The organism is Dyella silvae (assembly GCF_026421305.1).
Taxonomy (GTDB): Bacteria; Pseudomonadota; Gammaproteobacteria; order Xanthomonadales; family Rhodanobacteraceae; genus Dyella; species Dyella silvae.
On sequence record NZ_JAPJBQ010000001.1, the window covers coordinates 513239 to 628581 of the forward strand.

General features: G+C 61.3%; 102 protein-coding genes (2 of these 102 running past the window's edge). 54 read left to right on the forward strand and 48 right to left on the reverse strand.

Annotated elements, in window-relative coordinates; genetic code table 11:
• Both pflB and OQE56_RS02400 read right to left on the reverse strand, forming a co-directional pair.
• Window positions 1-1741: the 5' portion of a formate C-acetyltransferase gene (pflB, locus tag OQE56_RS02395; protein ID WP_323748549.1), read on the reverse strand. The gene continues 515 nt to the left of window position 1, outside the view; only the first 1741 of its 2256 coding nucleotides appear in the window; its start codon is at window positions 1739-1741; the stop codon falls past the left edge of the window.
• 57 nt (window positions 1742-1798) lie between these two features.
• Window positions 1799-2239: a carbon starvation CstA family protein gene (locus OQE56_RS02400; RefSeq protein ID WP_323748550.1), complete on the reverse strand. Its 441-nt coding sequence runs from the start codon at window positions 2237-2239 to the stop codon at window positions 1799-1801.
• A 237-nt stretch (window positions 2240-2476) separates the two neighbouring features.
• On the opposite strand from OQE56_RS02400, the gene OQE56_RS02405 reads away from it, so the two are divergent.
• The 7 genes from OQE56_RS02405 to OQE56_RS02435 all read left to right on the forward strand — a co-directional run bounded on the left by OQE56_RS02405 (window position 2477) and on the right by OQE56_RS02435 (window position 12219).
• Entirely contained in the window at window positions 2477-3046 is a 570-nt protein-coding gene (locus tag OQE56_RS02405) for a LexA family protein (RefSeq protein WP_267221162.1), read from the forward strand.
• Window positions 3047-3059: 13 nt separating this feature from the next.
• Entirely contained in the window at window positions 3060-3683 is a 624-nt protein-coding gene (gene imuA / locus OQE56_RS02410; RefSeq protein ID WP_267221165.1) for a translesion DNA synthesis-associated protein ImuA, read from the forward strand.
• Between the two features lie 277 nt (window positions 3684-3960).
• Entirely contained in the window at window positions 3961-5373 is a 1413-nt protein-coding gene (locus OQE56_RS02415) for a Y-family DNA polymerase (RefSeq protein ID WP_267221167.1), read from the forward strand.
• Complete coding sequence (locus tag OQE56_RS02420; protein WP_267221169.1) at window positions 5370-8447, forward strand: error-prone DNA polymerase; 3078 nt, start codon at window positions 5370-5372, stop codon at window positions 8445-8447. The genes OQE56_RS02415 and OQE56_RS02420 overlap by 4 nt, the downstream gene beginning before the upstream one ends.
• Before the next feature lie 62 nt (window positions 8448-8509).
• Window positions 8510-9283, forward strand: coding sequence for a nuclear transport factor 2 family protein (locus tag OQE56_RS02425; protein ID WP_267221171.1), 774 nt, complete (start codon window positions 8510-8512; stop codon window positions 9281-9283).
• A 22-nt stretch (window positions 9284-9305) separates the two neighbouring features.
• Entirely contained in the window at window positions 9306-9752 is a 447-nt protein-coding gene (locus tag OQE56_RS02430) for a DUF2946 domain-containing protein (protein ID WP_267221173.1), read from the forward strand.
• 169 nt (window positions 9753-9921) lie between these two features.
• A complete protein-coding gene (locus OQE56_RS02435; RefSeq protein WP_267221175.1) occupies window positions 9922-12219 on the forward strand; it encodes a TonB-dependent receptor in 2298 nt (765 codons plus the stop codon).
• Window positions 12220-12261: 42 nt separating this feature from the next.
• On the opposite strand, the gene OQE56_RS02440 is transcribed toward OQE56_RS02435, so the two are convergent.
• From OQE56_RS02440 to OQE56_RS02450, 3 genes are all read right to left on the reverse strand, one after another.
• Window positions 12262-13665, reverse strand: a complete 1404-nt coding sequence (locus tag OQE56_RS02440) for an MBL fold metallo-hydrolase (RefSeq protein WP_323748551.1) — start codon at window positions 13663-13665, stop codon at window positions 12262-12264.
• 63 nt (window positions 13666-13728) lie between these two features.
• Window positions 13729-14586: a universal stress protein gene (locus OQE56_RS02445; protein ID WP_267221177.1), complete on the reverse strand. Its 858-nt coding sequence runs from the start codon at window positions 14584-14586 to the stop codon at window positions 13729-13731.
• Window positions 14587-14635: 49 nt separating this feature from the next.
• Window positions 14636-15073, reverse strand: a complete 438-nt coding sequence (locus tag OQE56_RS02450; protein WP_267221179.1) for a universal stress protein — start codon at window positions 15071-15073, stop codon at window positions 14636-14638.
• Window positions 15074-15342: 269 nt separating this feature from the next.
• On the opposite strand from OQE56_RS02450, the gene OQE56_RS02455 reads away from it, so the two are divergent.
• Complete coding sequence (locus OQE56_RS02455) at window positions 15343-15777, forward strand: universal stress protein (protein WP_267221181.1); 435 nt, start codon at window positions 15343-15345, stop codon at window positions 15775-15777.
• 41 nt (window positions 15778-15818) lie between these two features.
• Here OQE56_RS02455 and OQE56_RS02460 read toward each other — a convergent pair whose 3' ends face one another.
• Window positions 15819-16046, reverse strand: coding sequence for a hypothetical protein (locus OQE56_RS02460; RefSeq protein WP_267221183.1), 228 nt, complete (start codon window positions 16044-16046; stop codon window positions 15819-15821).
• 121 nt (window positions 16047-16167) lie between these two features.
• On the opposite strand from OQE56_RS02460, the gene OQE56_RS02465 reads away from it, so the two are divergent.
• Window positions 16168-16398, forward strand: a complete 231-nt coding sequence (locus OQE56_RS02465) for a hypothetical protein (protein ID WP_267221185.1) — start codon at window positions 16168-16170, stop codon at window positions 16396-16398.
• A gap of 51 nt (window positions 16399-16449) precedes the next feature.
• On the opposite strand, the gene OQE56_RS02470 is transcribed toward OQE56_RS02465, so the two are convergent.
• The gene (locus OQE56_RS02470) at window positions 16450-17466 is read right to left on the reverse strand and encodes an NAD(P)H-quinone oxidoreductase (protein ID WP_267221187.1); all 1017 of its coding nucleotides are present in this window, start codon (window positions 17464-17466) and stop codon (window positions 16450-16452) included.
• Window positions 17467-17770: 304 nt separating this feature from the next.
• Here OQE56_RS02470 and OQE56_RS02475 point away from each other — a divergent pair, with 304 nt between their 5' ends.
• The gene (locus tag OQE56_RS02475) at window positions 17771-18181 is read left to right on the forward strand and encodes a hypothetical protein (protein WP_267221189.1); all 411 of its coding nucleotides are present in this window, start codon (window positions 17771-17773) and stop codon (window positions 18179-18181) included.
• A 24-nt stretch (window positions 18182-18205) separates the two neighbouring features.
• On the opposite strand, the gene OQE56_RS02480 is transcribed toward OQE56_RS02475, so the two are convergent.
• Complete coding sequence (locus OQE56_RS02480) at window positions 18206-19858, reverse strand: MASE1 domain-containing protein (RefSeq protein WP_267221191.1); 1653 nt, start codon at window positions 19856-19858, stop codon at window positions 18206-18208.
• A gap of 377 nt (window positions 19859-20235) precedes the next feature.
• Window positions 20236-20634, reverse strand: coding sequence for an OsmC family protein (locus OQE56_RS02485; protein WP_267221193.1), 399 nt, complete (start codon window positions 20632-20634; stop codon window positions 20236-20238).
• Between the two features lie 325 nt (window positions 20635-20959).
• On the opposite strand from OQE56_RS02485, the gene OQE56_RS02490 reads away from it, so the two are divergent.
• The 4 genes from OQE56_RS02490 (at window position 20960) to pgm (ending at window position 25080) form a co-directional block, all read left to right on the forward strand.
• A complete protein-coding gene (locus tag OQE56_RS02490) occupies window positions 20960-22453 on the forward strand; it encodes an efflux transporter outer membrane subunit (protein ID WP_267221195.1) in 1494 nt (497 codons plus the stop codon).
• A gap of 93 nt (window positions 22454-22546) precedes the next feature.
• Window positions 22547-22966 carry a GNAT family N-acetyltransferase gene (locus tag OQE56_RS02495; RefSeq protein ID WP_267221198.1) on the forward strand — a complete coding sequence of 140 codons (420 nt, stop codon included), beginning with the start codon at window positions 22547-22549 and terminating at the stop codon, window positions 22964-22966.
• Between the two features lie 129 nt (window positions 22967-23095).
• Entirely contained in the window at window positions 23096-23359 is a 264-nt protein-coding gene (locus OQE56_RS02500; RefSeq protein ID WP_267221201.1) for a DksA/TraR family C4-type zinc finger protein, read from the forward strand.
• Between the two features lie 68 nt (window positions 23360-23427).
• A complete protein-coding gene (gene pgm / locus OQE56_RS02505) occupies window positions 23428-25080 on the forward strand; it encodes a phosphoglucomutase (alpha-D-glucose-1,6-bisphosphate-dependent) (RefSeq protein WP_267221204.1) in 1653 nt (550 codons plus the stop codon).
• A 66-nt stretch (window positions 25081-25146) separates the two neighbouring features.
• Here pgm and OQE56_RS02510 read toward each other — a convergent pair whose 3' ends face one another.
• Both OQE56_RS02510 and OQE56_RS02515 read right to left on the reverse strand, forming a co-directional pair.
• Window positions 25147-26172 carry an aldo/keto reductase gene (locus OQE56_RS02510; RefSeq protein ID WP_267221206.1) on the reverse strand — a complete coding sequence of 342 codons (1026 nt, stop codon included), beginning with the start codon at window positions 26170-26172 and terminating at the stop codon, window positions 25147-25149.
• A 649-nt stretch (window positions 26173-26821) separates the two neighbouring features.
• Window positions 26822-28273 (reverse strand): amidohydrolase family protein, encoded by a 1452-nt coding sequence (locus OQE56_RS02515; RefSeq protein ID WP_267221208.1) that lies wholly within the window; start codon window positions 28271-28273, stop codon window positions 26822-26824.
• A gap of 132 nt (window positions 28274-28405) precedes the next feature.
• Between OQE56_RS02515 and OQE56_RS02520 the strand changes: the two genes are divergently transcribed.
• A complete protein-coding gene (locus OQE56_RS02520; RefSeq protein WP_267221210.1) occupies window positions 28406-29287 on the forward strand; it encodes a LysR family transcriptional regulator in 882 nt (293 codons plus the stop codon).
• Window positions 29288-29334: 47 nt separating this feature from the next.
• On the opposite strand, the gene OQE56_RS02525 is transcribed toward OQE56_RS02520, so the two are convergent.
• On the reverse strand, window positions 29335-30501 hold the full coding sequence (locus OQE56_RS02525; RefSeq protein ID WP_267221212.1) for an amidohydrolase family protein: 1167 nt from the start codon (window positions 30499-30501) through the stop codon (window positions 29335-29337).
• 288 nt (window positions 30502-30789) lie between these two features.
• On the opposite strand from OQE56_RS02525, the gene OQE56_RS02530 reads away from it, so the two are divergent.
• The 3 genes from OQE56_RS02530 (at window position 30790) to OQE56_RS02540 (ending at window position 33837) form a co-directional block, all read left to right on the forward strand.
• On the forward strand, window positions 30790-32031 hold the full coding sequence (locus OQE56_RS02530) for a molybdopterin-dependent oxidoreductase (RefSeq protein ID WP_267221214.1): 1242 nt from the start codon (window positions 30790-30792) through the stop codon (window positions 32029-32031).
• Between the two features lies 1 nt (window position 32032).
• Window positions 32033-32383, forward strand: a complete 351-nt coding sequence (locus tag OQE56_RS02535) for a hypothetical protein (protein WP_267221217.1) — start codon at window positions 32033-32035, stop codon at window positions 32381-32383.
• A 74-nt stretch (window positions 32384-32457) separates the two neighbouring features.
• Complete coding sequence (locus OQE56_RS02540) at window positions 32458-33837, forward strand: FAD-containing oxidoreductase (RefSeq protein WP_267221220.1); 1380 nt, start codon at window positions 32458-32460, stop codon at window positions 33835-33837.
• A gap of 99 nt (window positions 33838-33936) precedes the next feature.
• On the opposite strand, the gene OQE56_RS02545 is transcribed toward OQE56_RS02540, so the two are convergent.
• Both OQE56_RS02545 and OQE56_RS02550 read right to left on the reverse strand, forming a co-directional pair.
• Window positions 33937-34974, reverse strand: a complete 1038-nt coding sequence (locus OQE56_RS02545; protein ID WP_267221222.1) for an alpha/beta hydrolase — start codon at window positions 34972-34974, stop codon at window positions 33937-33939.
• Between the two features lie 203 nt (window positions 34975-35177).
• Window positions 35178-36161 (reverse strand): GlxA family transcriptional regulator, encoded by a 984-nt coding sequence (locus tag OQE56_RS02550; RefSeq protein WP_267221224.1) that lies wholly within the window; start codon window positions 36159-36161, stop codon window positions 35178-35180.
• 407 nt (window positions 36162-36568) lie between these two features.
• On the opposite strand from OQE56_RS02550, the gene OQE56_RS02555 reads away from it, so the two are divergent.
• Window positions 36569-36979, forward strand: coding sequence for a nuclear transport factor 2 family protein (locus OQE56_RS02555; RefSeq protein ID WP_267221226.1), 411 nt, complete (start codon window positions 36569-36571; stop codon window positions 36977-36979).
• Window positions 36976-37590: a LysE family translocator gene (locus OQE56_RS02560; protein WP_267221228.1), complete on the forward strand. Its 615-nt coding sequence runs from the start codon at window positions 36976-36978 to the stop codon at window positions 37588-37590. The genes OQE56_RS02555 and OQE56_RS02560 overlap by 4 nt, the downstream gene beginning before the upstream one ends.
• On the opposite strand, the gene OQE56_RS02565 is transcribed toward OQE56_RS02560, so the two are convergent.
• Window positions 37574-38071: a hypothetical protein gene (locus tag OQE56_RS02565; RefSeq protein ID WP_267221231.1), complete on the reverse strand. Its 498-nt coding sequence runs from the start codon at window positions 38069-38071 to the stop codon at window positions 37574-37576. The two genes, OQE56_RS02560 and OQE56_RS02565, sit on opposite strands and share 17 nt — an antisense overlap.
• Before the next feature lie 158 nt (window positions 38072-38229).
• Between OQE56_RS02565 and OQE56_RS02570 the strand changes: the two genes are divergently transcribed.
• From OQE56_RS02570 to OQE56_RS02615, 10 genes are all read left to right on the forward strand, one after another.
• Window positions 38230-39321: a sensor histidine kinase gene (locus OQE56_RS02570; protein ID WP_267221233.1), complete on the forward strand. Its 1092-nt coding sequence runs from the start codon at window positions 38230-38232 to the stop codon at window positions 39319-39321.
• Between the two features lie 12 nt (window positions 39322-39333).
• A complete protein-coding gene (locus OQE56_RS02575) occupies window positions 39334-40098 on the forward strand; it encodes a LytR/AlgR family response regulator transcription factor (protein WP_267221235.1) in 765 nt (254 codons plus the stop codon).
• 384 nt (window positions 40099-40482) lie between these two features.
• Window positions 40483-40920, forward strand: coding sequence for a universal stress protein (locus tag OQE56_RS02580; protein WP_267221237.1), 438 nt, complete (start codon window positions 40483-40485; stop codon window positions 40918-40920).
• A gap of 502 nt (window positions 40921-41422) precedes the next feature.
• On the forward strand, window positions 41423-42733 hold the full coding sequence (gene potE, locus OQE56_RS02585) for a putrescine-ornithine antiporter (protein ID WP_267221876.1): 1311 nt from the start codon (window positions 41423-41425) through the stop codon (window positions 42731-42733).
• Between the two features lie 37 nt (window positions 42734-42770).
• Window positions 42771-43709 (forward strand): amino acid ABC transporter substrate-binding protein, encoded by a 939-nt coding sequence (locus OQE56_RS02590; RefSeq protein WP_267221239.1) that lies wholly within the window; start codon window positions 42771-42773, stop codon window positions 43707-43709.
• 193 nt (window positions 43710-43902) lie between these two features.
• Window positions 43903-45381: a DcaP family trimeric outer membrane transporter gene (locus tag OQE56_RS02595; RefSeq protein WP_267221241.1), complete on the forward strand. Its 1479-nt coding sequence runs from the start codon at window positions 43903-43905 to the stop codon at window positions 45379-45381.
• Between the two features lie 57 nt (window positions 45382-45438).
• Window positions 45439-47772 carry an Orn/Lys/Arg family decarboxylase gene (locus OQE56_RS02600; protein WP_267221243.1) on the forward strand — a complete coding sequence of 778 codons (2334 nt, stop codon included), beginning with the start codon at window positions 45439-45441 and terminating at the stop codon, window positions 47770-47772.
• Between the two features lie 427 nt (window positions 47773-48199).
• Window positions 48200-50509, forward strand: a complete 2310-nt coding sequence (locus OQE56_RS02605) for an Orn/Lys/Arg family decarboxylase (RefSeq protein ID WP_267221244.1) — start codon at window positions 48200-48202, stop codon at window positions 50507-50509.
• A 36-nt stretch (window positions 50510-50545) separates the two neighbouring features.
• On the forward strand, window positions 50546-51817 hold the full coding sequence (locus tag OQE56_RS02610; RefSeq protein WP_267221246.1) for an amino acid permease: 1272 nt from the start codon (window positions 50546-50548) through the stop codon (window positions 51815-51817).
• Between the two features lie 888 nt (window positions 51818-52705).
• Window positions 52706-52918: a cold-shock protein gene (locus OQE56_RS02615; protein ID WP_267221248.1), complete on the forward strand. Its 213-nt coding sequence runs from the start codon at window positions 52706-52708 to the stop codon at window positions 52916-52918.
• A gap of 99 nt (window positions 52919-53017) precedes the next feature.
• Here OQE56_RS02615 and OQE56_RS02620 read toward each other — a convergent pair whose 3' ends face one another.
• From OQE56_RS02620 to OQE56_RS02635, 4 genes are all read right to left on the reverse strand, one after another.
• Entirely contained in the window at window positions 53018-53167 is a 150-nt protein-coding gene (locus OQE56_RS02620; protein WP_267221250.1) for a hypothetical protein, read from the reverse strand.
• A gap of 77 nt (window positions 53168-53244) precedes the next feature.
• A complete protein-coding gene (locus tag OQE56_RS02625; protein WP_267221252.1) occupies window positions 53245-53571 on the reverse strand; it encodes a YkgJ family cysteine cluster protein in 327 nt (108 codons plus the stop codon).
• Entirely contained in the window at window positions 53568-54239 is a 672-nt protein-coding gene (locus tag OQE56_RS02630) for a class I SAM-dependent methyltransferase (protein ID WP_267221254.1), read from the reverse strand. Before OQE56_RS02630 ends, OQE56_RS02625 begins: the two co-directional genes overlap by 4 nt.
• A 198-nt stretch (window positions 54240-54437) precedes the next feature.
• Window positions 54438-54626, reverse strand: coding sequence for a hypothetical protein (locus OQE56_RS02635; RefSeq protein ID WP_267221255.1), 189 nt, complete (start codon window positions 54624-54626; stop codon window positions 54438-54440).
• Between the two features lie 513 nt (window positions 54627-55139).
• Here OQE56_RS02635 and OQE56_RS02640 point away from each other — a divergent pair.
• The gene (locus OQE56_RS02640) at window positions 55140-55361 is read left to right on the forward strand and encodes a TonB-dependent receptor (RefSeq protein WP_267221256.1); all 222 of its coding nucleotides are present in this window, start codon (window positions 55140-55142) and stop codon (window positions 55359-55361) included.
• Window positions 55362-55699: 338 nt separating this feature from the next.
• On the opposite strand, the gene OQE56_RS02645 is transcribed toward OQE56_RS02640, so the two are convergent.
• Both OQE56_RS02645 and OQE56_RS02650 read right to left on the reverse strand, forming a co-directional pair.
• On the reverse strand, window positions 55700-56074 hold the full coding sequence (locus tag OQE56_RS02645; RefSeq protein ID WP_267221257.1) for a hypothetical protein: 375 nt from the start codon (window positions 56072-56074) through the stop codon (window positions 55700-55702).
• Between the two features lie 490 nt (window positions 56075-56564).
• The gene (locus tag OQE56_RS02650) at window positions 56565-56993 is read right to left on the reverse strand and encodes a VOC family protein (RefSeq protein ID WP_267221258.1); all 429 of its coding nucleotides are present in this window, start codon (window positions 56991-56993) and stop codon (window positions 56565-56567) included.
• A gap of 658 nt (window positions 56994-57651) precedes the next feature.
• Here OQE56_RS02650 and OQE56_RS02655 point away from each other — a divergent pair.
• Window positions 57652-59337 carry an alpha-keto acid decarboxylase family protein gene (locus OQE56_RS02655; protein WP_267221260.1) on the forward strand — a complete coding sequence of 562 codons (1686 nt, stop codon included), beginning with the start codon at window positions 57652-57654 and terminating at the stop codon, window positions 59335-59337.
• 73 nt (window positions 59338-59410) lie between these two features.
• Here OQE56_RS02655 and OQE56_RS02660 read toward each other — a convergent pair whose 3' ends face one another.
• The 4 genes from OQE56_RS02660 to OQE56_RS02675 form a co-directional block, all read right to left on the reverse strand.
• Entirely contained in the window at window positions 59411-60931 is a 1521-nt protein-coding gene (locus tag OQE56_RS02660) for a TolC family protein (protein WP_267221262.1), read from the reverse strand.
• Complete coding sequence (locus tag OQE56_RS02665) at window positions 60921-62813, reverse strand: FUSC family protein (protein ID WP_267221263.1); 1893 nt, start codon at window positions 62811-62813, stop codon at window positions 60921-60923. Before OQE56_RS02665 ends, OQE56_RS02660 begins: the two co-directional genes overlap by 11 nt.
• Entirely contained in the window at window positions 62794-63765 is a 972-nt protein-coding gene (mdtN, locus tag OQE56_RS02670; protein ID WP_267221265.1) for a multidrug transporter subunit MdtN, read from the reverse strand. Before mdtN ends, OQE56_RS02665 begins: the two co-directional genes overlap by 20 nt.
• Before the next feature lie 77 nt (window positions 63766-63842).
• Window positions 63843-63980, reverse strand: a complete 138-nt coding sequence (locus OQE56_RS02675) for a hypothetical protein (RefSeq protein WP_267221266.1) — start codon at window positions 63978-63980, stop codon at window positions 63843-63845.
• Between the two features lie 482 nt (window positions 63981-64462).
• Here OQE56_RS02675 and OQE56_RS02680 point away from each other — a divergent pair, with 482 nt between their 5' ends.
• The 3 genes from OQE56_RS02680 (at window position 64463) to OQE56_RS02690 (ending at window position 66363) form a co-directional block, all read left to right on the forward strand.
• On the forward strand, window positions 64463-64906 hold the full coding sequence (locus tag OQE56_RS02680) for a MarR family winged helix-turn-helix transcriptional regulator (RefSeq protein WP_267221268.1): 444 nt from the start codon (window positions 64463-64465) through the stop codon (window positions 64904-64906).
• 98 nt (window positions 64907-65004) lie between these two features.
• Entirely contained in the window at window positions 65005-65331 is a 327-nt protein-coding gene (locus OQE56_RS02685; RefSeq protein WP_267221270.1) for a hypothetical protein, read from the forward strand.
• A gap of 261 nt (window positions 65332-65592) precedes the next feature.
• Window positions 65593-66363 (forward strand): alpha/beta hydrolase, encoded by a 771-nt coding sequence (locus tag OQE56_RS02690; protein ID WP_267221272.1) that lies wholly within the window; start codon window positions 65593-65595, stop codon window positions 66361-66363.
• A 240-nt stretch (window positions 66364-66603) separates the two neighbouring features.
• On the opposite strand, the gene gstA is transcribed toward OQE56_RS02690, so the two are convergent.
• The 3 genes from gstA to rclC all read right to left on the reverse strand — a co-directional run bounded on the left by gstA (window position 66604) and on the right by rclC (window position 68214).
• Entirely contained in the window at window positions 66604-67221 is a 618-nt protein-coding gene (gene gstA, locus OQE56_RS02695) for a glutathione transferase GstA (protein WP_267221274.1), read from the reverse strand.
• Between the two features lie 45 nt (window positions 67222-67266).
• Complete coding sequence (locus OQE56_RS02700; protein WP_267221276.1) at window positions 67267-67557, reverse strand: hypothetical protein; 291 nt, start codon at window positions 67555-67557, stop codon at window positions 67267-67269.
• A gap of 66 nt (window positions 67558-67623) precedes the next feature.
• Window positions 67624-68214 carry a reactive chlorine resistance membrane protein RclC gene (gene rclC / locus OQE56_RS02705; RefSeq protein ID WP_267221277.1) on the reverse strand — a complete coding sequence of 197 codons (591 nt, stop codon included), beginning with the start codon at window positions 68212-68214 and terminating at the stop codon, window positions 67624-67626.
• Between the two features lie 318 nt (window positions 68215-68532).
• Here rclC and OQE56_RS02710 point away from each other — a divergent pair, with 318 nt between their 5' ends.
• From OQE56_RS02710 to OQE56_RS02730, 5 genes are all read left to right on the forward strand, one after another.
• On the forward strand, window positions 68533-69489 hold the full coding sequence (locus OQE56_RS02710; protein WP_267221278.1) for an AraC family transcriptional regulator: 957 nt from the start codon (window positions 68533-68535) through the stop codon (window positions 69487-69489).
• Between the two features lie 199 nt (window positions 69490-69688).
• Complete coding sequence (locus tag OQE56_RS02715) at window positions 69689-70039, forward strand: carboxymuconolactone decarboxylase family protein (protein WP_267221280.1); 351 nt, start codon at window positions 69689-69691, stop codon at window positions 70037-70039.
• 168 nt (window positions 70040-70207) lie between these two features.
• Window positions 70208-70780 carry a hypothetical protein gene (locus OQE56_RS02720; RefSeq protein ID WP_267221281.1) on the forward strand — a complete coding sequence of 191 codons (573 nt, stop codon included), beginning with the start codon at window positions 70208-70210 and terminating at the stop codon, window positions 70778-70780.
• Window positions 70781-71607: 827 nt separating this feature from the next.
• Complete coding sequence (locus OQE56_RS02725) at window positions 71608-72069, forward strand: DUF6130 family protein (protein WP_267221282.1); 462 nt, start codon at window positions 71608-71610, stop codon at window positions 72067-72069.
• Window positions 72070-72168: 99 nt separating this feature from the next.
• A complete protein-coding gene (locus OQE56_RS02730; protein ID WP_267221283.1) occupies window positions 72169-73212 on the forward strand; it encodes a hypothetical protein in 1044 nt (347 codons plus the stop codon).
• A gap of 20 nt (window positions 73213-73232) precedes the next feature.
• Here the strand turns inward: OQE56_RS02730 and OQE56_RS02735 are convergent, their stop codons facing one another.
• A complete protein-coding gene (locus tag OQE56_RS02735) occupies window positions 73233-73718 on the reverse strand; it encodes a winged helix-turn-helix transcriptional regulator (RefSeq protein WP_267221285.1) in 486 nt (161 codons plus the stop codon).
• Between the two features lie 111 nt (window positions 73719-73829).
• Here OQE56_RS02735 and OQE56_RS02740 point away from each other — a divergent pair, with 111 nt between their 5' ends.
• The 13 genes from OQE56_RS02740 to OQE56_RS02800 all read left to right on the forward strand — a co-directional run bounded on the left by OQE56_RS02740 (window position 73830) and on the right by OQE56_RS02800 (window position 87976).
• Window positions 73830-76997: an efflux RND transporter permease subunit gene (locus tag OQE56_RS02740; RefSeq protein ID WP_267221286.1), complete on the forward strand. Its 3168-nt coding sequence runs from the start codon at window positions 73830-73832 to the stop codon at window positions 76995-76997.
• 23 nt (window positions 76998-77020) lie between these two features.
• The gene (locus OQE56_RS02745; RefSeq protein ID WP_267221288.1) at window positions 77021-78235 is read left to right on the forward strand and encodes an efflux RND transporter periplasmic adaptor subunit; all 1215 of its coding nucleotides are present in this window, start codon (window positions 77021-77023) and stop codon (window positions 78233-78235) included.
• Window positions 78232-79698 (forward strand): efflux transporter outer membrane subunit, encoded by a 1467-nt coding sequence (locus OQE56_RS02750; RefSeq protein WP_267221290.1) that lies wholly within the window; start codon window positions 78232-78234, stop codon window positions 79696-79698. Before OQE56_RS02745 ends, OQE56_RS02750 begins: the two co-directional genes overlap by 4 nt.
• Window positions 79699-80002: 304 nt before the next feature.
• Window positions 80003-80404 (forward strand): MarR family winged helix-turn-helix transcriptional regulator, encoded by a 402-nt coding sequence (locus tag OQE56_RS02755; protein ID WP_267221292.1) that lies wholly within the window; start codon window positions 80003-80005, stop codon window positions 80402-80404.
• A gap of 55 nt (window positions 80405-80459) precedes the next feature.
• Window positions 80460-81434: a carbon-nitrogen hydrolase family protein gene (locus tag OQE56_RS02760; RefSeq protein ID WP_267221294.1), complete on the forward strand. Its 975-nt coding sequence runs from the start codon at window positions 80460-80462 to the stop codon at window positions 81432-81434.
• 18 nt (window positions 81435-81452) lie between these two features.
• Window positions 81453-82370, forward strand: a complete 918-nt coding sequence (locus OQE56_RS02765) for an NmrA family NAD(P)-binding protein (protein ID WP_267221296.1) — start codon at window positions 81453-81455, stop codon at window positions 82368-82370.
• 141 nt (window positions 82371-82511) lie between these two features.
• Window positions 82512-83537, forward strand: coding sequence for an alpha/beta fold hydrolase (locus OQE56_RS02770; RefSeq protein WP_267221298.1), 1026 nt, complete (start codon window positions 82512-82514; stop codon window positions 83535-83537).
• 46 nt (window positions 83538-83583) lie between these two features.
• Entirely contained in the window at window positions 83584-83988 is a 405-nt protein-coding gene (locus tag OQE56_RS02775; protein ID WP_267221301.1) for a cupin domain-containing protein, read from the forward strand.
• A 209-nt stretch (window positions 83989-84197) separates the two neighbouring features.
• Window positions 84198-85553, forward strand: coding sequence for an epoxide hydrolase family protein (locus OQE56_RS02780; RefSeq protein ID WP_267221303.1), 1356 nt, complete (start codon window positions 84198-84200; stop codon window positions 85551-85553).
• A gap of 60 nt (window positions 85554-85613) precedes the next feature.
• Window positions 85614-86051 (forward strand): hypothetical protein, encoded by a 438-nt coding sequence (locus OQE56_RS02785; protein ID WP_267221305.1) that lies wholly within the window; start codon window positions 85614-85616, stop codon window positions 86049-86051.
• Window positions 86052-86219: 168 nt separating this feature from the next.
• Window positions 86220-86753, forward strand: a complete 534-nt coding sequence (locus OQE56_RS02790) for a tautomerase family protein (RefSeq protein ID WP_267221307.1) — start codon at window positions 86220-86222, stop codon at window positions 86751-86753.
• Between the two features lie 418 nt (window positions 86754-87171).
• Entirely contained in the window at window positions 87172-87501 is a 330-nt protein-coding gene (locus OQE56_RS02795) for a hypothetical protein (protein WP_267221309.1), read from the forward strand.
• A gap of 148 nt (window positions 87502-87649) precedes the next feature.
• Window positions 87650-87976, forward strand: coding sequence for a HigA family addiction module antitoxin (locus tag OQE56_RS02800; RefSeq protein ID WP_267221311.1), 327 nt, complete (start codon window positions 87650-87652; stop codon window positions 87974-87976).
• 306 nt (window positions 87977-88282) lie between these two features.
• Here the strand turns inward: OQE56_RS02800 and OQE56_RS02805 are convergent, their stop codons facing one another.
• From OQE56_RS02805 to OQE56_RS02895, 19 genes are all read right to left on the reverse strand, one after another.
• On the reverse strand, window positions 88283-90427 hold the full coding sequence (locus OQE56_RS02805; protein ID WP_267221313.1) for an eCIS core domain-containing protein: 2145 nt from the start codon (window positions 90425-90427) through the stop codon (window positions 88283-88285).
• A 302-nt stretch (window positions 90428-90729) separates the two neighbouring features.
• A complete protein-coding gene (locus OQE56_RS02810; RefSeq protein ID WP_267221315.1) occupies window positions 90730-93150 on the reverse strand; it encodes a hypothetical protein in 2421 nt (806 codons plus the stop codon).
• Between the two features lie 8 nt (window positions 93151-93158).
• Entirely contained in the window at window positions 93159-94520 is a 1362-nt protein-coding gene (locus OQE56_RS02815; protein WP_267221317.1) for an ATP-binding protein, read from the reverse strand.
• On the reverse strand, window positions 94504-96357 hold the full coding sequence (locus tag OQE56_RS02820) for a contractile injection system tape measure protein (protein WP_267221320.1): 1854 nt from the start codon (window positions 96355-96357) through the stop codon (window positions 94504-94506). Before OQE56_RS02820 ends, OQE56_RS02815 begins: the two co-directional genes overlap by 17 nt.
• Window positions 96354-98903, reverse strand: a complete 2550-nt coding sequence (locus OQE56_RS02825) for a hypothetical protein (protein ID WP_267221322.1) — start codon at window positions 98901-98903, stop codon at window positions 96354-96356. The genes OQE56_RS02820 and OQE56_RS02825 overlap by 4 nt, the downstream gene beginning before the upstream one ends.
• The gene (locus OQE56_RS02830; RefSeq protein ID WP_267221324.1) at window positions 98900-99703 is read right to left on the reverse strand and encodes a hypothetical protein; all 804 of its coding nucleotides are present in this window, start codon (window positions 99701-99703) and stop codon (window positions 98900-98902) included. Before OQE56_RS02830 ends, OQE56_RS02825 begins: the two co-directional genes overlap by 4 nt.
• Entirely contained in the window at window positions 99700-103731 is a 4032-nt protein-coding gene (locus OQE56_RS02835; protein WP_267221326.1) for a baseplate J/gp47 family protein, read from the reverse strand. Before OQE56_RS02835 ends, OQE56_RS02830 begins: the two co-directional genes overlap by 4 nt.
• A gap of 15 nt (window positions 103732-103746) precedes the next feature.
• Window positions 103747-104157: a GPW/gp25 family protein gene (locus tag OQE56_RS02840; protein ID WP_267221328.1), complete on the reverse strand. Its 411-nt coding sequence runs from the start codon at window positions 104155-104157 to the stop codon at window positions 103747-103749.
• A gap of 2 nt (window positions 104158-104159) precedes the next feature.
• Complete coding sequence (locus OQE56_RS02845) at window positions 104160-104459, reverse strand: PAAR domain-containing protein (protein WP_267221330.1); 300 nt, start codon at window positions 104457-104459, stop codon at window positions 104160-104162.
• Window positions 104460-104474: 15 nt separating this feature from the next.
• A complete protein-coding gene (gene vgrG, locus OQE56_RS02850) occupies window positions 104475-106262 on the reverse strand; it encodes a type VI secretion system tip protein VgrG (protein WP_267221332.1) in 1788 nt (595 codons plus the stop codon).
• Window positions 106263-106265: 3 nt separating this feature from the next.
• Window positions 106266-106958, reverse strand: a complete 693-nt coding sequence (locus OQE56_RS02855; protein WP_267221333.1) for a LysM peptidoglycan-binding domain-containing protein — start codon at window positions 106956-106958, stop codon at window positions 106266-106268.
• A complete protein-coding gene (locus OQE56_RS02860) occupies window positions 106959-107162 on the reverse strand; it encodes a DUF5908 family protein (protein ID WP_267221335.1) in 204 nt (67 codons plus the stop codon).
• A gap of 9 nt (window positions 107163-107171) precedes the next feature.
• Window positions 107172-107669, reverse strand: coding sequence for a phage tail protein (locus OQE56_RS02865; protein WP_267221337.1), 498 nt, complete (start codon window positions 107667-107669; stop codon window positions 107172-107174).
• On the reverse strand, window positions 107662-108120 hold the full coding sequence (locus tag OQE56_RS02870; protein ID WP_267221339.1) for a phage tail protein: 459 nt from the start codon (window positions 108118-108120) through the stop codon (window positions 107662-107664). The genes OQE56_RS02865 and OQE56_RS02870 overlap by 8 nt, the downstream gene beginning before the upstream one ends.
• Before the next feature lie 65 nt (window positions 108121-108185).
• Window positions 108186-109757: a phage tail sheath family protein gene (locus tag OQE56_RS02875; RefSeq protein ID WP_267221342.1), complete on the reverse strand. Its 1572-nt coding sequence runs from the start codon at window positions 109755-109757 to the stop codon at window positions 108186-108188.
• A 21-nt stretch (window positions 109758-109778) separates the two neighbouring features.
• Window positions 109779-110558: a hypothetical protein gene (locus tag OQE56_RS02880; RefSeq protein WP_267221345.1), complete on the reverse strand. Its 780-nt coding sequence runs from the start codon at window positions 110556-110558 to the stop codon at window positions 109779-109781.
• 43 nt (window positions 110559-110601) lie between these two features.
• Window positions 110602-111201: a Pvc16 family protein gene (locus tag OQE56_RS02885; protein WP_267221347.1), complete on the reverse strand. Its 600-nt coding sequence runs from the start codon at window positions 111199-111201 to the stop codon at window positions 110602-110604.
• 314 nt (window positions 111202-111515) lie between these two features.
• The gene (locus tag OQE56_RS02890; RefSeq protein ID WP_267221349.1) at window positions 111516-112166 is read right to left on the reverse strand and encodes a response regulator; all 651 of its coding nucleotides are present in this window, start codon (window positions 112164-112166) and stop codon (window positions 111516-111518) included.
• The gene (locus tag OQE56_RS02895; RefSeq protein WP_267221351.1) at window positions 112163-112927 is read right to left on the reverse strand and encodes a sensor histidine kinase; all 765 of its coding nucleotides are present in this window, start codon (window positions 112925-112927) and stop codon (window positions 112163-112165) included. Before OQE56_RS02895 ends, OQE56_RS02890 begins: the two co-directional genes overlap by 4 nt.
• A 1067-nt stretch (window positions 112928-113994) precedes the next feature.
• Between OQE56_RS02895 and OQE56_RS02900 the strand changes: the two genes are divergently transcribed.
• Window positions 113995-115343 carry the 5' portion of a phage tail sheath C-terminal domain-containing protein gene (locus tag OQE56_RS02900; protein WP_267221353.1) on the forward strand. 652 nt of this gene lie beyond the right edge of the window, so 1349 of the gene's 2001 nt are visible here — the first part of the coding sequence; it begins with the start codon at window positions 113995-113997; the stop codon falls past the right edge of the window.

The window sequence follows — 115343 nt, forward strand, 5'->3', positions numbered from 1 at the left end:
TGAACGTGTCGGTGAGCCACACGGCGATATCGTCTGCCCGTTGATCGTTGTTGCCATAGGCTGGGTATTCGCCTTCGATCTGGTAGTCGATGGCAAGGCCAACTTCGTTGCGAACCACGCGTACCTTGGCATGGCGGATCGCCGACAGGCTGTCGGTCACCACCGAGAGACCAGCAATGCCGCAAGCCATGGTGCGAAGGATGTCGCGATCGTGCAGTGCCATCTCGATCCGCTCATAGGCGTACTTGTCATGCATGTAGTGAATGGCGTTGAGCGCATTCACATAGGTCGTGGCCAACCAATCCATCATTTTGTCGAGCCGGATCATGACTTCGTCGTAATCAAGCACGTCGCTGGTGATCGGCGCAAAACCCTTGGCCACCACTTCGCCGGTCTTTTCGTCGGCGCCGCCGTTGATCGCGTAAAGCAGGGCTTTCGCAAGGTTGGCGCGGGCCCCAAAAAACTGCATCTGCTTACCGATGCGCATGGCGGAAACGCAGCAGGCGATGCCGTAATCGTCCCCCCAGTGTGAGCGCATGATGTCGTCATTCTCGTACTGGATCGCCGATGTCTGGATGGACACTTCAGCGCAGTAGTCCTTGAAACCTTGCGGCAGGTCTTTAGACCACAGCACGGTCAAATTGGGCTCGGGGGCAGGGCCCAGATTGAACAGGGTTTGCAGGATGCGGAAGCTGGAGCGGGTAACCAGGGTCCTCCCATCTTCCCCCATGCCGCCAATGGTCTCGGTCACCCAGGTGGGGTCCCCCGAGAACAACTGGTCATACTCCGGGGTGCGGAGAAAGCGCACGATGCGGAGCTTGATGACGAGATCATCGAACAGTTCCTGTGCATCCATCTCGGTCATCAGGCCGCGCTCGATGTCACGCTGCATGTAGATGTCGAGGAAAGTCGAAATACGGCCGATGGACATGGCGGCCCCATTCTGTTCCTTGACGGCAGCAAGATAAGCGAAGTAGGTCCATTGCACTGCTTCGCGAGCGGTGCTGGCCGGCCTGGAAATATCGAAGCCGTAACAGGCGGCCATGTCCTTGAGTTCGCCGAGGGCTCGGTGCTGCTCCGATAGCTCCTCGCGCAGACGCAGCACATTGTCATCAAATATGCTGTCGTCCAGCTCGTGGAATGCCTGTTCGCGTTCTCGCTTCAGGTGATCGATGCCATACAGGGCAACGCGACGATAGTCGCCGATGATACGTCCGCGGCCATAGGCGTCGGGAAGGCCGGTGACAATGCCGGACTTTCGGGCCGCAAGGACGTCGGGCGGATAAACGTCAAATATGCCTTGATTGTGGCTCTTGCGATATTTGCTCCAGATTTCCTTCACGAGCGGATCAAGCTGAAAGCCATAGGCCGCCAGCCCGGCTTCCACCATGCGAAGTCCACCATTGGGCATGATGGCGCGCTTGAGTGGCGCGTCGGTTTGCAAGCCGACGATCAGCTCTGCGTGCTTGTCTATATAGCCAGGCTCGTGCGCAAGAATGCTTGACGCGCGGTCGGCCGATACATCGAGGACGCCCCTGGCACGTTCGGCCTTGAGCAGTTCGGCAAGCTTTTTCCATAGTTCCGAAGTACGAGGCGTCGCTTCCGATAGAAAGGTGGCGTCACCGGCGTAAGGTGTGTAGTTGGTCTGAATGAAGTTGCGAACATCAATGGCATCCTGCCAGGGGCCTGCAACGAATCCTGTCCAGGGTCCTTCGGTATGGGGGCGAAGCATTGCGCTCATGTCTGAAACTCCACAAATGGGTAGTGAAATTGATTTCGAAATAGGTGTGCTTTTCGCTCAGTGCGAACTCAGCGGCTGATGGGCGGGTATCGCCAGGGAAAGGGGGCGTTGCATAAGCACCTTCCAACGCATGATGGCAGTGACCATGATCACGACGCTTAGCACCAGCATCACGATGGAGAGCACGCCATTGAATGGGTTGTAGCCCTTGGCGGCGCTGTTGAAATACACGCGAGTGATCATCCAGTAACCCGCATAGTTGACGGTTACGTAGAGATAGAGCAGTGGAATGAGGCAGGTGAGTGCGTAAATGCGCTTGGCTGACAGTCGCAAAATGATGGTGGCGCCGATAGCCAGGCCGATGGATGCCATCATCTGGTTTGATACGCCGAAGAGCGCCCAAACCGAGTTGATGTCACCGGACATCAGCAGATATCCCCATGCCACACAGGCAACCAGGCTTGCAGCTATGGAGGCGCCACACCCACTGGCGGCCAAGGCGCAGCATCAACGGTCATGGACAGCCGAGGTGCCCCTGTTGCCGCGGCCGCGCCCAAGGGCGCTCCTACAGGAAGCGGCGAAGTAGGTGGCTGCAAGAGCGACGAGCACCTGGCCTCGCCCTATGATTATCTTTTTAATCATTAACTTACGCTAATTGCCGAAAGGCGCTGAATCTCGATCCGTGAGAATGCAATCGTGCTATCTTGATTGTCGTCCCGCCAATCAAGATGACCCATGCCTCCTTCAGATCACGGTGGACGTCGCCCGGGTGCCGGCCGGCCAGCTGGTGAGCCCAGTCAGCGCCTCCGTGTGCCCGAAAGCCAGGTGCCGACCGTGCTGGCCTACCTGGAGGCGTACCGCAGCAATACCACACTGGAAGCGCCACGCCCCATGTCGCTGACGCCCTCGACAGTGGCGCTTACTGCGTTTCTCAGTCGCGTGCCCGCCGGCGTGCCTTCGATGGCGGAAGATGACGTCGACGAGGTGGTCGACCTCAACGAACACCTGGTGTTGCCCGGGCACGAGCCGAGCACCTTCATCATTCGCGTGTCGGGCTGGTCGATGATCGGTGCCGGCATCTTCGATGGCGATGAGGTGCTGGTGGATCGCGCGTTGGCGCCGCGGCAGGGCGACATTGTGGTGGCTGTGGTCAACAACGAGCTGACCATCAAGCGCCTGGGCAAGGTGGATGGTCACATCGCGCTGTTGCCGGAAAATGCGCACTTCAAGCCCATCGTGTTCCGCGAAGGCGAGACGCTCAGTGTCTGGGGCGTCGTTACGCGTTGCCTGCGCACCTTGCGCTGACGGGGCATGCGTCATGGGCCAGGTCGTCGCGCTCGATTCACTCTTTCACAGCCGCCAGGTCTGGCAAGGGCGTGCTGCTCCACAGCCGCCGAGCAGTCAGCCTACGGGCTGGCCAACGCTGGACGCGGTTCTGCCAACCGGCGGTTGGCCCGAGCATGCGATGACTGAAATTCTGCTACCCGCCGATGGCGTTGGCGAGCTGCAACTGGTGCTGCCTACATTGGCACGACTGACGCGCGAGGCGCGTACGGTGATGGTCATCGCGCCGCCGTACGTGCCTTATGTGGCGGGTTGGGAAGCGCGTGGCGTAGTGATGTCGTGCGTAGATATCGTGCATGCAGACGAACGCGACGTGCTGTGGGCCGCCGAGCAGTGCCTGCGCTCGGCCAGCTGCGCTGCAGTGTTGGCGTGGCCTGTGAAGGCGGACGACCGCTCCCTGCGCCGCCTGCAGGTGGCGGCCGATACCGGCAAGGCGCTGGCTTTCGTATTTCGTGATCGGCGCCATGCCGTGCAGGCTTCGCCGGCCGCCTTGCGGCTGGAGTTGGAAGGCACGCCTGCATGGCAGGTGCGCGTGCGCAAATGCCGTGGTGGCAACCCGCCGGTAAGCGCGGTGCCACTCGCCTCCGGCTGGTCGTGACGAGAGAGCCTGTTCCATGTCTCCACGTAGCCCGCGTTGCCCGCTTGCGCCCGCCAGAGTGTGGGGCGTGGCGCAGTGCCTGACTGGCCGTCAGGTCAAGCCGCGGACCGCGCTCTGGTGGGCGCAAGCGGGCAACCCTTCGGGCCGGGTCTGTTTGCCCGCAGCCCTGCGTCATCACTCAGTCGTGTACCGACGTACACTCCTTCGTTCTTCCTTGGTCTGCGTGCAAACAGCTCCCGGCGCGGGCCACGTGGAGACATGGAACAGGCTCTAGCCCATGCTGTGGGCCTGCATTTTGCTGCCGCAACTGGCGCTGGACGGTGTCCTCCGGCGACGACCGCCCTCGGACGAACCGCTGGTGCTGGTGAGTGGCCCCGCGCAGGCGCGTATCGTGCACGCTGCCAATGCGACGGCGCGTGCGGCCGGCATTTATCGCGGGCAGCGGCTCACTGCGGCGCAAGCCTTGCTGCAGCAATTCGTGATGATCGAACACGATGCGGAAGACGAAGCACGCTGGCATCGGCTGCTTGCCGCCTGGGCGTATCGCTACAGCGCCGAGGTGGGGCTGTACGCGCACGCGGTGGTGCTGGAGGTCAGTCGTAGCCTCAACCTGTTCGGGCCGTGGCCGCGCTTCGAATCGATGCTGCGGGACGATCTGCAGGAGCTTGGCTTCCGTCATCGCATTGCGCTTGCGCCGACGCCGCACGCCGCCTATGTGTTGGCCGGCGTGCACGATGGCATCGCGGTAACCTCGCCGGACATCCTTCGCGATGCACTATCACCGGTGCCCATTGCGCGCGCACGCTTGCCGATCGAGGCCACGCAGGGGCTGCCGTCGATGGGTATACGTACGCTGGGGCAAGTGTTTGGCCTGCCGCGTGCCGGTTTGCAGCGTCGTTTCGGCACGGAGCTGGTGGCGCAACTTGATCGCCTGACGGGCGATGAGCCCACACCGATAGACAGCTACCGTCCGCCCGATGCGTTCGAGCAGCGCATGGAGTGGACCCATGAGATCGAGCACGTCGAGGCGCTGGTATTTCCATTGCGCCGTCTTACCGGCGATCTGGCGGCGTACCTTGCCGGTCGCGATGGCGGTGTGCAGCGCTTTGAGTTGGAACTGGAACATCGCAGCGGTCCACCCACTCGCGTAACGGTCGGCATGCTTGCCGCTGCGCGCGACGCCACCTTGCTGTTCGATTGCGCCCGTGGACGCCTTGAACGCCTGGAACTATCGCAGCCGGTGTTGGCGATGAGACTGGTGGCACGCGAGCTGCCGCCGTTCGTACCGGCTGGCCGCGATCTGTTCGATACGCGCCCGGTGCATGCCATTCCACTGGAGCAATTGCGCGAACGTTTGCGCGCGCGGCTGGGCGAGCAAGCCATCCAGCATCTGCATCGCACGGTTGATCCCCGGCCCGAGAAGGCGCAATCCGATGTAGCCCATGTGAAGGCGGCCACCTTGCCCGAAACCTTGCCGCGCCCGACCTGGCTGCTGGCGTCACCACATCCCTTGCGCGGCCCTCCGCCTGAAGTGCTTGCCGGCCCCGAGCGCATCGAAACCGGCTGGTGGGATGGTGGCGACATACGCCGCGACTACTACGTGGTGCGCACGTCACAGGGGCAGTGCGCGTGGGTGTTCTGCGCGCCGGGCGAGCAGGGTGCATGGATGTTGCACGGGTGGTTTGCATGAACGACTACGCCGAACTGCATTGCCTGTCGAATTTCTCGTTCCAGCGTGGCGCATCGAGTGCGCGTGAGCTGTTCGATCGGGCGAAGGCCTGTGGCTACCGTGCGCTGGCGATCACCGACGAATGTTCGCTGGCCGGCATCGTGCGCGCCTACGAGGCATCACGTGACACCGGGCTTCCCCTGATCGTCGGCGCCGAGTTCCAGATCGAAGACGGCCCGAAGCTGGTGCTGCTGTGCGAGAACCTCGAAGGCTATACGGCCTTGTGCGCACTCATCACGCGTGGCCGGCGCGTCGCCGAAAAAGGCGCGTACCGGGTGGTGCGCGAAGATTTTTCCGATGGTTTGCCCGGCACGCTGGCCTTGTGGCTGCCGCAGGCTGAGCCGCAACAGGCGCATGGTGCGTGGCTGAAGACGTTGTTCGATGGGCGGCTGTGGCTTGCGGTCGAATTGCATCATGGTTCCGACGATGCGCGCCGGCTCACGGGCCTGCAGGCGTTAGCCGAATCGCTGGATCTGCCCATGGTGGCGGCGGGTGATGTGCATATGCATGTACGCCGCCGCCGGGCGCTGCAGGATGTGATGACGGCCATCCGTCATCACCGCACCGTGGTCGACGCTGGCGATCTTCTGTTTCCCAATGGCGAGCGGCATCTTCGCAAGCGTGAGGCTTTGTCGGCCATTTATCCCGCGGAACTCATGGCTGAAAGCGTGCGCATTGCCGAACGCTGCCACTTCGTCATGACCGACCTGCAGTACCGCTATCCCGCCGAACTGGTGCCGGAGGGCTATACGCCGACCACATGGTTGCGGCAGTTGACGGAGGAGGGGTTGCGTTGGCGCTGGCCGCAGGGTGAGCCGCCCAAGGTAAGAAAGCAGGTCGAGCACGAGCTGGCGCTGATCGAGCAGCTCAAATACGAGTCGTACTTCCTCACCGTGCACGAGATCGTGGCGTTTGCGCGCGGCGTGGGCATTCTCTGCCAGGGGCGCGGTTCGGCGGCGAATTCAGCGGTCTGTTATGCGCTGGGCGTCACGGCGGTAGACCCGGATACGACCACCTTGCTGGTCGAGCGCTTCATCTCCGCCGAACGCGACGAGCCGCCGGATATCGATATCGACTTCGAGCATGAGCGGCGCGAAGAGGTTATCCAGCACATCTACGAGAAGTACAGCCGTGAGCGTGCTGCCCTGGCTGCCACGGTGATCAGTTATCGCGGCCGTAGCGCTGTGCGCGACGTGGCGCGTGTGCTTGGCATGCCGCCGGACCAGATCGATCTCTTGTCACGCACATTCTCCTGGCAGGATGGCGACGATCCGCTGGATGGCCGCCTGCGCGAGCGCGGCTTCGATCCGGATAGCCCGTTACTGCATCGCGTCATCGCCTTGACGTCGGAACTGATCGGTTTTCCGCGCCACCTGTCGCAGCACGTCGGCGGTTTTGTCATTTCCGACCAGCCACTGTCGCATCTGGTGCCGGTGGAAAACGCCTCGATGCCCGATCGCACCATCATCCAGTGGGACAAGGATGACCTGGACACCATGCGGCTGCTCAAGGTCGATTGCCTTGCGCTGGGCATGCTTACCTGTATCCGCAAATGCCTCACGTTGCTTGAGGTGCATCACGGTCGGGTGGAAACGCTGGCCTCGATGCCGAAGGAAGACCCGAAAACGTATGAGCTGATCCAGGCCGCCGACACCATTGGCGTGTTTCAGATCGAATCGCGCGCGCAAATGGCGATGCTGCCGCGGCATCGGCCGGAGAATTTCTATGACCTGGTGATTCAGGTGGCCATCGTGCGGCCCGGGCCCATCCAGGGCGACATGGTGCACCCTTATTTGCGCCGCAAGCGTGGCGAGGAGGAGGTTACTTATCCCTCGGAGAAGCTTCGCGGTGTTTTTGAGCGAACCCTGGGCGTGCCGCTGTTCCAGGAGCAGGTGATGAAGTTGGCCATTGAGGCCGCCGAGTACACGCCGGGTGAGGCAGATCAGCTGCGCCGATCCATGGCGGCGTGGCGGCGCAACGGTGATATGGAAATTCATCGCCAGCGATTGATGGCTGGCATGCTGAAGAACGGCTTCACGCCCGAGTTCGCGGCGCGTCTGTTCGAGCAGATCAAGGGCTTCGGCTCTTACGGGTTTCCCGAGAGTCATGCGGCAAGTTTCGCCTTGCTGGTCTATGCCAGCTGTTGGCTCAAGTGCCATTACCGCGCCGCCTTCATATGTGCGCTGCTCAACGCGCAACCGATGGGGTTCTACGGACCCAGCCAGATCGTGCAGGACACGCAGCGTTACGGCATAAAGGTTCGGCCGGTGGATGTGCGTCACAGCGACTGGGACAACACGCTCGAGCCCGACCCGTCATCACGTGGCGGCTTCGCGTTGCGGCTGGGGTTCCGGCAGGTGCGCGGTTGCCGTCAGGAGGTGATGGAGCAACTGATGGCCGCGCGATCTCGCCGTTCTTTCGAAGACGTCGCCGATTTGTGCGCACGTGCAGGGCTCAATCGCCATCAGCAGGAAGCGTTGGCCGAAGCCGATGCCTTGCGAGGCCTGGCCGGTCATCGCCATCGCGCGCGTTGGGCCATGGCGGGCATCGAGGCGCAACTGCCGCTGTTTGGAAACACCAGTCCAAAGGAAGACGACGTGGCCCTGCCACCGCCTTCGCAAGGCGAAAGCACGTTGGCCGATTACGCGCGCACCGGGCTCAGTCTGGGGCCGCATCCGCTGCAGCAGATCCGTGCGCGATTAAGGGCGGCGCGGTGCATGGATTCGCGCAGCCTGCACAGCCGGCCACATGCCAGTCTGGTACGCGCTGCCGGGTTGGTGACGCAGCGGCAGCGTCCGCAAACCGCCAGTGGCGTGACCTTCATTACCCTGGAAGATGAGTTCGGGCCCATCAATGTCGTGGTGTGGAGCCATGTTGCCGAACGCCAGCGCCGCATCTTTCTGGAATCCAGTCTGCTGGGCGTGGATGGACGTTGGGAGCAGGTGGATGGTGTAAGCCACCTGATTGCGCATCGATTGCACGATCTGAGTGAGCTGCTTGGCTCGCTTGATGTCCGCTCGCGGGATTTCCATTAAGACGCCATCGGTGCCCTTGCAGGGATGACTTCATGCACGGGTGAGCTGGCCGGAACGGATGCATGCTCGAGCCTTTCCTCGAGGGTATTGTCATGCGCCTATCGCCGCTTGCCTGCTGCCTGATCGGGGCCTTGCTGTTCGCCCCTGTGCTGCCGACCCACGCTGCCGAGGCTTCGGACGCACTGCGTGACCAACTACTGAAGACAACGCAGGCATTGGTCGATGCCTTGCCAACAGGCAACAAAGCTGCGTGGGAAAACGCACTGACGGAAGACGCCGTGGTTATCGATGAATTCGGCAGAGTCGCCGGCAAAGCCGAGTCAGTGTCGTCACTGCATCCCTTTCCATCAGGTTTCTCGGGAAGCATCGAACTACGCCATGCTCATGCCTGGCAGTACGGCGACACCGCATTGCTCCAGGTGGAGGAGTACGAGCGGGAGACCGTGTTCGGTCAAAACCTTGTGGTCAGGTACTTGTCGCTACTCACATTCGTCAAGCAGTCGGGCGAGTGGAAAGTGGCTGGCTACGAAGACGTGACCATACCCACGCCGCCACCGAAACTCGATGTGCCGAATCTCGTGCTGAGCGATTACGCCGGCACATTTCGCTACGGCCCAGGCCGCGCATGGACCATCACCAGCGATCATGGCGCATTGCATTACGTCACACACCCTGGCAGTCCCTCCAGCGTGCTGGAGCCCATCGCCAAAGACGTGTTCATGAGCGGCGATGACGAACACAATCTGCTGATCTTTCGCCGCGACGACCATGGCAAGGTGATCGCGCTGATCGAGCGGCGGAAGTTCAACGATTTGCGGCTGGATAAGGAGCGCTGAGTCGGCGTGACGCCATGTCGCAGTGCCGGCTGGGTATCCGCGCCGCGCTCGTCATGCGATCATCTCTGGAGCCTACTCAAGGGTTGGGGCAGCGTTGATCCGGCGAGGGACATCACAGCGTTTTGTTGCATGGCTGGCCATTGCCGCCATGTGGCTGCTTGTGGCCGCACCTACGGTATCCAGGGTGCTCCCGGCATGGATGGCGCCGGACCTTGGGGCCTGGTGTACGGGGCATGGATTCGATGACGAGCGCCCCTCGACACCTGCCGATCCCGCCCTGCATATCGACAAGTGCGGCTACTGCGCCTTGTTGGGTCACACCCCGCTGGCGGCCGGCGGTGCAGTGGCACTTGTGCTGGCCACATTGCTACCCGATGCCGTGCCGCTCGTTCGTGCACGTGGGCCATGGCATGCGCAGCCACTGCTGAGTGCGAATCCACGGGGGCCACCGTCACGCCGCAACGGCTGACGGTTGAACGGGCGGGCTTTTCGCGCTGAGCGCAGGCCGCCCGATATCGAGGCAAATCTGAGGGCAGGGCGATGATGCGCGCGATGCGCCGTCACGTTGTGCCGTCACGGGCTTGCCGATGCTCCCCACGCATCGCCCGGCGATGCGGACTATTCATGGATTCATAGTCATGCGTTCTTCTTTCCTGCGTCGCGCGGCACTGGGTTTGCCGCTGACGCTGCTTGCCTCCTCCATTGCGCTTGCCCAGTCGGGGCCAGGTGCGGATCAGCCGGGCCCGGGCATTTCCGATGAAGGGGCGACCGAACTTGAAGCGGTCAAGGTCACTGCTGCCACTCCTGCGCTGCCGGCTCCAGGGTTTCCTGCCACGTTGACCAGTGTGCCGGCCGAGCGCGTCGAGGCCACCATCAACGCGGTAGATGTGGAAGACGCCGCCAAATATCTGCCCAGCGTTTTCATTCGCAAGCGCAACTACGGCGATACCCAGCCCGTGCTGGCAACGCGCACCTGGGGCGTCAACTCCAGTGCGCGTACGCTGGTTTATATCGATGACATCCCGATCTCGGCGCTGATCGCCAACAACAACACCATCGGTGCGCCGCGATGGGGGGTGACCTCGCCAGAAGCCATCGATCACATTGACATGCTCTATGGCCCCTTCTCGGCCGCGTATGCAGGCAACGCCATGGGTGGCGTGATGCGCACCGTGACGCGCACGCCGGAAAAAACCGAAGTCACCATCAAGCAGACAGAGGCGGTGCAGTCGTTTGATCTGTACGGTACGCACGGCAACTACAGCACCAGCCAGACCAACCTCGCAGCGGGTGGCCGCAGCGGCAATCTGGGCTGGTTCTTTGGCGCCAATGCCGCCAACAGCTTCAGTCAGCCGCTATCCATCATTACGGGCAGCGCCACGCCGGCGGGCACCCAGGGCACCATCCTGGCATTGAACAAGCTGGGCCAGGTAGCCAACGTGTATGGCGCCGGTGGCCTGCTGCACACCAGCATGCTGGATCTCAACGGCAAGCTGACCTATGACATCACGCCTCAATGGCACGCTACGTATCTGTTCGGTTATTGGCATAACCACGGACAGTCGCGTACCGACACGTATCTCACCGATGCGGCGGGCAACCCGACCTATGGCAAGGTCGCGGGGTTTGCCAGCAACACCTATCAGGTCAGTGCCGATCATCTTATGCAGGCGCTGGCCCTCAAGTCGGATACCAAGGGCGACTACGACGCGTCATTCGTCATCACTCACTACGACTTCCTCAAGGACAACCAGTGGTCACCCGCAGGCGTCACTCAGGGCACCGGGCTTACCACCAACGGGCGGCTGGCCAGCTACGACGGCACGCAATGGACGACGCTGGATGCCACCGGCATCTGGCGTCCGCAGGGTTACGGTGGTGCGCATGAAGTGTCGCTGGGCGCACATGGCGATCGCTACGAATTGAACAATCCGACCCGCAATCTTGCCAGTTGGCAAGACCCCTCCAGCGTGACCACGCTGTACTCGTCAGGCAAGGGCGAGACGCAGACCCAGGCGCTCTGGGTGCAGGATGCATGGCGGCTTGCGCCGGCGTGGCTGTTGACGCTGGGTGGCCGTTACGAATGGTGGAAGGCCAGTGATGGCTACAACTTCAGCGGCAAGACCTCCGCGCAGCAACCCGTGGAAAGGGCGGACGGCTTTTCGCCCAAGGCGACCCTGCAGTGGAACCTGGCAGCCGACTGGCGTGTGACGGGTTCGTTGGCCAAGGCCATACGCTTTCCTACCGTGGGCGAGCTCTATCAGCTGGTGTCCACCGGGTCGACCTACAGCGTACCCAATCCCAACCTGAAACCGGAGACGGCACGCAGCGGTGAGCTGGCCATCGAGCATGCCATCCAGCAGGGCATGTTGCGCCTGTCGTTGTTTCAGGAGAACACCAGCCAGGCCCTGATTTCGCAAACCTCGACGCTGCCCAACGTGGCCGTGCCAGTGACGTTTGTGATGAACGCGGGAAAGATCCGCAATCGCGGCATGGAGCTGGTGGCGCAGAAGGATAACGTGCTGGTGCAGGGGCTGGAGTTATCCGGCAGCGTCACGTTCGTAGACTCCACCATTCTCTCGAACGATGGATTTGTCAGCCCGACGGGTACTACGTCCGTGGGCAAGCACGCACCCTATGTGCCGCGTTGGCGCGCCACGGCGGTGGCGACTTACCGGCCCAATGCGGCGTGGTCGTTCACGCTGGCGGGCCGCTACAGCGGGCGCCAGTACTCCACGCTCGACAACACCGATAACACACCGCATGTGTTCGGGGCATTCGATAGCTTCAAGGTGTTTGACGCGCGCGCCCACTATCAGATCAACGACCATCTCGCGGCATCGGTTGGCGTGGATAACTTCACCAATCAGAAGTACTACCTGTACCACCCGTTTCCGCAACGTACGTACGTTGCGGATCTGAAGCTCAGTCTTTGAGACGAAACGGGCGGCACCGCGTGCCGCCCATTCCCCTGAGCATCAATCCAGAAGTATCGGCTCACCCAGGCCTGGTATGCGAACGGGCATGGCTTTTGAGCTCATGTATTCCTCCAGCGATCGCATGCCGCGCTCATATTCGCCATGAACAAGAAAGACACCGCGCCGCGGCTGGCTGCCCAGCCAGTCCAGTAATTCGGCACGGCCGGCGTGAGCGGAAAACCCGTTGATGGTCCAGATGCGCGCGTTGACCGCGATGTCTTCGCCAAAGATCTGTACGCGTTTGGCGCCACTGATGATGCGGCGGGCCAGCGTGCCTTCGGCGGCATAGCCGACGAAGACGATGCTGCTCTTCTCGCGCCAGAGGTTATGGCGCAGGTGGTGACGTATGCGCCCACCGTTGCACATGCCCGACCCGGCCATGATGATGGCGCCGCCCTCGATGCGGTTGATCGCCATCGAGTCGGTGCTCTCGCGGGAAAAGCGCAAATTGGGAGTGGAGAAAGGGTCTTCGTGACGAAGGACTTCGGTGAACTCGTCGTCGAAACATTCCGGATGCCGCCGGAATATGTCGGTCACGGATATCGCCATGGGCGAATCGAGAAACACTGGCGTACCAGGCGGAATGCGTTGCTGGCGAATGCCCTGATGCAGGTAATAAAGCACCTCCTGCGTGCGTTCCATGGCAAAGGTGGGGATCACTACGTTGCCGCCGCGGCGCAGGGTGTCGCTCACCGCTTCGTACAGTTCGTCGACCGAATCGGGCAGGGCACGATGATCGCGGTCGCCATACGTACTTTCCATCACCACGAAGTCTGCGGGCGGAGCGGGCGTGGGGTCTCGCAAGATGGGTCGGCCCGGGCTGCCCAGGTCGCCTGAGAACACGATGCGACGCGTTTGCTCTCCATCGTTCAGGGTGAGCAGGATGCTGGCTGAGCCAAGAATGTGTCCGGCATCGAGAAACTGAGCGTCGATCCCAGGAGTCACATTGATGGTTTCGCCATAGGCGACGGGATCAGTAAATCGTTCGAGCGCGCTGAAGGCGTCGTCGAGGGTGTATAGCGGCTGTGGTGTGGTTTCGCCGCGCCGCCGTCCACTGCGCTCTGCGCGCGCCGCATCCTCTTCCTGCAAGCGCGCTGCGTCGAGCATGACGATGCGAGCCAGGTCACGCGTCGCCGCGGTAGCCAGAATGCGGCCGCGAAAGCCTTGCCGCACCAGGCGAGGAATACGGCCACAGTGATCCAGGTGTGCGTGCGTCAGCAGCAAGGCATCGATATGTGCTGGATCGAAACCAAAGGGTTCGCTGTTAGCTTGCTCTTCTTCGCGGGTTCCCTGAAACATGCCGCAGTCGATCAGTACTTGGCGCTCGCCACAACGAACAAGGTGGCACGACCCCGTGACTTGCTTAGCCGCTCCGTGACAGCTGTAGAACATCGTTGGATGCATGGGAAAACCTTGTCGTGACGTGCGTGATGGTTGCCATCGTGGGTGAATGCCCAGTCAGGCTGGCTAGTGCCGCATGAGTACCGGCACGCCGGCGTGTTGAAGGACGTGCCGGGTGGCACCGCCAAGTACGCGCTCCCGCACGCGTGAGCGGCCATAGGCGCCCATGACGAGCAGGTCGGCTTTCAGTTCGGCAATCTCCCGCAGCAGTGCGGCACCAGCGTCATGCGGTGTCGTGTGGATACGGCGGGGTCGTGCATGGATGCCGTGATGGGCAAGGTAGGTCAGCGGGTCGATATGAGGTGCGCGTTCCTGATCGTCTTCGTACGCAGGCGTTTCACCGTCGAACAGCCAGACTTCTTCCGCCAGGCGAGCGAACGGTAGCGCGGCATGGATGGCGCGCGCCGATTCAATGCTGCCGTTCCATGCGATAGCCAGCCGGGTAAATCGCGAACGAACGTGCCCGGACGGCGGAAGTATCAGGCAGGTGGTGCGGCAGGTAAGCAGTGCTTCGCTAAGGATCCCGAAGGAGTCCCCTTCGCACGCTATTTCGCGCTCAATGACAGCGAGGTCGTGCCATGCCCCCAGTTGCCTCAGCGTGGGCGCAATACCTGTGCGCGTGGCTGTCCAGAGTGCGTGAGATACGCCAGCATGCCGCGCCAGTTCGTGAAAAGCCTCGCGCTCGCGGGAGTTCTCGTGCGGAAGGTCCATCAGCAGCGCAAGCACGGAGGGCTCGCTCTCGCCTCCGTGCTGTACGCGCAGCGCAGGGTCCACATAGCAACCGGTCACGCGCGCGCCGAAGTCCGCTGCCAGTGCAACAGCTACATGGGCGGCAGGACTCCAGGGCGAGCATGCAGTGACCAGTGCCAACACATCGGTAGGGGCGCCAGCGGGTGGCGAGATGACGGCGGAGGAAGCGTTCATGGTGGCTTGACCTATCGCTCGAACGTGCGGAGTCGTCGAGGGCAGTGAATTAGTGACACACCAGTACAGGCACGTCGCTACGCAGCAGTACTTTGTGCGTTTCGCTGCCAAGCAGCAGTCGCGTCATGCCGCGCCGGCCATTGGATCCCATCACCACCAGATCGCACTGCTTGCTGGCAACGCTGTTGACGATGGCCTCAAACGGTTGCTGGTTGGTGATGACTTCGCACTCGAGCGCGACGCCTTCTGTTTCAGCCATGGCACGCACCTCACCAAGGTAGTGCTCGGCCTGGGACTGGGCTTCCTGGTTGTAGGCGTACTCGGTGGCTGCGAGCAGGGCGCCCATATAGGCAATGGTCTGGTAAGGGGCGATGACATGAATGGCCGTTACCTTTGCCTTACATAGCTTGGCCAGGTCGATGGCGTTTCTGGCTGCGCGCATGGAAAGGTCGGAGCCATCGGTGGGGATGAGAATGTGCTTGTACATGAGGTCCTCGCTGAAGGCCGCTGGGCAGAGAGATCGGGCGGGGCATCGATGCCGGTTGCTAGCGTTACGCAGGTTCTGTGCATGACCTGTCACGGATGTGCCGCCGTTTCAGAGTAGAAGCTCTGCGGCAACGGGAGGCGTTGCCGGTGGCAATGTGCCGCGCGGCGGGCTGTCCCAGGCCGATCGTCATGCAAGGGTGCGCGGCCCCTGTACCTCACGCTGACGCGGCAGGATTACACTGTGATCAGGAAGCCAAGGGAGGCAAAGAAATGTTCAAGAACATTCTTCTGCCCGTTGATGGATCCGAGCATACGTTAAGGGCGGTGGATGCCGGCATCCAGTTGGCGGGTCAATTGCACGCCAGGGTCTATGGCGTTCACGTTCTGCCACCACTGCCTGCCGTGACCTACGTGGCGGAGCTACTTCAGACGCGCGGCTGTTACACGGACGTCTCCAAAAAGCGCGCCCTGGAATATCTCGAAGAAGTGACCAAGCGCGCTGCCGCCGCCGGCGTCGCCTGCGAGACGGAGTTTATATTCGACCTTCGTCCTTACGTGGCTATCGTGGCAGCGGCTGCCAAGCACCATTGCGACCTGATCGTCATGGGCTCGCGCGGATTCCAGGGCCTGGAGCGCATATTGCTTGGCAGCGTGACGCACAAGGTGATGTTGAGCTGCGACATCCCTGTGCTGGTCTGGCACTGAATTCAGGTGGCTGGACGCCGGGGCATCGCCAGCCCCGGCGGTCAGATCTGGTCCGGCGGCGGCATCAGGTGATGTTTCACCTGGATGGCATCCAGGCGGTCACAAACCCAGCCCTGGTCGTTCGGGCCGGCACGGCTCTGGATGGCGTTGGCCATGCTCATGAAGCTGGCCCAGAAGTCGTCTGCCCGGGGTTTGTTTTCCACTAGCCGCGGGATGGACGCGTCCAGGGCATCCAGCATCTGGTCGAGTTCGACGTGCGATTTGACCATGGCCAAAGCGTACACCGGACAAACATCAAGAAGGCGCGAAAGTCTTAGCCAAAGGGTCACACTGGCTTAACGGTGCTGGAGGCAGCTTGGATGCCCCGCGGGCAACAAAGCGGTGCCTGGTATGGAATGGGATAGAGAAAACGATCTGTTGGCGCGCGCCTGCGATGAGCTGTTGGAGCAGAATGCGCTGCTGCAACAGGAGATCGAGCTGCTGCGCGCGCAGTTGCGCCGGCACCCCGCTGGCGAAATGCAGATCAGGGAGGCCCACCGCCAGATGGAAGAACTGGTGGAGACCACCCGGGGATGCGGGCCGGCGCCATCGGCGCAGCATCTTGAGGCGGCGATCTACTGAGCAGACCGGCCAACGTCTGCCGCGGCCGTCCATGGCTGCTCGCGGACGGATTCATGCGTGGCTGACCTCGAGCACAATTTTCCCGATGTGCTTGCCTGATTCCATGGCGCGGTGCGCATCGGCCGCGCGCTCCAGTGGATAGACCGCGTGGATGATGGGCACGCAGCGCCCTTCCGCCAACACCGGCCACACATGCTGGCGCAACGATTCCGCGATAGCGGCCTTTTCGCGGCTGGTACGGCTGCGCAGCGTGGAGCCGGTCACCACGGCACGCTTGGCCGCGATGGCCTGCAGATTGACCTGCTGGGCCACTGAGCCTCCCAGAAAGCCGATCATCAGCAGCCGTCCATCGCGGGCCAGCGCCGTCAGGTTGTCGTCGAAATAGTTGGCGCCCATGATGTCGAGAATGACATCGGCACCATGCCGGTCGGTTCTGGCGAGCACGACTTCGGCGAAGGCTTCGTGCCGGTAATGGATGGGTTCGCCGCCAAGCTCTCTGATCGCTTCGCACTTCTCCGCACCACCGGCAGTGGCGAAAGTGCGAATGCCAAATTCGCGGCATAGCATCAGCGCGGTGGTACCGATGCCACTGGTGCCGCCATGGATCAGTGCGATATCACCCCGGCGGGCTCGCCCCATCTCAAATACGTTCACCCATACGGTGAAAAACGTTTCGGGAATGGCCGCCGCTTGCACGACGCTCAATCCCCTGGGGATGGGGAGCACTTGTCCGGCGGGAACCGCGCAGTACTGAGCGTAACCGCCGCCATTGGCCAGAGCGCACACGGCATCGCCCAGCGCGAAACCGGTGGTGCCTTCGCCCAGTGCCGCCACCGTGCCCGCTACCTCCAGGCCGGGAATGGGATTGGCGCCCGAAGGAGGCGGGTAGTTCCCTGCGCGTTGCAATACGTCGGGCCGATTGACCCCGGCGGCGGCAACGCGCACCAGCAGCTCTCCTGGAGCGGGCTGGGGCATGGCCGCGGTGAACGGCTGCAGGGCTTCCGGTCCGCCGGGCGCGGCGATCCGAATCTCGGTCATCGTGGTGGGGAGGTTGGGCTGGCTCGACATATGGGGGAGGGTGGCTGGGCGATAGCGGTTTTCGGTGTAAGGGGCTTGAAGCCTTCGCCATGATGGCCCCAGTGGGCGTGGTCCCTGCGTGATTCGCCATGGCGCGGGCACTTACGTCGGGTGCACGGAATGGGGCACATTCGGCGAGCCGTTGGCCCGATGTGGCAATGGGCTGGCGTTGTTGCAATCAACCGTGCGGATGCTCGAAGGCATCCTTGGACAGACGATCAGCTAGGGAGGGAAACGCATGCAGCATGCATCGAATCGGCGGTTTAGGTGGCTCGCAGCACTGGGCTTATGGACGATGGCTCTGGCGTCCGCCAGTGCGCTCGCTGCTGATGGCCTGCCATCCACCGGACTGGGACAGTCATGGCCCAACGCCACCGATGTGAGCGCCAGTCCGCACTGGCATGTTTACGTGTTTGAGCGCAACGGCATCCGCTATGTGCAGATCAACGATCTGGGCGGCAAGGTGCGAGCCGCCTTTGCGGCGTCCAACGGCAATTTCCTGGTCTTGCCCGTGGGTGCGGACGCGGCACATGTCGCCACGCCGCAGGAGCCGCAGACCAGCACCGCCCGCGCCAAAGGCGAAGTCGTTTATCACGACGCCTCGGTGAACGTGCTGGTGGCGCCACTGGCCAATGGCGCGACAGGGGTGTATGTCGCCAATGGCGACTGCAAAGACCCGATCGAGTGCAGCTCCCGCTTCAACTGATCGTAGCGGAAGGGCGAGGCGCTTCTACCTGGAAGCGCCTCGCTGAAGCGCTGCCGTGCGCAGCGAGTCGTGCAATAGCAGCGTGACGCTGACGCCGCGCGCGAGATCGCGCAGATGCACGTCGCCACCGTAAATGTGCGTGCGGTCGCGAATGCTGGAAATACCCAGGCCGCTGGCCCCAAGCAGGGTCATGGCTTGTTTCCAAGGCTCCCCGTCGGACGCGAACGGACCTTCGGGATCGTGCATCGCTCCCTTGGTCGTGGCGAACTCGCCGGTCAGCCGCATGACTACCCAGCGCCGTCCATGAGTCAGGCCGCCGCGCAACTGCAGATGCACGTGCTGTACGGGACCTCGGGAAAGCACGTGCACCAGCACCTCGGACGCAAGGCGATAGAGCGCCATATGCACGTCGGGTGCGAGCTGACTCAATCCGCGCCCCGACAGATCGCACTGGTAAGTAGCCCCCGCCATGTGGATGGATTGGGCGAACGGGCCTTCGCGTAAGGTCGCCGGCACGCCGCGTTCGCGCCAGCCGCGCGGGTAGAGAGCATTGGCGAGGCGATGCATTTCGTGTTGTGCCTGTGCTACCTGCTTGGAATAAGTGCGCTCTTCGTTCGACGGTAAGACATGTCGAAGACGGTCCAGCAGCCGGTTGTGATTCTCGCGGATAGTGTGCCCGATGTGTTCAAGTGCGTCCGCTGCCTGACGCATGCGCAGCTCTTCCAGGTAGAGCCCTTGCTGGGCCAGTTGAAACCCGCGCAGAACGTCCATGCGGCTCGATTGGTCGTTATGCGATTGGTGCGCGATGCGCGAACCCAGCATCAGTAGCGTCGAAATGGCGAAAGCGATCAATGCCTGGGCCTGCATGATGGCCGGGTCGCGCACGATCGACGAGGTCAGCGTCACCGCAAAGCTTGCCAGCGTTCCACCCCATGCGGCGCCCTGCCAGCCATGCCGCGCCGTCAGCCACACTACAGGCAGGAACATGGCGATGCGGAACACCTGCAAGCTATCCCCTTGGCTACTGAACGCCAAACCCATGAGAACAAGCAGGGGAGTGAGCACGCCGACCAGGCAATCGCGCATGAGCCGGCTACGCCAAAGAGGCTCCTGCAGCGCTTTATCGGCGTTACCACTCAACCGGACGTACACGGCCACGGCGGCCGGCGCGATCGCCAGCGCACCAAGATAGTTGCCCAGGAAATAACCAAAGATGACATGTGCGTTGATCGCTGGCAGCGCTTCGCCGGAAGGCATTTGCACCGCTGACAGCACGATGGCGTTATCGGCGGCGGTAATCGCGGCACCGGCAAGAATGACGCCGAGCAGCATGGTCATGTTGACCTGTTGCGCGCCGAGCAGAAGGCGTGCGTGATGGCGAGCCCAGGCCACGACGGCGGCAAGTGGCCAGATCGGCGGTACGGCGGCGGCCAGCGCCCAGCGCCCACCGAAATCGTCCTGGCAGTGCCAGGCGTGGTAACCGACCGGGATAAATTCGCCCACCAGCAAGGCGGGCCAGTAGCGATAGGGTGCCAGCAGCAGACACGCTACACGCAGGCCCGCGGGCAGGTTCCAGTGCGATACAGACACCTCGCGAAGCAGCGCGTAGCAGAGCGCATAGGCGGCACCGATGGCCAGATGGCTGACCCAGGCGCGCCTCGCCTTAGCTTCCCCCATGGTGTACTTCCCCTGTGATTGTCGTGACGTCCTCGGGCTCACTCATGCCGGAGTGCTTGCGAAGGAACGAAACACATGTGTCGCGTTCCTTTGCCAGGCGTGCGGGCCAATTCGCGGACTCATCAGCACACGCGCCAACACTCCATGTTGCTGTTGTGTCTTTGCGACAAAGAGTGCGCTCTGCATCAGATGCAACCATCGGACGCGACCTCGTATCACCACAGGCCACTGTCTCATGAAAAGCAGTGACGTTCCGGTGAAAGAAGTCGCATTGTAGGTGTGGCAAGTACTTGCGATACTTTCAGGTTGGTCCGCAGGAAAAGTGCGGGCGCGGACGTTCTTTGTGCCATGCGCGCCACGCGCTCACCGGGGCAGGGTTAGCCACGCTGACTGGTGATCTCTACACCTTCTCGCATGGCTTTGGTCACCGGCGTGTTGGCGACGATTTCAAGCAGGCGTCGCCACTGCTCTTCGGTGAGCGGCTGGTCCGAGTGGAGCGTGCGATGCACGTGCAAGCGACCCTCGTCGTCGCGCTCCAGCTCCAACTCGGCGCGAAACTCTCCGAGATCCCAGCCTTTGTGCTGCGCATACATGCGCAGCGTGATGGCCGTGCAAGCCGCCAGCGATGCCAGGTAATAGTCGAACGGTGCCGGGCCGGCTCCCTGGCCGCCCAGCTTGGCGGGCTCGTCGGTATCCAGCGGGAAATGCCCCGCATGAATGTGATGGAGGTAGTTGCTATCGGTGGAGACGACGGTGGCGAACGAAACGCGGGACATCAGGCACTCCTGCAGGTGATCTTTCGAATGAGCGGCCACCTGTGGGTGGTAGCCACCAGTGCAGCCTAGGACCAAGGACGGGACTCGCCAAGCGCACGGGGCGCATTCACATAACGCATGCAATTGGACCTAAGTCGTGGCAGACGGATGGGTGCTTCGGCTGCTTTTGCGGTGCGTCATCACCGGTGCGACGATATAATCACGTCACGGGTGCATTCTTGTGCCAGGTGCGCGCGACTCTGTTCGCCTGCCTGTTGCCAGCACGGTGATTCACTGATTGCGTGCCGTTTGCACCGGGTCTTTTTTCTTCTGGACACCTTCTGTCATGCGTTCTTCCGCACTTTCCGCAGCCCTCGCGCTTTCTCTGATTCTGACGGGCTGCGTCACCAGTCGCGGCTTGCACACGACGGGCAGTGTGACCGACCCCGGTAGTCTGACATCCGATCGCAGCCTGGCGGACGTGCAGCTCAGTCCCACCGCATGGCCTTCGCAGGATTGGTGGGTGAGCTATGGCGACCCTCAGCTCACCGCGCTGATCGAAGAAGCGCTGAAAACCAACCCAAGTCTGGACCAGGCGCAGGCCCGTGCGCGGCAGGCGCAGGCCGTCGCCGAGGGCTTCAATGCGGGCCGTCAGCCGCAGGCTCAGTTCGATGCATCGATGATTGGTGCACGCCTCTCCGAGAAGGATCCCATTTACCCGATCTATGCGCTGGGCACCTTCGCATGGAGCAAGTCGATCACCGCAGGTTTTTCGTGGGATATCGACCTGTGGGGTGGCAAGCGCGCCGCGTGGGAAGCCGCGCTGGGGCGCAGCCGTTCCGCTGAAATTGATGCTTATGCAGCGCGCATCGAACTCTCAGTGAACGTGGCGCGTGCCTACGTGCGCTTGAGCTACGCCTTTGCACTGCAGGACGTTGCCGTTGCCGAACTGGATCGCTCCACCAAGACACTTGAAGTGACGCGCAAGCGCGTAGCCGGTGGTCTCGATACGCCGCAACAGGAGCACTTCGCCGATTCGCAACTCGCCGGCGCCCAGCAGCAGAAGGTGGCCGCGGATCGCGCCATCGACGCCGCGCGCAGCAGTTTGTCGGTGTTGCTGGGGCAGGGGCCGGATCGTGGCCTTGCCATCGAACGGCCTCACCTGACGGACCGCGGTGCGGCGGTGCTGCCCGACAAGTTGCCGGTTGACCTGATCGGCCGCCGCGCCGACCTGGTGGCAGCGCGATGGGAGATCGAAGCGGCCAACAAAGACATCAAGGCTGCCAAGACCGAATTTCTGCCAAACGTGAGTCTGTCGGCGATGGCAGGTTTCGTCGCGGTGGGCGCCAAAACAAACGTGTTGCAGCTGCCGGCGCGCACCTATGCGTTTGGTCCGGCGTTGAGCTTGCCCATTTTTGATGGCGGCCTCCGTCGCGCCCATCTGGCTATTGCAGACGCCGACTATGACGCCTTGGTGGCGCGCTACAACGGGCTCCTGGTTGGCGCGATCAATGACGTGTCTGACCAGGTATCCGCGCTGACGTCGATCCGCGAGCAAATCGTCCTGGAACAGCGCTCGGTGGACGATGCTCAGAAGAGCTGGGACGACGCTCTGAAAGCCTACAAGGGTGGCCTGAAAGGCCCGCTCACGCCGCTCACCAGCCGCCAGCAGCTGCTCGCGGCCCAGCAGCGTCTTGCCTTGCTCGAGAGTCAGCAGGCTGATATTTCCATCCGCCTGATCGAGGCGCTGGGCGGCGGTTTCGACGGTGCCGCTGATGTGGCTCAGATGGGGCCATTGCCTCCGGCCCAGGCATCGACGGCTAAGGACGGTTCGCGCTGACGCGAGTCCCCGGTCTGGCAACCATGCCAGTGGTTGGCTGGCGTCACCATGGCGCCCGGGTACACTGCCGGGCCCTGCTATGGAACGCGCGTCATGGACTATCGACTGCAGAGCATCGAAGAGCCGACGGGCGCCGACCGGAAAGCCATCGCGGCACCGCTACTGGCCTATAACCTCAGCAAGGTACCCAGCCTCGACATTCGCCCGCTCGTCATAGCGCTGCAGGATGAAAGTGGCCAGACCGTGGGCGGCTTGTGGGGCGAAACAGCGCTGGACTGGCTCCACGTCGACCTGCTCGTGGTGCCTGCATCCATGCGCGGCAACAACGTCGGGAGCGCACTGCTGCGCCGCGCAGAAGACATTGCACGCGAGCGTGGCTGTACCGGCGCCTGGCTCGACACCTTTGCTTTTCAGGCTCGCGGGTTCTACGAAAAGCAAGGATATGCGGTATTCGGCGAAATTCCCGATCATCCGGCGGGTGGCGCGCGCTACTTTCTGAGTAAGCGCTTCTAGCTGAACGCAGGGTCCGCCGCGGGGTATGAAAATGACGCCCCTGCCTCCATAGTGAAGCTATCGTGCTCCCGTCGGGAGCATCTCTTCGGCGCCACACCGGCGCATCGCCACTGCATTTGGGAGGCGACCATGGCAACGGGCTGGGCCGGCGACGGCGCCGTACAAGATCAGATCGACGCGACCGTGGAAGACGCGGTCAAGCGCGCGCGCAATCAGCTTAAGAAGGGACCCGGGCTGACGCACTGCGAGGAGTGCGATGCACCTATTCCTGCCGCGCGACGCGAAGCAGTTCCCGGCGTGCGCCTGTGCGTGGCCTGCCAGTCAGCGCATGACGAAGAGGCGGCTTTCAGCGGCTACAACCGCCGCGGCAGCAAGGACAGCCAGTTGCGCTGAGCTTGACAGCGCCGCGCGAGGCGTCCGTCAATACACCGTTTCCCACCCTTCATTAAACAAGTGATTGCATGAGCAACCGACTCAGCCCGCTGGCCGGAAAGCCGGCCCCCGAATCGATGCTGGTAGACGTCGCCCGTTTGCGCGATGCCTACGTTGATCTGAAGCCCGATCCGGGTGTTGCCAGTCAGCGTGTGGCCTTTGGCACGTCGGGACATCGTGGCATCTCGTTCGAGCGCAGCTTCAACGAATGGCATGTGCTGGCGATTACGCAGGCCATCTGCGAGTACCGGGCGGAGCAGGGTATCGATGGCCCGCTATATATCGGCATCGATACGCATGCGCTATCGCAACCCGCGTTTGAGAGCGCGCTGGAAGTGCTGGCGGCCCATGGCGTGCAGACCATGGTTTCGAAGGGTGGCGAGTACACGCCCACGCCGGCGATTTCCCATGCCATTCTCACTTACAACCGGGGCCGCACCAGCGGCCTTGCCGACGGCATCGTGGTGACCCCGTCGCACAACCCGCCGGATGGCGGTGGTTTCAAGTACAACCCGCCCAACGGTGGGCCTGCGGATACCGATGTCACAGGCTGGATCCAGAAGCGCGCCAACGCCTTGATCGAAGGCGGGTTGCGCGAGGTGCGCCGTATACCGTTCGCTCAGGCGCTGCGTGCATCGACCACGCACGAGCACGATTACGTGGCGGCCTATGTGGGTGACCTGGGCAACGTGGTCGATTTCGATGCGATTCGCGGTAGCGGTGTGCATCTGGGCGTTGATCCTTTGGGCGGTTCCGGCGTGCACTACTGGGCGCCGATCGCCGAGCGCTACGGTATCGACCTGACCGTGGTCAGTGACACCGTGGATTTCACCTTCCGCTTCATGAGCGTGGACTGGGACGGCAAGATCCGCATGGATCCTTCGTCGTCTCACGCCATGCAGCGCTTGATCGGCCTCAAGGATAGCTACGACGTAGCGTTCGCCTGCGATACCGATCATGACCGCCACGGTATCGTGACGCGCAGCACCGGCCTGTTGCTGCCCAACCATTATTTGTCGGTGTTGATCGATTATCTGTACCAGCATCGCCCGCATTGGCGCAGCGACGCTGCTGTCGGCAAGACGCTGGTGAGCACGGCGCTGATCGATCGCGTGGCCAAGCGCCTTGGGCGCCGCCTGCATGAGGTGCCAGTGGGTTTCAAATGGTTCGTCGAAGGCCTGTTCGACGGCTCACTGGGTTTTGGCGGCGAGGAAAGTGCGGGCGCTTCGTTCCTGCGCAAGGATGGAACCGTGTGGAGCACCGACAAGGACGGCATCGCTGCCGCCCTGATGGCGGCGGAGATTACGGCGCGTACCGATCGTGATCCGGGCGAGCTGTATCGGCAGTTGGCCGGTGCGTTAGGCAGCCCGCTGTCCGAGCGCGTCGATGCGCCCGCCAACGTGGAGCAGAAGGCGCGGCTTTCCAAGCTGTCGCCACTGCAGGTGAAGAGCACCCAACTCGCCGGCGAAAAAATTGAAAGCGTGCTCGACCGTGCGCCAGGCAACAACGCCTCGATCGGCGGCATCAAGGTGGCGTCTGCCAATGGCTGGTTTGCCGCGCGCCCGTCGGGTACCGAAGACATCTACAAGATCTACGCGGAAAGCTTCAAGGATGAAGCGCATCTGCAACAGCTGCTCGAAGAAGCGCAGGCCATGGTGGATCAGGCGCTCAACGCGGCCTGATTCCGCGGCAGCGGGCCCGGTACCTGCCTTGCGCAGCGTGCCGGGCCCGCGATCTCAAGCGACAACTTACACCGGCGGTGGGTTGCGCTCCCCAAACCCGCGTTGATGCCAATACGGATACGCAGGTGTCAGGTTGCTGGCGGCATCGAGCTTGGCGATGTGCTCGTTGCTTAGTGTCCAGCCTACCGCGCCAAGGTTCTGCCGTAGTTGTTCCTCGTTGCGTGCACCAATCACCACCGTGGAAACGGTGGGGCGCTGCAGTAACCAGTTCAGCGCGATCTGAGGCACGCTCTTGCCGGTTTCGGCGGCCACTTCGTCGAGTGCGTCAATCACGCCATAGAGATATTCCTCAGCAACGGGCGGCCCGATATCGGCGGTCTTGTGCAAGCGGCTTTGGGCGGGCAGGGGAGCGCCGCGGCGCAATTTGCCGGTGAGCCGACCCCAGCCAAGCGGGCTCCACACCACCGCGCCGACCCCCTGGTCGATGCCCAGCGGCATCAGTTCCCACTCGTAGTCGCGGCCGATGAGCGAGTAGTAGGTCTGGTTGGCGATATAACGCGGATAGCCGTAGCGTTCGGCCACGGCAAGTGATTTCATCAGATGCCAACCAGAGAAGTTGGAGACGCCCACATAACGGATCTTGCCTGCGCGCACCAGGTCGTCGAGCGTGGAGAGTGTTTCCTCCACGGGTGTCATGGCGTCGAAGCCATGCAGCTGAAAGAGGTCGATATAGTCGGTGCCCAGGCGCTTTAGCGCCGCATCGCAGGCATTGATCAGGTGATAGCGCGACGAGCCGACGTCGTTAGGATCCTGGCCCGAGCGGAAGGTGGCCTTGGTGGAGATCAGTACGCGGTCGCGACGCCCCTTGATGGCTTCGCCAAGCACCGATTCCGCGGCGCCATCGGAGTAGATGTCGGCGCTGTCGAACATGGTGAGGCCTGCATCAAGGCAGATGTCGACGAGTCGCTTTGCCTCCGCTACGTCGGTATTACCCCATGCACTGAAAAGTTCACCCTTGCCGCCAAACGTACCCGTGCCGAAGCTCAATACGGGGACCCTGAACCCTGATGCGCCCAATTGCCGATATTCCATGAAAATCCTCGATGCGTGAAAGAGACAACGTGAGGCGCTTAGTGTCGGCGATTCCGCGTGTCGATGAGGTTTACTTCGTGGATAAGCTGCTTTTACTTCTCGTTGAAGTTGCGCGAAAAGTTGCGGACAAATAGCGACTTGCACTTGCCGGCCGGGCGCCGGTCATTTCCGGGCGGCACCGTCCGGCAAGGATGCGCGTGGCGTCGCGAGATCATGCGATCGCGAGCAAGGGCGTGTTCGCAGAGAAAGCTGAATCGTTTCATGGCGCGTGCGCGAGTTTCCACTCGGAGTAACACGGACGCCACCTGAGGGTCACATTGCCGGGCGAGGCTGATGCCTGACTCATCGGCAACCCGCGCGGTCGCACGTACCATCAAGCTTCAGGAGGACTGACTATGTCTCCCATGTTCATCGGCTTACTGGCGGCAGTCGCCATCGCCATAGAGATCGCCATTGCGTATCACCTGGAACGCCATTGGGTGCATGCCTTAGCCGCTCAATCGGCTTAGAGATGGGACAGGGCAGCCATAGCCGCTGATGTCAGGGCGCAATCCGTTGGCGCGGCAAGCTTGATGGTGGGGCGATGCTTTGCGCAGAGGGGATCACCTCTCCCGGTATCGCGAAACCTGAGAGCGCTGAGCGGATGCGCTTATGACGCGCTCTCGCGATTCCAGGCAGTGACCTGGTTTCGGGTCTTATCAAGCATCGCATCCAATGCTTTGCGGTCGTAGACGTGGCCTCGCATGATTACCGTGTCAATGTCTCGGGTGGCCTGGATGTCTTCCAGCGGATTGCGCTTGAGCAGCACAAGGTCTGCCGCCTTGCCTTGGGAAACCGCGCCGTAGCGATCGAGTTTGCCGAACCAGGCAGGGCCTGAGCGTGTCGCCGATGCCAGGGCCTGTGCTGGCGTCAGGCCGTTCTGCACGAAGAGGCTCAGCTCGTCATGAAGCCCGATGCCCGGGTAGTTGAATGAATTCAGGAAGCCCGCATCGGTGCCCGCCATGATGGTCACGCCTGCCTGTTGCAGCATGGGCAGTACGGCCGCCAGGTGTTGGTAATGCGCGTGCCTTGCTGCCATCTGCTCCGGTGTCGCCTTGCTCGCGCGCTCGATGCGCCAGTCGTAGGTCTTGCGCAACCTGGGGCCGATGTACGCCAGGTACGCGTCGTTGGTGTGCGGATCGGTGTCCAGGAAATCGAGAATCCGGCCGCCGTTGAGGGTGGGCGTGACAAAGACACCCTTTTCGGCAAAGTGCCGATAAGCCGCCATGGCCGTCGTCTTGTCGAACCCTTCGTCGAGGCGATGATTGGCTTCGGCGCGATTGATGCGTCCCGCTGCAAAGTCCGCCACGATGGACGCCTCATTTTTCACGCCGGCTTTGTACGCGTAGTCGATGTGTTCGATGGAGCTGATGCCGGCGTCTACCGCTTGTTCCACCGTGATGGCCATCGGGATGTGGCCGGACGAACGGACACCGAGTCGCTTCGCTTCGGCAACGGCGTAGAGAAACAGTTTCGGTTCGAGCGTGCTGTCAGTGATCTTGACGAAGTCGACCCGGTCCTTCTGAAGCTTGCTAAAGGCCGCATCCACGTCGGCCTCGCTGCCAACTTCGATAGTGCCCTTCCAGACGGGGTGGAGGCCCTCGATCTTCGCGCCGGACGTGAATAGCTGGGGGCCAAACAGCGTGCCCTTGGCGATTTCACTTCGCCACGCGAGCACATCGTTGGGTAAGTCGCCCGAGCAGTCGCGTATCGTGGTGATGCCGTGGGCGACGTACAGAGGCAGCAGCGCCTTGTTCTCCTCGACCAGATCTGGCCCGCCGCCGAAATGCACGTGCATGTCCCAAAGGCCGGGAATCAGGTAGTGATCCTTACCCTCGACGGTCAGCCCCGCCTTCCATGCCTTCGCCATCTCGGCATCCGGGCCAACCGCGACGATGTCGTCGCCACGAAGTACCACCGCCTGATCTGCCATGGTCCGGGCGTGCTCGACGTCCACCACGGTGGTGTGCCGGATGATCACATCTCCCTGGGATGGGGCGGCAAACGCGGGAGCTGCCACGGCAAACAGCACGGCGATGGCGAAGGAAAGAGGCTTCTGCATGGATCAGGGATTCCTCAGGCGTTGCGAGGCGCTGCGGCCAAGATCAGGAGCGAGCCTCGGCGCATCAAGCGTTGTTCGGGACGTTACGGCATGTTAGAAGCGACATGACACATTTAGAAGCCAAATATTCAAATGGCTACCAGTGCAAAATCGAATAGATTGCTCTTCGATCTGGACCTGTTGCGAACGCTGATGACGGTTGCCGATTGCGGTAGCTTCACTACCGCCTCGGCGCGTCTGCACTCGACGCAATCGACAGTGAGCCAAAAGGTGCGCCGCCTGGAGGAGATGGCGGGCCACCAGTTGCTCGTGCGTGGTGGCCGCGAGGTGCGGCCTACGGATCACGGCGAAAAATTGCTTGCCTATGCGCGGCGCATGCTGTCGCTCAATCATGAAATGCAGGACGCGCTATCAGGCGCCGCCGAAGCGATTACCCTGCGCCTTGGCGTACCGGAAGACTTTGTGGCGGGACGCACCACCCAGCTTCTGGCTCGCTTCAACCGCAAGCATCCCCACGTCAAGCTGGAGGTCACCACCGGCCTGAGCCGCGACCTTGCCCATGGTTACGATCACGGCGAGCTGGATCTGATCATCATCAAGCAACGCCGCAATAGCCGCGAAGCGGTGGCACGGTGGCCGGAGACGCTCGTGTGGGTCGATAGCGCAAAGCATCCATCTATTTCGCAGGACCCTCTGCCCCTGGTGACATTCCCTCCGCGCGGCCTTTACCGGGAGGAGATGATCAAGGCGGTGGAGAGTCAGGGGCGCGACTGGCGCATCAGCTTCACCAGCTCCAGTCTGTTCGGTGTGCAAGCCGCCGTTGCGGGCGGCCTCGGCATCAGCCTTATTCCGGCGCGCGCCGTAACCGCGGACCACGCGGCTCTGACGCGAAAGCATGGCTTGCCTGCCATCCATGCGATGGACATTGCCCTTCTTTATCGGCCAGCGGCCGACCCGGTGGTGAAGGAGCTTGGTGGTGAGCTGTCACGAATGCTGGATCGCTTTCGCGATTGACGGCAATGCGGCCTGCGCACCGTTGCCGCTGATCTCCCGCCATCAGTTCAGGGGCTCCAGAACTCACCCCGCCGTACGATGGTGCGTTCGGTGGAAGCGCCCGCCACGGCAGCAGCGCCATTGGGCGCATTCACCACCAGAAAATTGGCTTCGCAACCCACGGTCAGTCCGTAGTCCGTCTTGCCAATCACCGCCGCGCCGGCGTGGGTTGCCATGTCCAGCGCCACCCGCAGTTCTTCATCGGTGTAAAACCCGGAGCGGTAACCGATCATCATGGCGCGTTGAAGCATGTCGCCGTTGCCGTAGGGCCACCATGCATCGCGGATATTGTCGTTGCCCGCAAATACGCGCACGCCCGCCGCGCGAAGCCGCAGAACAGGAGGGAAGGGGCGATCGCCGGGCGCATTGGTCATGATGGAAACGCCGGCTGTCGACAATACGTGTGCCGTGCGTTCTACGACATCGGTGGGTACTTCGCCAAGTGCGTAGGCGTGACTGACGGCGACGCGGCCCTGCATGCCCAACGCGCGCGTGCGTTCCGCTATGCGAAGAAGCTGTTCGATGCCTTGTTCGGCCGGTTCGTGCAGGTGGATATCGATCTTGACGCCGCGATGCTCGGCGATGCCGAAAACGATGTCGAGCTGGGTGTCCGCATCGCCATCGAACGTTGTGGGGTCGATACCACCGATAACGCTGGCGCCTGCCTCCATCGCTGCGTCGAGGATCGCTGCGGTTCCCATACACGAGACCACGCCACCCTGCGGAAACGCGACGAGTTCGATGTCGACCACGTCCCGCCACTTTTCGCGGGCGGTCATGACGGCATGGAGATGGGAGAGGCCTGTGGTGGCGTCTACATCGACGTGGCAGCGCATGGCCATGGTGCCAAAAGACACCGCCTGGGCGATCAGTGCGTCGGCGCGCTCCGCCATGGGGCGCGCGTTGGCAAGCGCTTGCTTCTCGGCGGCAAGTCGCTCGCGCAGCGTCGTCGCAGGCACGTGAGAACGCCAACGATCGCCCACAAAACTTTTGTCCAGATGGATATGCCCGTCGACAAGTCCGGGCAAAACCAGGTGTCCCTTCAGGTCGATGACTTCGGCGGCGAGAGAGGACTCACAATGGGCAGCGATCTCGACAAAGCGCCCGTTCTGCACGGCAAGGCACAGCGGGTTGCCGTGCACGTCCACGGCGTTCTCAAAGAGTTGGTCAAACACGCTACGTATCCAGTCAGGGCGATGGCCAGGCGAGTAACGCAACGCTGGCCGGTTGCTGGCACCGCATGGCGTGGTACAGCCAATGCTTCACCCTAGACGACGGATCGCTCATTCACCAATTAAATGATCCGATGGACTCTATTCGGCAAATGAATGGACGGTGCAGCGCGGGATTATTCACGCGCTCTGAACGAGCGAAAGCAGCTACTAGAAATGTTGCCTGCAGCGGGATCGACCGGGTGAAGAGGCACCTGAGCTGCGGCTGGTCATGAGCCAGAGGGGGCTGTGATGTTGCAGAAGTGGAACAGCAACGATATATCCCGGCGTCGATTCCTGCAGATCGCCGGCCTGGCAGGTTCGATTGGCGCGCTGGGCGGTGCCCGGGCCTTTGGCGCGGAGCCTTCGACCTTCCGCTTACCCTTCGCAAACGGGGAGCGCGAGCTCAGTCGGGCGTTCCCTCAAAAGGGTGAAATGATTCTGCTTAGAACGCGCCCGCCATTGCTGGAGACGCCGTTCGATGTCTTTGATCAGGGTGTATTTACCCCCAATAATCGGTTCTTTGTGCGTTGGCATCTCGCCTACATTCCCACCCAGATTGATGCAGCAAGTTTCCGTCTCGTGGTGCGCGGCAAGGTCGGCAAGACGTTGTCGCTCAGCGTCGAGCAGTTGATGAAGGAGTTCGAGCCGGTGGAGCTCGCCGCTGTTAACCAGTGCTCCGGCAACTCCAGAGGTCTTTTCAATCCGCGGGTCGCTGGTGGGCAGTGGGCGAATGGCGCCATGGGGTGCGCACGATGGACCGGCGTGCGCCTGAAAGACATTCTGGATCGGGCGGGCGTGGATGCTGGCGCCGTGCAGGTGCGCTTCAACGGTCTCGACAGTGGCGTCGTTCCGGCTACGCCCGATTTCATCAAGTCGTTGGATATCGATCACGCGAGAGATGGCGAGGTCATGGTGGCCTATGGCATGAACGGTGAGCAGCTTCCCTTGCTCAACGGCTTTCCGTTGCGGCTGGTGGTACCCGGTTGGTACTCCACGTACTGGGTGAAGATGCTTAGCGACATCGAGGTGCTGGACAAGCCCGACGATAACTTCTGGATGGCTAAGGCCTACCTCATTCCAGATACGCCGCATGCGAATGTTGTGCCGGGGCAAACCGGATACAAAGGTGTGCCCATCAACCGCATGGTGCCCCGCTCGTTCTTTACCAACCTGCGGGACGGCGATGCGGTGCTGTCTGGCCATGCGGTGCAGATGCGCGGCATCGCCTTTGGCGGCGATACGGGCGTGGCGAAAGTGCTCTGGTCAAACGATGGTGGCAGTCACTGGAAAGAAGCCGAGCTTGAAAAAGACTATGGCAAGTACAGCTTCCGTCGCTGGCATGCCCATTACACGCCAAAAGCCCGGGGCGAAGACACGCTCATGGTCAAAGCGATCAATAGCAACGGTGTTGAGCAGCCCGCCGCCGCCAACTGGAATCCCGGCGGCTTCATGCGCAACGAGATCGAATCGGTCAAGGTACGGGTTGGCTGATATGAACCGCACACAGACATGTTGCGCTTTAGTGGTCCTGACCTCGATGGGGCTTGGCCTGGTCTGGGCACAGTCGCCTCACACCACCGCCATCGCGATTCACTCAGTTTCCGTTGATATGCCCGCCAGCGATACGGTGTTTCCACCGGGACCCGGCTCGGATCTGGCTGGTAAATGCCTCATCTGTCATTCGGCAGGCATGGTTCTGAAGCAACCCGCGCTTACCCAGGCGGAGTGGAAGGCGGAGATCAACAAGATGAGAACCGTGTACGGGGCGCCCATTGAAGACAGTGACGTCGATGCGCTGAGCGTCTACATGAGCAAGGTGAACGCGGATCAGCAAGCCAAATGAGGGATGCGCGGCACTGATCCGGCTGGTTTCATTGCGAAAACCGGTTTTCCCCACGCTACCCCGAGGTGCGCTTGATGACCCTGCGTTTTGATGCCGTAGTCGTAGGAGCGGGGCAGGCGGGCCCGTCTTTAGCTGATCGGCTGGGACGATCCGGTCGCAAGGTGGCCGTCATCGAGCGAAAGCAAGTGGGTGGCACTTGCGTCAATACAGGGTGTATCCCCACCAAGTCCATGGTGGCGAGTGCCTACGTTGCTCATATGGCACGCCGCGCCGCAGAGTATGGCGTGCAGGCGGAAGGCTCCATCCAGGTCAATATGGAGCACGTGTGGGAACGCACGCGAGGCATTTCCGAGCGCTCGCGAACCGGTGTGGAGAAGTGGCTGGAAGGCATGCCAAACGTCAGCCTGTTGCGTGGCCATGCTTCGTTTGAGTCGCCGCGCCATCTGCGCGTGGGTGATGCGCTGATCGAAACGAACGAGGTTTTTCTCAATGTGGGAGGTCGTGCGGCGGCGCCTGATTTCCCGGGTGCGGACGCCGTGCCCTATCTCACCAACGTGGGCGTCATGGACCTGCGTGAACTTCCTCGTCATCTCGTGATCGTCGGTGGCAGTTATATCGGGCTGGAATTTGGTCAGATGTTTCGCCGGTACGGTGCAGAGGTGACCATTGTCGAGCGCAGTCCGCGCCTGCTCCCTCGCGAAGATCCTGAGGTGTCGGCTGCCGTGGTCGATATCCTGCAGAGAGAAGGTATCGGGCTTCACCTTGGGGCCGAGTGCATTGAGCTGCAGGGCAGGGCGGGCGACGTTGGCGTTATTGCCAAATGCGCCAAGCCGCGCATGGAGGTGAGGGGTACACACCTTCTGATGGCGATTGGTCGTCGGCCTAACACCGATACGCTGGGCCTGGACAAGGCCGGCGTGCTAACGGATGAGCGTGGCTATATCGTCGTCGACGATCAGTGCCGTACCAACGTCAAGGGCATCTGGGCGATGGGTGACTGCAATGGCAAGGGCGCATTCACTCACACCTCCTACAACGATTTCGAAATCGTTGCCGCCAACGTAATCGATAACGAGCCGCGGCGTATCTCGGATCGCATTCCGGCCTACGCGCTGTTCGTTGATCCGCCATTGGCGCGTGTCGGGCTTACCGAGCAGGAAGCCGTACGAGAGGGGCGCGATATTCTGGTCGGCGTCCGGCCGATGACTCGCGTAGGGCGTGCGGTGGAGCGCGGAGAGTCGCTTGGCTTTATCAAGGTCATCGTAGAGAAAGGCAGTGGACAACTACTTGGCGCCGCGATTCTTGGCGTCAATGGCGACGAAGCCATTCATAGTCTGCTCGACACCATGTACGCCAAGGCACCGTTTTCCACCGTAACGCACGCCGTGCACATCCATCCCACAGTGTCAGAACTGTTGCCCACGGTGCTGCAAGATTTGAAAGCCCCGGGATAGTTGCCCTCCAGCTCAATGGAAGGGCTTCCGCCGAAAGCCCGCGTAAGGGCGTACATCGCCCGTATTTCATGGCGCAGTGGGTTGCGGCGCTAGCCTTGATCAACGTCGGCCATGGCTGCGCGAGCCGTATGAAATGAATGCCTCGTAGGCAGCATCCAGCTCGGTAGGGCCATTGATTTTCGGGTAGGCCGCATGGTTCGTAGCGATGGCTGTCGGCCGTTCGCAGAAGAAAGCGAGCGCCTGATCCACGACCGACGATTCGCGCAGTATGCGTCTGTGCCCAAGGCCTTGCGTCACCACAAGGGTTGCCGAAGGCCAAGAGTTCGCCAGTGCAGACGACTGCGCCATGGGCACGTCGTTGTCTTGCTCGTCATGGATGATGAGCAAGCGCCGCCATTTATGCTCATCTTCAAGCGTGGTGATGTCCAGGTAGGACCAGGGGTGACCCAGCCAGCGCTCCACTCCTTGCCGGAATATCTCCGTAACCTCGCTCGTGGTGCCGATCATGCGCGCAAAGTCGTCAACCGCGTTGAGCGGTTGCGCGAATGGCGCGACGAACACCATATGCCCGGGCGCCTTCCACCCGGCACGCATGGCGAGTGACACCGCGGTGCAACCGCCCGAATGGGCGATGATGCCGGCGAGAGTCGATTCGCGCTCGGCCACTGCTTGAAGTGCATCGGCAAATTCAAAGAACGTCACGCGCCGGCCGCCATGACGGCCGGCGGCAGACGCGCCATGTGCGGGAGCGTCGAAGGCAACCACGCGAAAGCCAGCCTGGCGCAGGGGTGCAACGAAAGCGCTCATCTGGCCAGCGTGACCACCCCAGCCATGTAGCAGCACGACCGTGGGCCCTCCATCACCCCAGGACCAGCTGACCACGCGCCGCCCGTGTACTTCGAATGACGTACGCACGCCACTGCTCAGTATGGCTTGCTCTGCCGCGCGGGGTTTTCGTCGCGGCGCTGCGAACCAGAGGCGGTCCATCAACAGGGCCGCATAGGAGGGCTTGGTGGCTCCGAGCAGTCGCATGCCTACACGCAACAAGCGCAGCTTATGGCTGGGCATGATCCAGGCGGGCGTTCCGGATTGGCCCGCGGCTACGCCTGACGGACGGGACGAAATCAATGCGTTCATCGTGCTCTTCAGAGAAGTTCAGGCAGTCCTCGGATGCGCGGCCCATGGCATGGGCACGCGCATGGCGCAGAACAACCTTTCGGTCATTCATGGCGTGGGATGCTAACAATCCGCGCCGATGGCTTGACCGGGCGCGATGGCCAGAATGATGTGCGAGTCCGCCAACGGATGAAGACCTGGATGGCTCCGGATCGCTGATGGCATCAAAACACTGCGATGTCGGCAACCTTAAAGCGCTTGCGAAATGCGGCCGGGGTCAGATGCGTTCGACGTGTAAACAGTCGCGAGAACGTAGCTACATCGATATAGCCCACTTCGGCTGCCACCTGAGCAACGCTGAGCGTGGTTGTTTCCAATAGCAGCTTGGCCTTCTCCACGCGTAAGTCGTGGAGAAGCTCAAGTGGAGAGCATCCGGTCTCCGCGCGAACCTTGCGTAACAGCGTGCGGCTGGAGAGGTTGAAGGCGTCCGCGAGATCCTTCAGCCGGTAACGCTCAGCGATGCGCTGCTCCAGCCATGCACTGACGGCGCGCGCCAGTGACTCGCGGCGCCTGTGACTCAGGCGGTGATCCAGATAGTGCGCCTGACTGCGGGGGTTGTGATCGATAAGGCTGAACCGGCCAACGGCACGAGCCAGGCTGGTGCCTGCGCAGTCACGAATGAGTTGAAGGGCAAGGTCGCCATAGGCGGTGAATGCACCGGAGGTGATGATCTCGTCGGCGCGGACCAGCACGGCGTCAGGTATCACCTCTACGTTTGGATAGCGACGCGCCATCTCTCCCGCGAGTGCCCATGCGGTAGTCGCCTGGCGCCCGTCCAGGACGCCCGAGTCGGCCAATAGCAGGCTTCCCCCGCAAATAGAGGCCACTTTGCGTTGTTCGGCTGCGCGACGAATGAGAGCCTTCTCGTCTTCAAGGCCGGCAAGCGCCGTCGTAATGTCGTCGCCGCTGTTGAAATCAAACGCTGGCACCACCAGCAGATCGAACGCCGTGGGTGCGCCGACGGACAAGTAAGCGCCACCCGCGAGGCGAACCTGGCCGGCACGTGTGCCGATGATCGATACCGAGAAGGGCGCCGGTGCATCCGGTGCGCGAAGCGCGCTGATGCGGTTGGCCACAAGCAGGACGTCCGACAAGCCAAGGACCTCGGCACCCATGCACCCGTCATAGGCAAGAATGGCGACGCGCACGATGGCCTTCCTCGATGGTCAGATGTGTCAAGCGTGGCGAATTCGCCCTGTACGTCAAGCGCCTCGCTAGTGCGAGCGCGTCATGGCGATGCGCTCCGTGCGGGAATTTACCAATCAATTCAGTCCACTGTGATTGGCCGGGACGATAGGGCGGACGGGCTGCTGGCGTTACAGGCAGCAAGATTGGCGGGATTGCACACGTGATGCGCCTCCGCCTGGCGGGATTACCCCCTCGTTCTGTCGCTATGGGCAAGTGACGGGGGTGCATGGCCAACCTACGCTGTGGCGCCATCGGGTCGACGTTTGATTCGGCCCTTTTGTTCTCGCGCCTGGAGCGCTGCTTGCGGCTCTTGCCCTGAAACAAGCCGAAAGGGCGCCAGACACAGTCCAGCCATGAGGAAACCACCATGCCCGATCGTCGTGTCGTTAGTGATTTCGTCGCTTTAGTGGAAAGCGGGGAATACGTCGAAGCCATACAGCGCTTCTACCATCCCGAAGCGGTTGTCTGGGAAAACCAGCGGCAATCGCGAGTCGGCCTCGATGCGCTGATCGAGAACGAGCAGCGCGTATTGAGTGCGTTCACCACCGTCACCGGACGTGCTGCGTCGGTGATCGTTGAAGGTGACGATGTGGTCATTAGCTGGCAATTCGATTTCTTCAGGGGCGGCGCCCATGTGTTGCTCGAAGAGGTGGCCATGCAGCAGTGGGTCGGCGGAAAGATCATGCACGAGCGCTTCTACTATGACCCCAGCCAGATGCAACCCGCTTCCGGCCAGGCTATCGACCAAGGCAGTACGCAGAAGGTAGCCGTGCCATGAGTATCGTTTTTCTGCTTACGTCACTGTTGGTCGTCGCATCACCCGGGACGGGCGCCATTTTCACCATCTCCGCCGGTCTTTCGCGTGGCGCACGCGCTGGGCTTGTCGCAGCAACGGGTTGCACCCTGGGCATAATCCCGCACATGTTGGCCGCAACACTCGGCCTCGCGACGGTGTTTCGTACGAGCGCCATTGCCTTTGCTGCGCTCAAGATTCTTGGCGCCGCCTACCTGCTGTACATGGCCTGGCAAACATTCCGGGATGTTCGTGCTCTGGAGGTAAGCGACTCCGGGCAGGCACCGGGTGCGGCCAGAATCATTACGTCTGCGGTGTTGATGAACCTCCTCAATCCGAAGCTTCCGATCTTCTTCTTAGCCTTTCTCCCCCAGTTCATTCCACTTGGCGACCCATCACCGGTGATGACGACCTTGGAGCTGAGTGCTGTCTTCATGGCGATGACCTGGGTGGTGTTTGTGCTTTATGGCTGCTTTGCGGCATCCATGCGGGCACACGTACTGTCGCGCCCTGCGGTACTGACATGGATGCGCCGGAGCTTCGCCGCATGTTTTGCGCTGCTCGGATTGCGGCTTCTTGTTAGTCAGCAGCGGTAGTCCCTGCAGCGTCGCCGAGAATTTGAATCGAGCGGCTTGTCATCCATGCCAGCGGCACGCCGACGAGCACGACGTGACTGAAAATCTGCTCGGCGAAGGTGGTGGCCGTGAAGTGTGGAAAGAGTGCCGGCCAGCGCAGGGGAAGCACGATCAGGTTCATCACTGCCCAGAGAACCAGTCCATAGAGCACGCCCGAGGTGATGGGACGTGCGGTGAGCCATGCGGTTCGTCTGGCGGCCGCAACATACACGGCCACCATCACGAACATGATGGCGAAATGAAGCAGCAAACCAACGATCAGCGCCGCTGGGCCGGCTTTCAGAGCGCCGGGCCAGGCCGCCGACGCAATACCTACGGGCACGGCAAGAGGGTTCTTGCCCGCGACAAGCGCATAGGTTGCTGCCGACAGCATGTCGAGCGTGCCCGCGATCAACGTTGCCCGGATAGCGAGGCTCCAGGGCTTTTCAAGTGTACGTTCCATGGTGTCGTTCTCTTTGCTATCAGGCTTATGGCGTTCTCCCAGGCAGTCGTTGCTTCTGGGGCTGCCATGAGGTTAGGCAAGCGGGTGTTACGGGCAAACCGGTTTTCGACAAGCGGACCGCTTTCGCCAGTCGAGTGGTTTTGGTGCGCCCTCCCTGAGTGCGTCAGCGCGAAGCAAATAACGCTATGACGATGAGCAGCGTCGAAGACGAACGTCCGCCGTTCTGGCCGATCCAGGTGGCCGGGTGGGTGGCCTATGGATTGGTGAGTACCTTGGGGGCGCTGCCCTATCGTCGCGCCTATCCTGTGGTCCTTTATTTCACAGGAACGACGATCGCGGCGTTTCTGGCCAGCTTTGTGATGTGGCTACTGTGCCGCTGCCTGATGGCGAGGCGTTGGTCGTGGTCGGGGGCCGTGGCAGCGATCCTCGCCTGTTCCTATGCACTTGGCGTCATCAGTTCCATGTGTGGCGCGAGCCTGGAGTTGCTCGCCGGTCATTCGGCGGTCGCCCGTGATTGGCGTGCCGCGGCCATCGCGGGCCTGGCCAATGCCTTCAGTCCAGCCATCATGTTGGTGGCATGGGGAGCGTTCTACTGGTCAACACAGCATTGGCAAGAAGTGAGATTGCGCGAGCAGCAGCTCATGCTGGCCAAGTCGTCTGCACGGGACGCGGAGCTGAAAGCGCTTCGCTACCAGATCACGCCGCACTTTCTCTTCAATACGCTCAACGGCATTTCTACGCTGGTGGGGGAGGGCGACACGCGATCCGCACGCCGCATGATTGCCCTGCTGGCGAACTTCCTTCGCTCAACCTTGGAGCCCGCTGCGCAAGGCGACGTGCGTGTGGCCGACGAGCTGACTCAGGTGCGGCAATACCTGGAGATCGAACAGGTTCGTTTAGGCCGGCGTATGGTGGCGTCCATCAGCTGTGATGACGCATCAAAAGATGCATTGGTGCCGCACCTGCTTCTGCAACCGCTTATCGAAAACGCTGTGCGTCACGGTATAGCGCCAAGCATGCAGGAGGGAAGGCTGTCGCTTGAGGTGCGCAGCCTCCATGGCAATGTGATCATATCGGTCTACAACAGCCTGCATGCGCAACAGCATGCCATTCGGGAATCCGCGGGGCTGGGTCTTGCGATGACCAGGGCCCGCCTCTCGGCGCGCTACCGCGACTTTCACTTTGCGGCATCCGCTGACGCGCCTGGCGGGTGGCTTGCCGTGATCCAGATTCCCCTGGTGACCGGGTAGAGGCTGGTGAACATGATCCGCGCCATGATCGTCGACGACGAGCCGCTGGCGCGTCGCGGCGTTCGCGTCTGTCTTGGTCGAGCTGCGGATGTCGCCGTCGTGGGTGAGGCCGACTCTGGCATGAAGGCGCTGAAGATGATTCAGTTGCTTCGTCCCGACGTGGTATTTCTCGATGTGCAAATGCCCGGTATGAACGGATTCGAGATGTTGTCGATGATCGAAGGCAGCGAGCGTCCCTTCATCGTCTTTCTCACTGCTTACGATGACTATGCCGTGAGCGCATTTGGCGTCCGTGCCGTGGACTACGTAATGAAGCCACTGGACGACGAGCGCTTCGACGATGCCCTTCGAACGGTGCGCCAGCGCTTGATGGATAGAAGGGCGCGAAATCAATGGAACCCTGCCGTCGCCGGTAAGGACGCTGGGGCGAAGTGGGAGGCGCGTCTAAAGAGCAGAAGCGGCGGAAAGACCATCTGGATAGACGTCGACGAGATCGACTGGATCGAGGCTAGTGGCGATTACGTTACCCTGCACGTGGGGCCGAGGCTTCATATGATTCATGCAAGTATGGACAGCATCGAGAGGCGTCTCGACCCTTGCCGCTTCGTACGCATACATCGATCCAGCATGGTCCCTCTGAACCGTGTTCATGGGCTTAGCCTGCTGCCTACGCGCGATGCGTTGATGACCTTGCGTGATGGCACGGAGCTCCGCGTCAGTCGCCGCTTCCGTCATCGGATAAGCCTTGATGGCTTTCGACCGATGTCATCGCCGTGACTCGTCTCTCCGCCGGAGGGGCTCTTTATCTGCATGACGGAGGATGGCGCCGACGTCCTCGATCAGATGCTACGGGCGGTCCGCGCCTGGCGGGTTAGTCCGGCACATCAACGGGCTTCTGTGGCCGTGTCAGGCAAGCGGGAGGCGCCCCAGGCGCACCGCTCGGATGCCGTGACCTTATGCATACCCTTCGCAAATGAACTGGCATGATGCCGCGCGCGTTGTGCCTTGTGGGTTCGTTCTTGGCGGGTGGAGCAGGGGCGGCACGCACGATCGCAACTCAGCGATGTCTTGCCTGGTGGCTGTCCAAGTGGCGATTTCGCTATGAAAGCCTGGCGAGCCAGTGTTTGAAGACCAATGTCTTGCTGACCTACGGTGAGTGACATGTTCAAGCATATTTTGCTGCCTACGGATGGCTCCGAACTCTCGCTCCGGGCCATCGACATAGGAATCGACGTCGCGGTCAAGTATGGCGCCCGCATTCTCGCGCTCCATGTCATCAAGCCGTCGCCGGCCGTCCAGCATCTTTCGGACACACTCGTGCTGCAGGAGGACGAAAGAGCTCTGAAGATCACGCGCAGAGCTTCCGCCTACCTTGACGAGGTTCGCCGGCGTGCGGAGGTGGCACATGTGGAGTGCCACGGTGCCTACGAATGTGACAAGCGCCCCTACATGGCCATTGTGACGGTGGCCCGAAGGCAGCAGTGCGATCTCATCGTCATGGGGTCGCACGTGCAAACGGGGACGGACCGGCTGCGGCGGGGAAGTCAGACCGCCAAGCTATTGGTGAGCACCAGCATTCCCGTACTCGTCTGCCGCTGAGGGCAGGGGGAAGCTTGCGTCATTTCCAATGACGCGCTTCTGTCTCTGTGAGGCAATGAAAGCGCCAGCCGATGGCAAAGCGTTTCAAAGCGCCAGAGCATGGTCTGAATCACTCGATCCGGTGCGCCATGGGGATGTGCGGCGTCAGCAAGACTGTGCTTATGTCGATCAGCGAAGCGCAACGATTACTTAAGTACATTTCACAAAACCTTCCGTTGAACAGGCGATAGTCCGCCGAAATAAGCGTGGAAGTATGAGCGGAAGGCGCCGTCGTTGCGTGCAGATGACACCCACGTCCTGGCGCGCACTTTACACATAATTTCACGCCGCTTTGAGCGGATCGCTTCTAGTCTCTGGCGAGGGTGTGACACCCGTGGGGTGGGGCTGCAGTTCGCAATGCTACGTGTCAGTCGTTTGATCGGCTGGTTGCGCATACCCGCGTAACCGATCACTTGAGCTCCGGATCTACGCACTGGAGGCACTGATGGACGGCTCGAAGAAGATGAGCATGATGCAGTTGACCGTGTTGGTAGCGGTCAACATGATGGGGTCGGGCATCATCATGCTGCCAGCCAACATGGCACAGGTCGGTGCGATCTCCTTGCTTTCATGGGTGGTCACCGCTTTCGGATCGATGGCTATCGCTTACGGTTTCGCCCAGGCGGGCCTGCTCAATCAGCGAGCGGGCGGTATGGCGGCGTACGCCGAGGATGCCTACGGCAAGGGCGGTTATTTCCTGACGTTCTTTCTGTACTTCCTGTCGTTGGCAATCGGTAACGTTGCCATCGCCATTTCTGCGGTGGGATATCTCGCAGCGTTCTTTCCCTGGCTGTCGTCCTCGCCGACATCCACATGCATTGGTGTGATTGGCCTGGTCTGGCTCACCACGGTCGCCAACTTCGGTGGCCCGCGCATTACGGGGCGCATCGGTTCAATCACCGTGTGGGGCGTGATTGTGCCTGTGGCAGGCCTGTCCATCATCGGCTGGTTCTGGTTCAAGAGCTCCACCTTCTCCGAGGCGTGGAACCCGCAGGGTCTGAGCCTCATGAAAGGCGTCGACTCCAGTATCTCTCTCACGCTGTGGGCATTCCTTGGCATGGAGTCTGCGGCGCAGAACTCCGATGCCGTGGAGAATCCCAAGCGGGATGTGCCCATGGCGTGCATGCTCGGTACGCTCGGCGCCGCCGTGGTCTACGTACTATCCACCACGGTGATTCAAGGAATCGTGCCTAATAAAGAACTGGCCGAATCCACCGGCCCGTTTGCACTGGCTTATTCGCAGATGTTCAGTCCCGCTGTCGGGTCAGTGATTCGAGCGCTGGCCATTCTCGCCTGCCTTGGTTCGTTGCTTGGCTGGCAGTTCACCATCGCCCAGACCGCTAAGACTGCTGCCGAAGATCGCCTGTTTCCGCGCTTCTTTGCCAAGGTCAACAAGGTGGCGGCGCCGATCATGGGCATGATCGTCATGGGCGTGGTGCAGACGCTGCTGGCGTTCTCTACGGCATCGCCAAGCCTGAGCAAGCAGTTCGCGGTGCTGGTTAATCTGGCGGTGGTGACCAACGTTATTCCTTACATCATCTCCCTGTCCGCGCTGATGTTCATGATGCGCAAGGCACAGGTGAGTGACCACACCTTCAAGCTCAATACGTTTGTAGTGACGGTGGCGATGCTGTACAGCACCTACGCCATCTACGCATCGGGCATGGAGGCCGTGTTGGGCGGAACCATCGTTCTGGCTCTCACCTTCGTGATCTACGGTTTCCTGGCTCCGCGGTTCCTTTCGCCGGCGGCGGCTGAACCGGTGCGCGGTTAGGGTACTCAGGCGACGCCTTGGCCTCAGGAGAGAAAACATGTCACGCATGAATGGTGTCGCAGTGCGCAAACATCTGCTTCGCTGGATGCTCTTGGCGGTGTTCCTGGTGCCTATGCAGGCTGCATGGGCACAGAGCGCATCGAGCACGATTGAACACATACGCGCGAGCGGCAAGATAACCTTGGGTTTCTACAACGAAGCGAAACCGTTTACCTACCAAACCTCATCCGGAACGCCGGATGGTTATGCCATCGCACTCTGTCGCGCCGTCGCAAGCGCCATCCAGAGCGAGTTGAGGCTGCCAACCCTGTCGACGCAGTTTGTCGCCGTCGACGCGGCCGAGCGCTTCAATGCCGTCAAGGAAGGGCGCGTCGATCTGCTGTGCGGCCCCTCTGTGCCTACATTGACTAACCGAGCCGACGTCAGCTTTTCCATTCCTATCCTCGGTAGCGGCACTGGCGTGATGGTGAGGAAGGATGCACCAGCCGCGTTCCGCGAACTGCTTGAAACGGGACAGACCGCGGGCCGCCCTGTTTGGCGTGGCTCCCCCATGTTGGCTGCCTTGCAGCAGCGGACGTTTTCGGTGATATCCGGATCGCTGCAAGAGCAGCTGCTGAAGACTCGTCGCGAGGAACTGAACGTCAATAGCGTTATATCGCTGGTTCCCGACCTGGCGACGGGCCTCAAGCAGCTGCAGGATGGCAAGTCCGATGCATTCGTGTCTGACCGTAACGTGTTGCTGAATCTCGCCAAGCAAGACACCAGCGGCGAACTTGTCGTGCTTAGCCGCGTTTTTGACTATGAGCCGCTGGCTCTGGCGATGAATCGCAACGACGCGGAGTTCCGTCTATTGGTGGACACGACCCTGAGCCAACTGTATCGCTCGGGCAAGATCAATGCGATTTACGAGCAGTACCTGGGTAAACCCGACAAGGCGACGCAGGACTGGTTCCGCAAGGCGGCTGTACCCGAGTAGCGAGCCAGGCATGGAAGCCCGCCTGCCCATGGGTTGCTGTTACTACGCACAGGTGATGAGTCCTTGAACGAGCTCTCGGGAAAGATCATCGATCGAAGGCTCGTCTGACCGGCAAATCCGGGGCAAGGGGTCCGAAAGTCAGCGAATTCGATCACGCGAAACCTCCTGTCAGCCCAATTCGAGGAGTGTTGTCATGTACGGAAAGAATTCCGGTTCCAAGCCGAGGAAAGCTCGCACGCTCGCGCCACTCCTGATATGTGGCCTTGCTGCGGCTAGTACGGGTCTGCATGCACAATCCTCTGAGACGACCGAGCTCAAGGCGCAACTTGAGCAGGTGAAGGCGCAGATGCAGGCGCAACAACAGGTGATGCAGAAGATGCAGTCGCGCCTGGAAGAGCTGGAAGCCAAGGAACGCGCGCAAGCCGCAGCAAAACCCGAGACCGCGCAGGCCGCACCGCTGATCAGTCCGGCCTCGGCGCCTGCGCCTTCGGGTCCCCCGGCATACCGACCGCCTTCTGCATTGGCGGGGGCGTCCGAGCCATTGCCCGAGGGGTATGTGCGGCTGGGGGATACGGGCAATCTGCTCAAGGTTGACCTCGTCGCACAGCTAGATGCGATGGTCGACAGCACCTACATGGGGGCGCCCGACTTGTTCGTGCCATCTTCCATTCCGGTGCGTGGCCAGCCGTTCTATGACAGCGGACGGCGTTCCGAAATGAGCGCCAAGCAGAGCATCTTCCGTATGGATTTCCGGCGCGAGACGGACTACGGCACGCTGAAGGTTGTCTACAAGAACAACTTCTTCGGCAGCGGTACCGGCGACATGCCCTACAACCTGCAAGCGTTCTATGGCGAGCTGGATAACGATCGCTACACGCTTCTTGCTGGCTACAACATTTCGGCATTCACCGACATCGACGTGTTCCCAAATACACTCGATTACGAGGGCCCGAACTCGTTCACCTTCAAGTACGGCCCGCAGATCCGCTTCTCGCCTGTGCTCTATCGCAGTGGCGAAAGCACGCTGACGCTGCCGATGTCGCTGGAGAAGCCGAACGCGGACATCACGGTTCCTGGCGTTCCGGTGCTCGAGCAGTACCAGACCTATTCGCGTCGCCCAGACATTACGCTCGGCCTGCGTTGGCAGGCGCCGGACTGGCACATTCAATGGGCCAACCTGTTCCGCGATCTGCGGGTGGAGAATGCCGAGGCGCGCACGCGCAGCACGTCGGGGTATGCGACGCAGCTCACCGGTACGACGAAGCTGTTCGAGCGCGACAGCGTCCAAGGTTGGGCCAGCTACGGCAAGGGCTACGCGAATTTCCTGCAGGACATCTCCGGGCTCGGACTGGATGCTGCCTTTAATACCAATGGCGACCTTCGCGCGATCCGCGCACGTGGCTACGGCGCGGGCTACACGCACGCATGGCTCGAGAACCTGACGTCCAGTCTCGCCTACGGCTACCTGCGCATCAGTCCGAAGTCCAATATGCTGATTGATTCGACGATGCCCAAGAGCACCAAGTTCGCCTCGCTCAACCTTGCCTGGCAGTTCAGTGAGCGCGCCATGTTCGGTGTGGAATATCTGTGGGGTCAAAACATCGATCTGACCGATGCGCGCGGTCAGGGGCAGCGCATTCAGACCACCCTGAGATATGACCTCAACCCCTGATGCCTGAGCGCCACCTGCGCTGACCGGATGGGTTGGCGTCTACACGAGGACTTTCTCATGTCGATGAACCGCCCGTGGATTCTGTACATCACCAGCGACTTGCCTAACGAAGGGACGGGACTTCGTCTGGCACTGGCAAGACTCGGCAAGGCGGTTCAGGACCATGGCATCGAGGTCGTGCAGGCGCAGAGTTGCGAGGACGGCGTAGCGATTGCCCGCGGCAAGCCTTCGTATTCAGCGGTGGTGATCGACTGGAATCTGGGCGAGACCGCCGCCATGGCGGAGAAGCCGGTCATGTCGATTATTCGCGCAGTGAGGGAGAAGTCGTTGCGCGTGCCGATCTTCCTCATGACACGCAGCATCGAGGCGCCCGACGTTCCGCTTAGTCTGCTTCGCGAAGTACGCGAGTACGTAAATGTCGGCAGCGAGACGCCGGAATTTTTCGCCAGGCGCTTGCAGTTCGCCATCGACGATTACCACAGTGGTTTGCTGCCGCCTTACTTCAAGGCGCTCAAGAAGCTCACGGAAGAGGGCGCTTATCAGTGGGATGCGCCGGGCCATATGGGCGGTGCTGCGTATCTCAAGCATCCTGCCGGCGCGGAGTTTCACGAGTTCTTCGGTGAAAACATCATGCGTGCGGACATCGGCATCTCCAATGCCGAATTGGGTTCGTGGCTGGACATCGAAGGTCCGCCGGCGGAGTCGCAGCGCATGGCGGCGCGCGTGTTCGGCGCAGACTGGACGTTCTACGTGCTGGCTGGTTCCTCAGCATCCAATCGCATTGTGGCTCAGGCTGCCATTGGCCGTGACGAGATGGTGGTGGCGGATCGCAATTGCCACAAATCGCTCAATCACGCGATGACGCTGTGCGGTGCACGTCCGGTGTACTTCCAACCCAGCCGCAACGGCTACGGCATGATTGGCCTGATTCCACCCAAGCGTTTTTCCAAGGCACATATCCAGAGCTTGGTCACCGGTTCGCCGCTGACTGCTGGAGCAAAATCCAAAGAGCCGGTGTATGCCGTGGTTACCAACCCAACGTACGACGGCCTGCTCTATAACGTTGACAAGGTGACCGAGCTACTGTCGTCCAGTGTGGATCGCGTGCATTTCGATGAGGCCTGGTACGCCTACGGAAAATTCCACCCCATCTACAAGCAGCGGTTCGCCATGGGTGTGCCGCGCGACATGAAGCATCGGCCCACGGTGGTCGCGGTGCAGTCGACGCACAAGATGTTGCCCGCGTTCTCGATGGCGTCGTACATCCATGTCAGCAACAGCAAGCGGGGCGAGATTGCGTGGTCGCCGATCAAAGAGGCCTTCATGATGCACGGCACGACATCGCCGTACTATCCGTTGATCGCCTCGCTGGATATCGCCACGGCCATGATGGATGAGCCAACCGGCCCGGCGTTGCTGCGCGAAACGATCAGCCTGGCGGTCGCCTTCCGTCGCGCCGTTGCGCAGGCGGCCCAGCGATTCAAGGATGAGGGTGAATGGTTCTTTACGCTGTTCCAGCCGCCCAAGGTCACCATCAAGGGTAAGCAGGTCGCATTCTACGAGGCGCCGCTGGATGTGCTGACGGAATCGCCTGAGTGCTGGACGCTGAGAGCGGGAGAGGCCTGGCATGGCCTTCCCGATGAGGTGGTCAAAGACGATTTCTGCATGCTGGATCCGACCAAGGTCACGATCCTCTGCCCGGGCACGGACGCCAAAGGCAAGCTGTCCAAGCAGGGCATCCCCGGCGCCATTCTTGCGAAGTTCCTGGATGCGCGGCGGCAGGCGATTGCACGCACCGGCGACTACACGATCCTGGTGTTGTTTTCGGTGGGGACGACGCAGGGCAAGTGGGGCACGCTGATCGAAACCCTCATGTCGTTCAAGCGTCTGTTCGACAGGAAGGCGTCACTTGAGGAGGCGCTTCCCGATCTGGCGCGGGCCTATCCCGATCGATATGGCGACATGACCCTACCTCAGCTCTGCGACGAGATGCATCAGGTGATGAGCGAGCTCGATCTGCAAGCGATGGCCAACGAGGCGGGCGAGATCCTGTCGGAACAGGTGCTGACGCCAGCCGAGGCTTATCAGCAGCTTATCCACGGCAATACCGAGGAAGTACGCATCGGCGACATGGCAGGGCGCGTCGCTGCGCTCATGATCGTGCCGTATCCGCCGGGCATCCCTGTGCTGATGCCGGGAGAGCGGGTCGACCCCAAAGGGGGCACGATCGTCAATTTCCTCAAGGCGGTGGAAGCCTACGGCAAGAAATTCCCGGGATTCGGCCGCGAAGTTCAGAACGTACACGCCGACGCGAATGGCGACATGTGGGTGCGCGTCATCCTCGAGAAGGAAGCACCCGCCAAACAAGGGAAAGTGACCAGCAAGAAGTAGCGAAGGGACGAGCGACCCTTGAAGGCAGACATGCCCGAGCGAGGGAAGATAGCAGTGGTGGCAACAACGCTCATGGTGGCCGGAAACATCATGGAACAAACATCTTCATGCATCTCGCCGCCATCAGCGGCATCGTCGATGTCGATGGGTTTGGCGCCATGCTGGATGCGGTTGAGCTCTCCATGACGTACTCCATGCTTACCAGTGTCGTTGAAAACCATACAGGCGGATGCTGCGCCAGGGCGCGAGCGACCACTCGCGACTTTTCAGGCGGCGAAGTGAGGGTGCGGTTGTCCGCATGTCATTTTGGCCGACGCGCGGCGTCACCGGAACGCAAGGGCAGGGTGCCCTGCCGTGAATCGAAGCTGCCGATATATAGCGGTCGCCTGCCGGCGCTGCCCATAGTTTGCAAACCAGGAGAGCTGTCATGCTAGAACGTCGAAACCTGCGCCAGAAGTTGCGCGTGCTGCTGGTTCATTCACATATCGGTACCGACAGCGCCGACGGCCGCGCATGCCGCACTTTGGCCAATGAGTTTGAAGACCGCGGCATCGAGACGGTCACTGCAGCCAATGTGGATGACGGCCGCTCGTTGATCACGGCCGACGCGTCTATCCAGGCCATGCTCATTGAATGGTCGCTGCCAGGCTCCGATGGCAATGATCGCGATAACGCCTCCGCCGTTGATCTGATTCACACGATCCGGTCGCGCAACGAGAATGTGCCGATCTTTCTCCTGACGGAAGCAACGAAAGCGCGCACGCTGAACGTCGAGGTCGTGCAGGCCATCAACGAGTTGGTCTGGCTGTCGCAGGATTCATCCACCTTTGTCGCCGGTCGCATCCAGGCGGCCATGAAGATCTATGTCGCATCATTGCTTGGCCCACTCACCACGGCACTGGCCACCTTCAACCAAGTACACGAGTACTCGTGGCATACCCCGGGTCACACGGGCGGCACGGCATTTCTCAAGCATCCAACCGGACGCATGTTCTACGACTTCTACGGTGAACACATCTTCCGTACCGACTTGTCGATCAGCGTTGGTGAGATCGGGTCATTGCTGGACCATACCGGGCCGATCGGTGAAAGTGAGAAATACATCTCGCGTATCTTCGGCTCCCATCGCAGCTATACCGTCACCAACGGCTCTTCCACGTCCAACCGCATCATATTCATGGCGTGCGTCGGTCGCGACCAGGTGGTGCTGTGCGATCGCAATTGCCACAAGTCGATCGAGCATGGCCTCACGATGACTGGCGGCATTCCTCACTATCTGGTGCCTTCGCGGAATCGCTACGGCCTGATTGGCCCGATCTATCCGGACAAGTTCGTGGAGGCTCACGTCAGGAGTTCGGTGGCCAATCACAGTTTGTCGAAAGGGCTTTCGGATCAGCAGCCGGTGTTTGTCGTGGTCACCAACTCGACGTATGACGGACTCTGCTACAACACCAAGCGTGTGCTCGAAGAAGTGGGTTCCTGGGTGGACCGCGTGCACTTCGACGAAGCCTGGTATGGCTACGCCCGTTTCAATCCGATCTATTCGGGAAGATTGGCCATGCATGGCCCGTCCTCCGAACACGACTCGAAAGGGCCTACGGTCTTCACCACGCACTCCACGCACAAGCTGCTGGCCGCCTTTTCACAGGCTTCCTACATCCATGTGCGCGATGGCCGTGGCGCCATCCCGCACGAGCGCTTCAATGAGTCCTTCATGATGCACGGCTCGACGTCGCCGTTCTATCCGATCATTGCGTCCAATGAAGTGGCGGCATCCATGATGGATGGCGTGGGTGGCGTGGCCCTCACACGCGAGAGCATCGATGAGGCCATCAGTTTCCGCCAGGTCATTGGCCGGCTGCATCGAGAGTTCGCGAGTAAGGGAAGCTGGTTCTTCCGGACATGGAATCCCGATGAAGTGACCGACCCCAAGACTGGCGCGAAAGTCGCCTTCGGCGATGCCGCGCCGGAATGGCTTGCAACGGATTCCAGCGTTTGGGTGCTTCATCCCGGCGATACCTGGCATGGCTTCGACAACCTCGAAGACGGCTACTGCATGCTCGACCCCATCAAGGTGTCTGTGCTGACACCAGGCGTGCAGGACGACGGCGCGCTGGCAGGGCAGGGCTTTCCGGCCACGCTGCTGACGGCCTATCTGGATTCGCGTGGCATCGAGGTCGAAAAGACCAGTGACTTCGCCGTGCTGTTCCTGTTTTCGATCGGCATCACCAAGGCAAAGTGGAGCACGCTGGTCACCGCCATGCTCGACTTCAAGCGCGACTACGACGAAGACAGGCCGCTTGAACGCGTCATGCCCAACCTGGTGGCGAGTCATCCCGAACGGTATGCGGGCCTGGGTCTGCGTGGTCTCGGCGACCAGATGTTTGCGGAAATGAAGCAGACCGAACAGACGAAGCATCTGCAACGCGCCTATTCCAACTTGCCCGAAATGCGCCTGTCGCCGGCCGACGCCTATCAGCAGCTTATTCGTGGAAAGGTCGAGCGCGTGGCATTGGGTGATCTCGCCAATCGCACGCTTGCGACCAGCATCGTGCCTTATCCGCCGGGCATTCCCATGCTGATGCCGGGCGAGGCTGCAGGTCCAGCGGATGGCCCGTACATCGGCTACCTCAGGGCACTGCAGAGCTGGGATCACGCATTCCCTGGGTTTGGGCACGATACCCATGGTGTTGAAGTCGATGATGGCGAGTACTACGTGCAGTGTCTTAGGTCCTGAGGAGCATTGACCATCGTGGAGGGGGGCGGAAAGAAAATGGGGCTGATTGGCGCCTCCTCACTGGTGGTAGCCAATATGGTGGGGACGGGGCTTTTTCTCCTCCCATCAAGCCTTGCCAATATCGGCAGCGTATCCATCCTTGGCTGGGTGGTCGCTGCCATTGGCGCGAGCGCTCTCGGCCTCGTGTTTGCGCATATGGGCATGGTCGAACCGAAGGCTGGTGGTCCGTACGCCTACGCACGCGATCACATCGGGCGCTTTCCCGCCTTCCAGACCAACATGCTCTATTGGCTTGCCAATGTGATTGGCAACGTTGCCATTGCCGTATCGGTGACGGGTTATCTCGCGGTCTTTTTTCCCGCCCTCAAGGACCCATGGGTGGCCAATGCCTGTACCGCCGCGGTGATCTGGATGTTCATCTGGATCAATACGCGTGACGCCAAGCTGGTGGGCGGCTTCACGACGGTGAGCACTATTGCGGGCATCGTTCCCATTGCATTCGTTGGCCTGTTTGGCTGGCTATGGTTCAAGCCAGATGTGTTCATTGAAAGCTGGAATCCCGGCGACATCCCGACAGCCACTGCGATCGCCCGTAGCGCATCCATTGCACTGTGGGCGTTTCTTGGCGTGGAGAGTGCGGCAGTTTCAGCAGGTGTGATCGAGAATCCGAAGCGCAATGTTCCTTTGGCCACCATCATCGGATTGTTGATATCGACCGTGATCTACATCTCCTGCTGCACGGTGCTGATGGGCATTATTCCGGGCACGGAGCTACGCATTTCCGGCGCGCCATTCGCCGACGCGGCACGCGTGATGTTGGGGCCGTGGGCTGCCATTGGCATCTCGCTAGCCGCCATCCTGAAGGCCAGTGGCTCACTGGTGGGGTGGATTCTTATCGTGGCCCAGTCATCGCAAGCGGCCGCCAATGACGGGATGTTTCCACGGCGTTTTGCACGCACCAACGAACATGGCATGCCCGTTCAGAACCTGGTGATTACGGGTCTCCTGATGATGGCGATGCTGCTTGCATCGACATCTCCGGACGTGGCGACGCAGTTTTCTCACATCACCGACGCCACGGTGATCCTGATGTCGGTTCCCTACATCTTTTCGGTCGTGGCCATGTGGCGGCTCAACCAGACGATGGGCGTATCCACGGCAAAGAGGCAGTTTTTTATCGTGGTGGGCGTGGTGGCCTGCCTGTATTGCCTCAGCGTGGTAGTGGGCCAGTCCGCCGAACTCGACCGCAAGGCCTTACTGGTACTGCTCGTCACCACGCCACTGTTTGCGTTGATTAAGCGCAGCTAATGCCCGGTGCATATCGACAGGGATTCGTCTTCGCCATAAGGCAATGATGGTGTCAAACAAGCGGGGGTGGTTAGTGCGGACTAACCACCCCCGTTTTTGGCCGATTTTTATGCCGGCATTTAGTGCGAGTCACCCGAACTCGTATTGCAGTTCGAATAAGAGTTGTTGGCCATGGTGTGAACGTACGAGCCCACCACATTGACTGGAGGGACGGTTACACAGCGCACCTGTCTCGTATTGGCCGTATTCGTCTTTGTCTGCCCATCCTGATGCGTGGGCTGTGTTGTGCAGGCGGCTGCGAGAAGCAAGGGCAGGGCGAGTAGTACCAACCTTCTCTGCGACATATGCGGCACCCCGAATGTCCGTTAGGAGTTACATAACTTCACTGTTATCAGGCACTTGCCGCGGGATCATAGCTTACAAAGATTGGTTGCGTGCTTGAGTCGGTGCGCGGTCGGCCAGGGGGCTGTCCAGTGAGCGAGGTGATGTGCCACGAACTGAAGCTCTCGGCGGGCTGTTGAGACTATCCGGATGTCCGCCTTCGATCCGAGCGGACCTTTTTCCGGGGGCGTTTTGGCCGCAGTAGCTTGCTCGCAAGGGGGCGGGTTCGAGCGGACTTGCAGGCTCCGCCTTGCTTGCGAAGGCTTTGCCGATGAGATAATTCCGGCAAAGGGTGACCCAGAAGGGGTGCATTCTGAACCAGAGGTTATCCAGGCATTTGCCCTTTGGGCCAATGCCCACTATGGTACGCAGGCTGAGTTTCAAGGGTCACCGTGAAAGTGGCCCGATGCTGTAGGTTGCAGTTTCACTACACCGTTGCACCCCTTCCTCCTTGCGACCAGCTTTTCCGCCGCTATGCGGCTTTATTCGTTTCAAGGAGTAATAAACATGTCCCAGCAAGAAACCGGTACTGTGAAGTGGTTCAACGACGCCAAGGGTTTTGGCTTCATCAGCCGCGACAAGGGCGGCGACGATGTGTTCGTGCATTTCCGCGCGATCCAGTCCTCGGGCTTCAAGAGCCTGGTTGAGGGTCAGAAGGTCTCGTTCGTTGTGACCCAGGGCCAGAAGGGCCTGCAGGCTGAGCAGGTGCAGGTGGTCTAAGGACCATTGCCCGCGCGTAAAAGAGCCCGGCCTTGTGCCGGGCTTTTTTTTGCCTCGAATGCTTCCGGCTCGTGCCTGGCCAGCGAAGGCCGGCGCGGCCTATGCATCCTTGGTGGTGGATGCCCTTGGAGTGGGCTCCATCTTGGCATCGTCGCGCGTTGCCAGCTTCTTGGCCTGCTTGCTGTCCTGCTTCTTCTTCTTTGCGATTTCGCGCTGGCGTTTTTCGAAGGAATAATTTGTCTTTGCCAATGGAGCTATCTCGGGATTGGTGGAGAAGGGCGGACTCCAGGAATGCATCCGCCGGTGGTGCCGCTAAACAGTAGAGCCTAGGCGGCCGATTCGTGCCGCACGCTGGCAGCAACGGGGTCGCTGTACTCGGCGCGAACGGCCTTGCAATAGGGGCTGTTCATCACAAAGCGACGGCACACCGTGGGCCGGGATTCATAGATACCGCAGTTCATGCGCACGCTGTTCAAGGCCACGCACCAGCCGTCCTCTCCACGCTTCATGACATGCAGGCCTTCGGGCGAGTAGGTGGTGAGATGATCGGGAATATGGTCCTCCGGTTGCAGAATGACCGTGAGGCGGCAGCAAACGGCCTCGCATGCAGAGCAGTGCGCGGCGCCCTTGGCGGGCCTGGCTGGTACGGTCATGTGCAAGAGGCTTCTCTGTTCCGGCTGTAGTGCAAAAGGTGGCCGCGGTACGGTGGTACGTCGCGGTCATCCATGGGGCAACGTTCCTCATTGAGCTGGAAACGCTGTTCTGCCAAGAGCTGGCTGAAGTGCTGGCTGTGGCTATGGCCGGGGTCGGTAATCACCACCTCCGCTGACGGGTACGCATGCCGCTTGACGATCTCGGCGAGCAGCAGCGCTTGCACGGGTTCGTACAGGACGTCACTCGCGATGATGACGTCGAAGTGACCTATCGATGGCTGCGGGGCATCCCACTGAAGGCGATGGTAATCAACGGCGGGCAATGCGTTGAGCGCAGCGTTGTACGCGAGAAAGGACTCGGCCAAGGGGTGTGCATCCGACGCAACGATGTCGGCGCCACGGCGCTTCAGAACGAGGCAGGCCAGCCCGATGCCGCATCCCAGTTCGAGGATGCGCTTTCCGTCAACGGTGAAGCGATGCATGGCCTGGGCGAGAAGGCGCTCTGATGGCCACAGCTGACCAAACAGTCCCCATTGGGTGGCCGAAAGCCCCATGCACGCACGGTGGCCATTCGAGTCAGAGAACTGTTGCTTGTCGCTCAGAACCCGCAAACGGTACGTATGGCCACCGATCGAAAGCCGCTCGTTACGGGTCGCATAAGCTTGCATTGCTGCTCCCGGAGGAACCCTGAAAACAGGGCGGAGTAGAGGGGAGCGAAGCGTGTGGCCCAATGAGCCGCACAGGACGCGCGAGGCGAGGATGTACTTGCACAACCATGGTACACCCCCGCGTCGTGCACGTACCTCACGTCATGATCTGTCCGTGGACCTGGCGCTGGGCCTAAGGTCGACGTCACCCGAAACGCGCTAGCGCGACTTGCGTCCTATGGGCGAAAGCGAGCGATTGGGTGCTGCGCCGGAATGGCCTGCATCGCGCGCAAAACGATCGGTTTTCCGATAGTCCTGCTCAGCTGCGGTCGTATCTCGTTTCTTCGCAGAGCCGCGGTAAACATCGTGAATGTCCGATAGCGAGATCGGCTTGGTCGGTGGCGCCATGGCAAGTTCCTTAGCAATCTTGGGACACGAAAAGCCGCACCAACCTCCCGGAATCGAGCGGTTGATACGGAAAGAGACGGTTCATTGGCTAATGAAGGCTGTGATACCAAAGCGCTTCCATGCCCAAACGTGTCGCGCTTACTCGCGTCTGGTCCATGGTCACCAAGCCCGCCTCGCTGAGACGGCGTAGATCGGCAAGGCGCTCTATCGTGCGTAGAGACAACGGGCAGCGCTTTACGACCTCACTCAACAGAGCCCATTGCTTGCAACTCAACACACTGGGTCGATAGATGCTCATGCGCTCCCAATCGCGAGCATCCGTGCGCGCTTCGTGAAAGTGAGTCCATCTACAGCACCATACGCGCTTATTGGACTTCAAATGTTAGTTTCTTCGTGGAAGGCGAAAAAGCGGATGTTTTGCCAGGCAAGAGAGGTTTCAGCCCTTTCCGCCCCGTGTACCCCTTGCGTCAAAGGAGTAGTGTCAGCTTACGACTGCCTGCGGAGTGTGCGGCTATGCATGACCTCTTTGGTGTCACCAGCAATGGCTTCAACTACACCGCACAATACGATGCAGCAGTATTGGATAGTGTCATTTGGGCCGCGACCTTTCGAAAGGGCGGGATCTATCGAGGGGTTCGGCACGGGCGCGTCTTCGACGTTTCGAAGCTATCGACTTCTGACGTCGAGCTTGCCGTTATGGACGACATCGAGGACATATGGGTCAGCGAGCACTAACGTCTTACTAGCTGCCCATCTCCGTGATTAGGTATTGGCTGGCCGTCGCTGTGGCAGATACCGAGCCTGATCGAAGCCGGGGCTGTCGAGATTCTGCTTGAGAATTTCGAATGCCGCCCGGCGTCTCTCCATGCGGTGTGGCAAGCGAAAAAACTTTTGTCCGCAAAGGCCCACCCATTCATCTATATGCTGAGTGCGCGCATGGATCGCTCGAGCCAAGAGTGCGGGGCACGGAGGCCATGACTCACCATCGCGCCATAAAAGCCCTTTAATTTAATTTTACATAATATACATTATGCGCAATTACGGATGGCGCGGCCGCGTTGGCACAGCCATGGTCACAGCCCTCTTAATAAGGCCCAGGCGTCCGCTTCCCCAGAAAGCAAAGGTATCCGCACGCGCTCGCGTACCAAAGAAGTCGCCGGCCGGCTTGCGACTAAGTTGAGCTGGCCCTGCATGGCCACGACCGCATCTCGATGAACCCGTTCTGCGCCTTCGTGCCGTTGCTGCCACTGTTTGGCGTCCTGTCGAGCACGATCGACTTTTAGGTGCGCGCGGTCTTCGGCGGCACGAAAGTACGCCTCCTGTCCGCTCACGTTCTGTTCGCAGATCGACCTGATTCTCGTCCAGTTGAGTCCGAAGCATCTGGATATGTGCAGACTGAGCATCACACTGGTCTTGCAGACGGTCGCGCTGCTGCGCCAGATCAGCACGCGGCGCGTGACTGTCCTGCAGTTGGCCGTCGAGCGTGGCGCAAGCGTGCTCGGCGAGGTTCCGGGCGGCCGGTGTTTGCGCTGCGCTAGTTTGGGCGACTTTCAGCCGAGCTTCCCAGTTTTTACGCTCTTTCGCCAACTGGGCTTGGTCTGCTTCTAGCGAAGCCCGAATGGTGATGCCTCGTGCCATGAAATGGCTCTCCCCAATCGGCGCCCTACTCGTTTGGATTTGTACTCGCGATAAGTGATGACTATTCACCCTGCCCTCGCGCGTGGTTGTCGCCAGGAGCGAATGTCGAATTTCGAAGTTAGAGCCAAAATACCAGGTGGCTTTTGATTGAAAGGCTTTTCAGGTTTGCTGCCAGCGCCCCAAGAGGACAAAGTCTCTTCTTATGGTCCATGCTATCGGTCCCGAGACGAGTGAGATCGTAAATCCACGAAGGCCTAGATCAGAAGCCTGAGTCGTTTGATGGTCTGCCTCGCATGAGGGTTATGAGTGCCTCTTTGGGTGCCAGGCCTTGTGCACAAATTCAATGCGATTGCCGTCGAAGTCGGAGACGTTGGCGGCGTAGTAGCCGGGAGCAAAGTAGGTGCGATCTGCTGGCTTACCTTCGTCATTGCCGCCGGCATGAATTGCAGCGGCGTAGGCAGCATCGACCAGCTCATGTGTGGCGCAGGCGATCCCTATGTAGAGCCCGGTTTCGCCGGGCTTGCGTTGACGCAGCCAGATGCTCGAACCGCCACCCTTTCCACTGTGGTACACATCGTCGACGATGCCGTAAAGATCAGGGACACCTGCGGGGCCCAGGGCAGAATCGTAGTTTCCGAAGAAGCTCCAGCCGATCGGCTGCAGGGCTTCGGTGTAGAACGCCAGTGACTTCTTGATGTCGGTGACGGAGATATAGACGTGGTCGATCATTTTGCTCCTTTCCGGCGTTTGCGTTGTCAGGGGCGAATCATCCCCCAGCGGCGCGAGTCCCGCTATATACGAGGCGAGCTTCGGTCAACGCCAAGCACATGCGGCGCTCAAGATACCTTGCTGCCGCATTGCCAAACAGGCGTTTGCTTGCTTTCGAAAGACAGGGAAATCTGCATAATCTCGCGTCTTTAACGCAACGATCCTGCACTTGCCGCGGACCGGTCAACTTCACCGAGGCATTACGCAACGCCGCGCATGATTAAGCAAAATCATCCGAAACTCCGAGTGGTTTATCCGTGGGTTTCGGAGTGCGCCAAGTCGTTCGATACCTCCTATGAGGCACTTGGGCTGCCAGTCACTTGAGCGTCAACTCGACTCCACCAGAGGGAGATCGACTTATGTTCCCGTTTGAATGGTCACTACCCGCGCTCATGGTCACGGCGCCGGGTGGCCACTATGAAAAGGCGAAGGAGCCGGCGTGCTCAGTCATGACTGATGCATTGACGCATCTGGTGCAGCGGGGCGCCATCATGGCGGCCTTGCCAGGCTTTCTGCGATGGATGGCCCATCGTTCCCTTTGAGGCTCGCCATCCAGCTTTCGCCAACTTCTTCTGATGCGTCAGATCGGGAGTCCCCCATGGCAAGCAACGTCCAACGAATGAAGATCGGCGACTTCCTTCTTCGCCGTCTTGAAGAGGCTGGCATTCGGCACCTTTTTGGTGTTCCCGGCGATTACAACCTTACATTGCTTCAGCAGCTCCACGATGCGGGCCGGATGCGGTGGATCGGTACCACCGGTGAACTCAATGCCTCTTATGCGGCCGACGGCTATGCCAGGCTCAATGGCCTCGGGGCCTTACTTGTCACCAATGGCGTGGGTCCGCTGAGCGCCATCAACGGCATCGGCGGCTCGTGCGCCGAGCACGTTCCGGTTATCTGCATCAGCGGCTCGATACCATTGCGATCCATCGATCGCGGCCTGGGAATGCACCACACCATGGCCGACGGCCATTGGAACCACTTCCTTGATGCCTACAAGCAGGTGACTGCGGCGCAGGCCAGAATCACGCCTCGCAATGCGGCTTCGGAGATCGATCGCCTGATCCTCACCGCCTGGCGTGAAAAACTTCCGGTGTATATGGAGTTTCCGTCCGACATCGCGTATCTGGACATTGAGGTTCCTTCGGCGCCCCTCGTTCTTGCCGAGCCGCCGTGTGATCCGGAACGGCTGAATTCGTGCATTGCCACGCTCGCGCAACATCTGTCGACCGCCACGTCGCCGGCGATTCTGGTAGACGCCGATGCGGATCGATTCGGGGTCGCTCCCGAACTCAAGGAGCTTGCCGCGAAACTCCAGGCACCCATCGCGGTGATCAACGCAGCCAAGGGCGTGATTGATGAGTCCTTCCCGCACTATCTTGGCATCTACGCCGGCATGGCCAGTGAACCGGGCGTGCGGGAGCTCATAGAGAGCAGCGACTGCTTGCTCGCCATCGGCTACCGGCCAATCGAGGTGACGACGGGCGATTTCTCGGCCACTCTGCCCGCAAACACGATTCACGCCCGTGGACACTCGGTGGATATTGGCCACGATAACTATCAGGCGGTGACGCTCAAGGAAGTGCTCCGTGGCGTCGTCGACGCGATCCCTCAGATGAGCCATCGCCCGCCACGCCTCAAGACTGCACCTGCTGCAGCGGCGCATTTAGACAGCCATGCAAAGCTGACCCAGGCCTTTTATTGGCAGGCTATCCAGGGATATCTGCAGCCAGGCGACGTGCTTTACGTCGACAACGGCACGTCATTTTCCCTGCTCGGCCTGAAGCTCCCGCCAAAGAGCACTTTCATTGGCTCGATCAACTGGGGCTCGATCGGTTATTCAGTGGGGGCCCTTCTGGGGGCACTGACCGCGGCGCCGGATCGGCGTCACCTGCTACTGATCGGCGATGGCTCCTTCCAGGTCACTGCGCAGGAGTTGTCGACCATTCTTCGTCACGACCACAAGCCTGTGATCCTCCTGATCAACAATGGCGGATACACCATTGAACGCGGCTACCTCGGCAAGACAGAGCCCTACAACGACATCGCAAACTGGTCCTATGCCGACTTGCCGAGAGTACTTCGCCCTGACACTTCCGCGCGAACGTTTGTTGTCAGGACAGGCGCTGATCTGGAGAAGGCGCTTCAAGCACCGAACGACAGTCTGATTTTCATCGAATCGATCATGGACGCCTGCGACGCTCCGGCTGCCGTCAGCCGTAGCAGCAACCTGGGTGCCGAACTCGACTATGGGCCCACTGGCCCGCAACATCGCGAAGGCATGCAGCTTCGGCCACCCGCGTAGCGGCTAACACTCCGCGCGTGTTCTTCGCACTCCGGGCATGGGCGCCCGGCGCAGGAAAGGGCCGCGCAATCGACTAGTCAGGCGCCGACCCCAGACTTCCGCAGACCAGTGCCAGCGTGGCTGCTGCTGAAAGTGCGGCGCTATGTGCATCGGCCGTGGCATCGCGCGCTTCGAGCAACTGGCGTTCGGCAGTCAGCACGTCGGTGGACGAACCGACGCCGCGCCGGTAGGCCGCCAGCGCGGCGTCATAGGTGGTCTGTGAGGCGTCAAGCAGGGCTTGCGCTGCAGCCATCGCTGCGAGGCTGGTTCGCAGTTTGGAATGGGCCATCACGACCTCCTGTGCGGCACCGAGCTTCACCCGCTCCAGTGCATCCTCCGCCGAGTCCTCCCGGTTTCGCGCCTGCGCCAACGCGGCGTTGCGCACGCCACCGTTGTAGATCGGCACGGACACGCCGAACATGATGGTGGTTCCCCACTGACGGTTCGAAAGATTCACCGTGGGCGCCTGATCACCCACGGCCGGGATAGCCGAAACGCGAAAATTGCCGCTGTTGTAGGTGCCGGACGCGGAGACAAATACCTTCGGAAGGAAATCAGCCTTCGCAGCGCGCACCCCTGCCTCCGCCGCCTTCTGCGTAGCTATGGCGGCAAGGACATCCGGGCGCCGCTGCAGCGCATGCTCGACCACCGTTTCGATCGGCTGATCGAGGTGGGTTGGAAGTGGGCGCTGGGATATATCGGCGATGCGAATATGCGACAGCGGAGAAACGCCCAAGGCCGAAAGTAGCGCGACATACGCGTCGGACTGATCGCCATCGGCGCGAATCCTGGCAAGCTCGGCCTGTGCTGCAAACTGGCGGGCCTGGGCCACTTCGACGACGGTGCCTATGCCGTGCTGTTTTCGGCTTTCGGCGGCCGTCAGGATCTCCTGCGCATCCCTCAGTGACGCCTGCGTGCTGTCGGCGCGGGCGCGGGTGGCCGAGTAAGTGTAAAAGGCCACACTGACCACATGGATGAGCTTCTGGTGGGCTGCAGTGAAAGCCACGTTGGCGATGACCGTTCCTTGGTCGGCAGCATCCACCAGCGCTTCTCGCCTGCCGAAGTCGAACAACAGCCAGTCAATCGATAACACCGACACGGTGCCACTGGCTGACTCGCTCTGGCCAACAGAAAGACCGGAGAGCGCCGTGCCGTTTCCATTCGCCGATTGCCTGCCGCCCAGAACGGTGGCGCTGATGCGCGGCAGATACGTACTCCGCGCCATGCCAGCCGTGAGTGCTGCATTGCGGGCATCGTTCCAGGCGATGCGCGTCTCGGGATTGGTGCTTTCGGCCAGATCGATCAGGTCGGCAAGGCCATAAACCCTCTCCGAATCGATGGCTGCCGGTGGAAAGCCCGACGCGACCGGGTTGGGTGGCAAGACATAACCGGACGATGGCGGTTGAGCACCGGAAACGGGTTTTGCCGAAAGAGCGCCCGCAGCATCCACCGTGGGAGACCACGGTCGGTCAGGTGCGGTCGGCGCCATCTGCAACGCAGAGGTGGCGCAGCCGCTCAACACCAGCACCACCACCAGGGCAAGGTTAGCGCGCAATGGGCTGCTCCTGATCTTGGCCGCCTTTTGCAGTGGGATCATCGGTCACCACGTCCGCGGCTTCGGCGTCCACATCATCGGCCATGCGATCGAGGCGCGTCGCGGTGGTGTCCAGCCACGCGCGATGATCAGAGACGAGAAGAGGCACCTCCAGGCCTGCCAGATCAACAATCAGCGCGTGACGTTGCCGAAACCATTCCGGTCGCGGTCGAAGTGAGGTCGGTTCATAGCGCGCAATGTCCAGGTCGACGGTCAGGGCATACAGAGCGGCATGGGCGGCAGGTAACTGTTCCCGGCGTGCCACCCGTTCCGGCCATCGTGCCAGCTGGGCCAGCCGACGCAACAAGCCAGCCATGGCCTGATCAACGCGATCAGCGATGCTGACCGGCCAGACATAGACGAATATCAGGTAGACCACCGCATTGCCTATGAAGATGCCAACGATGCGGTCGCGTGCCAGGCTGAGGTCGAACGCCGGTGACGACCCCTGGATGACGCAGAGGAAGAAAGCGAAGGTCAACTGGAATCCGGCGTACGCCACGCGCGGGCTTCCCGCCGCGATCCAGCCGCCCGCCAACGCGCCTACAAACACGAGTGTCAGCAAGCCGGACAAGTGATCGATCAAGGGCACCATCCACACGATCGCCGCCAGCCCCGCAGCTGCGCCAACCAGGGCGCCGGCGATGCGTAGCGACATTTTTTCCACGGTTTCTGCTGCAGTGGGAAGTGAAACGATGTAGCAGGTAATCAGGCAGGTATGGATGCCTGGCCAGTCGGCCAGTGAATAGAACAAATAGCAAATCGTCGCTGCCACCGTGACCTTGACGGCATAGCGGATATGCGCCGGGTTGCTCCATGCATCGGCGGAGAAGAATCCGCTCTTTGCCTTTTTCGCAGGTTCCTCGGGCGGTTGCGGGGCCACAGCGAATGTCGCAAGCGTCGCATTGAAATCCGCGAGCAGCGTCGCCGTCGCTGCATCGGCCGGAGCATCGCTCAGATGAACGGGCTGGATATCCACGGGATAGAGATTCCTTTTCAGAATCCCTGCCATGTCGCCAAGTCTGGCAGACGCAATCGCGCGCCAGTGACTGGATATCTCGCTGCCAGCCATTGCTTCCACCACCATCAGCAATGTATCGGTCGAGCGCGCTGCCTGCTGGATCGCTGCCACGTCTGCTGCAGGCGACGTCTTCTCGATCGAGGCAAAACGCATGAGTCCCTGGATGGCCGAGCCCCCTGCCCGCCGCAGCTCGGCCACGCGTCGACGGCATCGGGCATCGGGTGTGAGCATGAAGGCTTGCGCGGCGCGCAGCCGCAACGCCATCCCCTGCAAAGCCAGCTTGCGGGGCGCAGGGCCTATCAACAGGTTGACCACAATCGATACGCCGGCAGGAACGCCGATCATCATCCAGGCGTACAGCAGTGCTCGTGTGGCCAGTTCACCACCGGGCATCTTGCCCAGTACATCCAGCGCATAGGCCAGGATCAATGAGATCGTTGATGCAAACGGCTTGAGTTTGCTTGCAGAGGCGAGGAACAGCAGCGACAGCGAGAGTGTGGCCATGATCGATACGCGCAGCGCCGGAATATCGAGTGCTGCATCTGCGATCAACAAAAGCAGGCCGATAACCAGGCTTATCAGCACCGTCATGGCGATGCTGGTCACAATGCTGCCGGTTCGATCCGGCTTGTTCATGAAGAACACCAGATAAGCCGACAGCGCCGCATCGGGCAGCTCATACGTCTGCGCGACCCACGTAGTGAGCGCGCAGATCAGTGCCAGGCGCAGTGCAAACTCGCCGCGCCCCGGCGTGCACAGCCAAAGCTCCGACCAGCGGGTATGGAGCCACCCTTCCAGCCGGTCATCGGCAAGCGGCGCCATGATGTACCTCGATGATGGCGCTTGCGCCCAGCCGCACCAGCTCCTGGGGCGGGTCCTTCAGCCTTACCCGCACCGGGAACCGTTGTGACACACGCACCCAATTGAGTGAGCGCTCGACATAGGGAAGTCCACGGGGGACATCGACTCGCTCGGTATCGAGCACGCCCGATCCGATTCCCGTGACGATGCCACGAATAGGGCGCGAGCGATCGATCATCGAGTACACGGTGGCACAGTCGCCCACCGCCACGTGCTTGAGGACGTCCTCTCGGAAGTTGCCGACGGAGAACCACTCGTCGGAAGCGATCAACGTGAACAAGGACTGCCAGGGCGCCACGATCTCGCCACTGGTGACGGTAAGGCCCACAACACGGCCATCGTGGGGGGCAAGTACGGTCGTCTGGCGCAGTGAGTGTTCGGCGATGGCCAGCGCGGCGCGCCTGGCCTGGACCGTCGCCTCCGCGCCGGCCGTTGTATCCACCGCAGTCACGGCGGCGGCCTGGAGCTCCTGCGCCTGGCTCAGCGATTTCTGTGCGTCGTGCTCGGCAACCTCGGCCTGGTCCAATTGTTGTTGCGGAACGTAACCGTCCCTCGCCAACGGGCGAAGGCGTTCCACGGTGCGGCTGGCAAGCCCCGCGTTCTGTATGGCTTTCCTGGTTTGTTCGGATGCAACGACTGCGTTCGAACCCTGCGTCGACACGACCCGGCGCTGGGTCGCAAGCGTAGCCTCGGCGACGGCGAGGTCCGCACGTGCTTGCGCCACGGTATTTCGATACGACTCCGGGTCGATCTGGAACAACAGATCGCCGCGCTTCACCTCGGCGTTCTCAGTCACCCCAAGCTTGATCACACGTCCGCCTACTTCAGACGCAACATGGACCACGTCGGCATCGATCGACGCCGCATCTGTCGACGGGTTGTCTGCGGCGCGCGACAAGACGATCCAGAGCATGACCAGCGCGCATGCGATGACTGCCAGTGCCACCCATCTGGCGAGCCGCGACGTACTGGGTGCACCCGCCGCTTGCATCAGTGCCCCAGCCACAGCAGATCGAACGCGCCGGCAACCAGAATGCCGATCGCCAGATACGTAAACAAAGGAAACGGGACCGACTCAGCCCAACCGGCAAAACCGAAGGCGGCACGGGCCAGGATCGCCGTAGCCATCGCTAGTAGCCCGAACAGTAACCAGCCAGGGAAATACGCGCCAAACAAGACGATGGCAGGCGCTGAGCGCGACGCACATCCTGACAATGCAACGGTTCCCGCCAGCGGAAACCAGCACGCCGGTATGCGTGAACGGCAGACCCCCCATCGGTCGGACTTCCAAACGATCATTGCCCGTCTCCCGCCGTCGCAACGCTCTTCTATCCGCGAGGGAAGATTAGGCCGCGGCAGAGACAAACACCAGAGTAGTAGACCCAGAGATCCCACCCTGCCCACTGCAGGCTCCGGACGCTTCCGGTGGTGTCCTTGCCCTCTTCCGTAGCCGTGTCCACTTCGGGCTGCGGATTCAGCCGGTCGATCCCGGGTGCCCCTGCTGTCCAGCCGGGCACGGGGCATCCATCCGCCCCATGGCTTTCGCTGCGGGCTGCTTCTTATAAACAGTTTAACTTGCAAGTTAGACTTTTAAGTTGTAGCGTGAATCCATGGTCAAGACACCGCGCTCTCAAGCCTCCATGGCATCGTCGGTCAACGAGCTGACGACCGCTGTTGGACAGTTGCTACGCCGCCTGCGCTCGGAAACGGGTACAGACGAGCTCAACCTCTCGCAGCTTGGCGTCCTGGGGCGACTGGATCAGCAGGGCCCCATGACCACAGCGGACCTCGCACGCGCCGAATCGATGAAACCTCAATCGATGGGGACAATCCTCGCCAGCCTGGAACAGGAAGGGCTGGTCGAGCGCAACCCACACCCGTCCGACGGAAGGCAGGTTCTTTTTGCGATGACAGGCAAAGGCGCCGACGTTCGGCGCAAGCGTGGCAATGCCAAACGCGAATGGCTGCTTGCGGCGTTGATGCAGCTGGAACCCGACGAACAGCGAACCCTGCTGGACGCCATTCCGCTGATCAAACGCCTGAGCGAGTCATAGCGACAAACCGCTGAACCCGTCGGGCTGTTAGTCAACCGTATGAGTGTGCATTTCGGCACTCAGCGCCTTTGTATACGGTTAAAGAGGGAGATCACATCGTGGTGACCTGGCTTCACAATCTTTCCTATTTCTTTGGCGGCGCGTTTCTCGCCAATGCCGTGCCTCACTTCGTCTGGGGCATTTCAGGACGTCCATTCCAGTCACCCTTCGCGCATCCCCGCGGCGAGGGCCTGTCGTCTTCGACAGTCAACGTCATCTGGAGCTTCGTGAATGCCGTGCTGGCCTACGTCTTGATTGCGCGTGTTGGCAACTTCGACATGCACGACGCGCAACCGATGACCGCGCTGGGCCTGGGTGCACTACTGATCAGCCTGGCCCTGGCTCGGCGATTCGGTCGCTTCAACGGCGGCAACCTTCGCGACTGAATATGTACGCGCGTCCGTTCTTCCCGGGCAATCGATATGCAGGGAGGACTGCATCGATGGAACGGAAGGATCACCGCACTGCCGCGCGGTAGACGCCCCCTGGGGATAGACGGCCTCGGCCATGTCGGCGCCGTTGAAGCCCTTTTGACTTCCAAACGCCATTTTCCCAAGCCGGAGGGCCTGCAACTCAACCTATCTACTAATCGCTGGGCTGGCAGACATCCGTGGTTTTCGTTCCATCCCCATTCCTGGAGCATGAACATGAACACCAAGCCTCTCGTTACTCGCATCGCCGCTGCGTTGACTCTTTCGTTTGTCGCCCTGGGTTCGCAGGCCGTCACGCCGACACCAATCAAGAACATCGTGCTGGTGCACGGCTATTTCGCCGACGGCTCTGGCTGGCAGAGCGTGTCGAACATCCTCACCCGTGACGGCTACAGGGTGTCCGTGGTGCAGGAGCCGGAAACCTCATTTGAGGACGACGTCAAGGCAACCCGTCGCGTGATCGATGCCCAGAACGGCCCCAGCATTCTGGTCGGCCACAGTTACGGCGGCGCCGTGGTGACTGAAGCCGGCAATGACCCCAAAGTCGCAGGCCTCGTCTACGTCGCAGCGTTCCAGCCGAATACCGGTGAAAGCCCCTTGGTACTCACCAAGAAGATGCCTTCAGCCACCAAGGCGATTGCGCCCACAGCTGACGGCTACCTGTTCCTGGACCCGGCCCATTTTCACGAAGATTTCGCAGCAGACCTCCCTGCCGATCAGGCGAACTTCATGGCGCTCTCCCAAGTCATGCCGGCTGCGCAGTCGTTTGGTACGCCGATCACGGCCGCCGCATGGAAGACGAAGCCCAGCTGGGGCGTCGTTGCCACGGCAGACCGCGCGATCAATCCGGATCTGGAGCGCTTCATGACCAAGCGCGCGGGAACCAAGACCATCGAGATCAATGCCAGTCACGCCGTTTACATCTCCCATCCCGAAGAAGTCGCCAAGCTTATCGAACAGGCGGCGATGGGCTCGAACAAGTCATAACGCCTACAAGTGCGAGAAATTTGTCGTTATCTCTCATGGCGCGTGACACGTCGCTGCGCGCCATGAGGGCATCGCCACCGAGAATGTGGCGATTGATGCATCTCAGCGAATACATCCCTTCCCTACCCCGGTAACTCGCCTTAATCACTCCGCTGCATTTTTCGGCGATGGTCGCCACTTCGCGTGCTGAGCCGACCGCATATCGACACGCAGGGTGCGCTCCTACGAGGGTGAGCAAGGTCAGGCCGCAGCCTTGACCAGGCCCTCGGCCACCAACGCTTCACGTACCATCGGCCGAGCTGCCACACGCTTCTGGAAAGCCTGCACGGCGGGAAATTCAGAAAGATCCAGTTTCACGTAGTTGGCCCAGTTGGTCACGGTGAACAGATAGGCATCAGCCACGCTGAAGCTATCCCCCACCAGCCACTCCTGTTGGGCCAGATGCTGATTGAGCAGTGTGTACAGCTTGCGAACGCCAATCTCGCGTTGCACGCGCGTCGACTCGGATGTTTCCGGGGCGAACAGGGGCGCGTAGGCCTTGTGTAGTTCAGAATTGATGTAGCCCAGCATTTCCTGCAGGCGGTAACGGGCGGCCGTGCCGTTGGCGGGCGCCAGTGCACGCTCCGGCTTCAGATCGGCCAGGTACTGCACGATCGCCGGCCCTTCGGTGAGCAACTCGCCAGTATGCAGCACTAGTGCGGGGACATAGCCCTTAGGGTTGATTTGCAGGTAGTCCGCACCGCTCGCCGTGCGCTTGGACTTGTGGTCAACCTTCTCCAGTTCCACCGGAATCCCGGCTTCCCGCGCGACGATGTGCGGTGACAGCGAACAGGCGCCGGGGGCGTAATACAGCTTCATAGAAACTCTCCAGACTTGGATTGAACGGGGTGCTTCAATCGAGCGTTACTTGCCTTTGATGAGGCGGCCGAGCGGAGCAAGCGTGGCGAGGGGCATGAGCTCATACGTATGCAGCCCCTCCGAGACGAGCGGCAGCGTATTCAGCGTCGCCCTGGCATCGTCAAGGGACTCGACGTTCATCAGAAAAATGGGCCCCACGTTTTCGCGAAACCAGAACTGCTCGATCTTGCCGTCGAGATACAGCTGCAGCGTGTGCGGGGCTTCATGCGGGATAAGCTTTTCAAACTTCTCAGGTGTCCAGGCAGTCGTTTTGGTGGCTATTGCCATGACTTTCATGTGGTGTTCTCCAGATAGGTCGTTTGCGAATTCAAGCTGTGAAGTACGGAAACTCAAGTGACAAGGTCAGTGGCGCACGGCGCACGATGCCTTCTCTGCGAGGATGGCCTTGGCCGCGTCGACGGCAATGACCCAGGCACCTGCGAGCATGATCGTGTCCTTGAGAACCAACCGCCCAGCGCCGGAGAGGTAAGGAAATCCGTGCTGAGCATCGCCCAATGCAGGCACCCATGCCTCCGGGGTTGTGATGAGGAATGAAAGCGTCACGATAGGTGTCAGGAACGAAAGCACAGCGCCCGCTAGTCCAGTCCACTTCGACAGCGGGTAGCTGAGTACAAGTAAGGCGATCAATATTTCTACAGTGCCAAGGCCATTGGAAAATCCGTAGGTATTGTTGTGGGTCTGCCACTCGCGCTTGGCCGGGACCAGTTCGCCCTCGCGAGTGAGATGCGCCTTGTAGTCGGTCGGATGCTCATAGAAATGAGACATCACGGGATTGTTCGCGACGAAGGGCGTGATGCTGTCCGCCTCGTACGGAATGAACTTCAATGCACCGATCCAAAGGAAGACGATTGCAATGGCGATGCGTACAAGGTTGGGACCGACACGCTCGGTGCGAACCAGCGCTTCTAGCAACGATTTCACGGGGGTGGACATGGGGCTAGTTCCTATGGGTACCGTTAATGGGCGGGCTTGCGCCGAGTCCCTACCATAGGCGAGAGCGCTTCACCGGCTGATGGCCGACGGGCTCAATGACATGTCCAGGCGGATCAGAATCCACTCGAGAACCTCCTCGAACAACCTTGCACTACTTTCGAGAGCAGCTGCGGCGTAGCATTTCTTCAGCCGATTCCACGTCAAGCGTGAGGTACTGGGAATTGGCTCGATGTGAACTAGAGCGGCCACCCGGCTCGCACTCCGACCAGGACCGTCTGAGCCAAACCGCAAGCGGAATGCGACTGCAGGAGACAGCCCATGTCCAGCGCTCCGGCGCGTGACGCCTTGACGGAGTTGGCGCCTTTGCTGCGCGTGCAGCCGGAACTCGAAGATTTCTGTCGATTTGGCGGAACCTGGACGTCGGGGCATGACTCGGCTCCTCACGGCGTTGCCTATTTCCACATCGTTACCCGTGGGCGCTGCCAACTTGACCGGCCAGGCAACGAGCCGCTCGAGCTCACTGAGGGAGATGTGCTCGTGCTTCCTCATGGGGATAGCCACGCCGTTCGGTCCCGCCGCAGAAATCAGTACGCGGCAGAGCCCTTCCTGGTGGAGTTCGAAAATTCCATCCGAAAGAAGTCCATCGCCAACACGCCCATCGAAACGGAACTTGTATGCGGCCGGCTGCATTTCGAGGCGGCAGCGAAAAGCCTCATTGCCTCGGTGCTCCCCAATGTGATCGTCTTGAGGGCGTCGAGCGGTGCTTCGCTGGAAAGGTATCGCGCTTTGATGTCCGTCATCCAGGATGAGCTCGATAGCGCCCGGCAAGGCTCCCTGGCCATTGCGACAGACATCGCCAGCGCGCTGTTTGTGATGTTGTTGCGGAATTATCTTGAGGAGCAGCAGGTCGCCGAGAGCGGGCTTCTCAAGCTTCTTGCCGATCGAATTACATCCAGGGCGGTGCAGGCGATGGTGCGTGAGCCTGCAAAAGCCTGGACGCTGGATGATCTGGCCAACGTCGCTGCTACCTCGCGCGCTACGCTGGTCAGGGCCTTTCGCAAAACGTCAGGTTTTGCACCGCTGGCATTTCTCAGTGAGCTCAGGCTTGGACTGGCACATCACCGCTTGCAGTCCGGGCGCGACCCTATAGCGAAGATCGCCGTCGACGTGGGCTTTCAATCCGAAGCGGCGATGAGTCGTGCGTTCTATCGGCGCTTCGGCGTTCGCCCCGGCGCATCGCGGAAGCTCGCCATGTCAGCGGACGGGGACGCGTAGGTTGTACCCGATCCATCTCGGCCGAACGCCTTCGACACTTTCCATTTGACTCGCAAACCGTGCCGCCTTCCGGGTGATTCGCGCAGGCAATGAGTTGATTCTTTCAACCATGTGACCGCTGAGGGCTGAGTCGCATATTACTCATGCGGCTCGGGCATGGTGCCCGGGCTGGTCTCTATCGAATCCGGAGAACCTAGTCATGATGGATTGGTTGAAATATCGCGAACAGCTGACGGGCCGCCTTGGCGAATTCGGAAAGTTGAGTCCTGATACGCTGAAGGGCTACCAGACGCTTTCCAATGCCGGTGAACGCACAGGACAGCTCGACGCACGAACACGCGAGTTGATCGCCCTGGCCGTGGCGGTCACGACCCGGTGCGATGGCTGTATCACCGTTCACGCTGCCGAAGCATTGAAGCACGGTTCCACCCGCGAAGAAGTGGCAGAAGCGCTCGGTGTCGCCGTCGCTCTCAATGCAGGTGTTGCCATGGTGTACTCGGCTCGCGTTCTCGATGCGATGAATGCGCACGAGTCCCTTTCAGGTCAGTAATCGGCGTATATCGCTTCCCTACCCGGCGCGCTTTACGTCAGCACGTGTCGCCTCACATGTCTTCTGCCCAGGGCAGCACCTTCGGTGCTGTCACGGGGGAGGCTTGGCTGGCCGCACTGACAAACCTGACGGCACCGCCGAACCTCCCCTTATGCATACGAGGTAACAGTGTTCATGAGCTTCATCAAACATCGTCTTTTTGCTCGTCCCAGGGTAGCTTTGCTGCTCGCCCTGCCGTTGGTCGCGCTTGCGGGATGCAATGCAACCGTGAATACCCGTTGGGCTGAATCTCAGGACTCCGCAGAAGCCTGGCAGACCACGATGACTCACATTCCCATCGATGTTCACGGCGCGATCCCCGGTGAGAGTGTGGATCAAACCGTCAATCGAGTGACCGATGGCACCACCATGGCAGCCTTCGATGGTGCGCACAGTGGGCAAACGCCGCTCGAACAAGCGCCTCGCATCGAGCTTTACGTGGACGCCGATAAGTTGCCTCAGACTGAAAGCTACTGCGCGGTGACGCCCACGCTCGAGTCGGTCAATGGCAAGAAAGATGCCGCGCAAGTGGTAGGCGCACTGTGTGATGGCCCGCGCCTGGTGGCGACGGAAGTGGTTCACCTGGACTCGCGCGATCTTCCGGTCGCCGAGGTGTCGCAGGCGGTCGCGAAGTTCAAGTCCAGACTGCTGGATGGCCTGGCGAGCGATCCAAGACAGGTTCCAGGCCAATACGAGTACTGAGGGTGTCGCGGTGCGTAGATCGGATGGCGGCGAGGTGTGGCGCCGCCAATTCCGTTCGCATGGATTGCCCTTGTCACCCCGCCCATCGGCAAGGAAGAGATGTTTTTCTGCCGCCCGATTTTCGCCCGGGCTCAAAAAAAAGGATTTCTAAATAAGGCCGCCTAGCCGCCCAGGCACCGCCTGCCGTCCTCCACGAAGAAGTCCATCCATGCGTGGGCCTTGGAACGCATGTTCCTGGGCACAAAGACGTGTATCCAAATGTATCTGGAGCCATCCGCGCCATACTTTCGATACAACTCGGCTCGCTCCGTGACGTATGCGAGATACGCCATTGCGGTTTCCTATGCAGGTCGCCCTCGTCTTCCATGTTGGATGAAGGGGCTCGTTTCAGGAAACCCGCAAATGTCTCCCAGTTCCAACCTCTTCTCCTTGCCTGGCCGAAGCAGTTTGTCGGCGATCTTAATCACCTTCGGCTTGTAGAAGATCGCCGGTTTGAATGCCACTCAGCACTACTTGGTCTCGGCGGGTGTTTATGGCCGGTGGATTCTTGATGTTGGCTGAAAGTGGTGCGGGCAAATGCGGTCTGGATCATCCGCGACATGGCAGCCCTTAAATATCTTGGTCACCTGTTCTCTCACCAAGGCATCACGGCATGAAGAGGACGCTTTGCCGCGATGAAAACCTTCGTGTTGGCCACCTGATACATCCCCAGGGCACAGATCGCCCTGCGTTATTTACGAATAGCCTGTCTGGAACATCGTCGTCATCGTGACGTGAAGCAGGCCTCTTGACCTAGCAATGCATGCACTCGTAGCAGGAAAAAAGTTATGTCTTTCCGAATCAAATATCTTCCCGTCATTGCCGTTGGCGCCCTCCTCTGCGCCCATGCCTGGGCCCAGAGCGCACCGGATGGCAACCGCCCTCCGACAGTCATTCCCGTCGCGTCTGAGCCGGCGCCGAAACTGATTGCGTATGCGCCCGAGCCGGAGCCATTGGCTCGCGGCGTCGTCATCATTCCTTTCCGGACGGAGAATCTGCGAATCATTCCCGTGTTCGGCAAGGGGGCGCTAAACGTTTCGCCTCGCGTTGGTCACCTTCACGTGTCGGTCGATGATTGGCCGGGAGGTTGGGCCCATACAAGCCAGGACCCCATCATCGTGAATGCGCTGAAACCCGGCACGCATCAGATCAAGCTCGAAGTGGCTGATCCTACGCACAAGATTCTCACGAGCGAGACGGTGACCGTTACCATTCCGGAACAGAAGTCAGCCTCGTCGCCGGCGCACTAACCATTCGACATCGTTGTCGCGACTCCCGCCACGGGCTGGTCCACATGGCCAGTCTGTGGTGGTCAGTGGCGCGACTGAACTGCCGTGACGCACACGCACTTGACCCACGAATTTATGCAGACGCCGATGGCAGCCCAATCACGTACGGTGCCGCTTTTTGCGCACTTTTTCCCGGCGCTTCTGGCATTGGGTTACCCGTGGTATCTGGCGAGCCTTCACGATTCGGCTGCAGATCATCATGCACTCCAGGCGTTGAAGGCATTAGCGCTCACACTGGCAGTACCAGCAAGCGCCTTTGCGAGTCTTTACGCGCTGGGACGTAGATCAACCAGCGATGCCAGGAAGGTCGCATTGCAGTGGCTCAACCACCTGACATTTGCGTCGCCGCCACTGTTCGTCATTTTGGGCGTGTTTCTCTACCTGATGAAGATCAACGGTGCCGACGCCAAGGTTTGGGTCGGCCTGTGGTTAATCGTTCTATGCGGCACGCTGCTCGTTCTCATCAGCAGGGCGGCCGGAGCCTCCATCGCCCTGCCTCAGCCCCGCACGGCGCCGATCCGGGTCATGCATGGCGCGGCTTCGCTGGCCATCCTGCTCGTCTTCCTGTTGATCCATCTAGGCAATCACGCGCTCGGCGTGCTGGGAGCCGACACGCATCGGGAAGTCATGCTGAAGCTGCGGCACATCTATCGGGCTGGCTGGATCGAGCCACCGCTGATCGCGCTGTTCTTTTTTCAGATCGTGAGCGGAATCATCCTGGTTGCATCCAAGCTGGGCACGAAGCGAGATCTTCTCGGCGTATTGCAAACAGCCTCCGGCGCCTACCTGGTCGTATTTATCGCATCCCATCTCAATGCGGTGTTCGTGCTTGCACGCTACTTCGGCACAGACACGGACTACGCCTGGGCCACAGATCTACCTGCAGGCGGCTTACTGGCTGGCGCGTGGGATGTGCGGCTGATTCCGCATTACGGGCTCGGAGTATGGCTCGTGCTTGCCCATATCGCATGCGGCTTACGAACGGTGATGTTGGCCCACCATGTTCCTCAGCCGAGAGCCAACGCGATCTGCTGGATAGCCATCGCGCTGGGGACGCTCTGGTCCGCAGTGATCATCGTCGGAATGCTTGGCGTGCGAGGGTAATCCCCGCATGTTGATGGCCACTACGCGAGCGTAGTGCGGGTGCTCGCGTGAGCGGTTTGTTTTCGCTTGCGCCCCTTGGCCGTCACAATGTCTTCGGGCGCCAACGTGTCTCCCACCGAATTCATAAGCCTCAGGCGAGCAATGGGCAGATTGCCTCGATCGCGGGCAACCATCATCTCCTCTCCGTCTTCGAAGAGATGGTCTTCGCCCCACTGGCGCAGGGCAAACAAGATCACGCGAAGCTGACGCCCCTTCTCCGTCAGATGGTATTCGCTGCGCGCACCGCCATCAGAAGCCGGTCGCTTTTCAAGCACGCCGTTAGCGACAAGCGTTTTCAGTCGCTCGGTCAGGATGTTCTTGGCAAGTCCAAGGCTCTTCTGGAATTCGCCGAAACGGGTCTTACCGCCGAAGGCGTCCCGCACGATCAGCAGCGTCCACCAGTCGCCTATCTCGTCGAGTGCCCGGGCGATGGGGCACGTCGCCTCTATCAGGCTTACGCGTCGCATATGTGGCTACCTCCGCAAGAAGACACGGAGACACCATAGCACAAAATGGTTGCATTATAAAACCAAACGCAGTACAAATGGTTTAATCATGAAACCTATTGGAGCGTTCCCATGTGGATCGTCCAGCTGGCATTGCGCCGGCCCTACACATTCATAGTGCTGGCACTGCTGCTGCTGATCCTGGGCGTGCTGACGATTGTCCGTACCCCAAAGGACATCTTTCCCAGCATCAATATCCCCGTCGTCAGCGTTATCTGGAGCTACAACGGATTGCCACCCGACGAGATGAGCGGTCGCATCACAGGCGGCTTCGAGCGCGTTTCCCTGGTGACGGTGAACAACATCGAGCACATCGAATCGCAGTCGCTGAATGGCGTCGCGGTAGTGAAGTACTTCTTCCACAAGGGCGCGAACGTCGACCTGGCGATGAGCCAGCTCACGGCGGTCTCGCAGTCATGGCTCAAGCAATTGCCGCCCGGCACGACGCCGCCCCAGATCCTTGCCTATAACGCCTCCAGCGTCCCGATCATCCAGCTCGCGCTGTCCAGCCCAACAATCAACGAGCAGGGCCTGTTCGACCAGGCGAACAACTTCGTGCGCACCCAGCTGGCTGGCGTGGCCGGCGCCTCCATCCCCTACCCCTACGGCGGCCGGCAGCGCCAGATCCAGTTTGATCTGGACCAGCGTTTGCTGAGAGAGCGCGGCGTGTCGGCCAACGATGTGGTCAACGCGGTCGCCGGCCAGAACCTGATCATCCCTGCGGGCACGGAGAAAGTCGGGCAGTTCGAATACAACATCAAGTTGAACGGAAGCCCGCGCGCGGTCGATGAGTACAACAACCTGCCTATCAAGACGAGCAACGGCTCGATTGTCTACTTCCGCGACGTTGGCCACGTGCGCGATGGCTCGTCCCCGCAGACCAACATCGTTCGCGTCAACGGAACGCCGGCCACGCTGATGACAATCCAGAAGACCGGCGATACGTCGACGCTGGACATCATCGAGCAGATCAAGCAACACCTGCCACTGGTGCGGGACGCTTCACCACCTGGGTTGAACATCGACCCCATCGGCGACCAGTCGCTGTTCGTCAAAGGCGCTATCGACGGTGTCGTGCGCGAGGCCATCATCGCGGCTGCGCTGACGGGCCTGATGATCCTGCTGTTCCTGGGAAGCTGGCGATCGACGCTGATCATCACCATTTCGATTCCGCTTTCCATCCTGGCGTCGATCATCTGCCTGTCGCTCCTTGGGCAAACCATCAACATCATGACGCTTGGTGGTCTTGCGCTCGCAGTTGGCATCCTGGTGGACGACGCGACTGTCGCCATCGAAAGTATCAATACGCACCTGGAGCATGGCGAGGAGGTGGAGGAATCCATTCTCAACGGTGCGCGCGAAATAGCCGTGCCCGCCTTCGTGGCGACGCTTTGCATATGCATCGTTTTCGTGCCGATGTTCTTCCTGGAGGGCGTGGCCCGATACCTCTTCGTACCGCTGGCCGAAGCGATCTGCTTTGCCATGCTGGCCTCGTACGTGCTTTCGCGCACGCTGGTGCCAACGTTGGCCAAATATTGGCTGCGCATGCACCAACATGGCGAAAACGCAGCGCCGCGCCACGCGATGGCCCGGTTCCAGCACAACTTCCAGCGCCAGTTCGAGGCGATCCGGGTTCGTTATCAGGATTTGCTCAAGGTCGTCATTCTGCGGCGTCGCGTGTTTATACCGGTGTTCCTGGCTGGCACGTTCGCGTCGCTCCTCCTCACGCCGTGGCTCGGGCAGAACTTTTTCCCGTCGGTAGATACCGGCCAGATCAAGCTGCATGTGCGAGCGCATGCAGGCGTGAGGGTTGAGGAAACTGCAAAGCTTTCCGAGCAGATTGATGCGCAGATCCGCAAGGTCATTCCCGGGCAGGAGATTCAAAGCCTGGTCGACAACGTCGGCCTGCCGGTGAGCGGCATCAATCTTGCCTACAGCAACTCCGCGCCCACGACGGCATCGGATGCGGACATCCTGATCACGCTGAATGAAAAGCATGGATCGACGGAAGATTACGTCCGGCGCTTGCGCCAGACGCTGCCGCAGGCGTTTCCAGGCGTCACGTTCTCGTTCCTGCCGGCGGACATCGTGACGCAGATCCTCAACTTCGGATCGCCGGCCCCGGTGGATGTGCAGGTGAGCGGCTTCAAGGTCGCGGCCAACTACGCCTTTTCGCAGAAGCTACTGGAGCGTCTGCGCCACGTGCCCGGCGTGGCGGACGCCCGTATCCAACAGGCACTCGACTACCCCGAGTTCGACGTCAAGGTGGATCGCAGCCGCGCCCTGGAACTGGGCTTTGCCCAGCGTGATGTGGCGAACAACTTGCTGGTATCCCTGACGGGCAGCTTCCAGACCAACCCAACCTTCTGGATGGATGAAAAATCTGGCGTGTCCTACCCGCTGGTCACGCAGACGCCCCAGCCGCAGCTCAATTCGCTGGATGCACTGCGCAATATCCCCGTGACAGGCTCGGCCGGCACGCAGCCGCAAATTCTTGGCGCAATCAGTTCCATCAGCCGCGGCGTGGGTCCCGCCGTCGTCTCTCATTACAACGTCGCGCCGCTGATCGACATCTATCTGGCGCCGCAGGATCGCGACCTTGGCGCCGTCGCCGCTGACGTAAGCAAGGTGGTCGATGAGATGAAGAAGGATCTTCCGAAGGGCTCGACTATCGCCATCCGCGGACAGGTTCAGACGATGCAGTCGTCCTTTAGCGGACTGTTCGGGGGACTGGCCTTCGCCGTCTTGCTGGTCTACCTGCTGATCGTCATCAATTTCCAATCGTGGACTGACGCCTTCGTCATCATCACCGCCCTGCCGGCGGCGCTGGCAGGCATCGTGTGGATGCTGTTCCTGACGCACACATCACTGAGCGTGCCGGCACTCACCGGCGCCATCATGAGTGTCGGCGTCGCTACGGCCAACAGCATCCTGGTGGTGAGTCACGCGAGAGAACGACTGGCCGAAACCGGCAATGCGTTGGAAGCAGCGCTCGACGCAGGTTTCATGCGCTTCCGCCCCGTGCTCATGACGGCACTGGCGATGATCATCGGCATGCTCCCTATGGCGCTGGGCCTGGGCGATGGCGGCGAACAGAACGCTCCGCTCGGCCGCGCAGTGATCGGCGGCCTCTGCCTGGCCACGGTTGCGACGCTGATCTTTGTGCCGGCGGTGTTCTCGCTCATCCACGCGCGCCGGCAGTATGCCGGTGCACTTCGCCTGTCCGCCGAACCGATTTAAGACTACCCATAGGTTCAAGCATCATGACTACTGAACGCACATCCCCTGCCCGGCGCCGCGCCGCCCCAGCGCTCTATACGGGCACCGCCGTCCTTCTGGCGCTGGCGATCGGCGGCATATGGTCCCGGCACGAGGCGGAAGCCGCGGTGATCAAGTCCACCGAAGATGCCGCCGTGCCGACGGTTTCCGTGTCATCCGCCAAGGCCACGCCGGACCAGGAAGACATCGTGCTTCCGGGTACGGTCCAGGCGAAGTTCGACACACCCATCTATGCCCGCACCAGCGGTTACATCAAGCATTGGTACGTGGACATCGGGAGCAAGGTGAAGGCTGGCGATCTGCTGGCCGACATCGATTCACCCGAAGTAGATCGCCAACTTCGTCAGGCCGAGGCCGACCTGCTGACCGCGCGCGCCAATGATCATGTCGCACAAGCCACGGCAAAGCGTGTCCACGCCTTGCTCCCCACCGAATCCGTTTCGCAACAGGACGAGGACCAGGCATCGAGCGATGCGGCCGCGAAGGCGGCGCTGGTGGCGGCAAGCGAGGCGAACGTCGATCGACTGAAGCAGCTGGTGAGCTTCGAACGTGTGGTGGCGCCATACGATGGTGTAGTGACCGCGCGCAAGACTGACATCGGTGCACTCATCGATGCCGGCAGCGGCAATGGCCCCGAACTCTTCCGCGTCGCCGATCTGCGCAAGCTCCGCATCTACGTGCAGGTGCCACAGAGCTACGCCGCGCGCATCCAGCCGGGTGTGCCGGTCGCGCTTCAGTTTCCCGAGCAGCCTGGCCGCGTGTTCGATGCCCAGCTGGTTCGCACTGCCAATGCGATCGAGTCGGTCAGCCGCACGCTGCTGGTCGAACTGGAAACGGATAACGCCAAGGGCGAGCTCTTCCCTGGCGGTTATACAGACGTCCATTTCACGCTGCCCAACACCAGTCATGCCGTACGGGTAGCGGCCAATGCCCTGTTGTTCCAATCGGATGGCTTGCGTGTGGCCACTGCCGCACCGAACGGCCGCGTGGAGCTCCATGCCGTCACGCTTGGCCGCGACTTCGGCACTGAGGTGGAGATCACGACCGGCCTACAGCCTGGCGACCCGGTGATCCTCAACCCGCCCGCCTCGCTCGCGAGCGGCTCCACAGTGCGCGTCCGCCAGGCACCGGTCGCCAGCGCAGATCGCCGCGTGGCGGCGGGTGCTGCCACGGCTTCACCGAAGGCGGGCAAATCATGAAGATCCCATCGTTCCGCTTACGCGCGATTGGCGTCGCACTCGCCGTCTCCATGCTGGGTGCCTGCGATCTGGCGCCGAAGGATGCGCGGCCAACGCTTCCACCAGTCGAGGCATACAAGGAGATCGGCGACTGGGCGTTGGCCCAGCCGGGCGGCGGACTACCTCCGGACCAGTGGTGGCAGGCCTTCAACGACCCCTCTCTGAATAAGCTCGAGGAGCGGGCCACTCAGGCTAACCAGGACATCCAGGTGGCGATGGCGCGCTTTGACGAGGCTCGCGCGGACGCCCGCGTGGCGCAGGCAGACTACTACCCCACGGTGGATGCGACCGGGTCGGCAACGCGCAATCATCTTTCCGCAACCGTGGCCAATCCGGCGCGCAATCGCACGTTCAAGCAATACGAAACAGGCTTTGATCTCAATTACGAGATCGACGTGTGGGGCCGCGTCCGCAACGAGGTGCGTGCCGGCAAGTTTCGGGCAGATGCGTCTGCCGACGATCTCGCAGCGGTCGAACTTCGCATCCATGCGGAACTAGCCATCGACTACTTCATGCTCGGCGGTTACGACCTCGAGCAAAACATTCTCGATGACACCGTCCGGAACTATCAAAAGTTCCTGGATCTGACGCAGGCGCGCGTACAGGTCGGTTACGCCCGCAAAGGGGATGTCTCCACGGCCCAGGCCCAATTGGAGGGTGCCCGCACGCAAGCGACCGAGATGCGGCTCAAGCGAGCGAACCTGGAACACGCCATCGCCATTCTTACCGGCGCACCGCCGTCCAATCTTTCGCTGCCTGCACGCCCGCTCGACGTCGAGCCGCCAGCCATCGCCGTAGATCTCCCTTCGCAGTTACTTGAGCGCCGGCCGGACATTGCGGCTGCTGAAGATCGCGTAGCCGCAGCGAACGCCGATATTGGCGTCGCCCGTGCCGCCTTCTTTCCCACATTTAACCTCACTGCACTTTTTGGCTTCGAATCCGCGGCGGCGGGCAAGGTGTTCAATGCGCCCTCGGAAGCCTGGTCGTTCGGTCCCACGGCACTCCTCAATATCTTCGACGGTGGCCGTCGCAAAGCCGGCACCGAGAAAGCTCGTGCGGGCCACGCCGAAGCGGTGGCGTCTTACCGGCAGACCGTGCTCAATGCGTTTGGCGAAGTGGAAGACAATCTGTCGTCATTGAATCGCCTGAGCCAGGAGGCGCAAACACAGCATGCGGCGGTCGTTGCCGCCACCGAGTCCACGCGCCACGCCACCGACCTCTATGCCGGTGGACTGCAAAGCAATTTCAACGTCGTTGAAGCACAGAACATCGAACTGAGCGCACGGCTGGCCGATGCCGACATCAAGACTCGACGAATGACCTCGAGCGTCCTGCTGATCAAGGCGCTTGGTGGCGGATGGCGACAGAGCAATTCAGGCAATGTCCCCGGTGCAGATGCTGTGGGGCAAGTGCGGTCAAATTGAGCGCGTTGCCTTGCGTCCAAGTAACCCGGGTCAATGGTCGTCTGAATAAAAGCAGTGGGCCGCTGGGCGAGACTCGACCCTCGCGGCCATTACCCGACGCGTTGCGACGGTGCGGTCGAAGAAGTCTATCCGGGCGCGCTTTTCAGAGGCAGAGGCGCCGAAAGGACCGTTGGAACCGCTCATTCGATCTGGGGGCTTGACAGCATGGTGTATATGCACTATTGTTCAGACCATGAACAGCGCTACGACCCATAACCTGGCAGCAGTCCCCAGCATCGTCTCCGAAGTAATGGAGCACTGCCTGATGACGCGCACCCGTCGCATCTCGCGAGTCGTGACGAACCTCTACGACCAGGAGCTGCGTCCGTTCGGCCTCAGTTCCTCGCAGTTTTCCCTCCTCGTGCTGATCGCCCGTATGGACGGCGCCAGCCGGGCGGAGATCGGCCGTGCCAATCATCAGGAACGCTCAACTTCCACGCGCAATCTGCAGCTCGTGATCGACCAGGGCTGGGCTGAAGAAATCGTTCCGGAGAAAGGCCGCAGTCGCCCCATCGTGATCTCGAAGGCCGGTCGCGCCCTGCTCGCTCAGGCGATCCCCGCGTGGCGTGCCGCCCAGGTCAAAGCCAAGCAACTACTTGGTGTTGACGGGGCTTCTGACATTGTCCGCTTGTCCTCTGGCCTGCCCCTCGAGGAGTTGGCCGGCTAATCCTTTTTTTGCCCACTATGTTGCATATACACCATTACGCATTGAGGAATCCCACATGACCATCGTTAAAGCTGCTGCCGTCCAGATCAGCCCCGTGCTCTACAGCCGCGAGGCCACCGTTGAAAAGGTTGTTCAAAAGATCCACGAACTAGGGCAAAAGGGCGTCCAGTTCGCCACCTTCCCTGAAACCGTAGTGCCGTACTACCCGTACTTCTCCGCCGTGCAAACCCCCATGGCGCAGCTGTTCGGTAACGAATATCTGCGACTGCTCGAGCAGTCCGTGACCGTGCCCTCGCCCACCACGGATGCCATCGGTGAAGCCGCCCGCAAGGCCGGCATGGTGGTGTCCATCGGCGTGAATGAGCGCGATGGTGGCACCATCTACAACACGCAGCTGCTTTTTGATGCCGACGGCACGCTCATCCAGCGTCGCCGCAAGATCACTCCCACCCATTTCGAACGCATGATCTGGGGTCAAGGTGATGGTTCGGGCCTGCGCGCAGTGGACAGCAAGGTCGGCCGCATCGGCCAGCTGGCATGCTTTGAGCACAACAATCCGCTGGCGCGCTACGCGCTGATGGCCGACGGCGAGCAGATCCACTCCGCCATGTATCCGGGCTCCGCCTTTGGCGACGGCTTCGCCATGCGCATGGAAATCAATATTCGCCAGCACGCGTTGGAATCAGGCGCGTTTGTCGTGAATGCGACCGCCTGGCTCGATTCAGACCAGCAGGCGCAGATCATGAAGGACACCGGCTGTCAGATCGGCCCGATCTCTGGTGGTTGCTTCACGACCATCGTCGCGCCCGACGGCACGCTGCTGGGTGAGCCGTTGCGCGAAGGTGAAGGCGAAGTCATCGCCGACCTCGACTTTGACCTGATCTATCGCCGCAAGCAGCAGATGGATTCGCGTGGCCACTATGCCCGCCCCGAACTGCTCAGCCTGCTGATCGACCGCACGCCGACCGCCCACCTTCACGACCGCGCCGCCCGCTCCGCCATCGATCTGGCGCGTGCCGAAATTCTCTGACCCAGGCAGACACATCCCATGAATACGTCGAATGAAAGCCCCATCCTGGTCACCGGCGCCGCCGGCGACGTCGGTGCCGTCGGCCGCAGTGTGGTGGCCATGCTGCTGGAGCAGGGGCACAAAGTACGCGCGCTGGTGCGTCGTGAAGACGAACGTGCCGATGGCCTGCGCAAGCTCGGTGCCGAAGTGGTCGTCGGCGATCTGACGGATCTGGAGTCCGTACATCGCGCCATCGAAGGCTGCCAGCGAATCTATTTTGGCATGTCGATCTCGGCCGCCTATCTGGAGGCGACCGCCAATGTGGCCGCCGTCGCCCGGCACCATGGCGTTGAAGTGATCGTCAACATGTCCCAGATGACCGTGTCACAGATGGGCATCAACGAGACCACCGACAGTCCGCAGCACAAGCTGCATTGGCTGGCCGAACAGGTGCTGGCATGGTCTGGCCTGCCGGTCGTCAACGTCCGCCCGACCGTCTTCCTGGAAGGCTTTTTCCTGCGCCTGGGTGCCATGGGTGTGCGTGACAACGACGAACTCGCATTGCCGCTGGGAGCCGCCAAGACCTCGCCCATCGCCGCTTATGACGTAGCGCGTGTCGTGGCCGCGATTCTCGACAATCCGGCACCGCACATCGGGAAGATCTACAACCTGACAGGCCCCGAGTCGGTGGATGTGGAACAGCATGCGCAGGCCTTCTCCGAAGCGCTTGGTCGAACAATTCGCTACCGCGACGTCCCGGTGGAGCCGTGGGCAGAGAAGCTTCGTGAGTACGGCGTTCCGCCGCATCTGATCAGCCATCTTGCCGTGATGGCCCGTCTGCACACGCAAGGTCGCTACGACCGAACCACCGACGACGTCTTCAAGCTGACCGGCCAAAAGGCCATGAGCACGGCCGACTTCGTGAAACGCCACGCAGCCGAGTTCACGCGTGACTGATGTCGCGTCCTGACTGGCAGGCCGCGCAGTGAATCGCATGGCCTGCCGACCCTCCAAAGATCACAAGCGATCGCTTCAACCAGATGCAGGTATGACCTCGCATCGCAGCACGATCACTCGAACGAAACAGGTATGAGACTTATGAAATTTCTTTCACTGTTCAGCTCTATCGCGATGGCTTTGGCCGTCACGGTTTCCGCTGCGCACGCGACGGATGCTCCGCATTCAGGCGCGTCCTCCCACAACGCTGCCAGCCTATCGGACGCTGCGCTGGTCAAGTCGCTGCCGGGCTTCAAAAGCGGCTATGCCGATGTTGACGGCGTGCGTCTTCACTATGTCGTCGGCGGCAAGGGCGAGCCGCTCGTCCTGCTGCCGGGCTGGCCGGAAACGTGGTGGACCTTCCACAAGATCATGCCGACGCTGGCCGAGCATTACACCGTGATCACGATCGACCTGCGTGGCATGGGGACGTCGTCCAAGCCCGCCGATGGCTATGACAAGAAGACTATGGCGAAGGACATCTACGCGCTGGTCAAATCTCTGGGCTATGACAAGGTCAATATCGCGGGCCACGACATTGGCTCGGCAGTGGCATATGCCTATGCGCAGAACTACCCGCAGGCCACAAACAAGCTGGTGATGATGGAGTTTCCGCATCCCGACGAAAGCCTGATGTCGTTCCCGCTACTGCCCGCGCAGAGCCCGGTGGGCGACAAGGTGGGTTCGTCGCGTCCGTACCTGTGGTGGTTTGCGTTCAATCAGGTGAACGGGCTGCCGGAAAAGCTTCTCGCCGGCCGGATCCGGGTGGAACAGGACTGGCTCTTCAAATACTTCCTGGTCAACGAAGACGCTGTTGATGCGCGGGACCGCGATGTCTACGAGCAGGCGTACAACTCCAGCGAAGCGATCCGGGCCAGCAACGCCTGGTACCAGGCTTTCAGCCAGGACGTCACCGACAACAAGAGCTATGGCACGTTGAACATGCCCGTATTGGTGCTGGCCGGACCAGCCTACCAATGGATGAAAGTGGTCGTTGGAAAGAAGACGTCAAACCTGACCGCTCTGGCCGTACCCAACAGTGGCCACTTCGTGCAGGAAGAGCAGCCCGAATTTGTCAGCAAGACCATGCTCGACTTCCTGCAAAACCAGGAAGCGCCCAAGCAGTAAATCGGCATCCATCGTGGACTTCACCAACCGACAAGAGGAATCACACATGAAAGCCATCATCTATGGGGTCTCTGCCCTGCTGGCCGTGGCAAGCAGCGTTGCGCCTTACGCGGTACAGGCACAGCAACTGGCGGGAACCACTCGCAAGGAACTGTCGCATCACGACCTCAGCATGCCCGGCTGGGAAGAGTATCAATTGCGCGTTGACATCGAGCCGGGCAAGACGGCACCGAATCACCGGCATCCGGGCGAAGAGATCATCTACGTCGTCGAAGGCACGCTGGAATATCGACTCGAAGGCCAGCCGCCGGTAACGCTCAAGGCGGGCGACGTGTTGTTTGTTCCTTCTGGCGTCATTCACAGCGCAAAGAACGTCGGCCAGACCAATGCTGCGGAAATCGGCACGTATGTTGTGCCGAAGGGTAAGCCGCTTACCGAATGGATCAAATGAGTGCGTCTGGTGTCGCGGCAGATCCCGTCCGCCCATTCGCGCAGGCTGACCTCATCTGGCTATGCGCGAATGGGTGAACTCGACCTTCACTGATACCCAGAGTCTCACGAAAGAAGACCGTGTGCGGCGCCCATGGAGCGTTGATGGCGCTGACAACTGGACGAGGCGAAGGCATTAAGCCATCCATCGTCTCGCTCCCTGGAAATCCCATGTCATACGATACCTACTTGCCATCGCTCTCCCGGCGCCGGTTTCTGAGTGCCTCCGCCACGCTTATCGCGGCCAGTTCTCTGGGTCAGCTCGCTTTTGCCAAGGACAACATCGACTCGTCGACGGCGATGCCTGTTGCGGGCGCAGACGGAGCTGCCATTCGACCGTTCCGCGTGCAGTTTCCCGAGTCGGATCTCACCGACCTTCGCCGGCGAATCCTCTCCACGCGCTGGCCCGAGCGCGAGACCGTGGCCGATGATTCGCAGGGCGTGCAGCTCGCGGTTATGCAGGAACTCGCGCGCTACTGGGCAACTGATTACGACTGGCGAAAATGCGAATCGCGGCTCAACGCACTGCCTCAATTCCTGACGGAGATTGACGGACTCGACATCCATTTCATTCACGTCCGCTCGAAGCATGAGCACGCAATGCCGCTGATCGTCACTCATGGATGGCCGGGATCCGTCATCGAGCAGCTGAAGATCATCGAGCCGCTGACGAACCCGACAGCGCACGGCGGCAAGGCATCCGATGCATTCCATCTGATCATCCCGTCCCTGCCCGGCTATGGGTTCTCCGGCAAACCCACCAGCACCGGATGGGGGCCGGAACGCACGGCTCGTGCGTGGGTGACGCTGATGAAGCGGCTTGGGTATGCCCACTTCGCGGCACAGGGCGGCGATCTCGGCGCCGTGGTCGCCAACACCATGGCCAAGCAGGCGCCGCCCGAGCTGCGTGGCATCCATGTGAACTTCCCGGCGACCGTGCCGCCCGACATCCTGAAGTTGCTCCAGGCGGGTGAACCGACGCCATCGGGACTGTCGGACGAAGAACGGCGTGCGTACGAAGAGCTCAGCATTCTGATCAAGAAGCGCCGCGCTTACGCCGTCGAAATGGGTACGCGCCCACAAACACTTTACGGCTTCGCGGACTCTCCTATCGCGTTGGCCGCCTGGATGCTCGATCACGGCGACGGCTGGGGCCAGCCGGCCGCGCCCATCATCTCCGCGCTGCTTGGGCACGCCATCAACGGTCACGATGCCGGTGCGGTGACGCGCGACGACGTCATCGACAACCTCACGCTTTACTGGCTAACGAACACAGGTGTATCCGCGTCGCGCTTCTATTGGGAGTCGCACACGAACTTCTACGTTGCCCAAGACATCTCTACTCCTGCAGCCGTGAGTGTCTTCCCCGGTGAAAACTACGAAGCGCCGCGCAGCTGGTCTGAGCGCGCGTATCGCCACCTCATCTACTACAACCGCGTGAAGGAAGGCGGGCACTTCGCCGCCTGGGAACAACCGCAGCTCTTCGCGCAAGAAGTGCGCGCCGGACTGAGACCGCTGCGAACCTGATTGACGCGAACGCTTCCTGCTACACAACCGTTCCTATTTGACATCTATCGGACTTGAATCATGAAATTCACTGAAACTGCACCCACGCTACCGCGCCCATCGGGCCCGCCGCCGTGGCTCGGAAAAATTGCGCAGAACGCGACGCTTGAAGGGGCCGTTCTCAAGCGCGCCATTCACGGTAAGGAAAACATCCTTACTCTCATCTCGCACGCCCGCACCTTGTACGAATTCCAGGATTACACGTACTACGGTCACCTTGGCAGCGAGTTCTTCATGGAATCGTATCGGTCAAGCATTAATGGCGTGCCGGTGGAATGCTCCGTGATCGTACACATGAACGATGCCGGCGAAGCAGATTCGCTGCTGATCCACCACTACCCGCTCGACGCAACGCTAGAGTTCTCCCGCCTCATGGGTGAGAAATTCGGTGAGCAGTTCGCCGACTTGTACCTGACCAACGCGCAGGCCGATGGCCTGACGAAGGCCTCTGGTAAGTAGCCACTCCTGATCCGCGCAACGACGGCCACGGCGCACTGTGGAAACCGCCGCCATACGAGATGCAGCCCTCCCGCGAGAAACGCCCCGCCCTTGGATCGCCCTTGCTTGGTACTGCCGAGTGAGGTGAGCGGATCGTCTCGCCCCAACATTCGACACAGGTTTATCTCCATGCCAATGATTGACGTACTTATACCGGAACACGCGCTTACACCTGATGCGGAAACGCGGCTACTCAAGGAGTTAACCGATATTCTGATCAGAGCCGAAGGCTACGATCCGGGCAGCCCGAACGCGCAGCGTGTCTCTGTGCTCCATCTCCATCGGCCTGCCGCCATCTTTGTGGGTGGCGAGCCCTCGAAGCTGCCGCGCTATCGCATCATTCCATCGGCGCCCGAAGGCCAGTACACCGACGAGTCGCGCGCAACCCTGGTCAGGGAAATTACCGAAGCCGTCGCACGGGCCGAGAACACGCCCTTCAAAGACATCGCTCCCCGCGTGTGGGTCTTCCCGACCGAAATTCCCGACGGCCAATGGGGTGCCAATGGCGTCATCAACCGGCTGCCTGATATTCACGCCATGCTCGTGGGAGAAGAGCAGCGAAGTGACGGCGCGAAGCGACTCGCACGCCGGCGTCGTGAAAAGGCGCTCATCACCTTGGAAGCCGCTGTCGATGGCGTACGTATGAGCCAACCGAAAAAATAGCGGGCCTGACCGCGCGCAACGTTTGCTCCTTCTGAATCTCGTAACGGCCACGCTGACCACTTCCCGCAAATAAGCCGGACTACTGGTACTTCCGTAAACGCAACGGGGCCGCAATTACCAAGACTGCGAAATTGAATACGCCTTGTCGCAGGAAGCAGCACGACTCTTACAAGTCGTAACCGTGCGTCAAGTTCGGCCGTCAGGCCATTCAGTCGGCATGCCGGCCGACACAAGGGTAGCGCGTAGCGGTAAACCCCTACAGCGGCCCGTGGCGGCCCTGAGTACTCTCGAGGGGTCACTCGCGGTGTCTGTACACCGGTTGCCGCGAGTGACCATGGCAGTAATGTCATGAAGCGCGGGCCGCGAGTGCTACCAACACTCACGACCCGCTGACCAAAGCCAACCTAAGGAGTTGATCTTGGCTACCCACGATCATACGGCACGCGCACGCCTGCCTGTTCCCGCCGGCAGCACCCACACTCCTCCACCCGACACCCTCACGGCGTCGGCGTCGGCACACCCTCCTGAGCTCGTATTCACCCGCGAAGACCTCGCCCTGGCGACGTACGCCCTGACGCGTCTGCGCATCGATCACGAGCAGTGCCTGCACGCCCGCGCCCAAGGGCTTCCCCACAAGTCGTTGGAATGGCCGCTTGCGGCCTCCGTGGCCATTGCAGTGGCCACCGCGATCCAGTGCCTTGAACGTCTGGTGGATGGGTACGGTGAGGCGTTGAGAGTGAACGCTTAGCCCCGTCCTGTGATCGTTCCCCGTGGCGCGTCGATCCCCATCGATGCGCCACACCTGGGCGATCACGCACACAGTCGCAGGACATTCCCCGACACGCATCGATGTCATCCCTGATGCGTCGCCTTGCCGTGCCTGACCGGAAAACCCGATGAATCTGATCCGCCCCGACCCGCAGCTGCGAGTGGACCCTTCATGGCACCTGCGCACCCCCGGCGAGGTGCTGCGCGACGACTACCTGAACCCCCGCGCCATGACCCTCTCCGCACTCGCCCGCCGCACGGGGATCAGAGCGCCACGCCTGCGTCGGCTCGTGATCGGCGAGGTACCCATGTGCGCCAATGTCGCCCTTCGCCTCGCCGTGGTACTCAACACCAGCGCGCTCTACTGGATGCTGCTGCAAGTGCAGTGCGATCTGGAGCGGGAGAGGCGCGGACGCGAATTCGCGATAAAGGAGCCAAGTGCTTCTTCGCGTTAGGTCGCCCAGAAAAGGAAGCAGCAAAGCACGCTGAGCCCCTTTTCTTGGTTCTGTGCACATCGCTCCCTTTCCAACTTGCGATGTCCGTTTCGGGTCGAAAGCGGACAAGGCGCGCTGGCACCATCCACTGGGCATCGAGCGCAACGCGCGGAACGATCGATGCGCGGAACACAGCGAACGGACGGCCGCAAACGTAACGCTCAGATTAGCGGGCACAGCGCGGCACGTATGCTTCCCGCAGAGACACGACGCCGTTCTTGGCCGTAATCAGCTACGTTCTGTGTGACATCACAGTCACCACCCCGCTCACGGAGTGAAGGCTCGCAGTTCGCGTAGTATGGCACTGAGCCGCACGGCGATCTGCGATTTGGTCGCCGCGGCCGTACCTGCCTGTTGATAGAGATTAACGTTGTCCGGAATCTTCTCCAGGATCGTGTAGAAATCTTGTGCCTTGCCCGTGCGCAAGAGGCTGATTCCGGTTTTATCTCTGATCTCATTCTTGATCGCGAGCAACTTATCGCCATCGGCATGCGCGGTACCCAGTTCAGCGCGTATGGCGACAATGGATGTCGGTGCCTGGTTACCTCTGGTCAATCGTGCCCTTCCGTTCCAATTCGCGGAATTGGCGACCACGGTCAATCGGGCCATCAATGCAGGAAGGGAGTCGATGGCCGTGTGCATATCGTCATACCGCGTCAGCGGGTTATAGGCAAAAGCCGCCCCTCCCAAATTCACCCCGAAATGCTCCCTGAAATCCATGATTTCGTGCAGGGTGTGATAAGGAAGCGAGCGGTGGTCGTAATCCTTGCGCCAGAATGCCATGATCGAATGCGCGACAGCGGTAATTTCGTCTTGCGTCGCGTTGGCCTGTTCGGCCAAGCGCATCATGCGTGCGGCGGTGTAGGAGTGCCGCGCCCACATGGGGATCTGGTGAGTTCGCGCATAGATATAGCTCGGGTGTGTCTCCTCATCGGATGCTCTGATTTGAGCGCCGCCCAGGTTCGGTATGAGTTCGCGCGCAAGGGGATTGCGTGGGATAACTGTGCTCTGCGGTCGAACATAAGCAGCCCTGCCAGCAAGCGTCGTACCCTGGAAGGCGTTGAATGCGGTGCGTCCACCGCCGGCGCCCTCATTGAGTTGGCCGGCACCGGAAGTACCCGTGCCCCCCATGAAATACCGCATGACATCATGCAATGTCGCAATCTTGTCGCGCATTGAATAGTTGCCGGGGTTTTGCAGCACGGGATAGTAGCTCGGTGGCACCGGGCGTCCATCCGCGGCCCGTGTATGGTTGAACCACTTGGCATAATCAGCCCAATGCGCGCCGGGCTGAGTAACCGCACTCAATTCAGCAGCAATATTGGCGCCGGCGCCCAGGCCGCCTATCCAGGCATGGATCTTGGTCAACACACTGTCGATGTGATCCTCCACGATGGGGCTGGCGTAGACCTGATGAGCCAGACGCTTTTCCTGGCGGCGGCCTTCTTTTGAAGAGACCCAGCCGTAAATGGCCATGGCCAGATCGTGGTAATTCGCGTAGACACGCGCTTGTTGTTTGCGCCCGAATTGGGCATTTTGACTATCGGGAGGCCCTGCTCCCTGATTGTCTTCAATCCATTTCTTTACTTGCCGCGTAACCAGGCCGTTGGCATCTGCCTGGATCAATTGATAAGCGTTGTTTTCCAGTGATCCAACCGGAAAAAGGGCCGGCCTCACCGCATCCTCCATATCGTCCTTGACGCGCTGGGTCCTGGCATCAAGGTCGGCGCCGACGTGTCTTACGTCATAGGTATGATCCTCGACGCCGACTTTCAGGTAGCGCTGAACGATCCGTTTCTGAGCGATGTGCTGCCGAGCGCCGACGCCGCGACTGGTGCGGCTCCCGTCACTTTCCTTCTTGTACTGTAAGGCACGCTCCCCCATGGCATCGGCTTCGCGCTCCAGCGATGGATCGTCGTTGATGTGCACGCCACCGGCGCTCATAGTCGGCTTCACGCGGCCCATGCTTTGCTGCACGACATGCCACGCCTCGTGCGGCAAATGCCTTTCCTGGCCGGTCGCGAGATGAATATCCGTTCCCTGTGCATAGGCATGCGCCTGCAACTGATGTGGCTTGTTCGAGTTGTAGTGCACCTTTACGCCGTCCATCGAGTAGCCGGAAAGCGTCTCGATGCCGGACTTGAGCGCGTCCGGCAGGCCTGTATGGTTTTCTTTATCTTGAATGACAGGGCCTGCGCGGCCAGGCGCATCATCCGCCATGAGCTGAACTCTTCGCGCTTCGCCCGCCTGGGGGCCGATGCTCGCCATCTGCTGCAGCTTTCTTTGCGCCGCAGAAGTGGATCGGTTATCGGCACACTGAAGCGGCGCGGTGACGGCGCACCCCTGAACTACCTTGTCTGCAGCTGGCTGGCTATCAGCGTTCTCGCGAGCCGCGTCTGCGTGAATCTTCATGTTCGTCGAGTCTCCCCAGCGCCATATCAGTGCGTTAAATCATCGGCCGCCCAGGTGGCATCGCAAGATGTCAGCGCCATCAAGGCATTCCATCGTGCGCACCGCCCTCGTTTCGTCACTTGCCCTTCCTATTCTTCGGTGGCGACGCCTTCGCCTTGCCATCGCCTTTCAGCTGCGCGATATGCGCCGCCTCCCCGCCTGCCTTGGCGTACTGGCAACTTTTCGCTGCATCACGCCAACGCCTTCGCTCTGCCCGGCCGCTGGCCCGAAGCCCTGTCTGGCTTGCGTCACCTTTTGCGCTTTCATGGTTTCTCCACGCGTGGTTTGAGCATGTGATAGCCGATGATGGCGATCAGTACGATCAGCAACAGTCCAAGCAATGCGTTGCCCTGGCGAAGCTGGCTGAGTCTGGGGTCTCCGACCAGCAATAGCGCACCAAGAATCAGGAACGCGATAGCGCCGAGCAACAGACCGAGCGGGTACACCAGACCCACTTGCCTGAAGCGGCAGCTGGACTGGTAGATCACAAAGGCAACCAGCCATATCAGCAGCAGCCCTTCGGCCGCCACGCGTAGCGGCCAGCGGTACTCGCAGATCCACGCGTTCAACTGTTCGGCCCGCGGGATGCGCTGAAGGAAGCTGGCGCGGATGCGCCCAGCGGTCATCTTCCCTGCGGGCTCATCCAGGCTCGGCACTGCCCAGAAGCCGGCGCCGCCGAAATTATCGGAGGCATACGCGAGATCCTCGAACAGTTCCGGCTCGGCGGAAGCACCGGTAGAGAGTATGGGAATGACCCGGTGCAGCAAGATCCGGCATTCCTCTTCATCAATTTTCTTGTCCCCATCGATCATGGAAAGCACTTTGCGCATACCTCGCTCCGTCGGCTGCCTGAGCAGCACGAGGTAACGAAGGGTGAGATTGGTGCTGCTTCGCGCGCGGGCGTTCTCGCTGGCGACGTTGCCACCGCGCGGATCAACCGATTCGGCCAGCCGCAGGTAATCGGTCATTCGCTCGACCTGCCAGACGCTACCTTGTGCTGTCAGATCCTCGTCTCGCACGACGATGTTGAGCACGTAACGGCGGTCGCGGCGGCGCAGCTCGTCGATCAGCTCCCGGATCTGCTTGTCGAGATAGCGCTTGAATGCCGGGCGCACATCATCGTCCGTCGGTATTTTGTCGAGATATAACGTGAGCCCGTTGCCATAGCGCTCAACCTCGGCAAAGCCCGGCACCCAGGCATGGCTGCGTGACGCAAGATCATCGAGCGGCGTGTCGATGAACTTCGCAGCCTGCACGGCCAGCCGTTGAGTCATGGCGGTGATTTCGTCGTCGGTGGCGCTCTTCAGAAAGCGCCAATCGTTGTGATAGAGCGTGTAATCCAGCGCAGTGCGATGGCTATGCGCTTCACGGATGAAGTCAGTACTCTGCTGCGCCTTCCAAGTCGGCTCGACCAGATCGCCGTTGTCCCGGAACCATAGCGCAAACACATTGATGCGCGAGATCAGGCTGAAATCCAAAGGCACGGGTTTGTCTGCGTTGTGCCAGTAGGGGTAGAACCCATAGGTCTCACCGGAGAGCTGGCGTACGCAACCGCAACCTTTACCACTCCACAGAGGTGCCGGCGGCTGGAGCAGCGAATGCGATCGTCTGGCCTTCGCGATGAGCAGATCGCGCATCGCCCGACTCATCAGCCATTGAGGTAGCTCTTTCCATGGCAGCGGATTGGATGGTGTGTTGACGACCTTCTCCGGAAGGTCATCCCATTTCGGCGGACAACCGCTCTCCTCGTCCACAGGCGCTGCCAGCTTGTTCTTGTTCGCGGTGGCGGTGATCAGGTCCGCCGAGAATCGGCAGAGACGGGTATCGAGCGCCGCCTTGAACAACTCCTCCCCTGGATACTCCACGTCGAGCAGCGGCTTCAGCAGACGCTGGAACTGTGCATTGACGTCGGCTTCGATGGTTTCGTCTACAGGCTGATCGACGTCGTTGACCGGTGGGTGCTGCTGAGCAGGGTCGTCATTGGAAGCATCGTCTTTGCCAGTGTCGTCCTTGCCAACGTCGTCCTTACCGTCCGTGGCATTCGCACTGATATCGACAGGCGTGGCATCGACTGTCATCTGCTTGAGCTCGATGAGCACGTCCTTGTCTTTGAATATGTCGGCGGTGAGCATGTACACATCCACCGCTGATTCGGACGGGAACGGTGCTGCCAGGGTGTCGGTCAGCGGTAGCGTGGTCAGCGACTTGGGCGCGGGCGGTTCCTTTGGCGTTGGCGGCGGCGCGGGTGGCTCGGGCGGTTTCGGTTTCGGCGCGGGTTTGGGCACAGGCTGCGGCGAGGGCTGCCACGGCGCCACGATGGACAACTTGTACGTCTGCTGAGCCGTGCAGTCATGTTGATCACGCACACCCGCCACGAACACGGTGATCAATGGCAGTGGACTCGGCTCACCGGACAGTTCACCTGCAGGGCTGACGGTGAACCCCGGTGGCAAGCTGCCGGCATGGTAGGTATACGGCGGCTCACCCCCGGTGGCGTGCAAGGTGTACTGGTACGGCTGGCCGACCGTGCCAGAGGGCAAAGTCACCACGCCACTGCCAAGCCGCAGCAACTGCATGTCGGCACACGATGCCGCTTTTGCCACCCAGGGCATGCACCCCAAAAGCATCAGCGCTGCGCAGCCCGCGTATAGGACGGCCTGCCGCAAGGCAGCGAGAAGATGCACGCGCGGCCTCATCCCACGGTCCTCCCTTCCTTGCCAAGCTCCTTGGCCAACGCGCTGCGCAGGTGCGCGGCGCCGATTTGCGTTGCACCGCTGCGTGCCGCCTGCAACACCGCGAAGCGCAACACATTCACGATCGCACCACCCGATAGCACATGCTGTTCCGCCATCGCCTCCAGATCGACGCCGGGTGCCACACGCCCGGCTTGCGGCAGCAGGCCGCGCCAGAGCCGCAAACGCTGCTCTGCATCCGGCATCGGGAAATACACCATCGACTGAAAGCGGCGTGAAAACGCCTCGTCGATATTGCCGCGGAGGTTGCTGGCAAGGATCACTACGCCGGGAAAATCTTCCACGCGCTGCAGCAGGTAGGCGATTTCCTGGTTGGCATGCCGATCGTTGCTGCTCTGTACGGCGGCGCGCTTCCCAAACAACGCATCGGCTTCATCAAAGAACAAGATCCATCGCCGGTTTTGCGCTTGATCGAACACGCGCGCCAGGTTTTTTTCGGTTTCACCGATGTATTTGGATACCACCATCGACAGGTCGATGCGGTAGACATCCACGCCAACGCTTTGCCCCAACAGCGTCGCCGTCAGCGTTTTGCCGGTGCCGGGCGGGCCGTAGAACAAGCTGCGATAGCCGGGCTTGACCGCACGAGTCAGACCCCAGTCGTGCATCAGGTCGGCGCCCTGTCGCATCCAGGTCTGAATGACCATGATCTCGTCCATGACGTCGGGCGTAAGCACCAGATCCGACCAGTCCAGGTCGGTGGTGATGCGCTTGGCCGGGAACTGGATGTTGTAGTCGGGCTTGTGCCACACGCCCGTCTGCAGGCGCTGCAGCGTTTCGGCACCTACATTCAGCGCACCACTAAGCTGTGGCTCATTGCCGGTCGCCTCGCAATCGAGGCGAAGAATGTCGCGCGCGATAAAGGGATGCAGGGCATCGAACAGATCCAGCAGCGCGATGCGTCCGGCCAGATGCTCTCCGGCAACGAGAAACGCCGCGGTCTCGCCGGTGGGGAGAAAACCGCCGTGACGCTGCGCTTTCCAGCCACCGAATTCGGTGAAGCCACGATCGAGGTTCTGATTGCGCACAAACAACAGATCAAGGGCGCCGGGGCGCAAATGAGGGGCCAACGCCAACGCCAGCACGGCGCGCTCAGCCGGCTTCAGGCCGAGTTCGTCCACCAGCTCAGCCAGTGCACTTCCTGCTGGCAGCGGCGGCGGCGGCGGCGCGGCCTCGAAGCCCTCCGGGTGCTGCTGAAAGTGCTGCTCCAGCCGCAGATTGAGCACGGCACCCAGCCAGTCGAGTTCCCGGCTCAGGGCTGTCGCGTGCAACGCGTAGCGATCGTCAACGCCAGTCGACATGAATCGCCCCTTTCATCCACGGCAACTTGATGGTTCCGTACCCCCACGGCAACCGGTCCAGCAGCAGATCGAACGGGCCGGGCTGTACTTTCAGACGCCAGTGCTCGCCCTCGTACGCATCGTGCTCGACCAGCCGCCCAATGCGGCGCAAAAAGGTCTGGCGCAACCCATCCGGCGACGTGCTGCCCAGTGCATGCCAATGCGTAATCACCGCCTGCAGAAGACTGTCGAGCGCTGGCTTGATGGCATCGGGCAGCTCGCCGGGTGGCACAGGCTCTTCCACGGGCACGCCGCATAACAGCTTGTTGAGCACCCATTCGTGCTCTTCGGTATCGGTGTGCCCGTCGCTCAGGTACACCAGGCAATGCACGGCGCGATGGCGGGCGCGTTCGTCCAGAAACGCATCACCCTTTAGCAGGCCGAGCATGTCGAACAGCCTCGGCGTGTAGTTGGCGAGCAGCACTAGCCCGGCATTGGCGATGTAGATCGCCTCGTTGTCCGGATGATCATCAGCGGGCGACACCGTGCCATCGCTATTGCGGTTATGCCGGACTTTCGGCCGTTCGCGCTGCGTTGCCGACCCGCTTGCGGACGGTGATGCGGTGGGGTCGCCAAAATTTTGTGTGACGTGCCCCGCGTCCTCGTCTGCCAATGCGCGCAAGGCACTGTTCCATACCTGCTGCCAGGCAACGTGATCCTGCGGCACTCGCTCAGTCTCGCTGAGGTGGGCCAGGCTGTAGTCCATCAGGTAGATCTGCAGATCTGACAAGCCCAGGCCTGCCTCCCGCACAACCGGATCCGACTGATGTGCGAGCGCGAATTGGCGCAACGATTCGTGCCAGGCGGCAGGAAGCAGCATGTGGTCACTGCCACCATCGGACGTACCCACGCCATCGGCAGATGCTTGCGATCGGCGAAGATGGTGGTGGCGTGCTTCGGGATCCTGCCCAAGCAGGCGCGACTGCACGCCAAGCAGTAAACTTCGCTGTAAACCGCTGGTCGCCCACGCCGGCGATGCCAGGTCCAGCGAGACACCCAGTCGTGATGGTTCGTTGGCGCCTAAGTGAGCCAGCAAGCTACTGCCCAATGTGGCGAGCAATCGCTGTATTCGCGCTACGCCCAACGTACTGCCGCCCTGCCCCCACAACGCCTGCAGACCCGCGACACGCCAAGCCTGCTTTACACGGGCGAGCTGGTACGCACTCAGCCGACCTTGCGCGCGCAAAGGTTCCAGCACCGTGTCATCAAGCAGTTCAAGCGCATGCGCGAGTTCGCCGTGACGCAACACCAGTAGGGCATGCAAGCCGTGGCACGGGGTGATGTGACTCAGCCGACTCAGGGTGCGATCGGCATGGGGCAAACGCAGAAGCGCCGGCCACAGGCGCGGGCCGATCTGCTTGGTCAAACGAGCCAGCCAGTCGGCCATGCCGCTGCTGGTGAGCGGCGGCATGGACCAGTGCAGTCGCCCGTGTTCGAGGTAATACAGGAAATGATCGAGCTCGCGATCTTCTGCGCGGCTGACGGTCTGTGTGATCTGATCGTTGCGTGGACCGTCCACGCCATCCTGTCGCAAGCGCCGCAGCGCGGTATCCAGGGCGAGTTCCAGCAGCCGCGCCCATCCGTCGGCGTCGGTATCGGCAGGAACCTGGCCAAGATCGATCTCCAGCTGGTCGATGCGCCACACTTCGCCGCGCACCGATAGTCTGTCGAGTACGGTCTCGAGCATCCGAGCGCCGGGGCCGTGCAAAAAATCGCTCATGCTCTGCTGGGCCAGCACGGGCTGTCGTTCGGTGCTGTGGCAAGTCCACTGCAGGGTTTCGATCACATGACGACTCATGTGCCGCCCTCCCGACCCTTGTCGGCGGCATCGATGTGTCGCCACAGCAACCAGCGGAGCATGCGGGCCCAGTCGTCCAGTTTGCGCGTAGCCGCCTCCTGCGCAGCATCGGAGCCAAGCACGGCGGCGCAATGGGCCTGCTTGGCTTCCAGCCATGCCGCATAGCTGCGCTCAAATCGCAGCATGGCTTTGGCATCCAGCCACAAGGTCTGCAGACGAAGGTGCGCGGGCGCATTCAGTGCCAACGTTTCCCTGGCCACGCGGCGGAACGATGCGTCACGCCCGCGCGCTGTCCACGCCGGGAATACGGCAGTCAACCGGTAATGATAGAAATCGTCGGGCATGTCCGGATCGCTGCCGGCGCGCGGACGCAACAAGACATGCTCGACCACGTGCATGCCTTCGCACTCAAGCTGCAGGCGGCAGGCAAATTCATGCAGGCAAATCGCTGCCGCCTCCGCCGAGCCGCCCCTGAAGCGCAAGCGCAGCCGCCAACACGCCTGCTTGTCTTCGCTGCCGAGCCACACCGAATCGGCGTCGATATGCCGATAGCGGTCCGCCTGCACTGCACTTCGCAACAAGGCTGGTGGCAGCGCACGCAGATCGAGCCCTGAAAAATGCAGCGCCAGTACGCGCGCGGCGCTAGCCAGATCCGGACCCATGCCGTCCACCACCCGGCGGCGGCGCGGACTCCACAACACGGGTGGCGTTGTGTCTACGGGTAGCTCGTTGGTCGTGGCCGGAACGACGCGTTCCTCGGCCAACCCGATATGCGCCTTGCGCAGCGCGGTCATCAGCAAACGGCTGTGGTAATGCTTGAAGGCCAACAGCAAGCTCACCCGCTGCTGCAGGGCCGAGGTGTTGCCGTACCGCCCCAGAGAACGCCGGCTATAGTCGATCGCGCCGTACCGATCGCGCGTCAACGAGGCAATGCGCCGGAGCATGGTCCGCTTCTGCTCGAACAGATGGACTGACCACGCCTCCGCACCAAAATACCAGCCAAAAGGCCGGATACTGCCCTGCCAGCAACCCTCGCCGTAGAGAGCAAGCAAATGATCGAGCACGCGCCCACGCCGATCGAGCGCGGCATCGGCTGGGGCAAACACCATGTCAGTCACGCGTTCGGGCTCGGTGACGTAGAGTGCGCCAAGGCCAGGCATCTGCGCATCGCCCATCACTTCCCACGCGTAGCTGGCGCGCGGCCGGGGACCGACGGTATAGAGCGCGCGCAGGTAGTGCGTCTGTGCATTGCCGTGGGCAAGCCATTGCTCGAGCAAGGCAAGAAAGCCACGAAATTGCGCCGTGTCCGCGGCATCCAAAGCATTGACCGTCAGGTCGAAGCGCTCGCGATAGATACGCGGCAAATGGCGGAACAGCGAAACGTACGCATCTGGGGGCAAATAATGACCCTGCGGCCGTTCCAGCGGTGACCCCGCCACGTCGGGCGAACCGTCGGCGGCGCGCCCTCCGGTGTTGCGTCGCAGGTCGTCCAGGCGATGCAACAAGGTGTGCTCAGCCACCGCGATGGGAGTGTTGCGTCGCTTGACCTGCCAGCCTTGCATGGCGTCCTGCTGATCGGGCCAACGCAGGCGCAACACCCAGCCGTCGCCACGGCGAGGCAGCGCACCGCCGGAGCTATCCATGCCGTCCGCCTTGAGGCTGACGCCGCTGACTTCGGCCACACCATCCACCGTCAGCGCAATGCGCGCGAGGTCGCCGAAGTACACCCGGCTGTCCAGATCACGCTGGAGACTGTCGGTATCGATCCAGCCCTGATGCATGGCCGGGCCGTTCAACAGATCGGCCAGGGTTGCCTCGCCATGCGTCGCTTGCATGCGCTGCATCAGCGTGAGATGCCGTGGCGCGGCATCAATATGGTCAGCGCACCGCGCCACCAGCTCGGCAAGAATATCCTCAGGCGCTCTGGTGCCATCAATGTTCACATCGATCTGCAACGTGCACCAACGCGGTTGTAGCACTACCGGCAAGGAATCCAGGTCCTCACCCAGATTGCGCTGCGCCCAGTAGGCGCGCGCGGCGGCGGCCGTGGCGCCTCCCGCCTCGGCGGTGGTCACTTCCATGCTCATATGCCACAAGCCACTGCCTGAGGGCATTTGGGCATGCGCCTGCAGCGCGCCAGGCACGCGGTCGAGCAACCAGCGCATATAGTCCATGGCGGTGCAGGCGCGGCAAGGCAGGATTTCTTCCGCAGCGCGCAGACCCAGGCGGTGGTAGTGGACGCGGTCATCCGGCGCCGCAAGCAGGTCCAGAAGCGGCTGCTGTGCGCCGAACAAGTCTTCGGTGAGCGCGAAGCACAACGCATCGAGCAGCGTGACGCCGGGGTCGTGATGGTTGTAGTCGGTCCACGTTTCGCCGCTGAGCGCCTGCAACCATGTCAGCGCCCGTGTCCGTAAGGCCTCGTAGGCGAACGGGTCGTCGCCGCGATGCCGTTCGATCTGCGCGGGCACGGGCGGATCGATGGGCGTGATACCCACGGCAGGAGCCATCATGGGCGCACCCATACCGGTCTCGACCCGCGCGTTCATTTCTGCCCCTTGTCCATATGCGGGTCGAACCACAGCTGAGTGACGTGCGCGGTGATGGTGATGTCACGACCGTAATTGCAGCCGGTGCGTATTTGCAGCCGATAGCTGGCGTTGCGGCCACTGCTGCCATCCCAACGCAACTGCAGGCGATCGCAGCGGCGCGCATAAAACGCATCGGTGCTGCGAATGCCGCGCTTGCGATTGAGAAAGTTGAGGATGCCCAGTGTGGGGTTGTAGGTATTGAGCGCGACCGCGTGCATCAGCGCGAACCGCCCCTTGCCCTGATGACCGGCGCCCGCCGTCACCTCGAACGCCTGGCAACCATCCAGTTCATCGGTAAGGTCGTGCCACTCGCCATCGGCCGGCAATGGCACGGCCGTCGCACGCGTGTAACTGCCGCGACGCCCCTTGCTGCGCAGCACCCCATCGACATCGAGCGCCGCTTCAGGATTGGCGTTGCGGATGCCGATGCGCCCTGCCGGATCCAGGCACAACAGCGGCGGCGACGTATCGGCCTGGCCATCCGTTGGCTCGTGATTGGCGCGGAACAGCAGCTGCCCCTCTGCGCCGCCAAAAATCACCGACCACAATGGCAGGTCCGGGTCCTGATCACGGAAGAAACTCAGCAGCGCCTCGTAACCTGCCGCCGCGGAGATTTCAAACCCGCGCTCGACCGACTTGCGAAAGCCCTCGTCGCTCATGTTGAGCATCGAGTCGATCAGGTCGGCAAAATGCTCCTGCGTCGGCAATGAGCCGTCGCTGAAATAGCTGCGCAGCGATTCCCGGTTGCGAATGGTCATGACGCGCCCTGCTCTGGCGCGGGTGGCACGCTGCGCACGATGAAGGTGCCACCGATTTCAAGTTTGCCGACCCCGGTGGCCTGCGCACCATGGGACGGTGGCGCGCCAATCACCTCGATCAAGTGTCGCGACGTCGGCAGCGCCAGACTCCACGGCTGTACCGGGCGCACCTGCCGCACGGGCGTACCGTCGCGGGTGCGGGCGGTGTCGAGCAGCTGGTAGGTGTTGCTGTCGGTGCGCACGATGTGCAGCAGCGACATGGCGCAAACCACATCGACTTCCTCGAGCGCTCGAAGTCGCGCCTCGATAGCCTCCGCACGCACGTCCCAGTTGAACTCGGCGCGGCAACCGCTCGTGTGCCACGGCGACAAGAATTCGACAATGGCCTGATTGATACGGACCATCGCCGCTCCAGGGTGCACACCGCGCGCAAGACGCAGCGCGCAGCGCACCTGAATACGCTCATAGACCGCGTTGCGCACAACGATGCGCAGTCCAGGCACGCTGCGTTCACGCAAATGGCTAGTCATTTGCTCGAGCACGGCCGCGTCGAAGCGCGGCGCTTCGGTGCTATGGAACAGCACGCCCTGGCGCGGTGCCGGCACTACCACGACCAGCACGCCGCCGGGCTCGCCCGCAACCGCCGCGGCGGCCGCTTCGCCATTCACGAAGCACTTCACCTTGGCCAGCGCCGGGAAGGCATCCAGCAGCAACCGTTCATAGTCCCAGGGCGTACTGGCGCGATCCTTGTGGCGCAATCGCTCGGCACTGCGCACACGCAACATGTCGGCGGCCTCGGGCTGACTCAAGCCGAAGGATGGGCCGATCTGTTGAATCGCTCGCAGGCCACCGATGGCATGCAGCGGCGTGCGGATGGTGGCTGGCGGCAGCGGCGTGCTCGCTTCGCCCGGGCTGCGCGGGTTGACGCGCCGGGCACTGATGGCCTGCGTGTAGACACCGTACAACCCGGCCAGGCGATCCAGCACGCCGTTCGCGCTGAGGCGCAGCCAATACAGGCCACCCGGCATCTCGGAGCAGTTACGCGTCAATCCTTCCGGCAGGTCGAGCACGACCACGCCGTTACGCAGAAAACCCAGGGTGCCGTCCGACAACACGCGATCGGTTTCCAGCGTGCGCCATCCCTTCTCCCCCCACACCGCCCACCTGGGCTGCGGCAGCGCCGCTTGCCAGCATTCCGCGGCGCTCTCGGAACGCAGATGGAAATACAGGCTCAACGGGCCGCATGGCTCTGCGCCTGACAAGCCCACGTACAAGTTGCCGTCGAAGAAATAGCGCGGCAGCAGCGGCACCCCGTCCATGCCAGGTCGCGCGCGCGGCGTGCCATAGCCAAAGGGATACAAATGGAACAGCTGACCGGTCGATGACGCTTCCGCGATCTGCTTAAGCGAAATGCGTTGGCTGGCGATGTAATCGAGCGAGACTTGCTCGACGGTCGGCGTATAGGGCTCCTGCGGCAACGGCAGGGCCAGCTTGGTGCGCTTCAGCCTGGCGTTGATGGTGAGCGCTTCGGACAGCAGGCGCGGATACAGGGCATGGCCAAAGGCCGTGTTCGGCGCACACAGTTCCAGCCGGAAAAAACCGTTGCGTGTACCGGTGCCGTAGGTCAGTGGCTCCTGCCCACGCGCCTGCGGCCGATGGTAGAGCGCGAGATCCGTCTCCGGCAGCACCAGGCTGATGGTGTCGCACACATGACGTTCACCGCGAAACAGCTTCAGGCTTTCGCCGGTGCCGCCACGCCATTGGCCGTCGCGCAGGACCTCCGGCCGCACCTGGAAGCCCGCCGTCGGCCACTCGCCGGGATAGCCGTGGTAGTGCGCGGCAAATCCACCTTCGTTGTCCGGCAACTGGCCCCAACGCACATTGAGGCGGAGCGCGCGCACCGACTTGCCTGCCAGTTCGTCATTGCCGAACAGGCAATAAGCGCCACGCGCCGGAAGCGGGCCAAACGGCTGGAACGGCTTGCCCGCATCAAGCCGGCCCAGTTGGTTGTACAACACGATGTCGCGCACGCCGGTGACGTTCACCGAGAGCACGACGTCGTGCAGGATCACCTGCTGCAGCAAACTGTAGGCATACAGCCGTGTGCGATTCTGCAGGGTCAGCCGCAGCATCGGTTGCGCCGGCCACGCCTGCCCGTGGACGGCGGGCTTGCACGGCACGATGGGTGGACGCTCCAGACCAAGGTGCATCGACAGTTCGATGCAGCCGCCCCAACCGAATCCTTCGCTATCGCGGCGCCGCGCAAGCACGTCGCCCGGCGAAAGCCAGCCGCCGGTGATGCTGAATTCGGCCTGCCATACGCCACGGAATACGCGCTCGAAGATCAACCCGCGATCAGGCAGGCCGTGGTCGACGTCATGACCATCATCGTGCTCGTGTGGATAAATCAGGATCAACGGATCATCGATTTCCACCGCCTTGGCCCCCGTGCAACCGGGCAAGCCGACGGCGTGCTTGCGCAGGGCAGCGACATCGAGGGGATGCAGCACCTCGTGGCTGGCAATCAGCCATACGGCGAACAAGCGCCCCAGGCTTTGGCGAAACGCCTCACTGTCATCGGTGGCGAGGCAATGAGCCAGCAGATAGCACAGGCGGACATCGCCTTCCGTGCGTGTCGCGCGCGCCCAGGCCGACGCGGCAAGCTGTTTGGCGCTGGGCATACGCCCCTGCCCGCCGCGCATCGGATGATGCCGCGCCTCGGCAAGGTCGAGCCGCGTGAACACACGCCCGAGCCATTCCGCATTCCTTTGCTCGCCCGTGCATCGCAGCAACGTCGCCAACAGATCGTCGTCGTTGGCCGGGTGCGACAGGCGCAGCAACAGACGCACCCGGCGATCACCCTCTTTCAATGCGAGCATCGGCGAAGCAAGCGCAAAGCCCAGCGTCGCGTTTGCCGCATCCGAGGCCGAGCCCTTTGCCTGCCCGCCCAGCAAGGGCCACCACTCGGGGTCCTCCACATAGGCCGCATCGGGTGGCATCAGTGGAATCTGTTGCGACATCACCCGCGTGGCGTAACCGAATTCGCGCTCCGGAGAAATCAATGCATCGCGCTCCAGCCGAACGCTGTAAAGCGCTGCGACCTGGTTGTCGGTGATTTCAAGCGTATGCTCGGCGGCGAATTCGATCGCCCGGCCACTACTGTCCTTGCCACCCAGAAAGCGCGCGCCGCGCGCAACCTGCACCGGCGCGGCATAGTGTGGATCGCGCTCGAAGCGCAGATACACCTGTTCGTGCCTCGGCTGGCGCGGCTGCATGCGCAACAGCTCCAGATAATAGAAATCGGTGAGGCGCTCAGGGAACCGGTTCACTACCGCGCGCGTGTCCTGATACAGCTGCAACGCTGTCAGCAGCAAGCCCATCGCTGGCTCATGCTTTCCGCTGGCAAGGCTTGACGGCAATTGCGCCTGCGCCAAAGGCCGCAGGCGCGCAATAGCGACGCCAAGGGAACCCCAAAGTCGCCGCAGCAGTTGCTTCCGTTGCGCGGGGTCCGTCGGCGCATTGGCAGCCACCCCAGCCTGAGCACTCATGCGCCATGCCGGATGCAGCAGCCTCGCATCGGCAGGATCGAGTCCAAAGCAATTCACCGCATCCTGCAGCAGCTCGCGCAGGTTGCTTCCGATCGCGGCCATCATCGCCTGCAACACCTGCACCGCCATCGGCGTGTCATGCCGGGCCAGCCATTGGCACCAGCTGTTGAAGCGAAACAGCAATTGACGCACGCGCCACCACAAGTGCCGCTCATCCGCCCACGGCCAGGCCTCGGCGAACCCTTGCTGGGCACTGGCCAGCGGAAACGAGGCGATATCCGATAGCAGCACGCTTTCGTCGCGAAGCAGCGCTTCGTCCCAGCAGCCCGCGTCGGAGCCGTCATCGCTGGCGAAGCGCAACTGCGCGGCGTAACCGAGCGTCAGCCCAATGCGCTCGGCCAACGTGAACTCCTCCGGCACGATATAGCCCGGGCGGAGCGCGTCGGCGAGGCGTTGATCCTGTTGGGTGCCAGTATTCATGAGGACGAAAGCCGCTCAGGCCTCCACGGGATTGGTGGCCTGATGCAGGTAGAACGGGTAGACCAGGTTGTGCCGTGTATTGGTGGTGCGGATGGTGTAGTCGATCAGGATCTCCAGCCGGCCCGACAACGCATCGGCGAGCTGTGCGTCCATGCTGTTCAGGCTGATGCGCGGCTCGTAGAACAAAATGGCCTTGCGGATCATCTCCTTGATCTCCGTCACCGTTTGTTCGCTGGCCTCTTCGAACACCATGCGTCGCAGGCCGCACCCATAATTGGGCAACATCACCCGCTCGCCCGGTTGCGTCGACAACAGAATGCGCAGGCTTTCGGCGACATCCTCGTTATCGGCCACCATCACCGCCTCCCTGGTGCGCGGATCGAATCGCGGTGGAAAACTCCAGCCCCTCCCCAGGAAATCCGCCATGGTCAGCCCCCGATAATGACGGTGGGACAGCCCATCACGATGCTGCCACCGTGCGCGGTTGTATCGCCGATGCGTGCCGCCGGCATATGGCCGATCATCACGGTGGCCGACCCTTTCACGATGGAATCCGGCGGGCCGACGCAGGTCGCGATGTTGCCTACCACCGCCGCTGGCAGCTTCGCTATCAGCACGGTCGGCACACAGGGGCCGAGAATCGGGCCGCCCACATGCGGCACCGGTGGCAAGCCCGGCGTCACCATCGGGCATGTGTGCATATCGGTCAGTCGGGCGGCTGGTGGCATGGGTTCCTCGGCGCTCTAATTGATCATCACCATCGCGCCCTTCACCGTGGTCTGACCGGCGGCGGACAGCTCGGCGGTGGCGGAGCCCTTGCCGGTGAAACCCACCTGCGCCTCGCAGGTGACGTTCATGCCGGCGGCCTTCAGATCGGTGGTGGCTTTGATATTGACCGCCGCGTTGGCGGTAATGGTCACGTTGCCTTGCGCGGTGAGCTTGATGTCGGACTGGCTGGTCAAGGCGATGCCCGCACTGGACAGCTTGACACTGTTGTTGTGCTGGTCCTGCACGGTGATCGACTGGTTCTTGTCGTCGAGCACCATCTGGTTCTTTCCCGGCGTGATCACGGTGATGATCTTGTCTTCTTCGTTGAACTCGATCTTGTGCAGGCAGCGCGTGACGATGGCCTTGGTATTGTTCTTCGCCTCGATCGTGTACGGAGGCTTGCGGGAGCTGCTGTAGAGCGAACCGAGCACCACCGGGTGACTCGGGTCGTCGTTCAAATAGCCGAGCAACACCTCATCGCCGACTTCCGGCAGAAAAAACGCGCCAAACGCGTTCGACGCATAGAACTGCAACAGGCGCGCCCACACTCCCTGCGTCTGCGCCTGCAACACTGGCACGTTGACCTGGATGCGCTGCTCGCCCTCCGGGTCGCCATCGAGCTTCATGACCACGCCGATCTGCAAACCGCTCACACCGGGCAGCAATCCGCCATTGAGGGGCGCCACCACGTCTTCGCGCTCAACGTGCCACTCCGGCCGCAGGCCGAACTCCACGTGTGTGGTCCAGTTGCCGCTGCTGATGTCGTGCTCCACCGCAGACACATACACCGAACCTTTGAAGCGCGTACCGACCCCACTGACCTCGATCACGCTGTCGGGCACGGCGGCGGCGCTGCCGCGAAAACTCATGCGGCCGCGAATGCGCCCCAGCGCCGCCTTCTGCTGCGCCGCCTTGGCCCAATCGGTCAGGGTGGCCATGGGCTGGGTCGCGCCGGTCTGCAAGATGTAAGTGGATGGACTGGCGACCTGCGCCAACGTTTCGCCGGTGAGGTCACCCTGCTGGTTGAGGGTGGTCGGCCCGGCCGAATTGCCTTGCATCACCGTTTGCTGCTTGGGGTCCCAGGAAACCGCCTGCACCGCGGTGTACTGGCTGCGCGCATCGATATCGGCTTCGAAGGAGATCAAGTCGCTCCCCCAGGTGACCGACAGCACGGCCGAACCGGAGGTATTGGGCGCCTTGACGCTCACCGCGCCGTCATCGACATTCACCAGCAGGCTGTTGGCGTCGGCACGGGCCAACATGAAATCCCAGTCGCTGCAGTAGAACTGCACGAGCTCATCGTATTGCGTGGCGGTGCTGGCGACATCGGCCGACAAGCCGTGATTGCCGATCAAGGTGGAGATGATGTCGCTATCCTTGGTCTGCAGGTAATTGGCATTGCTGCGGCCAATGGTCATCTTGGTGGCTTTGTCACGGCACTCGATCACCAGGCGCGAACTGGTTTCCCCGCCGATCTTCACGCTGTGCCGCACCACGACGCCCTTGAACAGGGGCGCCTCATCGTCGCCATAACCTGCGCTGATGGCGATGTCAGCGCCCGGCGCAAAGGTGGCGGCGTCACTCAAGGCAAAGCTGCCGGTAGGCATATCGCCGTCGACGAGCACAATTTCAGCCCAGGGGATGCGATTGACCGCGCGCCGCACCGTCACCGAAACAATCGGCAAGGTGGCGAGCGGCTGGCCACTCGCGCTGACGGTCACGCGGATCGCGCCATTCGTGTTGGCATTAGGGGACTCGGCCATCGCTCAACCCAACGGCGGAAAGTGCAGCGTCAGGCCCGGCTTGAGCGCGCGGAACCCATGCAAGCCATTGAAGCGGGCCACGTCGACGTAGTAGCGGCTGTCGCCGTAGATGCGGTGGCACAACAGCGGCAGCGTATCGCCCTCCGTCACCACTACCGAATGGCTGAGATCGGGGGATGACATGTCCGCCTCCAGTATCGCTTCCTGCGGATTCTTGTAGCCCTGAAAAGTCATCTTCGCCGTGGCGCGCAGCGGTGCGCCGCTTGGGCGGAACAGCGTGTATTCGATGTTGAACGAGGTCAGCCGCCCATAGAAGGCGAGCCGCCCCCACAGCACCTGCACTACATTGGGCTGGTGTTGTTGGCCCTTGTAGGTGTACACGACATCGTTCAACGCATTGAGCTGATCCTCCACCTCGGCTGGCAAGTTGAGGTTGGAGGGAACCGGCACCACGCCCGTACCATCGAATACGGTGGAGAAATCCAGGGTGCCCGGTTGCATGCGCGAAAAATTTCGCCCGCTGCCGATGTCGCCCATCGGCACGCAGCCGCCAAATTGTGTCTTGCGCGACAGGGTCAGCTCGGACGGGTTGATCAGTAGCGAGATCGAGTTGCCTTTGGGCGTCGGTGTATTGCCCTTGTTGTCGCACTCGGTGATTTTCAGCTGGGATTTCCCAGTGGAGAGGCTGACTGGCATTTATCGCTCCCGCATCCGGTCACGCTCGGATGTCATCAGCACGCGAAGGCGCCGGCGCTCTTCACTGCCACCGGGGCCATCCTTGCCGCAGCACTCATCGTCGTCGTCGTGATTTTCGTCGACCTGCTGCGATTTGCCGCCGCTCGCGGCCCCCTCGCGGCCAATGCTCGACTTGATCACCATCTGGCGAATTTCGATCGTCACGATTTGACCTCAGCCACTGCGTCGCATTTCCTGATAAGCGAACTCGATCGTCTCCAACGCCACTTCGTTCTTGGTGGATTGGAAATTGTCGATCTCCCAGCGCACCGGATAAGCCTGGGTGAATGACCAGGTGCGCAATGGATTGCCCTTGGCATCAAGCAGCTTCACCGTCACCGGCGCGAGCTTGATCTTCACCGACAGTCCCGCCTCCAGGGTGCGCTTGCACCAACCCACCAGTGGCGAATCCATCGATGCGATACCTCGCTTCAGCGTCAGCCGCTTCTGCTTCACCCCGGTGGGCAGCTGGTGCATGAAGCGGTTCTCACCACCTTCGCGCAGCTCGTCCACTTCCATGCTCAGCTCCAGCCCTGACACCTCCTGAAACGAGGAGTCCACGCTCGACGACTCGCTGCCGATGCTGACGGTGAACTGGAACGCCGCAGGGAGCAGCTCGCCAAGCTTGTCCTCCACCACCTTCTTGGCGGGCCATGCGGCGGGATCATCCATTGGCGATGGTCAGGCCTTCGTGCGCGATCTCGATGGTTTCGATCGCCACCTCGTTGCCCTGGGCCTTCAGGTCGGTACCCGTGATCTTGGTTGGCCAGGCGTTGGCCAGCGTCCACACCATGGTCGGTTTACCGGATTCGTCGAGCAGGCTGATAGTGACCGGCACGCGCTGGATCGTGTTCATCTTTATCTTGTTGAACCAATCCCAGAACTTGTTATCGCCCTTGAACACGCCCTTCTTCATGGTCACGTTGCTGAACTTCTTCAGCCCCGGCATCTTGATCGTCGCATGCACCGGGCTGTCGCCATGGCGATACTCGATAGGCTGCGCTTCGACATCGAGCCCGGAAACTTCTTCAAACGACATCACGGCCGAATCCCACTTCACCTGAAAGTAGAACTTGGGCATCGGCCATACGTTGGTTGACTGCTGCGAACCGTCGTCTGCCATACGATCTCTCCGTCAGTACAAGGTGAGGCGATACGCGGCGGGCGTCGAACGACGCCCGCGCCACGTCACGATTTCTGCATCTGCTGCTGGAAGGTGATCTCGATGAACTCGGCCGGCCGTACCATAGCTACCAGCACGGTGACGCGCAGGATGCCCTCGAGAATGTCGTCCGGCGTCATGGTTTCGGCCAGGCCGCAATACACGCCGAAGGCGTCTTCCGGCACCGCGCCGGCCAGACCGCCGCGCTTCCAGATGCTGGTGAGGAAGTTCTGGATCATGCTCTTGATGGTGACCCAGGTATTCGCCACGTTCGGCTCGAACACCAGCGCCTTGGCGGCCAGCTTGCAGGATTCTTCCAGCATGATCATGGTGCGCCGCACGTTGATATAGCGCCAATCCAGGCTGTTGCCATCCAGCGTGCGCGCGCCCCACACCAGCACACCTTCGCCGATGAAGGAGCGAATCGCGTTGATCGATTTACCCTGGGTGGTGACGTTGAGGTCTTCCTGATCCACCGCCGAAATGGTGACGGCGGGCGACACGACGCCCGACAGGCTGACATTGGCGGGTGCCTTCCATACGCCGCGACTATTGTCGACCATGGTGTAGATGCCGGCCATGGCTGCGCTCGGCGGCATCAGGTTCAGCTTGCCCTTGACCAGATCCATCACGGTGTTGAACAGCGGACTGATGGTGCTCAGCGTCTTGTTGAGCAATGCCTTGTTGGCCAGGATCGCGTCGGGCGTCGGCGCGGGGTCGACCTTGCTCCAATCCTTGGTGATATCGGCAATGGCCTGAATCTGTTCCTTGTCCTTGAGCGACGCCCCGTCCGGGGCGGTCTCCGGCAGGCCAAGCTCGTTACGCAGCAGCAGTTGCAGCACGTCCGCGGAGGCGATGTTTTCGAAGTTCAACTCCTTCTCGCCGACCACCGTGGTGTTCAACCACGGGTAGTACGCTGAGGCGAAATTGAGGAAGTTGATACCCAGGCTGTTGCGGAACAAATCGACCGGGTCGCCATTGGGGTCGCTACGCGGCTTGTCGCCTCCCCAGACATCGAGGATCGCCACGCGGTTCTTCATCTTGTCGCCGCAATGCTGCAGCATGGCTTGTTGCAGGCCGATGCATTCGGGCTGCTTCAGCATCACCGCTTCCGGTATCAGCACCATGGTCGGCTCCTGCTCCTTGAGCAGTTCGTCGATACCACGGTTGAACTTGTCCGGATCCAGGTCCGACTCGTAATCGCCAACCGACACGATGTAGCAAGGGCCGCCGCCATTCTGGAAGAAGTGGCGCATGGCGTTGTAGAGGCCGTAACGGCCACCATCCTTGCCTGCCGGCTGCTCGAACACGTACTCGGTGAGCTTGTTGTCCTTGCCTACCGCCTTGAAGTCCGCAAGCGCGGTCGGGTCGGTCTTTTCCACGATGTTGAAGCGCGGATTGGGCGCGAAACCGAAGTACTGGTGATACTCGGCCATCGAGCTGATGCGCCAGGGTTTGAAGGAGAGTGGCTTGCTGCGGTTGTCGGCGATTTCGGTGTGTCCGATGAATGCGGGCACGGCGGTAGCCACTTCCACCACCGAGTTCGGAAACGCATTCTTCTCGACGATATAGACACCCGGTGTCTTCATAGCACCCATCGGTGGGCTCCTGTCAGTGGTTTAGCTGTGAACAAAAATTTCCGACACGGCCGTTGTCTCGCCGTGTACGGTCTCGCGCCACAGGCGCTGCGGCGAGGCGCCCGGTAGTCGGGGAATAAGCACGCGCTCGCGCGCATCTGTCACGTCACAAAGCTGAAAGCGTTGGGTCGGTCGCTCCCGCAGAGCAATCGGCGAGGTGGAGTGCACCGTCCATGCGGACCGCCCGTCCGGCAGGCGCTCATCGGAAGGCGTCGTGAAGGCCACCTCCCCGCGTTGGTCGACAATCGACAACGTGCGGCCGCGCCAGTCGCCCACCAGCAGGTACTTCCAGATGGTATTGCGGCTTTGCAGGCATAGCCGGTACGTCGTGCCGGGTGCCGCCACCCACTTGGCGAAATCGCCACTCTCCGTGGGATCAAGCGGCAAGTTCAAGGTCGCCAGTGGCGCCGTCGGCGATGGCGATACCGGCAGCAGCGGCGCCGGGCGCGCGCCATCGTCGGCCGCTTTCGGCTGCGTGCCGGTGGCGCCGGTGTAGTACACACAGGCGGCATCGGATGAATACACGTCGAAGCGCAGCGCGCGAGGCCTGTCCTCGACCGCCCGCTCGCTCCACATGCCCTGCAACTGGGACTCGGCAACGTGGATGCTCAGGCTGCGCCCATCGGCACGCCACACCATGGCAAATCGTTCAAGAAAAGCCGAGGTATCCGCATCCGGCCGAAACACCAGATGGCGTGCATGGCCGTCGGCAAAATAGTCATGCCGCACGTCAACCGTGGCGAATGGGCGATACCGTTGCATGGTCACCCTGCCCGCCTGACGCCGTTGCGCGAACCGATCACATTCACGGCGTCGCCTCGGTTTCGACCTGGGTAATCGCCGGATCACGGCCGCGCGCCGCGCCCGAATCAAGCGTGATCATCCGCACGCGGAACAGCGCCGATGGCATATAGCGGCCACCGTGGATGCTCCACAGGCTGTGCATTTCGTGACTGCTGAGGTTCTCCATGTTCAGCGCCAATCGCTCCAGGCGTGCATCCATGCCGGGCGTATTCTGGTGATCGAGCACCGGGTTGCCCTGAAAGAACGCGATGCATCCGGATAGAAACTTCAACGCCTCGGGGTAATGGCTTCCGCTGAAATTCGCGGCGCACATGACCAGCAGGTTGAGATACACCGGCACCGCGTTCTGAAGGATGCCATTGCTATACGTCATGGGCATGGCGGTGGACCGGTGCGCCACGGTATCGCGCTCCACGCCGCTCAGGAACAGCACAAGCTTGTTCGCCGCCAGAACCACGGGGGCGCCGCCGAGCTCCAGCAGATTGGAGACGACCACGACATCTTCAGCCACGTCGAACTGCCGACGAAAGTGGCCGTTGAGATGCGACGCAAGCTGTTCGAGCACACGATCAATCACTGGCCCGCCCCCTTCGGTCTCCATGACACGGCCTCTCCTTTTCGGGTTCCTGCCCGATTAAGGAGGGTCTGGCTACGTTACGCCGCCGTGTCAGCGTGGCCTATCAGCAGATTGCTGATATTGATCTCCGTTTTGCTGAGGAGAATGACCGGCGCGGAACCGCTGTATCTCTTTCGACCCATGGAATGGCATCCGCCCGGCGCGGCAGGCAGGTGGTGGGGATGCTACGCGAGCCTCATTCTTCCGGGCGCGGCGGCCCGATGCGTGCTGGCCACGCCTACATCCAGTGTTGTCTTGAAGCCGCACTCATCCCGGGATGAAGCGTGAGCGCGCGCCAGTCACCCGAGCGCGGCCATGCCTTGCTTGACGGCATAGCGGGTTAGTTCGGCTACGCTTCTTATATTGAGCTTGCGGAACACGTGCGCGCGATGCGTGGCCACCGTCTTGGCGCTGATATGAAGACGATCCGCCACCTGCTGGGTGGAATTGCCTTCCGCAAAAAGCCGCGTCACTTCGCGCTCACGCCATGTCAGGGGCGGTGGCGCCCAGCCATTCTGGCCATCACCGACGTCACGGCAGGCGCTGAACACCGGGCCCATCAGCTCCGCGCTAAGGAAAATCTGGCCGTTGAAGGCATGGCGAATGGCTCGCACCAGTTCGTCGCAACAGTTTTCTTTCAGCACGTAACCTGAGGCACCTGCCTCCATCGCCATCAGCACTTGTCCGGGCTGCGCGCTGGCCGAAAGACACAGCACCTTGCTCGCCAACCGTTCGCTGCGCACGCGCCGGGCCACCTCGATGCCGTTCATGACGGGCATGGTGACATCCGCAACCACGACATCCGGATTCAGGCTGCGAGCGAGCCGCAGCAGGTCCACGCCGTGTCCGGTATGCCCCAGCAGCTCCAGATCCGGCTCGCGCTGCAGCAGCGCCACCAGGCCTTCGCGCAACATCAGATGATCGTCACCGAGAATCACCCGCACTTTCATCGTGCGACCTTCCGTCCGGGAATGCGGACCATGCGCCTGCCCTTCCAATACTGCTCAGCGAAATCGCCCGGCCAACGGATGCACGCCTGCACCCCGGCGCCGGGAGCCGCCTGCAGGTCGAAAGCGGCATCCGCATGGGCCAGCCGCTCGGGCATCGCGCCCAGCCCCCAGCCGCCTCGCTGGCTATGGCGTTGATAGATGGTCACAGGATCAAAACCCGGACCGTCGTCGCCCACCGTCAACTCAAAGCCATGGGCTGTCGCCCTCAACACCAATTGCGCGTTCGCGCCGGGTGCATGTTTGCAGGTGTTGAGCAGCAGCTCCTGTGCCGCTTGCAACACGATCGTGGCCACTGGCTTCGGCGGGTCAGGCACCGAATCGTCACAATCGATGTAAAGCGCAAGGCCGGTAAAGGACGAAAGCCGACGCCCGAGATGGATCAGCGATGCAGCCAGCGGCATCGACCTCGCCACCACGGTGCCGCAGTCCCACTCCTGCAGCACTTGCCGGGTGCCGCGCAGCGCCTCGCTCACCAGCTCGCGAAGGCCGTCAAGCGTTTGCGCACCGACGTGGAACGGTGCCTGCCTGGCTTGATCAAGCTCGAGCAGCGCCAACGTCATCCATTGCGCAGGACCGTCATGCAGGCGTTGCATCAGGCGCGTGGCCACCTGCGTCGCCGTGGCATGCGATGTCGCACGGCGCAACGTCACGGCATTGTCGCGATCAGTCGCCTCGTATTCCCGCCGTGTCTCCGCTTTCATTCGCGCGCCACCTGTTGCACCGACTCAATCAAAGTCCTTCGACCGACGCTTTGCGCCGGCGCCCATGCGACAAGGAGGAAACGATACGACACGCCACGGCAAATATGGTCGGCGCAGAATCCGACAGCGCTTACCCACTACGCTCTTCCGAAGCTTGATGACGATGGCCACCTTGCGCGCGCCATCGTGCAGGCGAGCAAGCCGTCGCACTGACCAAAGCGTGCTGACGGGCATCACTATGGTGCTACGGATAAAGCGCTTGGCAATTCCCCCCGGAGATACCGGCGCACATGTTCGCACCGATACTTATAGGGTAGCAATGAAGTCGGTGACGAAAGGCCATCACCCCTGCCCTTCTTGCGTAAATTCTTGAGTCGATGGCGTCGGCTTTCACAGTGGCGTCACACAAGACCGACCTGCGAGAAGGGTTGCAGCGGGAACGACACGAAGAGGATCTGTCGTATTCCTGGTGACATGTCACGCGTCCCGGATGACAACGTATTTGCAGCACCGCACTGGCTTCACTTGAAGCCAGCCGAGAACCTCACGGACGCTGTGGATGCGCTCCGCGCAAGCAGTGTCACCTACCAGGAAGAAAGCGCTGAACGTCGTCGACCATTGCATGGCAGTGACGGTGGTTAATGATCGATCCATGGGCGCAACCAGGCACCCGTCGCACCATGGCCTCTTCTGCGCACGGCAGATTTCTTCCGCGCCACATCCGACACAAGGCTCACTTCTCCGCGAGCCATGCTGGATCGATCGAAGCGCTGCGCGAGCAGCAACACATCCTCAAGAATTCACGCTGCCATGACCCGCTCGCTGAAAGTATTAGCGCCTCGGCCGTAAGGGGTTGCCGAGCATCACCGCATCACAGATCCGTATCGCCAACTTCATCTGCAAGCCCAGCAGAAAGGGGCGGGCCTATGCGTCGCGACAGCCTGGACGCACCTGATCCAGCCGTGCCATTGCCATCCGGCACCGTCGCCGTGTGCGCGCTGCGCGCACCCCATCAAGCACTTCTGCTTGCCCTCTCATCGTTCATCCGAACATAGGGGTTGTCAGTCATGCAGCTTACCTACCCTGGCGTTTATGTCGAAGAAATTTCGAGCGGCGTGCACGCCATTGTCGGCGTCGCCACGTCGATTGCGGCATTTGTCGGCTATACCCAAAGCGGCCCCGATCACAAGGCTGTCGAGCTTTTCAGCTTTGCGGACTTTCAGCGCAACTTCGGCGGCCTCGCGGCAGACAGTGAGTTGTCGTATGCCGTGCAGCAGTTCTTTGCCAATGGCGGTACAACAGCGATTGTGGTGCGCGTGCCGAAAGATGGCGCAACGGCTGCACAGATCATCATTCCGGATGGGGGTGACTCCCCTCTTCTGACATTCACGGCGGCAAGCACTGGAGCCTGGGCCGGAAGCATTGCGCTATCGGTCGATTACATTGGCTTGTCAGGTGCGGATCCCGACGCCTTCAACCTCACCATCACCAACATCAGCACCGGCGTCGCCGAGAGTTTTCCCAACGTCAGCATGAACAATGCTGCGGCCAACTACGTGCTGGCGGTCGTCAACGATCCGGATACCGGTTCGCAACTGGTGCAGGCGATAGCTATTCCGGCGAACCCCACACTTCCGGCCCAGCCTGCCCGGACCGGTTTGATCTCCGGCTCCATGACGTCCATCCAGCAGGCGAGTGCACTGGCGGCTCTTCAGGTAACCGGTCAGGCAGCGGGATTGACCATCTCCATCGACGGTGGTTCGGCCATCAATGTCACGCTCTATGGCGCCAACGATCCTCGGCCTGCTTCACTGGCTGAGGTCTATCGCATGCTATCGGTCAAGACGGCACGAGCCCTGCAAGCGAGCTATCCCGGGGCACAGGTAAGCGTCACGCCAGTTAAAAGCGCGCTTACGGCGACCGCGCTGGATTCGCTCAGCATTGTTGTCTCCATTCCCAGCAAGCCAGACTGCGTCGCGACCTTCGGCAGTCTGGCAGGCGGCATCGATGTCTGCTCAGAATTCCTTCTCGCCGCTCCATTCAGCAACAACGTCGCGGCCTATTGGCTGGGCGGCACCACAAAGGCCGCGCCCTTTATCATCACAGTCACTGGCGCCAACGATGGCACGGCACCGCCAACAAGCGTCGAGCTCATCGGCGACGAGCTACTTGGCACTGGCATCTACGCACTCGACAAGGTCGATCTGTTCAACCTCCTTTGCATGCCGGACGCAACGCAAGCAACGGTTGGCGCCCCCACAACACCCTACTTCCATGACAACGACATCAACGCCATTTATGCCGCCGCCATGGATTACTGCAAAAAGCGGCGCGCCTTCCTTCTGCTTGATTCGCCGCCGGATGTCGTCGACGTGGCTTCAGCGATCAATTGGCGCACCAACCGCCTGACGGTGCA

Coding starts and splice junctions, on each gene's coding strand:
- OQE56_RS02405 (WP_267221162.1), top strand. CDS start 2,477: ATGCCTCCTTCAGATCACGGTGGACGTCGCCCGGGTGCCGGCCGGCCA.
- imuA (WP_267221165.1), top strand. CDS start 3,060: ATGGGCCAGGTCGTCGCGCTCGATTCACTCTTTCACAGCCGCCAGGTC.
- OQE56_RS02415 (WP_267221167.1), top strand. CDS start 3,961: ATGCTGTGGGCCTGCATTTTGCTGCCGCAACTGGCGCTGGACGGTGTC.
- OQE56_RS02420 (WP_267221169.1), top strand. CDS start 5,370: ATGAACGACTACGCCGAACTGCATTGCCTGTCGAATTTCTCGTTCCAG.
- OQE56_RS02425 (WP_267221171.1), top strand. CDS start 8,510: ATGCTCGAGCCTTTCCTCGAGGGTATTGTCATGCGCCTATCGCCGCTT.
- OQE56_RS02435 (WP_267221175.1), top strand. CDS start 9,922: ATGCGTTCTTCTTTCCTGCGTCGCGCGGCACTGGGTTTGCCGCTGACG.
- OQE56_RS02440 (WP_323748551.1), bottom strand. CDS start 13,665: ATGCATCCAACGATGTTCTACAGCTGTCACGGAGCGGCTAAGCAAGTC.
- OQE56_RS02445 (WP_267221177.1), bottom strand. CDS start 14,586: ATGAACGCTTCCTCCGCCGTCATCTCGCCACCCGCTGGCGCCCCTACC.
- OQE56_RS02450 (WP_267221179.1), bottom strand. CDS start 15,073: ATGTACAAGCACATTCTCATCCCCACCGATGGCTCCGACCTTTCCATG.
- OQE56_RS02455 (WP_267221181.1), top strand. CDS start 15,343: ATGTTCAAGAACATTCTTCTGCCCGTTGATGGATCCGAGCATACGTTA.
- OQE56_RS02460 (WP_267221183.1), bottom strand. CDS start 16,046: ATGGTCAAATCGCACGTCGAACTCGACCAGATGCTGGATGCCCTGGAC.
- OQE56_RS02465 (WP_267221185.1), top strand. CDS start 16,168: ATGGAATGGGATAGAGAAAACGATCTGTTGGCGCGCGCCTGCGATGAG.
- OQE56_RS02470 (WP_267221187.1), bottom strand. CDS start 17,466: ATGTCGAGCCAGCCCAACCTCCCCACCACGATGACCGAGATTCGGATC.
- OQE56_RS02475 (WP_267221189.1), top strand. CDS start 17,771: ATGGCTCTGGCGTCCGCCAGTGCGCTCGCTGCTGATGGCCTGCCATCC.
- OQE56_RS02480 (WP_267221191.1), bottom strand. CDS start 19,858: ATGGGGGAAGCTAAGGCGAGGCGCGCCTGGGTCAGCCATCTGGCCATC.
- OQE56_RS02485 (WP_267221193.1), bottom strand. CDS start 20,634: ATGTCCCGCGTTTCGTTCGCCACCGTCGTCTCCACCGATAGCAACTAC.
- OQE56_RS02490 (WP_267221195.1), top strand. CDS start 20,960: ATGCGTTCTTCCGCACTTTCCGCAGCCCTCGCGCTTTCTCTGATTCTG.
- OQE56_RS02495 (WP_267221198.1), top strand. CDS start 22,547: ATGGACTATCGACTGCAGAGCATCGAAGAGCCGACGGGCGCCGACCGG.
- OQE56_RS02500 (WP_267221201.1), top strand. CDS start 23,096: ATGGCAACGGGCTGGGCCGGCGACGGCGCCGTACAAGATCAGATCGAC.
- pgm (WP_267221204.1), top strand. CDS start 23,428: ATGAGCAACCGACTCAGCCCGCTGGCCGGAAAGCCGGCCCCCGAATCG.
- OQE56_RS02510 (WP_267221206.1), bottom strand. CDS start 26,172: ATGGAATATCGGCAATTGGGCGCATCAGGGTTCAGGGTCCCCGTATTG.
- OQE56_RS02515 (WP_267221208.1), bottom strand. CDS start 28,273: ATGCAGAAGCCTCTTTCCTTCGCCATCGCCGTGCTGTTTGCCGTGGCA.
- OQE56_RS02520 (WP_267221210.1), top strand. CDS start 28,406: ATGGCTACCAGTGCAAAATCGAATAGATTGCTCTTCGATCTGGACCTG.
- OQE56_RS02530 (WP_267221214.1), top strand. CDS start 30,790: ATGTTGCAGAAGTGGAACAGCAACGATATATCCCGGCGTCGATTCCTG.
- OQE56_RS02535 (WP_267221217.1), top strand. CDS start 32,033: ATGAACCGCACACAGACATGTTGCGCTTTAGTGGTCCTGACCTCGATG.
- OQE56_RS02540 (WP_267221220.1), top strand. CDS start 32,458: ATGACCCTGCGTTTTGATGCCGTAGTCGTAGGAGCGGGGCAGGCGGGC.
- OQE56_RS02545 (WP_267221222.1), bottom strand. CDS start 34,974: ATGAACGCATTGATTTCGTCCCGTCCGTCAGGCGTAGCCGCGGGCCAA.
- OQE56_RS02555 (WP_267221226.1), top strand. CDS start 36,569: ATGCCCGATCGTCGTGTCGTTAGTGATTTCGTCGCTTTAGTGGAAAGC.
- OQE56_RS02560 (WP_267221228.1), top strand. CDS start 36,976: ATGAGTATCGTTTTTCTGCTTACGTCACTGTTGGTCGTCGCATCACCC.
- OQE56_RS02565 (WP_267221231.1), bottom strand. CDS start 38,071: ATGGAACGTACACTTGAAAAGCCCTGGAGCCTCGCTATCCGGGCAACG.
- OQE56_RS02575 (WP_267221235.1), top strand. CDS start 39,334: ATGATCCGCGCCATGATCGTCGACGACGAGCCGCTGGCGCGTCGCGGC.
- OQE56_RS02580 (WP_267221237.1), top strand. CDS start 40,483: ATGTTCAAGCATATTTTGCTGCCTACGGATGGCTCCGAACTCTCGCTC.
- potE (WP_267221876.1), top strand. CDS start 41,423: ATGAGCATGATGCAGTTGACCGTGTTGGTAGCGGTCAACATGATGGGG.
- OQE56_RS02590 (WP_267221239.1), top strand. CDS start 42,771: ATGTCACGCATGAATGGTGTCGCAGTGCGCAAACATCTGCTTCGCTGG.
- OQE56_RS02595 (WP_267221241.1), top strand. CDS start 43,903: ATGTACGGAAAGAATTCCGGTTCCAAGCCGAGGAAAGCTCGCACGCTC.
- OQE56_RS02600 (WP_267221243.1), top strand. CDS start 45,439: ATGTCGATGAACCGCCCGTGGATTCTGTACATCACCAGCGACTTGCCT.
- OQE56_RS02605 (WP_267221244.1), top strand. CDS start 48,200: ATGCTAGAACGTCGAAACCTGCGCCAGAAGTTGCGCGTGCTGCTGGTT.
- OQE56_RS02610 (WP_267221246.1), top strand. CDS start 50,546: ATGGGGCTGATTGGCGCCTCCTCACTGGTGGTAGCCAATATGGTGGGG.
- OQE56_RS02615 (WP_267221248.1), top strand. CDS start 52,706: ATGTCCCAGCAAGAAACCGGTACTGTGAAGTGGTTCAACGACGCCAAG.
- OQE56_RS02625 (WP_267221252.1), bottom strand. CDS start 53,571: ATGACCGTACCAGCCAGGCCCGCCAAGGGCGCCGCGCACTGCTCTGCA.
- OQE56_RS02630 (WP_267221254.1), bottom strand. CDS start 54,239: ATGCAAGCTTATGCGACCCGTAACGAGCGGCTTTCGATCGGTGGCCAT.
- OQE56_RS02635 (WP_267221255.1), bottom strand. CDS start 54,626: ATGGCGCCACCGACCAAGCCGATCTCGCTATCGGACATTCACGATGTT.
- OQE56_RS02640 (WP_267221256.1), top strand. CDS start 55,140: ATGCATGACCTCTTTGGTGTCACCAGCAATGGCTTCAACTACACCGCA.
- OQE56_RS02650 (WP_267221258.1), bottom strand. CDS start 56,993: ATGATCGACCACGTCTATATCTCCGTCACCGACATCAAGAAGTCACTG.
- OQE56_RS02655 (WP_267221260.1), top strand. CDS start 57,652: ATGAAGATCGGCGACTTCCTTCTTCGCCGTCTTGAAGAGGCTGGCATT.
- OQE56_RS02665 (WP_267221263.1), bottom strand. CDS start 62,813: ATGGCGCCGCTTGCCGATGACCGGCTGGAAGGGTGGCTCCATACCCGC.
- mdtN (WP_267221265.1), bottom strand. CDS start 63,765: ATGCTCTGGATCGTCTTGTCGCGCGCCGCAGACAACCCGTCGACAGAT.
- OQE56_RS02675 (WP_267221266.1), bottom strand. CDS start 63,980: ATGGCTACGGCGATCCTGGCCCGTGCCGCCTTCGGTTTTGCCGGTTGG.
- OQE56_RS02680 (WP_267221268.1), top strand. CDS start 64,463: ATGGTCAAGACACCGCGCTCTCAAGCCTCCATGGCATCGTCGGTCAAC.
- OQE56_RS02690 (WP_267221272.1), top strand. CDS start 65,593: ATGAACACCAAGCCTCTCGTTACTCGCATCGCCGCTGCGTTGACTCTT.
- gstA (WP_267221274.1), bottom strand. CDS start 67,221: ATGAAGCTGTATTACGCCCCCGGCGCCTGTTCGCTGTCACCGCACATC.
- OQE56_RS02700 (WP_267221276.1), bottom strand. CDS start 67,557: ATGAAAGTCATGGCAATAGCCACCAAAACGACTGCCTGGACACCTGAG.
- rclC (WP_267221277.1), bottom strand. CDS start 68,214: ATGTCCACCCCCGTGAAATCGTTGCTAGAAGCGCTGGTTCGCACCGAG.
- OQE56_RS02710 (WP_267221278.1), top strand. CDS start 68,533: ATGTCCAGCGCTCCGGCGCGTGACGCCTTGACGGAGTTGGCGCCTTTG.
- OQE56_RS02715 (WP_267221280.1), top strand. CDS start 69,689: ATGATGGATTGGTTGAAATATCGCGAACAGCTGACGGGCCGCCTTGGC.
- OQE56_RS02725 (WP_267221282.1), top strand. CDS start 71,608: ATGTCTTTCCGAATCAAATATCTTCCCGTCATTGCCGTTGGCGCCCTC.
- OQE56_RS02735 (WP_267221285.1), bottom strand. CDS start 73,718: ATGCGACGCGTAAGCCTGATAGAGGCGACGTGCCCCATCGCCCGGGCA.
- OQE56_RS02740 (WP_267221286.1), top strand. CDS start 73,830: ATGTGGATCGTCCAGCTGGCATTGCGCCGGCCCTACACATTCATAGTG.
- OQE56_RS02745 (WP_267221288.1), top strand. CDS start 77,021: ATGACTACTGAACGCACATCCCCTGCCCGGCGCCGCGCCGCCCCAGCG.
- OQE56_RS02750 (WP_267221290.1), top strand. CDS start 78,232: ATGAAGATCCCATCGTTCCGCTTACGCGCGATTGGCGTCGCACTCGCC.
- OQE56_RS02755 (WP_267221292.1), top strand. CDS start 80,003: ATGACGCGCACCCGTCGCATCTCGCGAGTCGTGACGAACCTCTACGAC.
- OQE56_RS02760 (WP_267221294.1), top strand. CDS start 80,460: ATGACCATCGTTAAAGCTGCTGCCGTCCAGATCAGCCCCGTGCTCTAC.
- OQE56_RS02765 (WP_267221296.1), top strand. CDS start 81,453: ATGAATACGTCGAATGAAAGCCCCATCCTGGTCACCGGCGCCGCCGGC.
- OQE56_RS02770 (WP_267221298.1), top strand. CDS start 82,512: ATGAAATTTCTTTCACTGTTCAGCTCTATCGCGATGGCTTTGGCCGTC.
- OQE56_RS02775 (WP_267221301.1), top strand. CDS start 83,584: ATGAAAGCCATCATCTATGGGGTCTCTGCCCTGCTGGCCGTGGCAAGC.
- OQE56_RS02780 (WP_267221303.1), top strand. CDS start 84,198: ATGTCATACGATACCTACTTGCCATCGCTCTCCCGGCGCCGGTTTCTG.
- OQE56_RS02785 (WP_267221305.1), top strand. CDS start 85,614: ATGAAATTCACTGAAACTGCACCCACGCTACCGCGCCCATCGGGCCCG.
- OQE56_RS02790 (WP_267221307.1), top strand. CDS start 86,220: ATGCCAATGATTGACGTACTTATACCGGAACACGCGCTTACACCTGAT.
- OQE56_RS02800 (WP_267221311.1), top strand. CDS start 87,650: ATGAATCTGATCCGCCCCGACCCGCAGCTGCGAGTGGACCCTTCATGG.
- OQE56_RS02805 (WP_267221313.1), bottom strand. CDS start 90,427: ATGAAGATTCACGCAGACGCGGCTCGCGAGAACGCTGATAGCCAGCCA.
- OQE56_RS02815 (WP_267221317.1), bottom strand. CDS start 94,520: ATGTCGACTGGCGTTGACGATCGCTACGCGTTGCACGCGACAGCCCTG.
- OQE56_RS02820 (WP_267221320.1), bottom strand. CDS start 96,357: ATGAGTCGTCATGTGATCGAAACCCTGCAGTGGACTTGCCACAGCACC.
- OQE56_RS02825 (WP_267221322.1), bottom strand. CDS start 98,903: ATGAACGCGCGGGTCGAGACCGGTATGGGTGCGCCCATGATGGCTCCT.
- OQE56_RS02830 (WP_267221324.1), bottom strand. CDS start 99,703: ATGACCATTCGCAACCGGGAATCGCTGCGCAGCTATTTCAGCGACGGC.
- OQE56_RS02835 (WP_267221326.1), bottom strand. CDS start 103,731: ATGAATACTGGCACCCAACAGGATCAACGCCTCGCCGACGCGCTCCGC.
- OQE56_RS02840 (WP_267221328.1), bottom strand. CDS start 104,157: ATGGCGGATTTCCTGGGGAGGGGCTGGAGTTTTCCACCGCGATTCGAT.
- OQE56_RS02845 (WP_267221330.1), bottom strand. CDS start 104,459: ATGCCACCAGCCGCCCGACTGACCGATATGCACACATGCCCGATGGTG.
- vgrG (WP_267221332.1), bottom strand. CDS start 106,262: ATGGCCGAGTCCCCTAATGCCAACACGAATGGCGCGATCCGCGTGACC.
- OQE56_RS02855 (WP_267221333.1), bottom strand. CDS start 106,958: ATGCCAGTCAGCCTCTCCACTGGGAAATCCCAGCTGAAAATCACCGAG.
- OQE56_RS02865 (WP_267221337.1), bottom strand. CDS start 107,669: ATGGATGATCCCGCCGCATGGCCCGCCAAGAAGGTGGTGGAGGACAAG.
- OQE56_RS02870 (WP_267221339.1), bottom strand. CDS start 108,120: ATGGCAGACGACGGTTCGCAGCAGTCAACCAACGTATGGCCGATGCCC.
- OQE56_RS02875 (WP_267221342.1), bottom strand. CDS start 109,757: ATGGGTGCTATGAAGACACCGGGTGTCTATATCGTCGAGAAGAATGCG.
- OQE56_RS02880 (WP_267221345.1), bottom strand. CDS start 110,558: ATGCAACGGTATCGCCCATTCGCCACGGTTGACGTGCGGCATGACTAT.
- OQE56_RS02885 (WP_267221347.1), bottom strand. CDS start 111,201: ATGGAGACCGAAGGGGGCGGGCCAGTGATTGATCGTGTGCTCGAACAG.
- OQE56_RS02890 (WP_267221349.1), bottom strand. CDS start 112,166: ATGAAAGTGCGGGTGATTCTCGGTGACGATCATCTGATGTTGCGCGAA.
- OQE56_RS02895 (WP_267221351.1), bottom strand. CDS start 112,927: ATGAAAGCGGAGACACGGCGGGAATACGAGGCGACTGATCGCGACAAT.